The organism is Streptomyces sp. NPDC001880 (assembly GCF_053594575.1).
Genome location: NZ_JBSFET010000007.1, coordinates 53,146 through 164,834 on the forward strand (window position 1 = coordinate 53,146; position 111,689 = coordinate 164,834).

The 111,689-nt window shown below is 69.8% G+C and carries 104 protein-coding genes, 4 tRNA genes, 4 pseudogenes and 1 riboswitch (1 of these 113 running past the window's edge); of the genes and pseudogenes, 44 read left to right on the top strand and 68 right to left on the bottom strand.

What is annotated here, in order from left to right; translation table 11 throughout:
• Positions 1-124 precede the first annotated feature (124 nt).
• Positions 125-2,158 carry a thioredoxin domain-containing protein gene (locus ACWCQ6_RS06410; protein WP_451086019.1) on the bottom strand — a complete coding sequence of 678 codons (2,034 nt, stop codon included), beginning with the start codon at positions 2,156-2,158 and terminating at the stop codon, positions 125-127.
• A gap of 115 nt (positions 2,159-2,273) precedes the next feature.
• Here ACWCQ6_RS06410 and ACWCQ6_RS06415 point away from each other — a divergent pair.
• Positions 2,274-2,354 (top strand): annotated as a pseudogene (locus ACWCQ6_RS06415) (DNA-binding protein); the annotation flags it as partial.
• A 48-nt stretch (positions 2,355-2,402) separates the two neighbouring features.
• Here ACWCQ6_RS06415 and ACWCQ6_RS06420 read toward each other — a convergent pair.
• A pseudogene (locus tag ACWCQ6_RS06420) lies at positions 2,403-2,561 on the bottom strand (DUF255 domain-containing protein); the annotation flags it as partial.
• Between the two features lie 125 nt (positions 2,562-2,686).
• On the opposite strand from ACWCQ6_RS06420, the gene ACWCQ6_RS06425 reads away from it, so the two are divergent.
• Positions 2,687-5,929: a tetratricopeptide repeat protein gene (locus tag ACWCQ6_RS06425; RefSeq protein WP_451086021.1), complete on the top strand. Its 3,243-nt coding sequence runs from the start codon at positions 2,687-2,689 to the stop codon at positions 5,927-5,929.
• A gap of 108 nt (positions 5,930-6,037) precedes the next feature.
• Here the strand turns inward: ACWCQ6_RS06425 and ACWCQ6_RS06430 are convergent, their stop codons facing one another.
• Positions 6,038-6,271, bottom strand: a complete 234-nt coding sequence (locus ACWCQ6_RS06430) for a hypothetical protein (RefSeq protein ID WP_451086023.1) — start codon at positions 6,269-6,271, stop codon at positions 6,038-6,040.
• Between the two features lies 1 nt (position 6,272).
• Positions 6,273-7,154, bottom strand: coding sequence for a mycothiol conjugate amidase Mca (gene mca / locus ACWCQ6_RS06435; RefSeq protein WP_451086025.1), 882 nt, complete (start codon positions 7,152-7,154; stop codon positions 6,273-6,275).
• Between the two features lie 97 nt (positions 7,155-7,251).
• Here mca and ACWCQ6_RS06440 point away from each other — a divergent pair, with 97 nt between their 5' ends.
• On the top strand, positions 7,252-7,668 hold the full coding sequence (locus tag ACWCQ6_RS06440; protein ID WP_451086027.1) for a DUF4307 domain-containing protein: 417 nt from the start codon (positions 7,252-7,254) through the stop codon (positions 7,666-7,668).
• Positions 7,669-7,852: 184 nt separating this feature from the next.
• Positions 7,853-8,350: a transcription elongation factor GreA gene (greA, locus tag ACWCQ6_RS06445; RefSeq protein ID WP_451086029.1), complete on the top strand. Its 498-nt coding sequence runs from the start codon at positions 7,853-7,855 to the stop codon at positions 8,348-8,350.
• Between the two features lie 69 nt (positions 8,351-8,419).
• On the opposite strand, the gene ACWCQ6_RS06450 is transcribed toward greA, so the two are convergent.
• From ACWCQ6_RS06450 to ilvA, 3 genes are all read right to left on the bottom strand, one after another.
• Positions 8,420-9,205 carry an ABC transporter permease gene (locus ACWCQ6_RS06450; RefSeq protein WP_451086226.1) on the bottom strand — a complete coding sequence of 262 codons (786 nt, stop codon included), beginning with the start codon at positions 9,203-9,205 and terminating at the stop codon, positions 8,420-8,422.
• A 65-nt stretch (positions 9,206-9,270) separates the two neighbouring features.
• Positions 9,271-10,293 (bottom strand): ATP-binding cassette domain-containing protein, encoded by a 1,023-nt coding sequence (locus ACWCQ6_RS06455; protein WP_451086031.1) that lies wholly within the window; start codon positions 10,291-10,293, stop codon positions 9,271-9,273.
• 170 nt (positions 10,294-10,463) lie between these two features.
• Complete coding sequence (gene ilvA / locus ACWCQ6_RS06460) at positions 10,464-11,693, bottom strand: threonine ammonia-lyase (protein WP_451086033.1); 1,230 nt, start codon at positions 11,691-11,693, stop codon at positions 10,464-10,466.
• Between the two features lie 178 nt (positions 11,694-11,871).
• Here ilvA and ACWCQ6_RS06465 point away from each other — a divergent pair, with 178 nt between their 5' ends.
• The 4 genes from ACWCQ6_RS06465 to ACWCQ6_RS06480 all read left to right on the top strand — a co-directional run bounded on the left by ACWCQ6_RS06465 (position 11,872) and on the right by ACWCQ6_RS06480 (position 13,478).
• Positions 11,872-12,402 carry a MarR family winged helix-turn-helix transcriptional regulator gene (locus tag ACWCQ6_RS06465; RefSeq protein WP_451086035.1) on the top strand — a complete coding sequence of 177 codons (531 nt, stop codon included), beginning with the start codon at positions 11,872-11,874 and terminating at the stop codon, positions 12,400-12,402.
• Between the two features lie 72 nt (positions 12,403-12,474).
• The gene (locus ACWCQ6_RS06470; protein ID WP_451086037.1) at positions 12,475-12,969 is read left to right on the top strand and encodes a sigma factor-like helix-turn-helix DNA-binding protein; all 495 of its coding nucleotides are present in this window, start codon (positions 12,475-12,477) and stop codon (positions 12,967-12,969) included.
• Positions 12,966-13,214, top strand: coding sequence for a hypothetical protein (locus tag ACWCQ6_RS06475; protein WP_451086039.1), 249 nt, complete (start codon positions 12,966-12,968; stop codon positions 13,212-13,214). Before ACWCQ6_RS06470 ends, ACWCQ6_RS06475 begins: the two co-directional genes overlap by 4 nt.
• Positions 13,215-13,286: 72 nt before the next feature.
• Positions 13,287-13,478, top strand: a complete 192-nt coding sequence (locus ACWCQ6_RS06480) for a DUF1059 domain-containing protein (RefSeq protein WP_189545202.1) — start codon at positions 13,287-13,289, stop codon at positions 13,476-13,478.
• A 66-nt stretch (positions 13,479-13,544) separates the two neighbouring features.
• Here the strand turns inward: ACWCQ6_RS06480 and ACWCQ6_RS06485 are convergent, their stop codons facing one another.
• On the bottom strand, positions 13,545-14,690 hold the full coding sequence (locus ACWCQ6_RS06485; protein ID WP_451086041.1) for a cystathionine gamma-synthase: 1,146 nt from the start codon (positions 14,688-14,690) through the stop codon (positions 13,545-13,547).
• Positions 14,691-14,758: 68 nt separating this feature from the next.
• Here ACWCQ6_RS06485 and ACWCQ6_RS06490 point away from each other — a divergent pair, with 68 nt between their 5' ends.
• The 4 genes from ACWCQ6_RS06490 (at position 14,759) to ACWCQ6_RS06505 (ending at position 18,361) form a co-directional block, all read left to right on the top strand.
• The gene (locus tag ACWCQ6_RS06490) at positions 14,759-15,862 is read left to right on the top strand and encodes a hypothetical protein (protein WP_451086043.1); all 1,104 of its coding nucleotides are present in this window, start codon (positions 14,759-14,761) and stop codon (positions 15,860-15,862) included.
• Positions 15,863-15,944: 82 nt separating this feature from the next.
• Positions 15,945-16,610, top strand: coding sequence for a peptide-methionine (S)-S-oxide reductase MsrA (gene msrA / locus ACWCQ6_RS06495; RefSeq protein WP_451086045.1), 666 nt, complete (start codon positions 15,945-15,947; stop codon positions 16,608-16,610).
• 158 nt (positions 16,611-16,768) lie between these two features.
• Positions 16,769-17,353 carry a DinB family protein gene (locus ACWCQ6_RS06500; protein ID WP_451086047.1) on the top strand — a complete coding sequence of 195 codons (585 nt, stop codon included), beginning with the start codon at positions 16,769-16,771 and terminating at the stop codon, positions 17,351-17,353.
• A 225-nt stretch (positions 17,354-17,578) separates the two neighbouring features.
• Positions 17,579-18,361 (top strand): integrase, encoded by a 783-nt coding sequence (locus tag ACWCQ6_RS06505; protein WP_451086049.1) that lies wholly within the window; start codon positions 17,579-17,581, stop codon positions 18,359-18,361.
• Positions 18,362-18,510: 149 nt separating this feature from the next.
• On the opposite strand, the gene ACWCQ6_RS06510 is transcribed toward ACWCQ6_RS06505, so the two are convergent.
• Positions 18,511-19,500: a CehA/McbA family metallohydrolase gene (locus ACWCQ6_RS06510; RefSeq protein WP_451086051.1), complete on the bottom strand. Its 990-nt coding sequence runs from the start codon at positions 19,498-19,500 to the stop codon at positions 18,511-18,513.
• A 218-nt stretch (positions 19,501-19,718) separates the two neighbouring features.
• Here ACWCQ6_RS06510 and ACWCQ6_RS06515 point away from each other — a divergent pair, with 218 nt between their 5' ends.
• The 3 genes from ACWCQ6_RS06515 to ACWCQ6_RS06525 all read left to right on the top strand — a co-directional run bounded on the left by ACWCQ6_RS06515 (position 19,719) and on the right by ACWCQ6_RS06525 (position 22,349).
• A complete protein-coding gene (locus tag ACWCQ6_RS06515) occupies positions 19,719-20,315 on the top strand; it encodes a TlpA family protein disulfide reductase (protein ID WP_451086053.1) in 597 nt (198 codons plus the stop codon).
• 407 nt (positions 20,316-20,722) lie between these two features.
• The gene (locus tag ACWCQ6_RS06520; RefSeq protein WP_399329624.1) at positions 20,723-21,034 is read left to right on the top strand and encodes an ArsR/SmtB family transcription factor; all 312 of its coding nucleotides are present in this window, start codon (positions 20,723-20,725) and stop codon (positions 21,032-21,034) included.
• Positions 21,035-21,128: 94 nt separating this feature from the next.
• Positions 21,129-22,349, top strand: a complete 1,221-nt coding sequence (locus ACWCQ6_RS06525) for an MFS transporter (RefSeq protein ID WP_451086055.1) — start codon at positions 21,129-21,131, stop codon at positions 22,347-22,349.
• Positions 22,350-22,380: 31 nt separating this feature from the next.
• Here ACWCQ6_RS06525 and ACWCQ6_RS06530 read toward each other — a convergent pair whose 3' ends face one another.
• Complete coding sequence (locus tag ACWCQ6_RS06530) at positions 22,381-23,190, bottom strand: hypothetical protein (RefSeq protein ID WP_451086057.1); 810 nt, start codon at positions 23,188-23,190, stop codon at positions 22,381-22,383.
• 181 nt (positions 23,191-23,371) lie between these two features.
• Here ACWCQ6_RS06530 and ACWCQ6_RS06535 point away from each other — a divergent pair, with 181 nt between their 5' ends.
• Together ACWCQ6_RS06535 and ACWCQ6_RS06540 are read left to right on the top strand one after the other, a co-directional pair.
• A complete protein-coding gene (locus ACWCQ6_RS06535; protein WP_451086059.1) occupies positions 23,372-23,953 on the top strand; it encodes a DinB family protein in 582 nt (193 codons plus the stop codon).
• 259 nt (positions 23,954-24,212) lie between these two features.
• The gene (locus ACWCQ6_RS06540) at positions 24,213-25,082 is read left to right on the top strand and encodes a hypothetical protein (protein WP_451086061.1); all 870 of its coding nucleotides are present in this window, start codon (positions 24,213-24,215) and stop codon (positions 25,080-25,082) included.
• A gap of 313 nt (positions 25,083-25,395) precedes the next feature.
• On the opposite strand, the gene cpt is transcribed toward ACWCQ6_RS06540, so the two are convergent.
• Positions 25,396-25,917: a chloramphenicol phosphotransferase CPT gene (gene cpt / locus ACWCQ6_RS06545; protein ID WP_451086228.1), complete on the bottom strand. Its 522-nt coding sequence runs from the start codon at positions 25,915-25,917 to the stop codon at positions 25,396-25,398.
• Between the two features lie 209 nt (positions 25,918-26,126).
• Between cpt and ACWCQ6_RS06550 the strand changes: the two genes are divergently transcribed.
• On the top strand, positions 26,127-26,474 hold the full coding sequence (locus ACWCQ6_RS06550; RefSeq protein WP_451086063.1) for a hypothetical protein: 348 nt from the start codon (positions 26,127-26,129) through the stop codon (positions 26,472-26,474).
• Positions 26,475-26,585: 111 nt separating this feature from the next.
• On the opposite strand, the gene ACWCQ6_RS06555 is transcribed toward ACWCQ6_RS06550, so the two are convergent.
• Complete coding sequence (locus tag ACWCQ6_RS06555) at positions 26,586-27,173, bottom strand: TetR/AcrR family transcriptional regulator (protein WP_072484088.1); 588 nt, start codon at positions 27,171-27,173, stop codon at positions 26,586-26,588.
• Positions 27,170-28,672 carry an MFS transporter gene (locus ACWCQ6_RS06560; RefSeq protein ID WP_451086066.1) on the bottom strand — a complete coding sequence of 501 codons (1,503 nt, stop codon included), beginning with the start codon at positions 28,670-28,672 and terminating at the stop codon, positions 27,170-27,172. Before ACWCQ6_RS06560 ends, ACWCQ6_RS06555 begins: the two co-directional genes overlap by 4 nt.
• 194 nt (positions 28,673-28,866) lie before the next feature.
• Between ACWCQ6_RS06560 and ACWCQ6_RS06565 the strand changes: the two genes are divergently transcribed.
• On the top strand, positions 28,867-29,169 hold the full coding sequence (locus ACWCQ6_RS06565; protein WP_451086068.1) for a hypothetical protein: 303 nt from the start codon (positions 28,867-28,869) through the stop codon (positions 29,167-29,169).
• A gap of 103 nt (positions 29,170-29,272) precedes the next feature.
• Here the strand turns inward: ACWCQ6_RS06565 and ACWCQ6_RS06570 are convergent, their stop codons facing one another.
• Positions 29,273-30,655, bottom strand: coding sequence for a DUF445 domain-containing protein (locus ACWCQ6_RS06570; protein ID WP_451086070.1), 1,383 nt, complete (start codon positions 30,653-30,655; stop codon positions 29,273-29,275).
• A gap of 146 nt (positions 30,656-30,801) precedes the next feature.
• Here ACWCQ6_RS06570 and ACWCQ6_RS06575 point away from each other — a divergent pair, with 146 nt between their 5' ends.
• A complete protein-coding gene (locus tag ACWCQ6_RS06575; protein WP_451086072.1) occupies positions 30,802-32,052 on the top strand; it encodes an SGNH/GDSL hydrolase family protein in 1,251 nt (416 codons plus the stop codon).
• A gap of 146 nt (positions 32,053-32,198) precedes the next feature.
• On the opposite strand, the gene ACWCQ6_RS06580 is transcribed toward ACWCQ6_RS06575, so the two are convergent.
• The 4 genes from ACWCQ6_RS06580 to ACWCQ6_RS06595 form a co-directional block, all read right to left on the bottom strand.
• On the bottom strand, positions 32,199-32,891 hold the full coding sequence (locus ACWCQ6_RS06580) for a DUF1707 SHOCT-like domain-containing protein (protein ID WP_451086230.1): 693 nt from the start codon (positions 32,889-32,891) through the stop codon (positions 32,199-32,201).
• 61 nt (positions 32,892-32,952) lie between these two features.
• Positions 32,953-33,939 (bottom strand): ABC transporter ATP-binding protein, encoded by a 987-nt coding sequence (locus ACWCQ6_RS06585; protein WP_451086074.1) that lies wholly within the window; start codon positions 33,937-33,939, stop codon positions 32,953-32,955.
• Positions 33,940-33,971: 32 nt separating this feature from the next.
• A complete protein-coding gene (locus tag ACWCQ6_RS06590; RefSeq protein ID WP_451086232.1) occupies positions 33,972-34,832 on the bottom strand; it encodes an ABC transporter permease in 861 nt (286 codons plus the stop codon).
• Between the two features lie 37 nt (positions 34,833-34,869).
• Complete coding sequence (locus tag ACWCQ6_RS06595) at positions 34,870-35,670, bottom strand: ABC transporter permease (RefSeq protein ID WP_451086076.1); 801 nt, start codon at positions 35,668-35,670, stop codon at positions 34,870-34,872.
• Positions 35,671-35,851: 181 nt separating this feature from the next.
• Here ACWCQ6_RS06595 and ACWCQ6_RS06600 point away from each other — a divergent pair, with 181 nt between their 5' ends.
• A complete protein-coding gene (locus ACWCQ6_RS06600; RefSeq protein WP_451086078.1) occupies positions 35,852-38,269 on the top strand; it encodes a transglycosylase domain-containing protein in 2,418 nt (805 codons plus the stop codon).
• Here ACWCQ6_RS06600 and ACWCQ6_RS06605 read toward each other — a convergent pair.
• The 3 genes from ACWCQ6_RS06605 to ACWCQ6_RS06615 all read right to left on the bottom strand — a co-directional run bounded on the left by ACWCQ6_RS06605 (position 38,263) and on the right by ACWCQ6_RS06615 (position 39,487).
• Positions 38,263-38,583, bottom strand: coding sequence for a DMT family transporter (locus ACWCQ6_RS06605; RefSeq protein WP_451086080.1), 321 nt, complete (start codon positions 38,581-38,583; stop codon positions 38,263-38,265). The genes ACWCQ6_RS06600 and ACWCQ6_RS06605 overlap by 7 nt on opposite strands.
• A 39-nt stretch (positions 38,584-38,622) precedes the next feature.
• Positions 38,623-38,686: riboswitch (guanidine-III (ykkC-III) riboswitch) on the bottom strand.
• 79 nt (positions 38,687-38,765) lie between these two features.
• Positions 38,766-39,104: a GroES family chaperonin gene (locus ACWCQ6_RS06610; protein ID WP_451086082.1), complete on the bottom strand. Its 339-nt coding sequence runs from the start codon at positions 39,102-39,104 to the stop codon at positions 38,766-38,768.
• A 62-nt stretch (positions 39,105-39,166) separates the two neighbouring features.
• On the bottom strand, positions 39,167-39,487 hold the full coding sequence (locus tag ACWCQ6_RS06615; protein WP_451086084.1) for a DUF3618 domain-containing protein: 321 nt from the start codon (positions 39,485-39,487) through the stop codon (positions 39,167-39,169).
• Between the two features lie 128 nt (positions 39,488-39,615).
• Between ACWCQ6_RS06615 and bcp the strand changes: the two genes are divergently transcribed.
• Positions 39,616-40,083, top strand: coding sequence for a thioredoxin-dependent thiol peroxidase (bcp, locus tag ACWCQ6_RS06620; protein WP_451086086.1), 468 nt, complete (start codon positions 39,616-39,618; stop codon positions 40,081-40,083).
• 113 nt (positions 40,084-40,196) lie between these two features.
• A tRNA-Leu gene (locus tag ACWCQ6_RS06625) sits at positions 40,197-40,271 on the top strand.
• Between the two features lie 47 nt (positions 40,272-40,318).
• Here the strand turns inward: ACWCQ6_RS06625 and rdgB are convergent.
• The 4 genes from rdgB to ACWCQ6_RS06645 form a co-directional block, all read right to left on the bottom strand.
• Positions 40,319-40,921 (bottom strand): RdgB/HAM1 family non-canonical purine NTP pyrophosphatase, encoded by a 603-nt coding sequence (rdgB, locus tag ACWCQ6_RS06630; protein WP_451086088.1) that lies wholly within the window; start codon positions 40,919-40,921, stop codon positions 40,319-40,321.
• Positions 40,922-40,942: 21 nt separating this feature from the next.
• A complete protein-coding gene (locus ACWCQ6_RS06635) occupies positions 40,943-41,335 on the bottom strand; it encodes a hypothetical protein (protein WP_451086090.1) in 393 nt (130 codons plus the stop codon).
• Positions 41,336-41,437: 102 nt separating this feature from the next.
• Complete coding sequence (gene rph, locus ACWCQ6_RS06640) at positions 41,438-42,175, bottom strand: ribonuclease PH (RefSeq protein WP_451086092.1); 738 nt, start codon at positions 42,173-42,175, stop codon at positions 41,438-41,440.
• Positions 42,176-42,294: 119 nt separating this feature from the next.
• Entirely contained in the window at positions 42,295-42,528 is a 234-nt protein-coding gene (locus ACWCQ6_RS06645; protein WP_451086094.1) for a glucose PTS transporter subunit EIIB, read from the bottom strand.
• A 223-nt stretch (positions 42,529-42,751) separates the two neighbouring features.
• Here ACWCQ6_RS06645 and ACWCQ6_RS06650 point away from each other — a divergent pair, with 223 nt between their 5' ends.
• Positions 42,752-44,062: a PTS transporter subunit EIIC gene (locus ACWCQ6_RS06650; protein ID WP_451086096.1), complete on the top strand. Its 1,311-nt coding sequence runs from the start codon at positions 42,752-42,754 to the stop codon at positions 44,060-44,062.
• 82 nt (positions 44,063-44,144) lie between these two features.
• Here ACWCQ6_RS06650 and ACWCQ6_RS06655 read toward each other — a convergent pair whose 3' ends face one another.
• Entirely contained in the window at positions 44,145-44,897 is a 753-nt protein-coding gene (locus ACWCQ6_RS06655) for an MBL fold metallo-hydrolase (protein ID WP_451086098.1), read from the bottom strand.
• A 177-nt stretch (positions 44,898-45,074) separates the two neighbouring features.
• Between ACWCQ6_RS06655 and ACWCQ6_RS06660 the strand changes: the two genes are divergently transcribed.
• Complete coding sequence (locus ACWCQ6_RS06660; RefSeq protein ID WP_451086100.1) at positions 45,075-45,581, top strand: type II toxin-antitoxin system PemK/MazF family toxin; 507 nt, start codon at positions 45,075-45,077, stop codon at positions 45,579-45,581.
• Between the two features lie 47 nt (positions 45,582-45,628).
• On the opposite strand, the gene ACWCQ6_RS06665 is transcribed toward ACWCQ6_RS06660, so the two are convergent.
• The 7 genes from ACWCQ6_RS06665 to clpS all read right to left on the bottom strand — a co-directional run bounded on the left by ACWCQ6_RS06665 (position 45,629) and on the right by clpS (position 50,628).
• Positions 45,629-46,579 carry a PLP-dependent cysteine synthase family protein gene (locus tag ACWCQ6_RS06665; protein ID WP_451086103.1) on the bottom strand — a complete coding sequence of 317 codons (951 nt, stop codon included), beginning with the start codon at positions 46,577-46,579 and terminating at the stop codon, positions 45,629-45,631.
• The gene (locus tag ACWCQ6_RS06670) at positions 46,579-46,911 is read right to left on the bottom strand and encodes a MoaD/ThiS family protein (protein WP_451086105.1); all 333 of its coding nucleotides are present in this window, start codon (positions 46,909-46,911) and stop codon (positions 46,579-46,581) included. Before ACWCQ6_RS06670 ends, ACWCQ6_RS06665 begins: the two co-directional genes overlap by 1 nt.
• A 130-nt stretch (positions 46,912-47,041) precedes the next feature.
• Positions 47,042-47,167, bottom strand: a complete 126-nt coding sequence (locus ACWCQ6_RS06675; RefSeq protein ID WP_451086107.1) for a putative leader peptide — start codon at positions 47,165-47,167, stop codon at positions 47,042-47,044.
• A 155-nt stretch (positions 47,168-47,322) separates the two neighbouring features.
• Positions 47,323-47,754: a Mov34/MPN/PAD-1 family protein gene (locus ACWCQ6_RS06680; protein ID WP_451086109.1), complete on the bottom strand. Its 432-nt coding sequence runs from the start codon at positions 47,752-47,754 to the stop codon at positions 47,323-47,325.
• Between the two features lie 127 nt (positions 47,755-47,881).
• Positions 47,882-49,321, bottom strand: coding sequence for an amino acid permease (locus tag ACWCQ6_RS06685; RefSeq protein WP_451086111.1), 1,440 nt, complete (start codon positions 49,319-49,321; stop codon positions 47,882-47,884).
• Between the two features lie 327 nt (positions 49,322-49,648).
• Positions 49,649-50,236, bottom strand: coding sequence for a DUF2017 domain-containing protein (locus tag ACWCQ6_RS06690; RefSeq protein WP_451086113.1), 588 nt, complete (start codon positions 50,234-50,236; stop codon positions 49,649-49,651).
• 77 nt (positions 50,237-50,313) lie between these two features.
• Entirely contained in the window at positions 50,314-50,628 is a 315-nt protein-coding gene (clpS, locus tag ACWCQ6_RS06695) for an ATP-dependent Clp protease adapter ClpS (protein WP_266732620.1), read from the bottom strand.
• Positions 50,629-50,706: 78 nt separating this feature from the next.
• Between clpS and ACWCQ6_RS06700 the strand changes: the two genes are divergently transcribed.
• The gene (locus ACWCQ6_RS06700) at positions 50,707-52,035 is read left to right on the top strand and encodes a nicotinate phosphoribosyltransferase (protein ID WP_451086115.1); all 1,329 of its coding nucleotides are present in this window, start codon (positions 50,707-50,709) and stop codon (positions 52,033-52,035) included.
• A gap of 367 nt (positions 52,036-52,402) precedes the next feature.
• Entirely contained in the window at positions 52,403-52,987 is a 585-nt protein-coding gene (locus ACWCQ6_RS06705; protein WP_451086118.1) for an isochorismatase family protein, read from the top strand.
• A gap of 212 nt (positions 52,988-53,199) precedes the next feature.
• Here ACWCQ6_RS06705 and ACWCQ6_RS06710 read toward each other — a convergent pair whose 3' ends face one another.
• Together ACWCQ6_RS06710 and ACWCQ6_RS06715 are read right to left on the bottom strand one after the other, a co-directional pair.
• Entirely contained in the window at positions 53,200-53,535 is a 336-nt protein-coding gene (locus tag ACWCQ6_RS06710) for a hypothetical protein (RefSeq protein WP_451086120.1), read from the bottom strand.
• 124 nt (positions 53,536-53,659) lie between these two features.
• Positions 53,660-56,059 (bottom strand): immune inhibitor A domain-containing protein, encoded by a 2,400-nt coding sequence (locus ACWCQ6_RS06715; protein WP_451086122.1) that lies wholly within the window; start codon positions 56,057-56,059, stop codon positions 53,660-53,662.
• A gap of 368 nt (positions 56,060-56,427) precedes the next feature.
• On the opposite strand from ACWCQ6_RS06715, the gene ACWCQ6_RS06720 reads away from it, so the two are divergent.
• The gene (locus ACWCQ6_RS06720; RefSeq protein WP_451086124.1) at positions 56,428-56,793 is read left to right on the top strand and encodes a hypothetical protein; all 366 of its coding nucleotides are present in this window, start codon (positions 56,428-56,430) and stop codon (positions 56,791-56,793) included.
• Between the two features lie 148 nt (positions 56,794-56,941).
• On the opposite strand, the gene ACWCQ6_RS06725 is transcribed toward ACWCQ6_RS06720, so the two are convergent.
• Positions 56,942-57,604: an RDD family protein gene (locus ACWCQ6_RS06725; protein ID WP_451086126.1), complete on the bottom strand. Its 663-nt coding sequence runs from the start codon at positions 57,602-57,604 to the stop codon at positions 56,942-56,944.
• Between the two features lie 111 nt (positions 57,605-57,715).
• Positions 57,716-59,365 carry an RDD family protein gene (locus ACWCQ6_RS06730; RefSeq protein WP_451086128.1) on the bottom strand — a complete coding sequence of 550 codons (1,650 nt, stop codon included), beginning with the start codon at positions 59,363-59,365 and terminating at the stop codon, positions 57,716-57,718.
• A gap of 212 nt (positions 59,366-59,577) precedes the next feature.
• Here ACWCQ6_RS06730 and ACWCQ6_RS06735 point away from each other — a divergent pair, with 212 nt between their 5' ends.
• Entirely contained in the window at positions 59,578-60,054 is a 477-nt protein-coding gene (locus ACWCQ6_RS06735) for an SsgA family sporulation/cell division regulator (protein WP_451086130.1), read from the top strand.
• Positions 60,055-60,089: 35 nt separating this feature from the next.
• Here ACWCQ6_RS06735 and ACWCQ6_RS06740 read toward each other — a convergent pair whose 3' ends face one another.
• Positions 60,090-61,457 carry an FAD-binding oxidoreductase gene (locus ACWCQ6_RS06740; RefSeq protein ID WP_451086132.1) on the bottom strand — a complete coding sequence of 456 codons (1,368 nt, stop codon included), beginning with the start codon at positions 61,455-61,457 and terminating at the stop codon, positions 60,090-60,092.
• 97 nt (positions 61,458-61,554) lie between these two features.
• On the opposite strand from ACWCQ6_RS06740, the pseudogene ACWCQ6_RS06745 reads away from it, so the two are divergent.
• A pseudogene (locus ACWCQ6_RS06745) lies at positions 61,555-63,296 on the top strand (tetratricopeptide repeat protein); the annotation flags it as partial.
• A gap of 41 nt (positions 63,297-63,337) precedes the next feature.
• On the opposite strand, the gene hppD reads toward ACWCQ6_RS06745, so the two are convergent.
• On the bottom strand, positions 63,338-64,483 hold the full coding sequence (gene hppD, locus ACWCQ6_RS06750; RefSeq protein WP_451086134.1) for a 4-hydroxyphenylpyruvate dioxygenase: 1,146 nt from the start codon (positions 64,481-64,483) through the stop codon (positions 63,338-63,340).
• A 134-nt stretch (positions 64,484-64,617) separates the two neighbouring features.
• On the opposite strand from hppD, the gene ACWCQ6_RS06755 reads away from it, so the two are divergent.
• Genes ACWCQ6_RS06755 through ACWCQ6_RS06775 form a run of 5 tightly spaced genes read left to right on the top strand, consistent with a single transcriptional unit; the run spans position 64,618 to position 68,894 of the window.
• Positions 64,618-65,091 (top strand): Lrp/AsnC family transcriptional regulator, encoded by a 474-nt coding sequence (locus ACWCQ6_RS06755; RefSeq protein ID WP_451086136.1) that lies wholly within the window; start codon positions 64,618-64,620, stop codon positions 65,089-65,091.
• A 15-nt stretch (positions 65,092-65,106) separates the two neighbouring features.
• Positions 65,107-65,754 carry an ABC transporter permease gene (locus ACWCQ6_RS06760; protein WP_451086138.1) on the top strand — a complete coding sequence of 216 codons (648 nt, stop codon included), beginning with the start codon at positions 65,107-65,109 and terminating at the stop codon, positions 65,752-65,754.
• A complete protein-coding gene (locus ACWCQ6_RS06765; protein WP_451086140.1) occupies positions 65,747-67,018 on the top strand; it encodes an ABC transporter ATP-binding protein in 1,272 nt (423 codons plus the stop codon). Before ACWCQ6_RS06760 ends, ACWCQ6_RS06765 begins: the two co-directional genes overlap by 8 nt.
• Positions 67,015-67,914 (top strand): ABC transporter permease, encoded by a 900-nt coding sequence (locus ACWCQ6_RS06770; protein ID WP_451086142.1) that lies wholly within the window; start codon positions 67,015-67,017, stop codon positions 67,912-67,914. Before ACWCQ6_RS06765 ends, ACWCQ6_RS06770 begins: the two co-directional genes overlap by 4 nt.
• On the top strand, positions 67,914-68,894 hold the full coding sequence (locus ACWCQ6_RS06775; protein ID WP_451086144.1) for a glycine betaine ABC transporter substrate-binding protein: 981 nt from the start codon (positions 67,914-67,916) through the stop codon (positions 68,892-68,894). Before ACWCQ6_RS06770 ends, ACWCQ6_RS06775 begins: the two co-directional genes overlap by 1 nt.
• A gap of 119 nt (positions 68,895-69,013) precedes the next feature.
• On the opposite strand, the gene ACWCQ6_RS06780 is transcribed toward ACWCQ6_RS06775, so the two are convergent.
• The 4 genes from ACWCQ6_RS06780 to ACWCQ6_RS06795 all read right to left on the bottom strand — a co-directional run bounded on the left by ACWCQ6_RS06780 (position 69,014) and on the right by ACWCQ6_RS06795 (position 74,776).
• Positions 69,014-69,802: a S16 family serine protease gene (locus ACWCQ6_RS06780; protein ID WP_451086146.1), complete on the bottom strand. Its 789-nt coding sequence runs from the start codon at positions 69,800-69,802 to the stop codon at positions 69,014-69,016.
• Positions 69,803-70,051: 249 nt separating this feature from the next.
• The gene (locus tag ACWCQ6_RS06785) at positions 70,052-70,693 is read right to left on the bottom strand and encodes an IclR family transcriptional regulator (protein ID WP_451086148.1); all 642 of its coding nucleotides are present in this window, start codon (positions 70,691-70,693) and stop codon (positions 70,052-70,054) included.
• 334 nt (positions 70,694-71,027) lie between these two features.
• Entirely contained in the window at positions 71,028-72,983 is a 1,956-nt protein-coding gene (locus tag ACWCQ6_RS06790; RefSeq protein ID WP_451086150.1) for a hypothetical protein, read from the bottom strand.
• 179 nt (positions 72,984-73,162) lie between these two features.
• Positions 73,163-74,776 carry a hypothetical protein gene (locus tag ACWCQ6_RS06795; RefSeq protein WP_451086152.1) on the bottom strand — a complete coding sequence of 538 codons (1,614 nt, stop codon included), beginning with the start codon at positions 74,774-74,776 and terminating at the stop codon, positions 73,163-73,165.
• Between the two features lie 285 nt (positions 74,777-75,061).
• Between ACWCQ6_RS06795 and ACWCQ6_RS06800 the strand changes: the two genes are divergently transcribed.
• Positions 75,062-75,592, top strand: a complete 531-nt coding sequence (locus ACWCQ6_RS06800; protein WP_451086154.1) for a hypothetical protein — start codon at positions 75,062-75,064, stop codon at positions 75,590-75,592.
• A gap of 157 nt (positions 75,593-75,749) precedes the next feature.
• Here ACWCQ6_RS06800 and ACWCQ6_RS06805 read toward each other — a convergent pair whose 3' ends face one another.
• The 4 genes from ACWCQ6_RS06805 to ACWCQ6_RS06820 form a co-directional block, all read right to left on the bottom strand.
• Positions 75,750-77,531: a DEAD/DEAH box helicase gene (locus ACWCQ6_RS06805; protein WP_451086156.1), complete on the bottom strand. Its 1,782-nt coding sequence runs from the start codon at positions 77,529-77,531 to the stop codon at positions 75,750-75,752.
• A 151-nt stretch (positions 77,532-77,682) separates the two neighbouring features.
• Positions 77,683-78,072: a type II toxin-antitoxin system death-on-curing family toxin gene (locus ACWCQ6_RS06810; protein WP_451086158.1), complete on the bottom strand. Its 390-nt coding sequence runs from the start codon at positions 78,070-78,072 to the stop codon at positions 77,683-77,685.
• Positions 78,069-78,269 (bottom strand): ribbon-helix-helix protein, CopG family, encoded by a 201-nt coding sequence (locus ACWCQ6_RS06815; protein WP_026290595.1) that lies wholly within the window; start codon positions 78,267-78,269, stop codon positions 78,069-78,071. The genes ACWCQ6_RS06810 and ACWCQ6_RS06815 overlap by 4 nt, the downstream gene beginning before the upstream one ends.
• Positions 78,270-78,308: 39 nt before the next feature.
• Positions 78,309-79,781: an MFS transporter gene (locus ACWCQ6_RS06820; RefSeq protein ID WP_451086160.1), complete on the bottom strand. Its 1,473-nt coding sequence runs from the start codon at positions 79,779-79,781 to the stop codon at positions 78,309-78,311.
• 249 nt (positions 79,782-80,030) lie between these two features.
• Between ACWCQ6_RS06820 and ACWCQ6_RS06825 the strand changes: the two genes are divergently transcribed.
• A tRNA-Cys gene (locus tag ACWCQ6_RS06825) sits at positions 80,031-80,102 on the top strand.
• A gap of 284 nt (positions 80,103-80,386) precedes the next feature.
• On the opposite strand, the gene ACWCQ6_RS06830 is transcribed toward ACWCQ6_RS06825, so the two are convergent.
• Complete coding sequence (locus ACWCQ6_RS06830) at positions 80,387-80,902, bottom strand: DUF1269 domain-containing protein (protein WP_451086161.1); 516 nt, start codon at positions 80,900-80,902, stop codon at positions 80,387-80,389.
• A gap of 678 nt (positions 80,903-81,580) precedes the next feature.
• Here ACWCQ6_RS06830 and ACWCQ6_RS06835 point away from each other — a divergent pair.
• A tRNA-Cys gene (locus ACWCQ6_RS06835) sits at positions 81,581-81,652 on the top strand.
• A gap of 111 nt (positions 81,653-81,763) precedes the next feature.
• On the opposite strand, the gene ACWCQ6_RS06840 is transcribed toward ACWCQ6_RS06835, so the two are convergent.
• A complete protein-coding gene (locus ACWCQ6_RS06840; RefSeq protein ID WP_451086163.1) occupies positions 81,764-82,375 on the bottom strand; it encodes a hypothetical protein in 612 nt (203 codons plus the stop codon).
• Positions 82,376-82,514: 139 nt separating this feature from the next.
• Between ACWCQ6_RS06840 and ACWCQ6_RS06845 the strand changes: the two genes are divergently transcribed.
• From ACWCQ6_RS06845 to ACWCQ6_RS06860, 4 genes are all read left to right on the top strand, one after another.
• Positions 82,515-82,586 (top strand) — tRNA-Cys (locus ACWCQ6_RS06845).
• Positions 82,587-83,354: 768 nt separating this feature from the next.
• On the top strand, positions 83,355-83,816 hold the full coding sequence (locus ACWCQ6_RS06850; RefSeq protein WP_451086165.1) for a hypothetical protein: 462 nt from the start codon (positions 83,355-83,357) through the stop codon (positions 83,814-83,816).
• 12 nt (positions 83,817-83,828) lie between these two features.
• Positions 83,829-86,075: a DUF6571 family protein gene (locus tag ACWCQ6_RS06855; protein WP_451086167.1), complete on the top strand. Its 2,247-nt coding sequence runs from the start codon at positions 83,829-83,831 to the stop codon at positions 86,073-86,075.
• Between the two features lie 3 nt (positions 86,076-86,078).
• Positions 86,079-86,660 (top strand): hypothetical protein, encoded by a 582-nt coding sequence (locus ACWCQ6_RS06860; protein ID WP_451086169.1) that lies wholly within the window; start codon positions 86,079-86,081, stop codon positions 86,658-86,660.
• 28 nt (positions 86,661-86,688) lie between these two features.
• On the opposite strand, the gene ACWCQ6_RS06865 is transcribed toward ACWCQ6_RS06860, so the two are convergent.
• From ACWCQ6_RS06865 to mycP (ACWCQ6_RS06895), 7 genes are all read right to left on the bottom strand, one after another.
• Positions 86,689-86,847 carry a hypothetical protein gene (locus ACWCQ6_RS06865; RefSeq protein WP_451086171.1) on the bottom strand — a complete coding sequence of 53 codons (159 nt, stop codon included), beginning with the start codon at positions 86,845-86,847 and terminating at the stop codon, positions 86,689-86,691.
• A gap of 144 nt (positions 86,848-86,991) precedes the next feature.
• Positions 86,992-87,510 (bottom strand): AAA family ATPase, encoded by a 519-nt coding sequence (locus ACWCQ6_RS06870; protein WP_451086234.1) that lies wholly within the window; start codon positions 87,508-87,510, stop codon positions 86,992-86,994.
• A gap of 395 nt (positions 87,511-87,905) precedes the next feature.
• Positions 87,906-88,238 carry a hypothetical protein gene (locus ACWCQ6_RS06875; protein ID WP_451086173.1) on the bottom strand — a complete coding sequence of 111 codons (333 nt, stop codon included), beginning with the start codon at positions 88,236-88,238 and terminating at the stop codon, positions 87,906-87,908.
• Positions 88,239-88,282: 44 nt separating this feature from the next.
• Positions 88,283-89,128, bottom strand: coding sequence for a hypothetical protein (locus ACWCQ6_RS06880; protein WP_451086175.1), 846 nt, complete (start codon positions 89,126-89,128; stop codon positions 88,283-88,285).
• 107 nt (positions 89,129-89,235) lie between these two features.
• Positions 89,236-90,348, bottom strand: coding sequence for an alpha/beta hydrolase (locus ACWCQ6_RS06885; RefSeq protein WP_451086177.1), 1,113 nt, complete (start codon positions 90,346-90,348; stop codon positions 89,236-89,238).
• Positions 90,349-90,360: 12 nt separating this feature from the next.
• Entirely contained in the window at positions 90,361-91,731 is a 1,371-nt protein-coding gene (mycP, locus tag ACWCQ6_RS06890) for a type VII secretion-associated serine protease mycosin (protein WP_451086179.1), read from the bottom strand.
• 347 nt (positions 91,732-92,078) lie between these two features.
• Positions 92,079-93,446, bottom strand: a complete 1,368-nt coding sequence (gene mycP, locus ACWCQ6_RS06895; protein WP_451086181.1) for a type VII secretion-associated serine protease mycosin — start codon at positions 93,444-93,446, stop codon at positions 92,079-92,081.
• A gap of 997 nt (positions 93,447-94,443) precedes the next feature.
• Here mycP (ACWCQ6_RS06895) and ACWCQ6_RS06900 point away from each other — a divergent pair.
• Positions 94,444-94,734, top strand: coding sequence for a hypothetical protein (locus ACWCQ6_RS06900; protein ID WP_451086183.1), 291 nt, complete (start codon positions 94,444-94,446; stop codon positions 94,732-94,734).
• 300 nt (positions 94,735-95,034) lie between these two features.
• Here ACWCQ6_RS06900 and ACWCQ6_RS06905 read toward each other — a convergent pair whose 3' ends face one another.
• From ACWCQ6_RS06905 to ACWCQ6_RS06940, 8 genes and pseudogenes are all read right to left on the bottom strand, one after another.
• Complete coding sequence (locus ACWCQ6_RS06905) at positions 95,035-95,577, bottom strand: hypothetical protein (RefSeq protein WP_451086185.1); 543 nt, start codon at positions 95,575-95,577, stop codon at positions 95,035-95,037.
• Between the two features lie 133 nt (positions 95,578-95,710).
• Complete coding sequence (locus tag ACWCQ6_RS06910) at positions 95,711-98,047, bottom strand: xanthine dehydrogenase family protein molybdopterin-binding subunit (RefSeq protein WP_451086187.1); 2,337 nt, start codon at positions 98,045-98,047, stop codon at positions 95,711-95,713.
• Complete coding sequence (locus ACWCQ6_RS06915) at positions 98,044-100,128, bottom strand: 2Fe-2S iron-sulfur cluster-binding protein (protein ID WP_451086189.1); 2,085 nt, start codon at positions 100,126-100,128, stop codon at positions 98,044-98,046. The genes ACWCQ6_RS06910 and ACWCQ6_RS06915 overlap by 4 nt, the downstream gene beginning before the upstream one ends.
• Positions 100,125-101,021, bottom strand: a complete 897-nt coding sequence (locus tag ACWCQ6_RS06920; RefSeq protein ID WP_072484141.1) for an FAD binding domain-containing protein — start codon at positions 101,019-101,021, stop codon at positions 100,125-100,127. The genes ACWCQ6_RS06915 and ACWCQ6_RS06920 overlap by 4 nt, the downstream gene beginning before the upstream one ends.
• A gap of 380 nt (positions 101,022-101,401) precedes the next feature.
• A complete protein-coding gene (locus tag ACWCQ6_RS06925) occupies positions 101,402-103,183 on the bottom strand; it encodes a beta-N-acetylhexosaminidase (RefSeq protein WP_451086191.1) in 1,782 nt (593 codons plus the stop codon).
• Between the two features lie 4 nt (positions 103,184-103,187).
• Positions 103,188-103,423 (bottom strand): annotated as a pseudogene (locus tag ACWCQ6_RS06930) (carbohydrate ABC transporter permease); the annotation flags it as partial.
• 277 nt (positions 103,424-103,700) lie between these two features.
• Complete coding sequence (locus ACWCQ6_RS06935) at positions 103,701-103,994, bottom strand: DUF3039 domain-containing protein (RefSeq protein WP_072484142.1); 294 nt, start codon at positions 103,992-103,994, stop codon at positions 103,701-103,703.
• Between the two features lie 30 nt (positions 103,995-104,024).
• Positions 104,025-104,585, bottom strand: a complete 561-nt coding sequence (locus tag ACWCQ6_RS06940) for a YqgE/AlgH family protein (protein ID WP_451086193.1) — start codon at positions 104,583-104,585, stop codon at positions 104,025-104,027.
• 276 nt (positions 104,586-104,861) lie between these two features.
• On the opposite strand from ACWCQ6_RS06940, the gene murA reads away from it, so the two are divergent.
• On the top strand, positions 104,862-106,202 hold the full coding sequence (murA, locus tag ACWCQ6_RS06945) for a UDP-N-acetylglucosamine 1-carboxyvinyltransferase (RefSeq protein WP_326765864.1): 1,341 nt from the start codon (positions 104,862-104,864) through the stop codon (positions 106,200-106,202).
• Positions 106,203-106,408: 206 nt separating this feature from the next.
• On the opposite strand, the gene ACWCQ6_RS06950 is transcribed toward murA, so the two are convergent.
• The 4 genes from ACWCQ6_RS06950 to ACWCQ6_RS06965 all read right to left on the bottom strand — a co-directional run.
• Positions 106,409-106,690, bottom strand: a complete 282-nt coding sequence (locus tag ACWCQ6_RS06950) for an HU family DNA-binding protein (protein WP_003968811.1) — start codon at positions 106,688-106,690, stop codon at positions 106,409-106,411.
• Between the two features lie 396 nt (positions 106,691-107,086).
• Entirely contained in the window at positions 107,087-108,508 is a 1,422-nt protein-coding gene (locus tag ACWCQ6_RS06955; protein ID WP_451086196.1) for a malic enzyme-like NAD(P)-binding protein, read from the bottom strand.
• A gap of 484 nt (positions 108,509-108,992) precedes the next feature.
• Positions 108,993-111,389: a HelD family protein gene (locus tag ACWCQ6_RS06960; RefSeq protein WP_451086198.1), complete on the bottom strand. Its 2,397-nt coding sequence runs from the start codon at positions 111,387-111,389 to the stop codon at positions 108,993-108,995.
• 104 nt (positions 111,390-111,493) lie between these two features.
• Positions 111,494-111,689, bottom strand: partial view of an anti-sigma factor family protein gene (locus tag ACWCQ6_RS06965; RefSeq protein WP_451086200.1) — the 3' end only. 743 nt of this gene lie beyond the right edge of the window; the window shows 196 of its 939 coding nt (coding positions 744-939); its start codon lies beyond the right edge, outside the window; its stop codon occupies positions 111,494-111,496.

A 111,689-nucleotide genomic window follows, 5' to 3' on the forward strand; every position in this document is an offset into this window, starting at 1 on the left:
CTGTGACCCGCTGGAGAGCGGCCCGGCGCTGTGACCCGCTGGAGAGCGGCCCGGCGCTGTGACCCGCTGGAGAGCGGCCCGGCGCTGTGACCCGCTGGAGAGCGGCCCGGCGCTGTGACCCGCGTCAGGCCCCGCCGCCCCCGAGGGCGCGTGCCAGCTCCGCTGCGTCCGTGGTCGGCGCATCGCACACGAAGTGCCTGCACACATACGCCGTGGGCGACCCGCCCGCCATCGGCCGGTCCGCCAGCAGCGGGAACTCGGCCCCACCCGTCTCCCCCACCGCCACCACCGCGCCCGGCGCCGTGCCCAGCAGCGCCGTACGGTGCAGCTCGCCGCCGACCGGCCCGGCGACCGCGACCTCGCGTGGCCCGTCGAGCAGTGCCTCCGCGACGGCGAGGCCCCAGCCGGTGAAGCGCGGAGCCCGCGGCCCGAGCGCCGTCACCACACCCAGAGCACCCTCCGCGGCGGTGCGGTGGGCCTCGGAGCCGGTGTGCGCGGCGTACGAGAGCAGCGCCCCGGCCGCCGCCGTCCAGCCTGCCGGGGTCGCGTTGTCGGTGGGGTCCTGCGGGCGGCGGATGAGCTGCTCGGCGTCGTCCGCCGTGTCGTAGAGCCGGCCGCCCTCGCCCGTGAAGTGCACGAGCACGATGTCGAGCAGGAAGCCGGCGAACTCCAGCCAGGCGCCCTCGCCGGTGACCGAGGCCAGGGCGAGGAAGCCCTCGGCCACGTCGCCGTAGTCCTCCAGCACCCCGGCGTGCCCGCCGGCCCGCCCGTCCCTGGACGTACGGTCCAGCCGGGCGGTGTGGCCCATGTGCACCCGTACCAGCAGGTCCGCCGCCTCGGTGGCGCGCTCGACGAGGTCGGGCCGGCCGAAGTACGCCCCCGTCTCGGCGAGCGCGGCGATCGCCAGGCCGTTCCAGGAGGCGACCACCTTGTCGTCCCGGCCGGGGCGCTGGCGCAGCTCGCGGGCGGCCAGCAGCGCGGCCCGCACCCGGGCGACCCGGTCCGCGTCCGCCCCGGCGTCCGCCCGCGGCAGTTGGAGGACCGAGGCGCCCTCCTCGAAGGTGCCCTCCGGCGTCACCCCGAAGTACTCCGCGGCGAAGGCGGCGTCCTCCTCGCCGAGCACCTCCCGCAGCTGCTCGGGCGTCCACACGTAGTACGCGCCCTCGGCATGCCGCCCGGTCCCGTCCTCGCTGTCCGCGTCGAGCGCGGAGGCGAAACCGCCCTCGGCGGTGCGCAGTTCGCGCACCATGAAGTCGGCGGTCTCCAGGGCGACCCGGCGGGCCTGCTCCGAGCCGGTGGCCCGCCACAGATGTGCGTACACCCGGCAGAGCAGCGCGTTGTCGTAGAGCATTTTCTCGAAGTGGGGTACCAAAGGGCCACCAGTCCGAGGCGTGAGAACGTACCGATGAAACCCGCTCCCCACCTGGTCGTACAGGCTCGAGCCGGCCATCGCGCCGCACAGTCCTTCTGCCATCTCCAGCGCGGCCACGGAGCCGGCCCGCGCGTGGTGGCGCAACAGGAACTCGATCACCATCGACGGCGGGAATTTGGTGTTTCCCTTGAACCAGCCGCTCGCGGGTTCGATGTCCCGAGTCAACTGGAGGAGCGCAAGGGCCTGGGTCTCCTCGGTGGACGTCCCGGCATCCCCGGTGCTCAGCTCCCGCCCGGCAAGATCCCGGGTGATCTTCCCCGCAATTTCTCGTACCTCGTCACGTCGGCTCGCCCAGGCGTTGTGCACACCTCCGAGCACCTGGCGGAAGGACGGCATGCCATGGCGAACCTCGGGCGGGAAGTAGGTGCCGAAGTAGAAGGGCTCCCCGTCCGGCGTCATGAACACGGACATGGGCCAGCCGCCCTGTCCAGTGGCGGCTTGCACAGCTTCCATGTAGACCGCGTCCACGTCGGGCCGCTCCTCACGGTCCACCTTGACGGATACGAAGTGCTCGTTCATGTACGCAGCGGTGTCGTCGTCCTCGAAGGACTCGTGCGCCATGACGTGACACCAGTGGCAAGCGCTGTAGCCGACGCTCAGGAAGACGGGGACGTTACGCCGCCGGGCTTCCTCGAAGGCAGCGGGCTCCCAGGGCCACCAGTCGACGGGGTTGTCCGCGTGCTGGATGAGGTACGGGGACGTGGCCTGCGCGAGTCGGTTGGGCATACCCCCATCCTTGCGCACCTGCCTGCGCCCCGCCCATGCGCCACAGGAGCAGCGCACGATCGCGACCGAGGGGTGCCGACCCGGTGCTCGCTCGGCCGGTACGGCACCGCTCTCCGCCTCCCCGATCGTCCTGACCTCCGACCGCGACGACTGGTCGAAGCTCTGCGGGAGCCGCGTGATCATCAGAGAGGTGTGAGCGCCGCCGAGTACTGGGTTTGCGAGTACTGGGTTTGCGAGTTCACTGGCACCAGTGGCACGCCGAGTGGCCGACCGACAGCAGAACGGGCACATTACGCCGCCGCGCCTCCTCGAACGCCTCCGGCGACCAGGGCCACCGGCCGACAGAATGGTCGGCATGCCGGAGGAGGTACGGGGAAGTCTCACGGTCCAGGCGATTCGGCATGGCCTCGTCCTCCCTCGGTCCCGGTTGATCGCATCACTCTCTCGCGCTGACACCCCGTACGCAGGAGACTGAGCGGCGATGCCGGCCGACGCCGTAGCAACCGTCGTATCCGGAGGGGGACAGACATGCGGGAGCGCCATCGGGCCGAAGTCGAAGGGCTGTTGGTACGGGCCGTGGAGGAGGAGGTGCGGCGCTCGGGCGGCCGGGCCGACGCGGCCACGCTGACGGCGCGCGGGCGGGCCGCGCTGGATTCGCTGGCGGCCGCCGCGGACGACGAGTACGCCGCGTATGTCCAGGCGCTGGACGCGGCGGAGGCCGGGGCACAGCCGCTGTCGCAGCGGTTCAGCCGGGCGGCGATGGGAACACCCCTGCTGGTGACGGGAGTTGCCGCAGTCGCCGCGTTCGGCGCGGATGTCGCCTTCGGTACGGCGACCGGGCCGGCGCTCGGCGCGGGCGCCGTCGTCGCGGTCGCGGGGGCCACCGCCACCGTCGCCAAGGTCACCGCTTCCCACTGGCCCGCCGCCCACCGGCGGGCCGGCGCGCTGGGGCAGCCCGGCGGTACCGAACAGCTGCGGCTCCAGTGGCTGGCGGCGCTGGAGGTGCGGGGCATCCGCCCCTTCATCGACCAGCAGCGGATGCTCACCGCCTCGTCCCGCACCCCGGCAAAGAAGGTCCCGGCGCAGTCGCGGACCGCTCCGTCGCTGCGCCGCACGGACCGCAGCGCGGCAGCCCGTACGCGCTCGCTGCTGGAGCAGTCGTTCGGCCATCTGCCCGCCTCCGGCGGGCCGTTCGCGGGACGGCGGGCCGAGCTGGAGCAGATCGCCCGCTGGGTGCGGGAGGCCCGTGCGTCGACGGAGACCAAACCGACCGTCGTCGTCCTGCACGGCACGCCCGGCTCCGGGCGCACCTCGCTCGCGGTGCGGGCCGCGCACAGTCTGAAGGACCTGTTCCGCGGCGCCTGCGTGGTGGACCTGCGAGGCGATGTGGCCGGTGAGACGCCGCTGTCGACCCGGGACGCGCTGCTGCACCTGCTGAACCGGCTGGGCGCGCCCCGTGAGCAGCTGCTGTTCCGGGAAGGGGCCTCCGCCGAGCAGCAGGTGCGGCGGCTGAGCGAGCTGTACCACCAGCATCTGACCGGCACCCCGGTGACGATCGTCCTGGACGACGCGGGTGACCCGGAGCAGGTCCGCACCCTGGTCCCCGAGCGTTCCGACAGCCTCGTCCTGGTCACCGCCCGCGAGCCCCTGGAGCTGCCGGCCGACATCCCGGCCCGGGTCCACCGGCTGCCGGTCGGGGCATTGGACGCGGCCGGTGCGGAGGAGCTGCTGCGCGAGGCGGCACAGGCCGAGGAGGAGGGGCCGTACGACGCACGGGCCACGGACACCGTCGCGGAGCTGTGCGGCGGGCTGCCGCTCGCGCTGCGGATAGCGGGCTCCTCGCTCGGGGCACGCACCCGCGGCGCGCTGGCCGCCGACCTCGCCGGGTACGGGCAGGTCGGCCCGGTCGAGCGGGCGCTGTGGCTGCGCTACACCGACCAGTCCGAGCAGGCGCGGCGGCTGCTGCGCCGGCTCGCGCTGGCCGGGCGGGCGAGCCTCGGCGCCGCGGCGGCGGCGGCGCTGCTCTCCGCCGACGAGCAGGAGGCCGAGCGGCTGCTGAAGGACCTGGCGGGGGCCGCGCTGCTGACCCATGTGCGGGGCTCGCGCTACCGGCTGCACGACCTCGTACGGGGCTTCGCCCTGGCCCGGCTGCGGGACGAGGAGGAGGCGGCGGACCGTACCGCCGCGCAGGAGCGGCTGATCCGGAACTACGCGGATCTGGCCGGTGCGGTGATCCGCATGGTGGACGGCAAGATGTCCACCCGGGCCGGGCAGTTCGGCTCGCACGGCTTCGGTTCGCTGGACTCGGCGCTGCGCTGGCTGGACGACGAGTCGAGCTTCATCACCTCCGCGCTGCGGCACGCCGAGGGCGTCGACCAGGGCGCCGTGCTGGACCTGCTGGGCGCGCTGTGCGACTACTGCCTGCTGCGCGGCGACCTCTACCGACTGGGTGAGATCAGCGAGTTGACGCAGGCGGTGGACCAGGGGCTGCTGGAGCGGTCCGTGCAGTGGCGTACCGGCATCGCGGCCCGTCAGCTCGGTGAGCTGGACAAGGCCCGCACCACCCTGTCGTCGGTCGTCGGCCTGTACCGCGAGGCGCAGAACGGGGCGGGTACGGCGCTGGCGCTCTGCTCGCTCGGCATCACCCTGCACCACCAGGGCAATCTGACCGAGGCGTCGGCGCGGCTGCGCGAGGCGATCGAGCTGCAGTCCTCAAAGGAGCAGGCGGCGGACCGGGCCTGGTCGATGCACGCGCTGGCGGCCGTCGAGCGCGACCGGGCCCGGATCGCGGAGGCGCTGACCCTGCTGGACACCGCGCTGGCCCTGCACCGGGAGGGCGAGTCGCTGCACGGCGAGGCGTGGACCCGGTTCCAGCTCGGCCAGACCCTGCTGCGGATGGGCGAGGTGGAGCGGGCCGAGGACGCGCTGCGCCGGGCGCTGGAGCTGTACGGCAGTACCCGTGACGAGCGCGGCGAGGCGTGGGCGCTGACCCAGCTGGCCCGCGCCCGGCTCCTGGACGGCGACCCGGCCACGGCCGTGGAGCAGCTGGACCGGGCGCTGGCCCGCCACCGGGACAACGAGGACGCGCGCGGCGAGGCGTGGACGCTGTTCTACCTGGGCCAGGCCCTGGAGGAGAGCGGTGACACCGACCGGGCGGTCCGGCAGCTGGAGCGGGCCCGCACGATGTTCTCCCGGATGCGGGACGTGTACGGGCTGGCGTGCGCCCGCCACCACTCGGGCCGGGTCACCCGTGACCAGCAGGCGGCCCGGACCGGGAACCTGCGCAACTCGGGCTTCGCCCGTCAGCTCCTGGTGGACGCCCGCGCCGACTTCCGGCGCATCGGGGTCGCCCACGGCGAGGCGTGGACGTGCCTGGAGCTGGCTCTGATCGACGCGGGCAACAACCGGGCCCCGCAGGCGCTGGAGCTGTGCGGCGAGGCGGTGGAGCTGTTCGGCTCGTACGGCGACGCCCGGGGTGCGGACTGGGCCCGCTTCCTGCGCTGCACGCTGCTGCCCTACGCGTCGCCGGGCGGCAGTGAGGTGGGCACGGCGGTGGCGCAGCAGGAGCTGGCCGAGCTGCTGGGGGCCGGGCACCCGGCGCGCGACGGCAAGCTGGAGGACTGCGCGGAGGCGTACACGGTGGTGCTGAACCGCGGCGTGGACCTGGAGGACGGCTGGCAGGCATGGCGCCTGGGCATGACGCCGACCCGCCATGCCCGGGAGGTCATGGGCGTACCGGTCCCGGCCGGGTACGGCCCGGCCGGCGACTGAGGACGGCGCCGGGCCTGGCCGGCCAGGGACCGGCCGGACCGATGCCGGGCGGCGGGGCGGCTCCGGTTCGTTCCGGAGCCGCCCCGCTCTCGTCTGCCTCTGCTGCTACTACCGCTTCGAGGAGCCCGCCCCTGCGGTGGCTTCGGCAGCCACCTCGTCCGGGTCCGGGGCCTCCTCGAAGTCGACCTTGCCCATGTGCCGGTTCATGGACTTCATCAGCAGCCACACGCCTACGGCGAGCGCCGCGAAGACGAGGAAGCCGAGAACGCCGGGGGTCACCTTGTTCTTGTCGAGCTCTTCGGCGAGCGGAACGAGGTCGGTCAGTGCCTGGGTCGCGTACATATCAGGCATTGTCGCGGATGCCCGCGAAGAGGTCGCTCTCGGGGAGGGAGGTATCGACGAGAGACTTCGCCAGCTCGTACTCCTCGGTCGGCCAGACCTCCTTCTGGATGTCCATCGGAACGCGGAACCAGCCGCCTTCCGGGTCGATCTGCGTGGCGTGCGCGATCAGCGCCTTGTCGCGGATCTCGAAGAAGTCCGCACACGGAACGTGCGTGGTCAGCGTGCGCTCGTCGCGCTCGAACTCCTTCCAGCGCTTGAGCCACTCGCCGTACGGCGACTCCAGACCGCGGGCCAGCAGCGCCTCGTGCAGCGCCACCGTGCGCGGCCGGTTGAAGCCCTGGTTGTAGTAGAGCTTCTGCGGCTGCCAGGCCGGACCGAACTCAGACTCGGGGAACGTCTCGGTGTCCGCCGCACCGTCGAAGGCGATCATCGTGATCTTGTGGGTCATGATGTGGTCGGGGTGCGGGTACCCGCCGTTCTCGTCGTACGTGGTGACGACCTGCGGCCGGAAGGCGCGGATGCTGCGGACGAGACGGCCCGCGGCCTTCTCCTCGTCCTCCAGCGCGAAGCAGCCCTCGGGCAGCGGGGGCAGCGGGTCGCCCTCGGGCAGGCCCGAGTCGACGAAGCCGAGCCACTCCTGACCGACGCCCAGGATCTCCCGGGCCTCGGCCATCTCCTTCCTGCGCACCTCGTGGATGTTCTCCTCGATGTACGCGTCGCCCTGGAGCTTCGGATTGAGGATGGAGCCGCGCTCGCCTCCCGTGCAGGTCACCACCAGCACGTCCACCCCCTCGGACACATACTTGGCCATGGTGGCCGCGCCCTTGCTCGACTCGTCGTCGGGGTGGGCGTGCACGGCCATCAGTCGCAGCTGCTCGGTCAACTCTCGATCCTCAGTGATTCGGCACATGGGCGGGCTTCTATAGTGACCGAACCGGGGGGTGGAAAATTCCTCGATCCCCGGCACGGGAGGAACGATCATGACCGCGGTGCGCGAAGCGCCTCCGGAGAACCGCTACGGCCGCTCCGCCGACCAACGCGCGGACCGCCGGCTCAAGATCGTCGGCTCGGTGCTGGGCGTCGTGTTCCTCGGTGTGGTCGGCTGGATCGGTTACGACTACGTCACCGGCCAGGGCATCAGCGCCGAGGTGATCAAGCGCAAGGTCGTCTCGGACGAGCGGGTCGACGTCCACCTCGAAGTGCGCAAGGACAAGGACGCCAAGGGCTACTGCACCCTGCGCGCACAGCACGAGGACGGCAGCGACGTGGCCCGCAAGGACTTCCGCTTCGACGAGCGCACGGACCGGATCGACCAGGTCCTGACGCTGCGTACGACGGCCAGGGCCACCAGCGTCGAGCTGCTGGGCTGCACCGTCGACGGCGGGGCGTCGCATTGACCGGCGCATGCCGGCCCTGACCCACCGGTTCCCCGGCCCGACCTGCGCATACGCGGTCCCGGTGATTTACCTTCTCCCCCTTTTCCTGGGGAATTGTTAGGCTCGTGGTTTCGCCCACCCGTGGTGGCACATGCTTACGGGTAGGGCGATGCTTTGTATTCCCAGTACCGACGAGGAGCACCCTGTGACCCAGACCAGCGAAAACGTCACCTGGCTCACGCAGGAGGCGTACAACCAGCTCAAGGCCGAGCTGGAGCACCTGTCTGGTCCCGCGCGCACGGAGATCGCCGTAAAGATCGCGGCGGCCCGTGAGGAGGGCGACCTGCGAGAGAACGGCGGGTACCACGCGGCCAAGGAGGAGCAGGGCAAGATGGAGCTCCGGGTGCGCCAGCTGACCCAGCTCCTGGAGCACGCGAAGGTCGGCGAGGCACCTGCCGACGACGGCGTGGTCGAGCCCGGCATGGTCGTGACGATCGCCTTCGACGGCGACCCGGACGACACGGTGACCTTCCTGCTCGCCTCCCGCGAGTACGCCAGCTCGGGCATCGAGACGTACTCCCCGCAGTCGCCGCTCGGCATGGGCGTGAACGGCAAGCGGATGGGCGACGACGCCGAGTACGAGCTGCCGAACGGCAAGACGGCCACCGTGAAGATCCTCACGGCGAAGCCGTACACCGGCTGACCGGGCACCAGCGACGTGGGGAGCCTCCGGCCTTCGGGCCGGGGAGGCTCCCCACGTGTGCGGCGGTCCTCAGACCGCCACCTGCCGGTACTTGCGCACCGCCAGGGTGCGGAAGACCACCAGGATCAGCAGTGACCAGAGCAGCGATGCCCACACCGGGTGCACCATCGGCCAGGCGTCCGACGGCGACACGCCCGGGTTGCCGAAGAGCACCCGGCAGGCCTGGACGGTGGCGCTGAACGGGTTCCATTCGGCGATCGGCTGGAGCCAGCTCGCCATGTTCTCGGTGGGCACGAAGGCGTTCGAGATGAACGTGACCGGGAAGAGCCAGATCAGTCCGCCGGAGGTGGCCGCCTCCGGGGTGCGGACCGAGAGGCCGATCAGTGCCCCGATCCAGGAGAAGGCGTATCCCAGCAGGAGCAGCAGCGCGAAGCCGCCGAGCACCTTGCCGATGTTCTCGTGGGTGCGCCAGCCGACCAGCAGGGCGACGACGGCGAGGACCAGCAGGGTCAGCGTCGTCTGGACGAGGTCGGCAAGCGTACGGCCGGTGAGGACCGCGCCGCGCGCCATGGGCAGCGAGCGGAACCGGTCGATGAGGCCCTTGTGCATGTCGTCGGCGATGCCCGCGCCGGCTCCGGCGGTGGCGAAGGTGACGGTCTGCGCGAAGATGCCGGCCATCAGGAAGTTGCGGTACTCGGCGGGGCTGGTGGAGCCGCCGATCATCATCGAGCCGCCGAAGACGTAGCTGAACAGCACGACGAACATGATCGGCTGGATGAGCCCGAAGATGATCATCTCGGGGATCCGGGCCATGCGGATCAGGTTCCGGCGGGCGATGACGAGGGAGTCCCGCATCGACTGCCCGATACCGCCGCCCGCCCTGGGGGCGGCCGGCGTCAGGGCCGTTTCGCTGATGGCGCTCACTTGCCCGCCTCCGTCCCCGCCAGGGCGCCGTCGGCCGGGCCGGTCCCGGTCGCTTCACCGTTCCCGTCGTCAAGCTGAGGTCCGGCGGTGTGCCCGGTGAGCGAGAGGAAGACGTCGTCGAGGGTGGGGCGGCGCAGTCCGATGTCGTCGATCTCCACGCCTCGGGCGTCGAGGTCGCGGATGACCTCGGCCAGCAGCTTGGCGCCGCCGAGGACCGGGACGGTCAGCTTGCGCATGTGCTCGGCGACGGCGACCTCGCCCTTGCCGAGGTGGGCGAGCACGGCGCGGGCCGGGTCGATCTGGTCGCGCTGGTGCACCACGACCTCGACGCGTTCGCCGCCGGTGCGGGCCTTGAGCTCGTCGGAGGTGCCGCGGGCGATGACCAGCCCGTGATCCATCACACAGATCTCGTGGGCGAGATGGTCGGCCTCCTCCAGATACTGCGTGGTGAGCAGCAGCGTCGTGCCGCCCGCGACGAGTTCCTCGATGACCTCCCAGAGCTGCTGCCGGTTGCGCGGGTCGAGGCCGGTGGTCGGCTCGTCCATGAACATGACCGGCGGAGAGACGACGAGCGCCGCCGCCAGGTCGAGGCGGCGCCGCATGCCTCCGGAGTACGTCTTGGCGGTGCGGTCGGCCGCGTCGGCGAGGTTGAAGCGCTCCAGCAGCTCCCCCGCCCTGGCCTTCGCGTCCCGTGCGCCCATCTGGTAGAGCTGGCCGACCATCTGGAGGTTCTCGCGGCCGGTCAGATACTCGTCGACCGCGGCGAACTGGCCGGAGAGGCCGATCGACCGGCGTACCTCATTGGGCTTCTTCAGTACGTCGATGCCCGCGACGACAGCCCTGCCGCTGTCGGGCCTGAGCAGGGTGGTGAGGACGCGCACGGCCGTCGTCTTGCCTGCGCCGTTGGGGCCGAGAAGCCCGAGAACGGTGCCTTCCGGCACATCGAGATCGACACCGCCGAGTGCTCGTACATCGCCGAAGGTCTTCACCAGACCTTCGGCATGGATGGCGCCTGGCATATGGATTCCCCCAGTGCGTTCGGGTGACTTCCTCAACAGATCCTAGGTTTGACGGTCTTTCCGCGCCTGGTGAACATCTGCGGGCGGACATGCCCGTGACGACCTGACGGCGACAGCAACGTAACGCGATACATCGCGATACGCAAGGGACGGTGCGGTGACGGTACGGGTCAGTCCATCACCAGATAGCCCGCGTCGCGCAGCGCCCCCGAGACCTCCGTGCAGTGCTCCGGCCCCTTCGTCTCCAGCTGCAGCTCCACCTCGACCTCGGTGAGCCCGAGCCGGGGATCGGTCCGCACATGGCCGATGTCGAGCACATTGGCGTCGACCACCGAGAGCACGCCCAGCAGCGTGGCCAGCGCACCGGGACGGTCGGTCAGACGCAGCCGCAGGCTCAGATAGCGGCCGGCCGCCACCATGCCGTGGGTCAGGATGCGCTGCATCAGCAGCGGGTCCACATTGCCGCCCGAGAGCAGCGCGACCACCGGCCCGTGGAACGCCTTCGGATCGCTCAGCAGGGCCGCGACCGGGCTCGCACCGGCCGGCTCCACCACCAGCTTCGCCCGCTCCAGACAGAGCAGCAGCGCACTGGACAGCTCGTCCTCGGAGACCGTACGGACCTCGTCGACCAATTCCCTGACCAGCTCGAACGGCACATCGCCGGGGCGCCCCACCTTGATGCCGTCCGCCATCGTGTTCAGCGAACCGATCGACACCGGATGGCCCACGGCCAGCGAAGGCGGATAGCAGGCCGCGCCCGCCGCCTGCACCCCGACGATCCGCACATCGGGCCGGACCGCCTTGACCGCCACCGCGATGCCCGCCGCGAGACCGCCGCCGCCGATCCCCACGACGATGGTGCGCACCTCGGGGCACTGTTCGAGGATCTCCAGGCCCACCGTGCCCTGTCCGGCGATGATGTCCGGGTGGTCGAAGGGGTGGATGAAGACCGCACCGGTCTCCTGGGCGTACTCCTGCGCGGCGGCCAGCGTCTCGTCGACGACATGACCGTGCAGCCGGACCTCCGCCCCGTACTGGCGGGTGGCGGCCACCTTCGGCAGCGGCGCCCCGACCGGCATGAAGACCGTGGACCGTACGCCGAGCAACGCAGACGCGAGTGCGACACCCTGCGCATGGTTTCCGGCGCTCGCGGCGACGACTCCGGCCGCCCGTTCCACCGGGGACAGACCGGCGATCCGTACATACGCACCACGCAGTTTGAACGAGCCGGTCCGCTGCAGGTTCTCGCACTTGAAATGGACCGGCGCGCCCACGAGCTCGCTCAGGTGGCGGCTGCCTTCCATGGCGGTCACCCTGGCCACACCGGAGAGCATCTTCTGCGCCCCGCGGATGTCGTCGAGAATCAGTGGGGGAAAGTGACCGGTCGCGCGGAAGTTCATACGGTAAGTCTTGCAGCTCGGCCCGCGGGTTCCCGTCGTCCGGCGGGGCGCCGGGCGCCGTGTCCGCTGCCCTCCTGGGCCGTTGTCCACAGGTTTGTGCAGCACTGGTACGCGTTGCCCCGTGGCCGCGTACTCTGTCCCCCACCCATCCGACACCGCACGAAGAGAGCCCCCGGCCATGCCCCCTCAGGACATGACGACAGCTGCGTCTCCTTCCGGGGGCGCCGCCCCCGAACCCACGGGTTCCGCATACGACCTCGACGCTCTGCAGCACCAGGTCGCGGTCTTCGCCCGCCGTGCCGAGCAGACCCGCCTCGGCGGGGTCGGCCAGGTGCGCAATTCCATGGACCGGGCCGCCTATCTGCTGCTCAACCGGCTGGACCGGGAAGGTCCGATGGGTGTCAAGGCACTCGCCGCGGGCATGGGGATCGACTCCTCGACCGTGACCCGGCAGGTCGCACCGCTCGTCGACACCGGCCTGGTCAAGCGCACCTCGCACCCGGAGGACGGCCGGGCCGTCGTGCTCCAGCTGTCGCCGCGCGGCCAGGCGCGCCTGGAAGAGGTCCGCGGCTCCCGGCGCGAGCTCATGACCCAGGTCACGGAAGGCTGGACGGCCGAGGAGCGCGAGACCTTCTGCGCGCTGCTCACCCGGTTCAACATCTCGCTGGCCGCCCGCCAGACCTCGCACCAGACGCCCCCCGCGGGCTGACGGAGGCTCCGGGCGGGGCGGACTGCTGCACACCTCTTGACCGGGAGCCCCGCAGCGGCTCGTATGTGGACTGTGCAAGAGCGCCAGAGGGGCCGGGAGCGGCGCCGCGCCCAGGAGTTCGACATCTTCGTCGCGGGCGCGGCCGGCCGACTGCTGCACACCGCCACGCTGCTCACCGCCGAGCCCGTGCGCCCGCCGGGAGCCAATCCCCGGGCCCAGCGGCTGCTCACGGCCGCCCTGGCACACACGTACGCACAGTGGGACGGGCTGCGCGGCGAAGACCCGTACGACCGCACCCGGCGCGGGCTGGCCGCCCGGTTCGCCCGCGAGGTCTGGCGGCACCACCGGCCGCGCGGCGGTCTGCTCGACCGCCTGACACCGCACGAACGTCTGGTCCTCGTGCTGCGGCTGTACGAAGGGGTCGCGGAGGAGCAGACCGCGGCGCTGCTCGGCCTGCCGGTGGAGCAGGTGCGGACGGTCTGCAACCGCTCGGTGGCCACGATGCGCGGCACCCGCCGGCCCACGGCACGGCGCGGCACGCCGGGCCCGCTGGGGGTGGCGCGATGAGCCGCGGTGCCGACCGGGAGGACGAGGTCAGGCGGATGCTGGACGGTCCGCATCCGCAGGTTCCGGCCGATCTGGCGCAGCGGGTGACGGAGCGCGGCGGCAGGATGCTGCGCCGTCGGCTTTTCTTCCGCCGGCTGATGCTGCTGGTGGCGTGCGCCGCGGTGGTGGCCTTCGCGGTCTGGGCGATTCAGACGCATCCCTGGCGGGTGCCTCCCGCCGAGACCACGCCGCTGGAGGGCTGGTGAGCGGCCGTCCCGGGGCTCGCGGGCGCTCTACGCTGGAATGGGCGGCACGCGGAACCGGCCGAGGAGGCTGCCATGACCAGGAAGATCGCTGACTGCCGCAAGCATCCGAGTGTGTCGCACTGCTCGCTCACCATCTCGGGTGAGGAGGAGGAAGTCGTACGGGCCGCGACGGAGCACGCGGTCTCCGTCCACGAGCACACCGACAGCCCGGAGCTGCGCGAACAGATCCGGGCGATGCTGGAGGACGAGAAGGCCGACGCCTGACCCGGCCGCGTACGTCCGGGCGGCCCCGAAGGCTCGGGCCCGCCCGGATTCGTCGAAGGGCACGCCCTAGCCGAGCGCCTGCGTCAGGTCGGCCAGCAGGTCGTCGGCGTTCTCGATGCCGACGGAGACGCGTACGAGGTCGGCCGGCACCTCCAGCGGGGAGCCCGCCGCCGAGGCGTGCGTCATGCGGCCCGGGTGCTCCACGAGCGACTCGACGCCGCCCAGCGACTCACCGAGGGTGAACAGCTTCGCCCGGTTGCAGACCTGGACCGCCGCCTCCTCGCCGCCCTCGACGCGGAAGGACACCATGCCGCCGAACGCCTTCATCTGCTTGGCGGCGATCTCGTGGCCGGGGTGCTCGGGCAGCCCCGGGTAGAGGACCTGGGTGACCTTGGGGTGCCGGGTGAGCAGATCGGTGACCTTGGTGGCGTTCTCGCAGTGCCGGTCCATGCGGACCGCCAGGGTCTTGATGCCGCGCAGCACCAGCCAGGCGTCGAACGGTCCGGCGACCGCACCCATCGCGTTCTGGTGGTACGCCAACTCATCAGCCAGTTCGGGGTCGTTGACGATCAGCGCGCCGCCGACGACGTCCGAGTGCCCGCCCATGTACTTCGTGGTGGAGTGGACCACCACATCGGCGCCCAGGGCGAGGGGCTGCTGGAGGTAGGGACTGGCGAAGGTGTTGTCGACGACCAGGCGCGCGCCCGCGGCGCGGGCCACAGCGGCGATCGCGGCGATGTCCGTGATGCCGAGCAGCGGGTTGGACGGGGTCTCCACCCAGATCGCCTTGGTGCGCGGGGTGATCGCCGCCCGTACCGCCGCCACGTCGGAGGTGTCGGCGACGGAGAACTCGACCCCCCAGCGCGAGACGACCTTCGCGAACAGCCGGAACGTACCGCCGTAGGCGTCGTTCGGGATGACCACATGGTCGCCGGGCGTCAGCAGCGTACGGAGCAGGCAGTCCTCGGCGGCCAGGCCGGAGGCGAAGGCGAGCCCGCGGCGGCCGCCCTCCAGCGCCGCGAGGTTCTCCTCCAGAGCGGTACGGGTCGGGTTGGCGCTGCGGCTGTACTCGTAGCCGCCGCGCAGTCCGCCCACACCGTCCTGCTTGTAGGTGGACACCTGGTAAATGGGCGGAACAACGGCGCCGGTGAGGGGATCGGCGGTGTTTCCCGCGTGGATCGCGCGGGTTTCGAAGCTGTGCTGGTCGCTCATGGGGCCAGAGCGTAGTTCGTCGCGAGGGCGCCCACCGGACTTCCGGGCGGTCCGGTGACAATGGGTGCATGGAGATTCTCTGGTTCCTGATCGCCCTGTGCATGATCGCCGCGATCGTCGGCCCCTTCGTGCTCCGCCGCCGGGGCGGAATCCGCCAGGTCGCGCCGGGTTCCCCGGACGCCGCCGACCCGAACGCCTACGGCTTTGTGCGCCAGGAGGAGCTGGACGTCCGGCTGCCGGGCCCGGACCAGGATCTGCTCGATGTGCTCGACGTCGTGCAGCGCACCCAGGACTGGAGGGCGGCCTCGCAGTTGCTGGCCGGTACGCCCAAGGAAGGCGAGGTGCGGTGGCAGCGGGTGCAGGCCTTCGCCGGTGCCGCCTCGCTGGAGCTGGCGCAGCAGCCCGGGGTCGGTGGCGCGTGGCTGCGCAGGTGGCGGGCCGAGGCGCCGAAGGACGCGGGCGGTGCGGCGGTGCACGCCGAGTTCCTGGTGCAGCAGGCGTGGCGTTCGTCGACCGCGGGGACGGACGACTTCCGGATCATCCTGGAGGAGGCCCGTACGGTCTGCGGCGAGGCGGCCCTGCTGGCACCGGGCGACCCCGTTCCGTACATCGTCGAGCTCGCGGTCTCCCGGGGACTCGGCTACTCCCACGAGGAGTTCGACCAGCTCTGGGCGAGGGTGATGGACCGGGCCCCGGCCCACATGGGCGCGCACATCGCCGCGCTGCACTACTGGTGCGAGAAGTGGCACGGCTCGCGCGAGGAGGCCGACCGCTTCGCCACCTCGGCCGCCGCCCGCGCCCCGCAGGGCTCGCTGCTGGCCGCGCTGCCGCTCTTCGCCGTGTACGAGCACCTGCCCGAGGTCAATCTGGTGCAGGGCTTCTACCGCAGCGTAGTGGTGACCAAGGCCGTCGAGGGCGCCCTGTTCGCGGTGCACGCGGCCCGCCCGGACGACCCGATGCTCGCGCATGTGCGCCATCTGCTGGTCCTCTTCCTCGTCCGGATGGAACGCTGGTCGGAGGCGATGGCCCAGCTCGTCCACATCGACGGCCACGTGGGCGCGCTGCCGTGGACGCAGGACGCCGACCCGGCCGCCGAGTACACCGTCTACCGGGCGCTGGCGGTGGCCGGCTACGAGGCGAACGGCGGCAGCCCCGCGACGCTGCCCCGGTAGGGCGCGGCCGGGGCCGGGCGGAATCCGTGGCGGCCCCGCCGCGTTGTAGACACTGCACACCCACCCATGGAGGAGCCCCCGCATGTTCCTGCAACGCCGCACCCCCCAGCTCCCCACCCCGGAAGAGGCCCTGAAGGGCCGCCCCACCCCCGAATTCACCGTCCCGTCCCACCACACGGTCCTCGGCAACCCGCTGCTGGGCCCGTACCCGGAGGGTCTGGAGGTCGCGGACTTCGCGCTGGGCTGTTTCTGGGGCGCCGAGCGCAAGTTCTGGCAGACGGACGGCGTCTGGACGACCCTCGTCGGCTACCAGGGCGGCTACACCGAGAACCCCGCGTACGAAGAGGTCTGCTCGGGCCTGACCGGCCACACCGAGGCCGTCCGCGTCGTCTTCGACCCGGAGACCGTCCCGTACACCGAGCTGCTGAAGCTCTTCTGGGAGTCCCACGACCCGACCCAGGGCTTCCGCCAGGGCAACGACGTGGGCACCCAGTACCGCTCGGCGATCTACACCCACTCCCCCGAGCAGGAGGCCGCGGCAGCAGCATCCCGCGACGCCTACCAGAAGGTCCTCACGGCCGCCGGTCACGGCACGATCACCACGGAGATCCTCCCGGCTCAGGGCCGCACGTTCTGGCCTGCGGAGGCATATCACCAGCAGTACCTCGACAAGAACCCGGCGGGCTACTGCGGGATCGGCGGCACGGGCGTCTCGTGCCCGATCGGGGTGGCTCCGGCCGAGGGCTGAACGCCGGGCTCGTACGGGAAGAGCTGGTACGACTCCGGCGGACCCGTCCGGCCCCGGCCGCCGCCCCGTCCATTCCTCGGCTCCGCAGAGCAGCGGGGCGGGCCCGCCCGCCGGGTATTCGTTTCTCGCCGGAACCGTCCCCGTGCGAGAGTCGTACGGTGACTGACTCCCACCATGGTTCTGCTCGCGAACTTGACCTGCTGCGCTGGCAGTTCGACCTGACCTGGTCGCTGTTCGAGTACCACCTGGATCGACTCGTCCCCGATGACTTCCTGTGGGAACCCGCTGCGGATTGCTGGACGGTGCACCAGGCAGACGACGGGACATGGACAGCGGACTGGGCGGAGACCGAGCCCGAACCTGTTCCTGTGCCGACCATCGCCTGGCTGAGCTGGCACATCGGCTGGTGGTGGAGCGTGGCCGTGGATCACGCCTATGGGAGAACGCCCCGAGAGCGGGAGGACATCACCTGGCCCGGCGCGGGGAAGCCGACCGTCGAGTGGTTGCGCGGCCTGCGTGAGGACTGGCTGGAGGCGCTGGACCAACTCACCCCTGCCGGTCTGGACACCACCGGCCCGTTCCCGTGGCCGAATGATCCTCGGCACACCGTCGCCCACATGATTGCCTGGGTCAACGCCGAACTGATGAAGAATGTCGCAGAGATCGGTCAACTCCGCCTTCAGCGAGCGGTCAGCCAGGTACCGAACCGGACCGGCGATCCCGCCCCTGCCCGGTCGGCATAGACAGCGCCTGTCACCGCGAACGGCCCCACCGGCAGTAACCTCGGCAAAGAACCCGGCGGGCCACCGCGGGGGCTCGTGCCCGATCCGGGTCGCTCCGGCCGGGGAGCGACAGGCCGCCCGCAACCCGGCGAGTGCCCGCCTGCCTGCTTACGGACCCGGCCCGCGTGCCCGAGTAGAACGCGCGGTGCAATCGGCGGGAGGACGGCGACAGGCATGCGAGTGACGATGACGAGCGTCGCAGCGCGGACCGGCCGCGCGAACGAGGACTTCGTCGGCGCCGTACCGGCGGCAGTGGTGCTCGTCGACGGCGCCGGTATCCCCGGCACCGAATCGATCTGCCGGCACGGTGTGGCCTGGTACGCGGGTCGCCTGGGGAGCAGCCTCCTCGGCCTTCTGTCGCGTGTGCGGGACCGCAGCCTCTCGGCGCTCCTCGCTGAGGCCATCGAGCAGGTGACGGAGGATCACCGGGGTACTTGCGACGTCGCCGACCCGGTCAGTCCGTCGGCGGCCGTGGCCGTCCTCCGCCGGTCCGGCGACCGGATCGACCACCTGGTGCTCGGCGACGCGTTCCTCGTGCTCGACAGAGCCGACGGCGCGCCGCTCGTCGTCTCCGATCCCCGGGAGGTGACCATCAGCCGGCCGTACGCGTCCGCGCTCGGAGCCGTCGCCGAGGGGAGCGACGAGTGCCGCCGAATCCTGCGGGACCTGCGCGCCCACCGGAACCGGCCGGGCGGATTCTGGGTGGCCAAGGACGATCCGCGGGCGGCGGACGAGGCGATCACCGGAAGCTGCCCGGTCTCCGGTCTGACCGGTGCCGCGCTGCTCAGCAACGGGGCCAGCCGCATCGTGGACCGGTTCCGGCTCGTCGACTGGCCACAGGCCATGGCCCTCATGACATCGAGCGGGCCCGCCGAGATCATCCACCGCGTCCGCCAGGCGGAGGCGCGTCACGCGGTGGTGGCCGACGATGCGACGATCGCACACTGCACCGGTCTCGACGCGATCTGACTCGACACCGCATAGCGCGAAACCTGGAGGCGTGACGCGGTGGGACCCCGGAGAGGTGGAACGGTGGAACCGCTGGCCGTGCACAAGGCGCTGCTTTATCCGACCGCTTCAAAATGAGCTGAGCCCACGACCTTGCGCCTGGCGATCAGTCAGGTCAGGACGATCGGGTTGGTGAGTGCGGCGACGTGCCCGTTGGGATGGCGGACCTCGATGCGGACGAACGCCGAGTCGTCCGCCGTCGTGTGCCACTGCACCGCACCTGCTCCGTCGCCGGGAAGCGACACGCGGTGGACCTTCCCTCTATCAGTGTGAAAGCTGACGATCGCCGCCGGCACACCACGTACTGCTGCCTGCACTTCGACCCGCCCACCATGAGTTGCGAGCTGTTCGCCCACCCCGGCAATGCGGCCATCAACGCTGGTGGTGAACGATACGTGCACCTCCGCCGACTCGGCGATCCAGCTGCGGCCTGAGCGGATCCCGGCGAGGATCGCCTGGGTACTCAGCTCCTTGGCGAAGACCACGGTGTGCGGGATGCCGATCTGACCCTCCAGGTGTGTGTCGCTGTTGCCCATCGCCGGCCGCCAGGATCCCGTCCGGACATCAGCTGCGAGGCTCCGTCCCCACTCGGCCAGAGCGGCCTCGTTGTCGGCATTCCAGGGCCGGTCCGAAGTCCACAGCCCGTTCCACACCTCCACCACGTCGAAGCCCTGGAGGGGGAACATGAAGTCGCCCGACGGATAGGGCGCGTGGGGATGCGCGGCCACGCACAGGCCTCCCACTTGATGGACCTGATCCAGACACCGATCGATCAGTCCGTCCCTGACCTGGTGGTTCCAGTCGACGACCTGACCGGGGCCGGTGCCGAGCGCAAGCCAGTGGCCGGTCTTCGTGGTCACTTCCTCACCCAGCACTATCAAGAAGTCATCGGCAGCCAGATGCGCCCATACATCGGGTGCCGCAGCAGAGTTGTGCTCTGTTGTCGCGATGAAGTCGAGCCCGGCAACCCGTGCCCGCAGTGCCAACGCTTCGGGAGTGAGTTCTCCGTCCGAGTGGACGGAGTGGACATGGCAGTCGCCGCGGTACCAGCCCGCCCCGCGTCCCAGCGCCCGTACCGGCGGGAAGCTCGAACTCGACAAGGTTCTCCTCCATCAAAGGCCTGTCGAGCGAACGTCCAGGCAGGGCAACCAGTTCCGTGACGCCATCGGGCGCCGCCCCCGCCGAGGCATCGAGAGCGCACTTGCTCCCCTCGGGCAGGTCGACCATCGCCCAGCCCTTATACGGGAGTTGTGCCCCCGAGTCGTGGCCACACGGCCGTTGCTGAGGTGTGCCGAAGTGGGTATGCCAAGATCGGTGGATGAGCGTCTCTAGCCACATCCGATCCGTTCTGTTCGCCGCAGGAGCCGCAGCCGCAGCGATTGCCCTGTCCGCGTGTGGTACGGGCGGGACTTCGAGTTCAAGTGGGTCTGGTACCAATCTCGCCGATGCTGACGCTGGCGCTGGCCTTGAGAAGGAGGGCGACCGACTCAAGGCCCCAAGACTTACCGGCGAAACCGTCGATGGCAAGAAGCTGGACACTGCTGACTATCGGGGAAAGGTCATAGTCTTCAATGTTTGGGGTTCTTGGTGCGGTCCGTGCCGTGCTGAGGCTGATCACCTCGCCAAGGTTTCCAATGATCTGACCGACGACGGTGTGCAGTTCATCGGCATCAACACACGCGACCGGCAGACCGGTCTGGCTCTGGCTTTTGAGAAGAACTACAAGATCCCGTACCCGAGCCTGCACGACCCTGCAGGCAAGCTCCTTCTGAAGTTCCCTAAGGGAACGTTGAACTCGCAGACCATTCCGACCACGATCTTCGTCGACAGGAAAGGGAAGATTGCCGGGCGGATCATCGGAGGAGCCGGCGAAGAACGGTTGCGGGAGATGCTCAAGCCGATTGTCGCTGAGTGACCTACCCGCCAGGATGAGATGCAGTGATAATCGGCCACGCCAGGATGCCGTTCTGCACGCTGAAATCATCCGTTGATGCGTCAGTGCTGCCGGGTCAGGGCCTCGACCATGTCGTGTACCGGAACGGTGTCCACGGCCGGGTCCGGGCGTGGGCAAAGTCCGCAGCCCTCGCGAAGAGCACCGTGGCATACGGGCACCCTGAACAAAGCTCGCGAGGCCGGTGTACGAATGGTCGTGGAGTTCGACGGTCCGGACTGCGGCGCGGTATCCCACCGCGACCCCGACAAGGCCACCGGGACGCTACGCGACGCCCAGGAAGCTGCGCGCGGTCTCGACGCGATTTGACTCGACGCTACATATCGCGAAAGCTAGATGCGTAACCTGGAGGCCCCCGGAGAGGTGGAGCGATGGACCCGCTGGCCGTGCACAAGGCGCTCGCCAATCCGGCACGCCTGCAGTTCATGCAGTGGCTGAGGGAGCCGGAGAAGCATTTCGACGAGGACTCCTACCGGCAGCAGGGGCTCGGCTTCCACATCGGCGTGTGCGTCGGCGACATCCAGAAGCGGTCCGGGCTGGCACAGTCGGTGGTGTCCGGCTACTTGCAGACCCTGAAGGACGCGGGGCTGCTCACCTCGGAGCGCATCGGCAAGTGGACGTACTACCGACGCAACGAGCCGGTGATCGCGGAGTTCGCCGCGCACGTCCGCGACGAGCTGTAGACCGGGGCCCCACCCCGACCCCTCACACGCACTCCCACTCGGCGCCTCGATGCATCTACTTTTCTAGATTTAACGAAAGGTAACGACCGTTCCGATGAGAAAGACCTCCCTCACCGTTCTGGTGCTCGCCCTCGGCGTGTTCGGGATCATCACCACCGAGATGGGGATGGTCGGCGTGCTGCCCCGCGTCTCGGCCGAACTCGGTGTCACACCGTCCGCCGCCGGCTGGCTCGTGGGGGTGTTTGCCCTGGTCATCGCGGTGACCGGGCCGTTCACAACGCTGCTTGCGTCCGGTGTCGACCGCAAGAAGGTGCTCGCCGCCGCGATCGCGGTGTTCGCGCTGTCCAACGCCGTCTACGCGCTCACCACGCAGTACGAGGTGATGCTCGCCTTCCGCGTCGTTCCCGCCCTCTTCCATCCCGTGTTCTTCGCGGTCGCGCTCGCCACCGCCGTGCGGCTGGTGCCCGCGGAGGACGCGACCCGCGCCACGACGACCGTGTTCGCAGGGGTCACCGTCGGCTTCGCGCTCGGTGTGCCGTTGACCTCGTACCTCGCCGGACATCTGTCGCTCGCTTCGGCCTTCTGGTTCGGCGCACTCGTCAATCTGATCGCGTTCCTTGGCATCCTGCGGTTCGTCCCGTCGATGCCGGTTGCTGAACGATCGTCGTACGGAGCCCAGTTGAGCGTTCTCAGGCGGCCCCGGATGTGGCTGACCATCGCCTCCGTCGTCCTCGTCTTCGCGGCGATGTTCTCGGTCTACGGCTACTCCGCCGAGTACCTGGGGCAGGTCACGCACATGGACGGTACGTGGGTCAGCGCCATGCTGATGGCGTTCGGCATCGTGATGGTCCTCGGGAACTTCGCCTTCGGCAGCCTGTTGCGGCGCAACCTCGTCGGCACGGTGGTCGCGTATCCGGTGCTGTGTCTGCTGGTCTACGTCCTTCTGTACGCCGTCGGCCCGTTGTTCGCACCGATGGTTCCGGTGGTCCTGGTCTGGGGTGCCGTGCACTCGGGCGGGCTGATCGTGAGCCAGAGCTGGCTGGGGCGGGACGCGAGCGATGCGCCCGAGTTCGGGAACAGCCTCTTCATCTCGTTCTCCAACCTCGGTATCACCGTCGGCACCGCCGTCGGCGGCTGGGTCATGGCCACGTACGGAGCCCGTCAGCTCGCCTGGGCCGGAGTCGGGTTCGCCATCGCCGCTCTGATCGCGACGGTGCTGCGGCTGGGTCTGGAGCGGGGGCGGGATCGAGACGGTGAGCGGCAGGCCGTGTCGCCCGGCCCGAGCGAACAGGCGCTCGGGGAGGTGGGGGCCTGACGCGACCCGCTGAGGAGAGGGGGCGGTGCGCCTACAGGGCCCGACCCTCCGTGTCGATCCGCGTCCAGGGGCCGCTGTAGGAGCTGTCCCCGGCATTCTCGATCACCTCGGCGACACCGTCCCGGAACGGTCGCACGCCGAGAAACCGCTCGCCCATCGGGATGCGCCAGCGGCCTCCCGCATCGATCAGACCGTAGGCGTAGGACGTGCCTGACTGGTCCTCGACCCAGCTCAGCTCCAGGTCGGGCGTGCTGTACGGGAGACGGTCGGCCGCACCGGATTCGAGTGAGTAGTCGAACAGCCGGTGCGGGTCGGCCGCCCGGCCGGGCGCCACGCCCTCCCCGCATCCGGGCTCCGCGATGCGCCGCTCCAGTTCGCCGAGCGCGCTCGGCAACCACTCGGTGAAGCTGCCCATGTGTTCGACCACAGCCGATCCCTCGATCAGCCACACCCCGTCCTCCGCCAGCGCGTAGCCGCTCACGTCGGACAGGTCGTAGCCGGCGAAGAAGGCATGGCGGCAGACGGTCGGCCCGCTCCCGGTACCTGTCGGGAAGCCGTGGTCGTCGTCGTACACCGTGGTCGACAGCACGGCCATGGGGTCGGGCGGCAGGAACGACATGCCCTTGCGGTCGTAGTAGTCGAAGCCCAGCACGGGATAGCCGGCCTCCGCAACGAAGGCGAGGTAGTCGACGGGCAGCAGGTGCTCCACCCGGGCTCCGTGAGGGTGGTCGGCGGACCGCGCCCAACGCAGGTCGGCGGGGGCGTACTCAAGCGCCCAGGCCAGCCCCTTCGAATGGAGCGACTTCTCGAACTCCCGCCAGCGGGCCACTGCTTCGCTCATTTCGTCCTCCACATCCAGCTGTCCGTTCTGATGTCCCGTGGATGGTAGGCGGCGCCACCGACAGCGGATTTCCTCGCCGCACCGGTCAATGCGGCGGCGTTTCCCCGCGGCGGTCTCCCACGGATGCCCGACAGCCGAACCTAGGGTTGTGGGCCGGATCCTGACGGAAGGGGAACACCCCATGGCAACGACGAGCACCACCGACGACGCTCGGGCCGGGGAGCGCGAGGACCTTCTCGCGATCGTCGCCGATCAACGCACCAACTTTCTCTACGCCCTCGCGGACATCGACGAGGACCAGGCCCGGCTCACCACCACTGTCAGCGAGCTGACACTCGGCGGCCTGGTCAAGCATCTCGGTGAGGTTCAGCGAACCTGGCTCGCGGTGGTCGAAGGCACGGCGCCCGCCGAGGTCGGCTGGGCCGACCTCGATCCCGACGGCACCCGCATGACCGAGAGCGAGACTCTGGCCGGGCTGCTCGACGCCTTCCGGGCAGCGGCCGCAGAGTTCGACCGCACGGTGCGACAGGAACCCGACCTCGATCGGCTCGTCACCCTCCCCCAGTACCCCTGGTCACCGCCGGAACCCATCGAGTGGACCGTCCGTCATGTGCTGCTGCATGTCTTCCGCGAGATCGCACACCACAGCGGGCACGCGGACATCGTCCGTGAGGCCCTGGACGGCGCCAGCACGACGGCACGCATGGCAGAAGCGGCTGCACGCGGTGGGCAGGGGGAGGGCGCGGCGGACGGAGTGGGCTGAACGGACTCGCACCCGGCGGCGTTGCCGGATGCCGGGTGCTCGATGTCTCGCCGATGCACGGGTGCCCGGTACGGCCAAACGAGTGGCTCCCGGACCAACTCCGCGGCACACCGAGGCATCGTTCAGCAGACTGGCGGCCGGTGCTGACGGTGCTTCGCGGAACGCCGTAGTTGACGGGCGATTTCCGGCCACAACACAACACCCCTTACCCTGCGATACATCGGTCACCAACGGTCGGCCGGGACAGAAGGGCGACAGCATGACCTCCGAGACCAGCACACTGGTCACCATCGATGCCACAACTACCTTGCTGGAGGCGGAACTTCCGCTCCTTGAGCAGCACCAGCAGAGCCTGGAGAAGGAACTCGCGACCGTCACCGAACGTCTGGAGTCGATCCGGACCGCACTGACAGCACTGCGCGCACTGTCGGCCTCCCGCACTCCCGTCCTTGCTCCCTCCGCGAGCGCGGTGGCGGAGCCGAAGGCGGCGGAGCCGGGCGAGACGGAGGACGCCGAGGCCGACACTGCGAGCGTTCCCGCTGCCAGGATTCCGCAGCAGGCGCAGGGCCCCGTCGACTCCGTCGTCTCCCCCGCATCCGACGCCCAGGCAGATGCCCCGCAGGAGCAGGCCGCTCCCGCCCCCGCGCGCCGCACCGCCGCCCGCAAGGCGCCCGCCGCGCCCAAGGGCCGCAAGCAGGCCGCCGCCAAGCCGAGGGCCCAGCGCGGCCAGGCCAAGAAGGCCGAAGCCGCCAAGCCCGCCGAGGAGGCCAAGGAAACCAAGGGCGCCAAGGAGGCGGCCAAGTCCGCCGCGCCGGTGAAGGCGACCAGGACGGCCAAGGCGACGACCAAGGCCGCCAAGCCCGCCAAGACCAAGGCGCCGAAGAAGGCTGCAACCTCCACGACCGCCGTACCGGCCGTCGACGACAGCGGCAGCCTCACCGAGCTGACCATGAAGGTGCTGGCCGCGTCCGGCGACACCCCCGTCCGCGCCCGTGACGTGACGAAGGCCCTGGGGCGTGAGCTCACCCCCAACGGCATCAACACCGTTCGCAGCACGCTCGACCGGCTGGTCGCCACCTCCCGGGCCCACCGCGCCGGCCGGGGCCTCTACCAGGCCCCCGTTAACTAGCCGTTCAATAAAAGGAGTTCATTGGATACCCGGTTCTGCCACCTCGGCGGGACCGGGTATTCGTTCGTTGTGGCGGGGAGTTCGTTCGCAGGTTGCCCGCATGTCTTCAAGACTGCGGCTGGAAGAGGTCACACCGGACAACGTCGAGGCCGCACGATGCCACGCGGTGCTGTGATGGGGTGCGCTGTGAAGTGCTGCGTGCGTAGTGCTGTGGCCGGAAACGATCTGTGGAGCGGCGGGAGCGTACCTTCATGGCGCGGCGGGAACGTACGTCGGCGGGCAGCGGGAACGTACGCCCGTGGGGCGCGTCCGGTCAGCCCAGGTGGGCCGCGATGACCCGCGCGCACTCCATGGACCCGCTCCGCGTCGTGTCCACCTCGATGTCGTACGTCACGCCCTGGTGGACCAGGTCCGCCTGTGCGGCCGCCATGCCCGGGATGCGGTCGCCCCGCGCGATCTCACGGGCGGCGGCGACGGTGCTCTCGCACCGGACACCGACCCACAGCACCCGGACCCCGCCGAGCGCCTCCCGCCACCGCTGCTGGGAGGCCGCGCCGCCGAGGAACACCTCGTCGACGATGACCCCGGCTCCCGCGCGGGCCATCGCGACGATCCCCTCGATCCACGCCGTCTCCAACGTACGGAACTCGGGGCCGACGACCACCTCGCCGTCCGGGGCGAACTCGATGCCCGCGTCCGACTCGCGCATGGACGCGGGCATGGCATCGATCAGTGTGTCGACGCCGAAGGTCAGCCAGGGGTCCGGCAACACCGTCTGAAGGCTCCGGGCGATCCCGGACTTCCCCGAGCTGGAGCCGCCGTTGAGCACGATCATCTGTGTCTTCACCGGGCCACACTAGGGCCTGCCAGCGGACCGTTGCGGTGGTGCGGTCAACACGGTGGAACCGGCCTCTGACCCACTTGGCCGTCGGCAGAACCGTTTCGGCAGTTCCCGTCCGGGTGACGGCACCTCGTATTCGGCAGTAACCGCAGGTCAGCAGCGCAAGCTTGGGGCGTTCCCGATCCCGTACAAGGAGTTCCCCCATGCGTCTTCGTTCCACCGTTGCCGCCGCCCTCGGCGCGCTCGCGCTCATTGTCGCCGTGCCGGCCTCGGCCGGTGCGGCCACCGGAGACTTCAGGTACACCTACACCGGCCTCGACGGATCGCCTCAGTTCGGCTTCCTCGTCGACCCGCCGAGCCGGATGTGCATCACCCTGCCCGAGGTGGCCGACCCCTCCTCGACCAACCCCGCCCACTCCCCGTGGAACTTCACCGACTCCAGCGCGACGGTCTTCACCGGCCCCGACTGCGAGGGCGCCTACTTCACCCTCCGGCCCAACGGGGGCCACGCCTCCGAGCGGCTGAAGCTGCGCTCGGTCGTCTTCAGCTGATCCCGCCGCACCCCGCGACCCCCACCCCGGTACGAGCCGCCCCGCGCTCGTACCGGGGTGGTGTCGTATGCCAGCGGCTCAGGTCAAGGGGTGTCGATCGGGGACTGCCGGTCAAGGGCGGTCGATCAGGGACTGCAGCGCGGGCGCGTACAGGTCCGCGATGTGTTCGGGGGTGGCGTCCGCGCCGGCGCCCTCGCGGTGGAGGCTGAGGGTGGCGCCGAGGCCGAGGAGGTGGCCGGCGATCAATTCGGCGCGCAGGGCGCGTTCGCGGCCGGGGAGGCGGGCGGTCAGGGCGTCGGTGACCTGTTCCTGGAAGCGGTCGCGCAGCAGGGAGCGCTCGTCGCGGTTGCCGAGCGAGAAGACGACCCGCAGCAGCGGGTCGGACTGCAGTTCGCGGCGGCGGTTCACCAGCGTCACCACCATGTGGCGGCCCAGCACGCCGAGCGGGGCGTCGAAGAGTTCCGCGGCGGCGGGCCCGAAGTCGGCGACGGTGTTGAAGAGTTCTTCCTTGCGGCCGAAGTGTTTGACCACCAGGGACGGGCTCACTCCGGCGTCGGCCGCTATCCCCCTGATGGTGACCTCGGCGTACGGGCGCTGGGTGAACGCCCGGCGGGCCGCGCGCAGGATCGCGTCCCGGCCGGTGCCCGGGTCGGCGGCGGGCCGGGCCGGAGCCGGTACGGTGGCCTGGCCACTGGTCATGCGCCCTCCTGGATCGGCATCGTCCCCACATCGTCCTTCCGGTCGGCGGGGACGTCACGGTGCTCTTCGACCGTACCCGTCGCGGGTGTCCGGCCGCCCGGCAGGAGCAGGGTGACCAGCAGCGCCGCGAACGCCACGCCCGCCGCGATCAGGAAGACCAGCTGGTACGCGTGGAGCGTCGGGGCCGTTCTGCCGCCCACCCGGAAGGTGATGTTGGCGAGGACCGCGGCCACCGTCGCGCTGCAGAAGGCCTGTCCGATCGACCGCATCAGTGTGTTGAGGCCGTTGGCCGCGCCCGTCTCGCTCACCGGGACACCGCGCATGACCAGCGCCGGGAGTGCCGAGTACGCGATGGCCGTGCCCGATGCGACGACCGTCGCGCCGGCGATGATCAGCCAGAGGTTGTGGCTGGTGAAGTACCGCACCACGTAACCGGCGCCGATCACCCCGGCCGCCAGCGCCAGGCTGACCTTCGGGCCGTGCTTCGCGGAGATCCGCGCCGAGACCGGTGAGAGCGCCACCATCATCACGCCGCCCGGCAGCAGGCAGAGGCCGCTGACGACGAGCGAGGCACCGAGCCCGTACCCCGTCTCCTTCGGCTCCTGCACCATCTGCGCGGTGACCAGGGAGTTCGCGTAGAAGGCGAAGCCGATCAGCAGGGCGGCCACGTTGGTGAGCAGGACCGCCGGGCGGGCCGAGACCCGCAGGTCGACCATGGGCGACGCCACCCGGAGCTCGTAGACGCCCCAGAACAGCGCCACGACGACGGCCGCCACCAGCAGGCCGACCGTCCGGGCCGAGGTCCAGCCCCAGTCGGCGCCCTGGGTGACCGCGAGCAGCAGACAGACCAGGGCCCCGGAGAGGCCGAGCGCGCCGAGGGCGTCGAAGCGGCCACGGGTGCGCACCGGCGATTCCGGTACGCACCACAGCACCAGCACGATGTCGATGAGGCCGATCGCGCCCGAGACCCAGAACATCGTGTGCCAGTCGAAGTTTTCGACGACGAGGGCCGCGACCGGCAGCCCGACCGCCGCGCCGATGCCGAGCGTCGAGCTCATCAGCGCGACGGCGGACAGCACCCGCTCGGGCGGGAGTTCGTCGCGCAGGATGCTGATGCCCAGCGGCAGGACGGCGAGGGCGGCACCCTGCAGGGCGCGGCCGGTGATCAGCACCCCGATGTGGGAGCTGACCGCGCACAGGACCGAACCCAGCACCAGCACCATGAGCGAGGCGACGAGCACCCGCCGCTTGCCGTACATGTCGCCGACCCGGCCCAGGACGGGCGTGAAGACGGCGCCGGTGAGCAGGGTGACGGTGACCAGCCAGCTCGCGGCGGCCGGGGACGCGCCGGTCAGGGCCGGGACGTGCGGGAGCAGCGGGACGACGATCGTCTGCATCACCGCGACCACGACACCGCAGAACGCCAGCACACCGACGGCGAAGCGGGGGCGCGGCGCCTCGGTGGCGGCGGTGGCCGGGGCGGGTATGTCCGCGGGCATGGCTCTCCGTACGGTGCTCGGCGGCAGGGCGTGGTGCGGGGGTGCAGGGAGAAGCGGCGCAGGGGTGCACGCGCGTTCACCCCAGGGTAAACGCTTGTGCACCCCCTCGGCGACCGGAAACCCGGGCGTCGCGTTAGCCTCGAAGACCCGGGCTCCGCCCGGACGACACGAACGAGAAGGCGAAGGTGGCTGCAATGGCGAAGGTTCCGGCAGCGGCGGTGGCGGCGAGCGGGCTGGTCGGCGGGTACGCCGTGGCGCGGTGGACCAGGAAGCGGCCACTGGGCGGGGTCGCCCTCGCCGCCGCGGGCACCGTCGCCGCGTACGAGTGGAACCGGCAGGCCGGGCCGCGCGCCGCCGCCGGGCTGACCGCGGCGTATCTCGCCGCGTTCGCCGGTTCGCACCCGCTGGCCAAGAAGGTCGGCGCCTGGCCCGCCGTCTTCACCGTGGCGGGCGGCATGGCCGCCGCGTCGTGGGCGGTCACCCGCCGGGCCGCCTGAGCCGCGCGTACGGGAGTCGCGACGGACGTACGGATTCGCGTACGGAAGCACGGGAAAGGGCGGGGGCTCCGAGAGCCCACGCCCTTTCCCGTGCTCTGCCGCGCTACGCCCCCAGCGCCCACGACACCGTGTAGATCAGCAGCCCCGCCAGCGCACCCACCACCGTGCCGTTGATCCGGATGAACTGCAGGTCGCGGCCGATGTGCGCCTCGATCTTCCGCGACGTCTGATCCGCGTCCCAGCCGGCGACCGTGTCGCTGATCAGCGAGGTGATCTCCTCGCGGTACGTCGTGACGACATAGACCGCCGCGTCCTCCAGCCAGCCGTCCAGCTTCGCCTGGAGCCGGCTGTCGGTCGCCAGCCGCGCCCCCAGCGACATCAGTGAGGCCCGCGCCCGCAGCCGCAGCTCGCTCCGCTCGTCCTCCGCCGCCGCGATGATCATCGTGCGTACGGACGACCAGGCCGAGGCGATGACTTCCTGGACCTCGCCGCGCCCCAGGATCTCCGACTTCAGCCGCTCCACCCGGGCCCGGGTGTCCGAGTCCGTCTGGAGATCGGCCGCGAAGTCCGTCAGGAAGGTGTCGATCGACGCGCGCGCCGGGTGTCCCGGCATGTCCCGCATCTCCGTGACGAAGCGCAGCAGCTCCTTGTAGACCCGCTCCCCCACCCGCTTGTCGACGAACCTCGGCGTCCAGCCCGGAGCCCCGCCCTGCACCGCATCCATCACCGAGTCGCCGTGCAGCACCAGCCAGTCGTGGGCACGTACGCAGATCAGGTCCACCATCTTGCGGTGGCCGCCGTCGGCGACGATCTTCTCCAGCATCTTGCCGAGACCGGGCCCGATCTCCGCCGCATTGGCCCGCCGGGTGATCGCCTCGCCCACCACGGCCTGCACATCGGAATCCCGCAGAACCCTCAGGGCACCGCGCAACGCCGTCGACAGCTCGGCGGTGACCCGGTCCGCGTGCTCCGGCTCGGCCAGCCAGGCGCCGAGGCGGCGACCGACACCGAGCCCGTGGATCCGGCCCCGCACGACGTCACCGGCGAGAAAATTCTCACCGACGAAGGAACCCAGGGAGGCCCCGAGCTGGTCCTTCTTGGTGGGGATGATGGCGGTGTGCGGGATCGGCAGGCCGAGCGGACGCTTGAACAGCGCCGTGACGGCGAACCAGTCGGCCAGCGCGCCCACCATCCCCGCCTCGGCGGCCGCGGCGACGAAGCCCGGCCAGCCGCCCACACCCGCGTTCTTCGCCCAGGTGGCGAGTACGTACACCAGCGCGACCAGCAGGAGGAGACCCGTGGCCGTGGTCTTCATCCGGCGCACCCCGCGCCGCTTCTCCTCGTCCGCCGCGGTGTACGCGAACGAGGCGAGCGGAGCAGCCCGGCCACCGGGCACGGGACGGGCCGCACCCGCCGCCTGCTCCCCGGCACGCTCCTGCTGCCGTGCACCCGGCTCCCCGGGTCCGGTCCGATCGATCCGTTCCATCCGCTCCACCCGTCCGCGTACGCATCGCCCCCGGTGTCCCGTACGCATTGTCCCTACCTGACCTACTCCCGGGCCGCGTGTCGAGTTCCCGATGCCCTGCCCCATCATGGGACCAGTCCAATTGATCATGAGGAGAAACACCGCCCATGCCCAGGCGCCAGGGGTACGCCCTGCTCATCGCCCTCGTGGCGGGCACCGCCGCACTCGCCGCCGCCGTGGCGTTCGTCGGCCCCCTGCTGTTCTCCGGCTCCGGCTCCCGGCCGGAGCAGATCACCGCACCCGACCCGCGCTCCGCGGCCCGTGAGCCCGCCGCCCCTGCCCACTCCACGGGCCTGTGGGCCGCCACCTGGACGGCGGCTCCCGTCGCCGGGGTGGCCGACTCCTCCAACGGCAGCGCCCTGCACCAGCGCACCATCCGTAACGTCGTACACACCAGCATCGGCGGTGACGCGGCCCGCATCACCCTCTCCAATGTCTTCGGCACCCGTCCGCTGGTCGTGGACCGCGCCACCGTGAGCGGTCGCCCCGTGACCTTCCGGGGCGCCGGCAGCGTGACCGTCGCGGCCGGCGGGCAGGTCGTCAGCGACCCCGTGGCCGTCCGGGTCGCCGCCGATTCCGATCTGGTGGTCACCCTGCGCACCTCCACCGCCGAGGGGCCCGTCACCGTCCACGGACGCAGCCACCAGACCTCGTACGTGGAATCCGCGTGGGGCACCCGGCGGACCGAGGACTGGCGCTACCTCACCGCCGTCGACGTGCACACCCGGGACGCCGCCGGAACGATCGCCGTGTTCGGTGACTCGCTCACCGCGGGCACCGGCTCCACCCTCGACACGAACAGCCGCTGGCCCGATGTGCTCGCCGACCGGCTGGGCGGAAAGTACGGGGTGGCCAACGCGGGCATCGCCGGCAACCGGATCCTGCGCGACGGAAGCGGCGAACGGGCGAGCGCCCGCTTCGAGCGTGACGTACTGGACATCGCCGGAGTGAAGACCGTGGTCGTCGCGCTCGGCATCAACGACGTGCAGCGGTCCCCCCAGGAGACCGACCCGCAGCGCATCGCGGACGCCCTGCGGTCCCTGACCCAGCGTGCCCACGCACACGGACTGCGGGTCGTCGGGGCGACGCTGATGCCGTACGAGGGGTATCGCACCTGGACACCCGCGGGCGACGGCGTACGGGAACAGGTCAACGCGCTGATCCGGGCGGGCGGGATCTTCGACTCCGTCATCGACTTCGACGCGGCGGCCCGTGACCCCCACCGCCCGACCCGGCTCCGCCCGGCCTGGGACAGCGGCGACCATCTCCATCTGAACGACGCGGGCTACCGGAACCTGGGCTCGCTGGTGGACCTGACGGCGCTGGCCCCCGAACGGCCCGGGTCCGACCAGCTCTGACGGGCCCTTCGGCAGGCAGCGCCCCGGGGTCCTCCCGGGGCGCTGCCCCGCTCAGACCGACGGGCCCTTGGGGGGTTGGGAGAAGGAGCGGGGCTGGGTGCGTGCAGCTGCAAGGCGGAAGAGTGAGACAGATGGGGTCCCCCGGCTCAGTCCGACCGGCCCTTCTCCAGCCGACCGCGCCCGCGCTCCCGGTCCACCTCCCGCAGCCGCTCCAGCTCCGCGTCCCTCAGCCGCTGCTTCTCCGCCTTGCTCCGCTTGCGCTCCACACCGACGCCGCCCATCAGCGCGAGCCCGGTGATCCGCACCCGCGGGGAGTCCGGCGACGGGACCCCGTCGTCCTTCGTGCGCTCCCCGAAACCGCCCATGATGCCGACGCCCCGGACCTCGACATCCAGCTCCGGCGGAACCGTCACCTGCATACCGCCCATGATCGCGAAACAGCGGATGACCACTTCGCGGTCCTCGAAGTTCGCCTCGCGCAGATCGATCTCACCGCCGCCCCACATCGCGAACGCCGTGAACTTCCTGCCCACCGTCCAGTTCCCCCGGCGGCCGAAGCCGCCCCAGATCGCGAACGCGCCGCTGGACGTGGCGGGCTTGCCGATCCGGTCCGCCCACCGCTTCTGCGATCCGGTCCGCGCCACGGCCGCCCCCACCGGGGCAACCGCCGCGCCCGGCGCCGGAAGATCGCGCACCAGCGGTTCCAACTCCCCGTGCGTACGGGCCTTGTAGGCCGCTTCGAGCCGCTGCTCGAACTCCGCCATCTCCAGCCGGCCCTCGGCAACCGCCTCGCGCAGGGTCTCGGCGACACGCTCGCGCTCGGCATCGGAGGCACGCATCTCCGGAAGGTCACTTGTCATACCGCGCAGCCTATTGAACGTCCGCGCGGACATCACAGCCCTACCTGCCGGTGGCGGACTCATACATCTTCGCGATCACGGCCTCGATGTCAGGCTCCCTCACCGACAGGTCGACCAACGGGTAGTCCGCGGCGATCCGGGCGACCAGCGGGGCGGCCGATTCCGAGGCCGGGAAGGCCAGCCACTGCCGCGGCCCCTCCACCTTCACCGTACGGACCGAAGGTGCCGACTCCAGCCGGATCGGAGGAAGTTGACACTCCAGGTCGACCACCAGCGTCCGTTCGCTCTCGCCTACCTCGTGCAGACCGGCAAGGACACCGTCATACATCAGCCGGCCGTGGTCGATCACCATCACCCGCTTGCAGAGCTGCTCGATGTCCGTCAGATCATGGGTCGTGAGCAGCACCGTCGTACCGCGTTCGGCGTTCAGATCGCGCAGGAAACCACGGACCTTGGACTTGGAGACGACATCCAGCCCGATCGTCGGCTCGTCCAGGTACAGCACCTCGGGATCGTGCAGCAGCGCCGCGGCGATGTCACCGCGCATCCGCTGACCCAACGACAGCTGGCGTACGGGGACGTCCAACAGATCGCCCAGATCGAGCAGTTCGACGCAGCGATCCAGATTCGCCCGGTAGCGCGCGTCGGGGATCCGGTACATCCGGTGCATCAGACGGTACGAGTCGCGCAGCGGCAGGTCCCACCAGAGCGTGGTGCGCTGGCCGAACACCACACCGATCCGGTGCGCCAGCCTCGTACGCTCCCGGGAAGGGTCGATGCCCGCCACCCGCAGCCGACCGCCGCTCGGGGTGAGGATGCCGGTCAGCATCTTGATCGTGGTCGACTTCCCCGCGCCGTTCGGGCCGATGTAACCGACCATCTCGCCCCGCGCGACACGGAAGCTGATCGAGTCGACCGCCCGCACCCGGTGGCGCTCACCGCGCATGAAACCGGTCTTGCGACGCACATCGAAGACCTTCTCCACATTGTCCAGCTCGATGAATCCGGTGGGGGATTCCGCGTCCATGTCCGTTGCCCTGCCTCGTTCGTTGTTGTGGATCAACTTCCTGTACTGCGGTACGCGCGCAGGCCCGCGCGCCAGGCCAGACCGGCCGGCAGCCAGAACAGGCCCGCCACCACCGGGGGCAGGAACGCCACCCAGTCCGGCACGCCCAACGGATACTCCCGGCCCAGCACGTACAGCGCGGGCAGCCAGTTCACGAAGGCCAGCGGCACCACGAACGTCACCCCGCGCACCAGGTCCTTCGCGAAGACCGACGGCGGGTACTGGAGCAGTGTGTTGCCGCCGTACGTGAAGGCGTTCTGCACCTGGGCGGCGTCCTGCGCGACGAACTGGAACGCCGCCCCGGCCACGAACAGCGCCCCGAAGATCGCCGCCCCGCTCAGCAGCATCAGCGGCACCATCGCCACCTTCAGCGGCGTCCACTCGATGTCCAGCGCCACCAGCGCGTACCCCAGCACCAGCACCCCCTGGAGCACCCGTCCCAGCCTGCGCAGCGCGAACCGGTCCGCCGCCACCTGGGCGAGCACCGGGACCGGCCGCACCAGCAGCGTGTCCAGCGTGCCGTCGCGCACCCGCCGGCCCAGCCGGTCCATCGAGCCCAGCAAGAGATCGGCGAGACCGAACGCGGTGCCCGACACCCCGTACAGCAGGGCGATCTCGGGCAATGTGTAGCCGCCCAGCCGGTCCACGTGCGAGAACATCAGCAGGATCGCGACGAAGTCGAAGGCGGTCGCCGCGAAGTTCCCGAACATCGTCAGGGCGAACGAGGCGCGGTACGCCATCGTCGAACGCAGCCACATCATGGCGATCAGTCCGTACGCCCTGACCCCCTCGACGAGCCGCGGCTGTCGGGCGAACACCTCCTCGGGCCAGTTGGCGGGCCGGCCGCCGGACACGTCCGCCGCCCCGGCCACCTCCACCGCACCGGTCGGTTCAGCCACCCTGGACCACCACCCTCCGCGTCGCCACCGTCTGCACCATCCGCCCCACCAGCAGCAGCGCCAGCGCCCAGCCGCCCTGGAAGGCGTACGCCCGCACCAGCTCCCACCCCGGGTACTTGCCGAGGAACACATCGACCGGCACCTGGAGCAGCGACGACCACGGCAACATCCGCGCGACGTCCCCCAGCACCCCGGGGAACAGCGTCAGCGGGAGCAGCATCCCGGAGAAGAACATCCCGGCCAGCCAGGCCATCTGCGCCATCCCCGCCCCGTCCAGCAGCCAGAAGGCGGAGAGCGCCACCAGATAGCGGATCGCGAAACTGACCACGACACCGAGCGCCACCGACACCAGGAAGGCCAACCAGACCCCCGGCGAGGAGGGCAGCGCCAGATCGAAGGCGAGCGAGCCCACCAGCATCGGCACGATGCCGCGCCCCAGCAGATGGAAGGCGGCCCGGCCCAGATCACCCGCGAGCCACCACAGTTGGAGATCGGCGGGCCGGTAGAGATCGACCGCGACGTCGCCGGTGCGGATCCGCTCGATCAGCTCGTCCTCGAAGCCACCGCCCATCATGGAACAGGTCATCAGCAACGCCTGCCCCAGCCAGACATAGCTGAGCGCCTGGGACATGTCGTAACCGCCGAGCTGTGGCCGCTCGTCCCACAACGCCACGTAGGTGTACGCGAGGATGAACCCGAAGACGGTGTTGGTGAAGACTCCCGCCGCCGTGGCGGTCCGGTAGGTGGCGAAGCGCCGGAACTGTCCCGCCGCCACCACCGCGTAAAGCCGCACCGCATGCACCCCCATCGCCCGGGTGCCCAACGGCTCAGGACACCAAAGCGCATGACCCTAGTCCAACGGTGACGGCCGCCGCGACCGGTTTTCGGGGACCGATCCGGGGTCGATCCGGTGCATATTCCGAAGAAAAGGGCACTATGGGGGAACTGACCGCGGCCGAGGAGTCTGCACGGAAATGAGCGACGAGCCACAGCAGCCGAACGGGGAACACGAACCCCGGGGCTGGGCCCCCAGGGATCCGGCCGCCCACGGCAGCGCCGGTGCGTCCGGCGGAGCGTCCGGCGATCCCGGCGACGGAAGCGGGAGCGGCAAGGCGAAGAAGTCCGGGCGGTCGGGGCGCACCGGATGGCGCCGCGCCGTCCCCACCTGGCGGATGGTCCTCGGTGCCGTCCTCTTCGTCGCAGTGCTCCTGATCGGCGGCTTCATCGCCGGATACGCACTCGTCGACATCCCGGCCGCCAACACCAGCGCCACCGCGCAGTCCAACGTCTATCTCTACAAGGACGGCAGCGTCCTCGCCCGCTCCGGCGAGATCAACCGGGAGAACGTCAAGCTGGCGCAGGTGCCGCTCACCGTCCAGCACGCCGTCCTCGCCGCGGAGGACCGCGACTTCTACTCCGAACGGGCCGTCGACCTCCAGGCCATGGCCCGCGCGGCCTGGAACACCCTCACCGGCAAGGGCAAGCAGGGCGGCTCGACGATCACCCAGCAGTACGTCAAGAACTACTACCTCGGCCAGGAACAGACCCTCGTCCGCAAGACCAAGGAGTTCTTCATCGCGGTCAAACTCAACCGCGAGCAGTCCAAGGAGCAGATCCTGGAGGGCTACCTCAACACCAGCTACTTCGGCCGCAACGCCTACGGCATCCAGGCCGCCGCCCAGGCCTACTACTCCAAGGACATCGGCGGCATCACCACCGCCGAGGGCGCCTATCTCGCCTCCCTGCTCAACGCCCCCAGCGCGTACGACGTCGTCGTCCATCCAGAGAACAAGGACGCGGCCCTCGGACGCTGGAACTACGTGCTCGACGGCATGGTCAAGGAGAAGTGGCTCGGCGCGGACGAACGCGCGGCGATGAAGTTCCCCGTGCCCGGCAAGGTCAAGCCGCCCACCGGGCTCTCCGGACAGCGCGGTTACATCGTCCAGGCCGTCGAGGACTACCTCACCGGCAACGACGTCATCGACGAGAACACCCTGGCCACCGGCGGCTACCGGATCACCACCACCCTGGAGAGGAAGAAGCAGGACGCGCTCGTCAAGGCCGTCGACGACAATGTCATGTCCTACACCAGCCCCGACCGCGCAGCCGACCGCGACGTCCGTGTCGGCGCGGCGTCCATCGACCCCGGCACCGGCCGGGTCGTCGCCATGTACGGCGGCATCGACTACACCAAGCAGTACGTGAACAACGCGACCCGCCGCGACTACCAGGTCGGCTCCACCTTCAAGCCCTTCGTCTTCACCTCTGCCGTCGCCAACGGCTCCACCACCCAGGACGGCCGGCGCATCACCCCCAACACCATCTACGACGGCACCAACAAGCGCATGGTCCAGGGCCCGGACGGGCCCACCGGATATGCCCCCGCCAACGAGGACGACATCAGCTACGGGCCCATCACCGTCACCACCGCCACCGACAAGTCCGTCAACGCCGTCTACGCCCAGATGGCCGAGGACGTCGGACCGGACAGGGTCAAGCAGACCGCCATCGACCTCGGCCTCCCGGAGAACACCCCCGACCTCACCGCGTACCCGTCCATCGCGCTCGGCGTCTCCACCGCCAGCGTCCTGGACATGACCGAGGCGTACGCCACCCTCGCCAACCACGGCCGGCACGGCGCGTACACCCTCGTCGAGCGGATCAGCAAGGACGGCGAGGACCTCGCGCTCCCCGACACCGGACACACCGAGCAGGCGGTCAGCCGCCAGGCCGCCGACACCACGACCTCGATCCTCCGGAGCGTCGTCGAGGGCGGCACCGGCACCGCCGCCCAGGGCGCCGGGCGCCCCGCCGCGGGCAAGACCGGCACCGCCGAGGAGGACAAGGCGGCCTGGTTCGCCGGCTACACCCCCGACCTCACCACCGTCGTCGCCGTCATGGGCCAGGACCCCGAGACCGGCGTGCAGAAACCGCTGTACGGGGCACTCGGACTGGCCCGCATCAACGGCGGTGGCGCACCGGCCCAGACCTGGGCCCAGTACACCGAGGCCGCCCTGCGTGGCACCACGGCCACGGACTTCGACCTCGAACTCGAACCCGGCGCCGAGGTACCCGCCTCACCCACCGCCGAGGAAACCGGCCCGCAGGACACCACATCGCCCTCGGAGACCATCTCCAGCACCCCGCCGTACAGCCCCGGAAGCACCCCGCCGGGCGAGCCGTCGCCCCCCGGGTTCAGCGAACCGGGCACCGGCAACACGGACACCGGCAGCACGGACACCGGAACCCCGCCCGAAGGCACCACGGACAACGACGGCGGTGACAACGACGGCAGCGGTTACGGTGGCGACCCCCGCGGCGGTGACAACGGCGGCTGGGACGGCTACGGATTCCGCCCCGGCCCCCGGGGCACTCCCGTCCCGCGTCAGTGACCCGAGGTCACCTTCAGCCCGACGACGGCGACCAGCAGCAGACAGATGAAGAAGATCCGGGCCGCGGTCACCGGCTCGTTCAGCACCACCATGCCCAGCACCGCCGCACCGGCCGCACCGATCCCGACCCACACCCCGTACGCCGTACCGATCGGCAGCGTCTTGGCCGCATGGGACAGCAGCACCATGCTGCCCACGATCCCGAAACCCGTGAACACGCTCGGCCACAGCCGGGTGAACCCCTCGGTGTACTTCAACCCGATCGACCAGGCCACTTCCAGCAGACCGGCGACTATGAGCAGTACCCAGGCCAAGACGGCACCTCCGACGAGACAGAACAGACGGACAGAACAGGTGCGTCGTCTTTTCGAAGCCCGGTACGGCGCGTCTCGTCGGGTGCCCCCACCGTAGCAAAGAACATGTAAAAGGCCTGGTGACGCCGGTCACCAGGCCAAGCACCCACAGCTGCGGGCAGGGGTTGCCGATCGGGCGGGGGCTACAGATACAGTCCGGTCGAATCCACCGAGCCCTCGAACCGGTCCGCCGCCACCGCGTGCAGATCCCGCTCGCGCATCAGCACGTACGCCACACCGCGCACCTCGACCTCGGCGCGGTCCTCGGGGTCGTACAGCACCCGGTCGCCCGGCTCCACCGTCCGTACGTTCTGGCCGACCGCGACCACCACGGCCCAGGACAGCCGGCGGCCGACCGCGGCCGTCGCCGGAATCAGAATGCCGCCACCGGTACGCCGCTCGCCCTCGGGCGTATCGGACCGGACCAGCACGCGGTCGTGCAGCATGCGGATGGGCAGCTTGTCGTCGGTGTTCTCGCTCACGCCCCGCAACCTACCTGCCCGCCGCGTCCGCGCGCCCCTCCGGGGGTGCACGGACAGCGACATCAGCCCTTCCGGCGTCGCCTCGACGCCACGACCAGACCCACGGCACCCACCGCGAGCAGCGCCGCCGGAATCACCCGCTCCAGCCGCGGGGTCCCGTCCTCCGACACGAACTGTGCCTTCACGTCCGACACCGTCCGGTTCACCGCGACAAAAGCCCGCCCGGCCGTCCGGTCCACGGCCTCGGCCGCCTTGGCCTTCGCATCACCAATGATCGTATTCGGGTGCACCCGCACCCCGATCTCATCGAGCACCACCGCGAGCTGCTCGCGCCTGCTGATGATGTCCGCCTCGATCTGCGCAGGGGTCCTGGCATCCGACACTGCGCCGCCTCCGTGGTCGTCGTCCGGTAAACCTTCATCGACAGTCTGTCAGCTCGACCGCCCGCGCACCCGGCGGCACCCCTATTACGCTCGGTCCCGTACACCCCACGTGCCACCTGAGGAGAACCATGAGCGAGCGACTCCAGCCCGGCGACACCGCCCCCGCCTTCACCCTGCCCGACGCCGACGGCAACGAGATCTCGCTCGCCGACCACAAGGGCCGCAAGGTCATTGTCTACTTCTACCCGGCCGCCCTCACCCCCGGCTGCACCAAGCAGGCTTGCGACTTCACCGACAAGCTGGAGCTGCTCGCCGGTGCCGGATACGACGTGATCGGCGTCTCCCCCGACAAGCCCGAGAAGCTCGCCAAGTTCCGCGAGCAGGAGAACCTCAAGGTCACCCTGGTCGGCGACCCGTCCAAGGAGACCCTTGAGGCATACGGCGCCTTCGGCGAGAAGAAGCTCTACGGCAAGACGGTGACGGGCGTCATCCGCTCCACGGTCGTCGTGGACGAGGAGGGCAAGGTCGAACGCGCCCTCTACAACGTCAAGGCCACCGGCCATGTCGCCAAGATCATCAAGGACCTCGGCGTCTGAGCCCGGTTCTGCCCGCCCCGGGAATGCCCTGCGCCGAGGGGACAGCGCCCGAAGCGCCTTTTGACGCCCCCTCCCGCCGGCTCCGGGTAGCACGGTAGCCTTGGTCGCGTTCTGCGCCCGTACGCCAACTGGTGAGCGGCGATCTTTAGGTGGTCGTGTTTGTGTCGGTTCGAATCCGACCGGGCGCACCGGAAACGACGGATGCCTGGCCCTCCGGGGCCAGGCATCCGTCGTTTCACCCCACCAACTCCCGCACCACCGGCACCAGTGCCCGGAACGCCTTGCCCCGGTGGCTGATCGCGTTCTTCTCCGCCGGGCTCAGCTCCGCACAGCTGCGGGTTTCACCCTCGGGCTGGAGGATCGGGTCGTAGCCGAAGCCGTTGGTGCCGGACGGGGTGTGGCGCAGGATGCCCGTCAGACGGCCCTCGACCACGCGTTCCGTGCCGTCGGGGAGGGCGAGGGCGGCCGCGCAGGCGAAGTGGGCACCGCGGTGGGGCGCGTCGATGTCGGAGAGCTGGGCCAGGAGCAGGTCCAGGTTGGCCTTGTCGTCGCCGTGGGTGCCGGCCCAGCGGGCGGAGAAGATGCCCGGGGCGCCGCCGAGCACGTCCACGCAGAGGCCGGAGTCGTCGGCGACGGCGGGGAGGCCGGTGGCCTTGGCAAGGGCGTGAGCCTTGAGCAGGGCGTTCTCGGCGAAGGTGACGCCGGATTCCTTGACGTCGGGGATGTGCGGGTACGCGTCCGCGCCGACGAGCTCATGGCTGAGGCCGGCGTCGGCGAGGATCGCGTGGAGTTCGGTGATCTTCCCGGCGTTGCGGGTGGCGAGGATGAGGCGGGTCATGTCACCCAGTATCGGGGGTGGTCAGGGCGTGCAGACCTTGCCGATCTCCGCTGCGGCATCGGTGACCGGGGTGATGTCGGGGGTGGCATCGCCCTTGTCGATGGAGTCGCGGACGTTGCCGACGCCCGCCTGGAGGTCGTCCACGGCCTTGCCGAGGTCGGCGTTGTCGGTCTTGTCGCCGAGTTCGCCGAGTGACTTCTCGATCTCGTCGAGGGCTTCGGATGCCTGGGTGGGGTCGCCGGCGGCGTTGGAGACGGCCTGCTGGAGATTGTCGACGCTGGTGGCGATGGCGTCGGCGGTGCGGACGCAGTCCAGCGCCTTGTCGACGGCGCCGCAGCCGCTTGCGGCGGTGAGGGCGAGGGCGGTCAGGGTCAGCGCGACGGTGATGCGGCGGTGGCGGGTGGCCTTGGCCATGGTGCGGTTCCTCCCCGGATGCGGATGCGCGGACGGGCGCACGGTTCGACCCGTGCGCCCGTGTTCGTAACGACGCGCTGTGGTGCCTGCTCGGTTGCTTCTCTACTCGCCCAGGGTGCGGGCGAGGGCCTCGTGCTGGATGACGGTCAGCTCCGCGCAGCCGGCCGTGGCGAGGTCGAGGAGGGCGCCGAGTTCCTTGCGGTCGAAGGGGGTGGCCTCGGCGGTGCCCTGGACCTCGACGAAGCGGCCGTCGCCGGTGCAGACGACGTTCATGTCGGTCTCGGCGCGGACGTCCTCCTCGTAGCAGAGGTCGAGGAGGGGGGTGCCGTCGACGATGCCGACGCTGATCGCGGAGACGGTGTCGGTCAGCGGCTTGCGGCCGTGCTTGACGATCTTCTTGTGCTGGGCCCAGGTGACGGCGTCGGCAAGGGCGACGTAGGCGCCGGTGATGGCGGCGGTGCGGGTGCCGCCGTCGGCCTGGAGGACGTCGCAGTCGAGGACGATGGTGTTCTCGCCGAGAGCCTTGTAGTCGATGACGGCGCGCAGGGAGCGGCCGATGAGGCGGCTGATCTCGTGGGTGCGGCCGCCGATCTTGCCGCGTACGGATTCGCGGTCGCCGCGGGTGTTGGTGGAGCGGGGGAGCATGGAGTATTCGGCGGTGACCCAGCCTTCGCCGCTGCCCTTGCGCCAGCGCGGGACGCCCTCGGTGACGGAGGCGGTGCAGAAGACCTTGGTGTCGCCGAAGGAGATGAGTACGGAGCCTTCGGCGTGCTTGCTCCATCCGCGTTCGATGGTGACGGGGCGGAGCTGTTCGGGGGTGCGGCCGTCGATACGAGACATGGCGTCGACCCTATCGGGTGCCGGGGCGGCGGCCGTTCGGGTGCGGCACAGACCCCGTCCGGCTGGGCGGGGCCTGCACGGTGCCGGGGGCTCGGCTCAGCGGGGGGTTCGGCGGCCGGTCACATCATGTCCTCGATGTCGGCGGCGATGGGGTCGGCGTCGGTGCCGATGACGACCTGGATCGCGCTGCCCATCTTCACGACGCCGTGGGCTCCGGCGGCCTTGAGCGCGGCTTCGTCGACCTTGCCCGGGTCGTGGACCTCGGTGCGGAGGCGGGTGATGCAGCCTTCGATCTCGTCGATGTTCTCGATACCGCCGAGCCCGGCGACGATCTTCTCAGCCTTGCTGGCCATGGCCTTCTCCCTGGTTCTTCACATGCGTGCGACGGCCCACCCTGGGTCCGTTTCGTCACCGTAACGCACGTTTGGCCCAGCTTCGCGGGCAGGTGACCGGATGATCACCAATGATGACGATCACTGGTGTCCTGTCTTCCAAGCGGGTTACGCACCGCACCTCAACTGGACTGCACCAGTCCGCCACGACGGTCGCACGCGCCTTGTTCCGGGAGGATGCCGAATGAGCTCAAGCAGCGCCGCAGTGCCACACAAGACGTGGTGGAACAGCTTCTTCCAGGGCCTCCAGAAGATGGGGCGCAGCCTCCAGCTCCCGATCGCCGTACTGCCGGCGGCCGGCATTCTCAACCGGTTGGGCCAGCCGGACGTATTCGGCGACGAGGGCCTGGGCTGGAACGACATCGCCAAGGTGTTCGCGGCCGCGGGCGGTGCGCTGCTCGACTCGGGACTCGGCCTTCCCCTGCTGTTCTGCGTCGGTGTCGCGATCGGCATGGCGAAGAAGTCGGACGGCTCGACCGCGCTCGCCGCGGTGGCCGGCTTCCTCGTCTATTACGCGGTGCTGCACGCCTTCCCGGTGGACTGCGCCCCGGGTTCCACGTTCACCTCGGGCGGCACCTGGTTCGGCACCTGCGTGACCGGCGACGCCAAGGTGACGGCCGCCGAGTACCAGAACCCCGGCGTGTTCGGCGGCATCGTGATGGGTCTGCTGTCCGCCTGGTTCTGGCAGCGGTACCACCGGGTCAAGCTGGTGGAGTGGCTGGGCTTCTTCAACGGCCGCCGGCTCGTCCCGATCATCATGGCGTTCGTCGGCCTGCTCTTCGCCGGGCTGTGCGCCTGGCTGTGGCAGCCGATCGGCGACGGCCTGACCAGCTTCTCCAAGTGGCTGGTGGACCTGGACTGGATGGGCTCCGGCATCTTCGGTATCGCCAACCGCGCACTGCTGGTCATCGGTCTCCACCAGTTCCTGAACACGTTCGTCTGGTTCCAGTTCGGCGACTTCACCAAGCCGGACGGCACGGTCGTGCACGGTGACATCAACCGGTTCCTGGCGGGCGACCCGACGGCCGGCCAGTTCACCTCGGGCTTCTTCCCGATCATGATGTTCGCCCTCCCCGCGGCGGCCCTGGCGATCTACCACTGCGCCAAGCCGCACCGCCGCAAGGCGGTCGGCGGCATGATGCTCTCGGTCGCCCTGACGTCGTTCGTGACGGGCATCACCGAGCCGATCGAGTACTCGTTCCTCTTCGTCGCGCCGCTGCTGTACGGGATCCACGCGGTGCTCACCGGCGTCTCGATGGCGGTGACATGGGCGCTCGGGGTCAAGGACGGCTTCAGCTTCTCGGCGGGCCTGATCGACTACGTCATCAACTGGAGCCTGGCGACCAAACCCTGGCTGATCATCCCGATCGGGCTGGCCTTCGCCGCCGCGTACTACGTGATCTTCCGGTTCGCGATCACCGGATTCAATCTCCAGACGCCGGGCCGCGAGCCCGACGAGCTGGAGGAGGAGATCGAGAGGAACCTCACGAAATAGCACGTCGGACGGGCTGCCGGCGCCACCGGTGCCGGTGCCGGTCGGCCTCTGCGTCGTGTCCGAAGAGGCTGCGGGACAGCCCTTAGACCTCGTACACAGCCCCCGGCACCGCCACCTCCGCCGGTCCGTGGAAGACCGTGCGGGCGTCGGCCAGATTGCGGTCGGCGTCGGTCCACGGCGGGATGTGGGTCAGAACGAGGCGCCCCACTCCGGCACGGGCGGCCGTCTCGCCCGCCTCGCGGCCGTTGAGGTGGAGGTCCGGGATGTCCTCCTTGCCGTGGACGAACGATGCTTCACAAAGGAACAGGTCCACACCCTCGGCGAGTTCGTCCAGGGCCTCGCAGATCCCCGTGTCGCTGGAGTACGCCAGTGAACGGCCGCCGTGCTCGATCCGGATCGCGAACGTGTCGACGGGGTGGCACACCTTCTCCGTACGGACCGAGAAGGGGCCGATCTCGAACGATCCCGCCTTCAGCGTGTGGAAGTCGAAGACCTCACTCATCGCGTGCTCGGACGGGGTGTCGGCATGGGCGGTGGTCAGCCGCTGCTCGGTGCCGTCGGGTCCGTAGACCGGGATGGGGGCGGGGCGCCCCCCGTCGTGCCTGTAGTAACGGACGACGAAGTACGCACACATGTCGATGCAGTGATCGGCATGGAGGTGACTGAGGAAAATGGCGTCGAGGTCGTAGAGACCGACATGGCGCTGCAGCTCGCCGAGGGCGCCGTTGCCCATGTCGAGGAGCAGCCTGAAGCCGTCGGCCTCTACGAGGTAGCTCGAACACGCTGATCCCGCGGACGGGAACGAGCCGGAGCAGCCGACGACGGTGAGCTTCATGGAGCGTGAACCTCCGAGACGTGGGAACGGGGAGGGTTCGTGCGGTCTGTTGAGCGGTTTGTCGAGCGTAAGGCGCGAAACAGCCGGTCGCTCCTCCGCGGCCGTCCGTTGTGGGGGAACTCACCTGCTCTGTCACCGGTTCGATGGAAGCGGTGGGGACGCCGGTACGGTCGGAGCATGGACATGTCCTGGTGGTGGATCGCGCTCGTCCTCGTCGTGCTGCTCGCGCTCGTCGCGGCGGTCGCCGACGGGCGGGGACGGGGCGGGCACGGGCCTCGTGGACGTTCCCGCAGTTCGGCGGGGGCGCGCTCCGGTGGACGTCCGGGCGGGCGGACCCGTCCGCCGGCGGGGCCCGGACGCGGGCCGGGGCCGGAGCGCAGGCCGCGGCCGGGTGAGGTCTGGTGGGCCGAGGTGCCGTACGAGGACGGGCCCGGGGCGAAGGACCGGCCCTGTCTGGTGCTGTCGGTACGGGGTGACTCGGCGCTCGTCGCGAAGATCACCAGCAAGTACCACGAGGAACGGCCCGGAGTGATCGCGCTGCCCGCCGGAACGGTGGGGGACGCGCAGGGCCGGGCGAGCTTCCTGGAGACGGACGAGCTGCGGGAGGTCGCCGTGCGGGGGTTCCGGCGACGGGTGGGGGCCGTGGACGCGAAGGTGTGGGAGCGGGTGCGCGGGCTCGGATGAGATGAGGTGCGCCCGCACCGGGCGCACCTCCTCGGAACGGAAAAGCCCTACGCCCAGAGCTGGCCGTGCAGCGTCTCGACGGCCGCTTCCGTGGTCGGGGCCGTGTAGACGCCGGTCGACAGGTACTTCCAGCCGCCGTCCGCGACGACGAAGACGATGTCGGCGCTCTCCCCCGCCTTCACGGCCTTCTTCCCCACTCCGATCGCCGCGTGGAGTGCGGCGCCGGTGGAGACACCCGCGAAGATGCCCTCCTGCTGGAGGAGTTCGCGGGTGCGGGTGACCGCGTCCGCCGAGCCGACGGAGAAGCGGGTGGTGAGGACCGAGGCGTCGTAGAGCTCGGGGACGAAGCCCTCGTCGAGGTTGCGGAGCCCGTAGACCAGGTCGTCGTAGCGCGGCTCGGCGGCGACGATCCGGATGTCCGGCTTGTGTTCGCGCAGGTAGCGGCCGACGCCCATGAGCGTCCCCGTGGTGCCGAGGCCGGCCACGAAGTGGGTGACGGACGGGAGGTCGGCGAGGATCTCCGGGCCGGTGGTGGCGTAGTGGGCGCCCGCGTTGTCCGGGTTTCCGTACTGGTAGAGCATGACCCAGTCGGGGTGCTCGGCGGCCAGTTCCTTGGCGACGCGCACCGCCGTGTTGGAGCCGCCCGCCGCCGGGGAGGAGATGATCTCGGCGCCCCACATGGCGAGCAGGTCGCGCCGTTCCTGCGAGGTGTTCTCCGGCATGACGCACACGATGCGGTAGCCCTTGAGCTTGGCCGCCATGGCGAGCGAGATGCCGGTGTTGCCGCTGGTGGGCTCCAGGATGGTGCAGCCGGGGGTCAACCGGCCGTCCTTCTCCGCCTGTTCGACCATGTGGAGCGCGGGGCGGTCCTTGATCGAGCCGGTGGGGTTGCGGTCCTCCAGCTTGGCCCAGATGCGGACCTCGTCCGAGGGTGACAGCCGCGGCAGGCGGACGAGCGGGGTGTTGCCCACCGCGGCGAGCGGGCTGTCGTACCGCATCAGTTCATGCCCGTGCGTCGCCCGACCGCCACCCCGGCCGGACGGGGCTTCGCCCCGGCGGCTCCTCCGGCGACGGCCGGGAGGATCGTGACGTTGTCGCCGTCGCTGAGCTTGGTGGAGATGCCGTCGAGGAAGCGGACGTCCTCGTCGTTGAGGTAGACGTTCACGAAGCGGCGGAGTTCGTCGCCGTCGACGATGCGCTCGCGGATGCCGTTGTGGCGGCTGTCCAGGTCCGTGAAGAGGTCGGCGAGGGTCGCTCCGTTGCCCTCGACGGCCTTGGCGCCGTCGGTGTAGGTGCGGAGGATGGTCGGGATGCGGACCTCGATGGCCATGGCGTGGGCTCCTGTCGGAAGCGGAGAGGTGGCGTGGGAAGCGCGCGGCTCTGCCCCCGCGCGGGGATGGTGCGTACGTGTAGTGCGCACGTGTGGTGCTGCGTGTTGGTCCTCGGGCCGCGGGCCCGGCTCAGGCCTTGCGGCCGGCGGGCAGGCGGCAGCTACAGATCGCACTGGAGAGCCTGCACAGGTCGACGTGCAGCCGCGCCACGAGCAGCATGCCCGGCGTCTTGTCGCTCACGTCATGGACAACCATGCGCTCATCGTATCGATTCCCGGTCCGTAATCCCGAGTGTGATCTCACCTGGTGGATGTTTAGTGTTCGAAAGATGGACGGGACCGTGGTGAGCCCGGTCCCGTCCGGCCCATGGGCGACCTGCGGGGGTACGGCGATACGGCGGTACGGCGAGGTCAGGCGGATTCGTACGCCTCGACGACCTCGACGTCCTCCTCGGCGATCTCACCGTCCACGATGCGGTACGAGCGGAACTGGAAGGGGCCCGCGTCGTCGGTGTCCGCCGTGGAGACGAGGACGTAGTGGGCGCCGGGCTCGTTGGCGTAGGTGACGTCGGTGCGCGAGGGGTACGCCTCGGTGGCGGTGTGGGAGTGGTAGATGATCACCGGCTCCTCGTCGCGGTCGTCCATCTCGCGGTAGAGCTTGAGGAGGTCGGCCGAGTCGAACTCGTAGAAGGTGGGTGAGCGGGCGGCGTTGAGCATCGGGATGAACCGTTCGGCGCGGCCGGTCCCGGCCGGTCCCGCGACCACGCCGCATGCCTCGTCGGGGTGGTCGGCGCGGGAGTGCGCGACGATCTGGTCGTGGAGCGCCTGGGTGATGGTCAGCATTTCGCCAGGATAGGCGGGCGGGTGACACGGTACCGAAGTATGGTACGACGCCGTCCGCATGGTGGACTGAAGGCTGTCCCGTGATCACCGGGACAGCCTTGGGCCGCTGAAGCGGCGGGGCGACGGCTCAGTTCTTGGCGAAGGCCTTGTTCTCGGGGTTGCGGGCCTTGAGGACCACGTACGAGGTGCCGAGGAGGGCCGCCCAGAGCGGGGCGCAGTACAGCGAGATCCTGGTGTCCTTGTCGATGCCCATCATCACGACGACCACGGCGATGAAGGCCAGCGCGAAGACGCTGGTGCACGGGGCACCGGGGGCCGGGAAGGCGGACCGCGGGAGCACTCCGCGGTCGGCGAGGCGCCGGTAGCGGATCTGGCAGATCAGGATCATGATCCAGGCCCACATGCCGGAGATGGTGGCGAACGAGACGACGTAGGTGAAGGCGTCACCGGGCCACTGGTAGTTGACCCAGACACCGACGAGCATCAGCGCGGCGGAGAAGGTGGTGCCGACGAGCGGGGTGCCGCTCCCGGTGAGCCGGGTGAAGAACTTCGGGCCCTGCCCGTTGAGCGCGAGGTCGCGCAGCATGCGGCCGGTGGAGTACATGCCGGAGTTGCAGGAGGAGAGCGCCGCGGTCAGCACGACGAAGTTGACGATGCCGGCGCCGACGACGAGTCCCATCTCGCTGAAGGCGGCGACGAACGGTGAGATTCCGGGCTTGAACGTGGTCCACGGGACCACGGAGAGGATCATGATGAGGGAGCCGACGTAGAAGACGGCGATGCGCCACGGCACGGTGTTGATGGCCTTGGGCAGGACGGTCTTCGGGTCCTTGGACTCGCCCGCGGTGACGCCGACGAGTTCGACGGCGAGGAAGGCGAACATCACGATCTGCAGGGTCATCAGGGTGCCCTTGATGCCGTGCGGGAAGAATCCGCCGTCCGACCAGAGGTGGGTGACGGACGCGGTGTCCCCGGCGTCGGAGAAGCCGAGGGTGAGAATTCCGGCGCAGATGAGAATCATGCCGACGATGGCGGTCACCTTGACCATGGAGAACCAGAATTCGAGTTCTCCGAAGAGTTTCACGGAGATCAGGTTCACGCCGTACAGAATGATGGTGAAGATCAGCGCCGAAACCCATTGGGGAATGCTGAACCAGAACGTCATGTACTGGGCGGCCGCGGTGACTTCGGTGATTCCGGTGACGACCCAGAACAGCCAGTAGGTCCAGCCGGTGACGAATCCGGCGAAGGGGCCGACGAATTCGCGGGCGTACTCGGAGAAGGAGCCCGAGACCGGGCGGTACATGAGGAGTTCGCCCAGCGCCCGCATGATGAAGAAGATCACCAGGCCCGCGACGGCATAGGCCAGGATCAGGCTGGGTCCGGCCTTGGCGATCGCCTTTCCCGCACCGAGGAAGAGACCGGTGCCGATGGCTCCGCCGATGGCGATCATCTGGATCTGACGGGCACCGAGGGCCCGCCGGTATCCCTCACCCGCCGTGCCGGAATCCGCGGCTTCCAAGGCCCGCCGGCCGCCCTGCCCGTTGTCGACCTGTGCCGATGTCATGTGGCGCCCCTTTCTCCACGCCGATCCGCGCCGCCGAGGCTGCGGATCAGGTCCTGATCCCCCCGGATATGGACCCAGCGCCGGCGGTGGTGGCCGGCTCGTGGCGCCCTCGGGAACAGGGGTGGCGTCGCCCGGGTGTCCATGAGGATTCTTCACGGACACCCGGGCGACCCACCGGACGTTGCGTGGTGCACCCCACAGTAGAAAGCGGGCAGGAGTCCCTGCCGCAGCAGAAGGGCCATTCGGGTGGCGGGATCGTTGTTCGGATCCGAACGTCCGTTGAGGGGAAAATCGACGCTCGTCCGGAGCGCGCCGCCACGGCACCGGCTAAGGCATCAGCGTTTCCACGAGCGTTTCCTGCAGCGCGCCGAGCCAGAGATAGGCCATGACCATCGGCTTGCGCGGGTCGCTGTCGGGGAGCCGGTAGAGCGAGGAGCCGGACTCGCCCTCGTCCTCGTCGGACACCTCCAGACGGGTGCCGATGGTGAGCCGGAGGTCATTGAGGGCGCCGAGCCAGTGGCGGCATTCGTCGCCGGTCAGTTCGAGCACGGCGGAGCCGTCCCCGGCGACCGCGAGGGCGTCCAGGGTGCGTACGACGGCGAGGGCGTCGTCGCGCTTGCGGGCGCGCAGATCGTTCTCGGTGAAGCGGCGGAACTCTGCGGAGGCGGACCGCAGTTCGCTGTCCTCGTCGCCGTACGCCTCGGGGAAGAGGCGGGCCAGGGCGGGGTCGGTGGGCGGTTCGCTGGGCCCTTCCGCGAAGAGGGCGGCGAGCGGGTCCGTGCCCTCGGCGGGTTCGTCGCCGGGACCGATCAGTTCCAGCAGCTGAACGGCGAGGGAGCGCAGGATCGCGATCTCCACCTCGTCGAGCGCGACGGCCGCGCCGCCGCCGGGGGTGGCCTCGAAGTGGCCGGCCATGGGGTTTCTCCGATGGTGGGTCGGGCAGTGCAGGTTTCGGGCGGGGCAGGATTCTGGCGGGGCGGAGGAGGACCGGTCTAGTTGCGGTCCTGGGTGAGGGTGGCCCACAGTCCGTAGCCGTGCATGGCCTGGACGTCGCGTTCCATCTCCTCGCGGCTGCCACTGGAGACGACCGCGCGCCCCTTCTGGTGGACGTCCAGCATCAGCTTGTGCGCCTTGTCCTTGGGGTAGCCGAAGTAGGCCTGGAAGACATAGGTCACATAGCTCATGAGATTGACCGGGTCGTTGTGGACCAGCGTCACCCAGGGGACGTCCGGCTCGGGGACGACGACACTCTCCTCGGCCGATTCGGGACGCTCGATCTCTGTGGGTGCGACGCTCACCCACCCCATGCTGCCACTCGGGAGGGTGCATCGCACAAACGACCCGGGATCTCGTCACTCTGACGACATAGGGGTAGCATCCGGAACATGAACTCTGCGGACCTTGGGCGACGGGTCGGTGTGCCGTCGACCGCGCTCTTCACCGACCAGTACGAGCTCACGATGGTGCAGGCCGCACTGAAGGCCGGCACGGCCGACCGCCGCTCGGTCTTCGAGGCCTTCACGCGCCGGCTGCCCGAGGGGCGGCGTTACGGCGTCGTCGCGGGCATCGGACGGGTACTGGACGCGGTGGAGAACTTCCACTTCGACGACGAGATGCTCACCTTCCTGCGCGAACAGCACGTCGTGGACGGGCCCACGCTCGCCTGGCTGGCCGACTACCGCTTCAGCGGTGACATCTGGGGCTACCCGGAGGGCGAGGTGTACTTCCCGGGCTCGCCGATCCTGCGGGTCGAGGGCTCCTTCGCCGAGTGCGTGCTGCTGGAGACGGTGATCCTGTCGATCCTCAACCACGACTCGGCGATCGCCGCCGCCGCGTCGCGGATGTCCGCCGCGGCGGGCGGGCGTGGCCTGATCGAGATGGGTGCACGGCGCACCCATGAACTGTCGGCGGTGGCGTCGGCGCGTGCCGCGTACATCGGCGGCTTCAACAGCACGTCCGACCTGGCGGCGGGCTTCCGCTACAACATCCCGACCGTCGGGACGAGCGCCCACGCCTTCACGCTGCTCCACGACACCGAGCGCGACGCGTTCCGGGCCCAGGTCGACTCACTGGGCCGGGGCACGACGCTGCTGGTCGACACGTACGACGTCGCCGAGGCGGTCCGTACGGCGGTCGAGGTCGCCGGGACCGAGCTGGGCGCGGTGCGGATCGACTCCGGCGACCTGCTGCTGGTCGCGCACCGGGTGCGGCAGCAGCTGGACGAGCTGGGCGCCACGGAGACGAAGATCGTGGTGACGTCGGACCTGGACGAGTACGCCATCGCCTCGCTGGCCGCGGCGCCGGTCGACGCGTACGGGGTGGGCACGCAGCTGGTGACCGGCAGCGGGCAGCCCACCTGCTCGATGATCTACAAGCTCGTCGCCCGTGCCGGGTCCGCCGATCCGGCGGAGCCGCTGCGTCCGGTGGCCAAGAAGTCGCTCGGCTCGAAGTCGTCGGTGGGCGGTCGCAAGTGGGCCGCGCGCCGGCTGGACGAGAACGGGGTGGCCGAGGCCGAGGTGATCGGCACCGGTGCCGTACCGCCGGAGCTGGCCGACCGGCAGCTGCTGGTCGAGCTGGTCAGGGGCGGCGAGGCGATCGCCCGCGAGCCGCTGGACGCGGCGCGTGAGCGGCACATCGCGGCACGGGCGGGGCTGCCGATGTCTGCGGTGCAGCTGTCGCGCGGAGAGCCGGTGATTCCCACGGAGTACGTATGACCGGCTGCTGCGGCCTGCCCGGCGGATCGGGCCGGACCGGGCGCGGCGTCCGGAGCAGCCTGCCCGGCAGATCGGACCGGACCGGGCGCGGCGTCCGGTCCGGTGTATCGCAAGGCACCGGAGCGCACTCGTAGCGGAGCCGTTCGGACGTTTCGGCAACGCCACAAGGTGCCGTGCCGGACGCCGCGTCCCCGACCTGATCCGGCATCAGCGGTGCTCGGTGGCGGGCGGGCGCGCTCGCGCGCCACCGTGTCCCACAACGCCGCAAGGCCTCCATTCCGTCCCCTCCCTATCCGGGGCCGGAGTCTCTAGGCTCGAAATACACCCCCCACGACCGCCGACCGTCCCCCACCGAAGGACACCCGCCATGCACCGCGCCTTGATCGTCGTCGACGTTCAGAACGACTTCTGCGAGGGCGGCAGCCTCGCCGTGGCGGGGGGCACCGATGTCGCCGCCGCCATCACCGATCTGATCGGGGAGGCCCAGGCCGGGTACCACCATGTGGTGGCCACCCGCGACCACCACATCGACCCGGGCAACCACTTCTCCGCCGAGCCGGACTTCGAGCACTCCTGGCCGGCGCACTGCGTGGCCGGCACGGAGGGCGTGGGATTCCACCCGAATTTCGCCCCCGCGGTCGCCTCGGGGGCGATCGACGCGGTGTTCGACAAGGGCGCCTACGCCGCGGCGTACAGCGGCTTCGAGGGCCTCGACGAGAACGGCGTGGGGCTGGCCGACTGGCTGCGGGACCACCGGATCACCGAGGTCGACATCGTCGGCATCGCGACCGACCACTGCGTGCGGGCCACGGCGCTGGACGCGGTCCGGGCGGGCTTCACGACGCATGTGCTGCTCGACCTGACCGCCGGGGTCGCCGAGACGACCACGGAGCGCGCCCTGGAGGAGCTCCGCAGGGCGGGCGTGAAGCTTTCCGGCAAGCCGGTGGTGTAGAGCCGCGCGCCACGCCCTTCTGCGGTCCGCACAGGCCCCGCGCGGGGCTCAGAGGCTGTCGGGTGATCTCGGACCGGGCGGCCACGCCCTGATGCGCACGCTTTCCGCGTTGTCGTCGGTCGCCAACGCTCCGCGTTGAATCCCTCCTCCGCCTTGGAATCGCACGCACCGGACCGCGTTCGCTTTCCGATCCGAGGTCACCCGACAGCCGCTCAGGCCGGACGCCGTACGGGGACGGCGGGTCGGAGCAGGGCCCGGATCGGGTGCCAGAGCTCCTGCGCCCGCTCCGGTCTCGCCCGCCACAGCAGTCCGTCGGGGTGGTGCAGCACGGCGGTGATCTCGTCGGGCGTGGGCGGCTCGGCGTTGCCGCGGAGGTAGACGGCGCGCAGGCCCGCGTTGCGCAGCCGGGTCAGGGCTCGGGCCCGGTTGGCCGCGTGCACCAGGACCCGGACCGGGGTGCCGGAACCCGCTCCGTCCGTCGGACTGGGCAAGGTGATCGCCACCACCACACTGCCGTTCGGCAACTTGCAGAACCCTCCGCCTGCCATGCTCCACACTCCCCCGTGAGACGTCGTGTCAATAAGCTTCTGAACAAGACGCACCTAAACACGATCGGCCGCCGCCCGCTAGAGGGCGACGGCCGATCATGCTTTGACCTGCGGTTATACGGGACTACTTGTGCGAGGGACCGACCTTCACGGTGATCGTCTGGCCGCTGCGCGGCTCCTTGACGATCGTGATCCGGGTGTTCGTGTCAGGAACCTGAACACTTCCGGTCGGGTTCTCCTTGTACCAGTAGGTGCCCTTGTGGTCGTCGAAGACCGGGATGCCATGCTGCGACTTGATCCGCACCGGTACGTCCGCATTGTGCAGCGTGAAGGCGTCGGTCGAGTACCAGCTGAAGGGCGCGTCGAACGGCTGGATCTTGTTGCGGATGACCGAGCCGTCGGCCCACTTCAGGGGCTTGGCGTGCGCGTCGACCGGCAGGATCAGGCCCTGGCCCGGGTGCTGCGACACGTTGTTGTCCTTCTGGGACTTGTCCCAGAGCCAGACGAGCAGACCGTTCTGGTACGGGTAGTGCTCCACCCAGTCCGGACGGGTCTTGGAGAAGCCGAAGTTGTACGGGCCGACCTCAAGGGTCTTGTCGTAGCTGACGTACTGGCGGTTCTCCGCGATGTAGTACTGCGGGTAGTCCTTGGTGAACGACTCGCCGACGCGGGAGAAGCCCTTGGCGGTCCAGCCGTTGTCGTCGCCCTCGGCGTTGTCCGTGAAGAGCGCGGCACCGTCGGCGGTGACCGAGATGGTGTCGGCCGCGAAGCCGATGCCGCCGGCGCCGCCGTCGGTGGCGTAGCGGAAGCGGATGTCGATCTTCTTGCCCGCGTAGGCGTCCAGCGAGTAGGAGAGCTGCTGGTACTTGCCGGAGACGTCGGTCAGGGCCGGCTTGTCACTGGCGTCGCGCGGGATCGCCTTGCCGTCGGCCGTGCCGTCGATCGCGGTCCAGCTGGTGCCGCCGTTGTCCGACACCTCGGTGTAGAGGTAGTCGTAGTCCTTCTCGATGTCCCACCAGCCCGAAAGGTCCAGGGAGGCCTTGGACTTGCCGGTCAGGTCCACCGAACGGGACAGGGTGTTGCTGAGGTTGTCGCCCATGTCGCTCCACCACTGCTTGGAGCCCTCCGCCGGCTTGGTGACGGCGGTGGTGACGGGCTTCTCGGGCAGCGTGACGACGAGCGCCTGCTTGTTCTTGGTGTTGTACTCGGAGACACCCAGCTTGTGGGTGGACTTCGTCGAGGCCTTGGCCTCGGCGTAGTCGAGCCAGCCCAGCTGGAGCTTGTCCCAGGCGGTCATGTCGCCGGGCAGGTCACCGATCGAGTCCTTGCCGGTGCCGAGCCAGGAGCCGGCCGACATCAGGGACCAGAAACCGACCGAGTTCTCGGCGGTGTTGGTGGTGTCGTAGAGGTCCGGCAGACCCAGGTCGTGGCCGAACTCGTGGGCGAAGACACCCAGGCCGCCGTTCTCGGGCTGCGCGGTGTAGTCGCCGACCCAGATGCCGGTGTCACCGATCTCGGCGCCGCCGGCCTTGTTGCCCTCCGGGCCGGTCGCACCGGCGTTGGTGCCGTAGGCGTACCAACGGTGGGCCCAGATGGCGTTCTTGCCCTCGACGCCGCCGCCCGCGGACTCGTCCTCACCGGCGTGGACGATCTGGAAGTGGTCGATGTAGCCGTCGGGCTCGTTGAAGTTGCCGTCGCCGTCGTGGTCGTAACGGTCCCACTGGTCGTACTGGGCGAGATCTGCCTTGATCTGCTCGGGCGTACGGCCCTTGGCCTTCTGGTCGGCGGCCCAGGCGTTCACGCCGTCCCGGATCATGTCCCAGGCGTTGGCGCAGTTGGTCGCGCCGCAGTAGTTGGAGCCGTAACGGGCCTCGTTGTACGGCACCTTGACCCAGTCGGAGACCTCACCCTCGACCGAGTAGCGCCCTGAGGACGTCTTCTCGTAGTACGTCTTCAGCGAGTCCTTGCCGGCGCCCTCACCGAAGTAGAGGTCCTGGAAGTGCGCCTGGTTGTAATCGGCCTGCCAGGCGGTGCTGTTGTCCTTCTTGGGGTCCGGCTTGGCAATCTTGTTGTGCAGCGGGCCGGGCGTTCCCCCGTACTTCGGAACGGCCGGCTTCGGGCCGTCGCCGTCCGGGTCGAACATGGTGGTGTTGTCGACCTGGTCGCCGAACTCCACGAGGACCGTGAAGATCTTGTCGGTCTTCTCGCGGCCGAGCTCGACGTACTTCTTGTCGTCGAGCTTGACGACCTGGGAGCCGCCACGCTTCGTGATCTTCTTGTCGCCCGATATGACCTGCTCCAGGGCGGCCTGACGCTGCGCGTCCTGCTGCTCGGTGAACGGGCCCTTCAGGTCGTGCTCGTTGCCCTTCGCCGACCCCGGGTCACGGCGGTCGACGGTGGCGCTCCTGGCTCCCGATGTCGTGTCATCAGCCTGAGCGGTGGCGAAAGCTGACGCCGTGGCAGCGGTGGCAGCCATGGCCACGACAACCGCTGCGGAGCGAAGCGCCCGTCTGTTTGTGGTCACTTGATGCAGTCCTCCCCGGCACTCGCCGCTGCGGCCAGGAGTGGTGTGGGGCCGCGCGCGAATACGCGTCACAAGTGACGACATTCGACCGGAGTTACGCGAGAAAAGACAGATCTTGACTTGAGCAGGCCAAGTGCACTATGCAGGAGAACGCTTCCGTTATCCGGACGTTCATCAAGCCGGTATCCGGCGAGTCATGGGCCGCGATCGAGGTACGGAATGACTCCGTGCGCCCCCTGTGCACCGATACCGTGGGTTAGGTCACGCTTACCAGCATCCCCTCCCGGGCATCCACCGTCGTAGAGTCGATTGACAGTGCGACCGTGTTGAGAGACTGCCCATCCGATGCCCCGAGGACGGATACCGCCATGCCGCATCCCACTGCCGCACAGCTCTCCTACGGTTCGGTCACCGTCGTCTTCTCGACCCTCGCGATGCTGCTGCTCTCCCGTACGGACTCGGGCGTCGCCATCGCCGTCATCGGAACCGCGGCGCTCGCGCTCGGTCTGCTGGTGGCAGTCACCGTGCCCCGGCCGGCACACGCGAAATCCGCGAAGCAGGCGCGGTCCCGCTCCGCGGTCCGGGTGAACCGGGACGCGGTCTCGGCGGCCATCGAGGCCGAGGGCCTCGCCCGCGACGGGGACCGGGCCCCCGTCCCCGCCCCCCGCGAGGCCGCGCAGCGCTCCGCGACTCCCGCGGACGAGCGCGTGGACCGGCACTCGCTGCGCCCCTGAGGCCTTTCGTTCGGATCAGACCCGGTCGGCCCGGCTCGGTCGGTCCGGCTCGGCTCGGTCCGGCTCGGTCGGTCCGGCTCAGTTGGTCCGGCTCGGTCGGTCCGGCTCAGTTGGTCCGGCTCGGTCGGTCCGGCTCAGTTGGTCCGGCTCAGTTGGTCTGTACGACCACCGTCTTCGCCGCCTTGTCATGCAGGCCCTGCCGGTACGGCTTGTCCGTGAACATGAGCACGATGTTGATCAGCCACCACAGGCACGGGCAGCACAGCAGCGCCGGCAGCCACAGCACCACGGCCCGCAGGAATGCCGCGCCGGTGTCCGGCACCCGGCCGTCGTTGAGCATCGCGACCCGCATCTTCAGCAGCCGCTTGCCGGGGGTCCGGCCGTCCTTGTGCGTGAAGTACGTGTCGTACGCGACGTAAACGACCAGACCGATCAGTGACCACACCAGCTGGTGCCCGCTGTACGTCTGACTGAAGACATCGCCGAAATCGTTGTTGCTGCCGTTGCCGTTGTTCTCCGTCACCTCGACCACGCCGCCCCACGGCAGCGAGATCAGATAGAGCGGGATCGTGACGATCAGGAAGTCGATCAGCCGGGCCAGGACGCGCTTGCCCGGCTCCCCGAGCGGCGGCATGCCCGCCAGCGGATCCGCACCGCCGTACGGTCCGCCGCCGTAGGGCCCCGGTTCGTACGGCGGCGGGGGCGGAGCACTGTCGTACGGCGAACCCGATGACGGCGGCGGCTCGTGCGGCTTCTTGCGGAACGGGTCGTCCTCGGGCGGCTGACCGGACGTCGGCTGATCGTTGCTCATGGGGGCAGTGCACCCCGGCCCGGGGGCGCCCGCAACGGCTCAGGTGCGTTCGGGGGAACGGGCGGCGCCGACGGCCCCTCACCCGATGGGCCGTCAGCCGGGCGGGTGCGCTCAGCCCGCCACGAAGGTGCGTGCCGCCTTGTCGTGCCAGCACTGGCGCCACGGCCGGTCGATCAGACACCACAGCACGTTGACCACGCCGATCACGAGGAGGCCGAGCACACCGTAGACCAGCCACCGACGCAGCGCGGCGCCGAAGGACGGGGCGTCGTGGGACTCGATGTCCCGCACTTCGAGTCCGCAGAGCTTCTTGCCGAGCGTGCGTCCCCACTTGGCCGTCGGCAGCGCCTCCAGCAGCACGCCGAGCACGAGGAACGCGGCGATCACCCCGCCGAACAGACCGGCCGTGGTGGAGTCCACCAGCCAGACGGTAACCGTCTCACCGGACAGCTTCGCCGCGTTGATCTTCTCGTCGATGTGGTCCAGTGCCTGCGAGACGAGCGGGAAGCCGATCGCACCGACCAGCGACATCAGTACGACGGTGTCGATCAGCCGGGCGGCGAACCGCTTGCCGAGCCCGGCCGGCCTGGCCGCCGCCTGGGCCTGCGCGAGCTGTTGGAAGGGGTCGTTGACCGGCGGCTTCCAGGGCACGACGCGCTGATCCGGCTGAGCACCCTGCGCGCCGAGCTGCGGCTGGGGCTGGGGCTGGGGCTGGGGCTGCTGGGGCTGTTGGGGCTGGGGCTGGGGCTGGGGCTGGGGCTGCTGGGGCTGGGGCTGGAGTTGAGGCTGTTGCTGCTGGGCCGGGAGCTGGGGCTGTTGCTGCTGAGCCGGAAGCTGCGCCCAGGGAGCGGGGTTCTGTGCGGGGGCCGGGGCGGGGTTCCGCGCCTGGGCGGGGGTCCGGTTCTGTGCGGGGGCCGGGGCGGGGTTCTGGGCTCCCGTACCGGGGGCGATCGCGCGGATCGCCATCGTCCCCTCCGAGGCCGCAGGTTCCGCCGTCCGGTGAGCGGGCGGCCCACCGCCCTGACCCACGGCCCGGATCGTGACCGTCCCGTCGGCGGGCGGCCGCCCGGAGTCGCCCGCGCCGTCGCCCGTTTCGCCGCTGCCGCCAGGACGGCCCTGACGGCCGACCCGGATCGCCACGGTGTTCTCGGGGACAGCGGCTGCGGGCTGTCGCGGATCCGCCGGAGCCCGGTCGGCCTGAGCTCGGTCGGCGGGGGCGGGGGCACGGTCCGCAGGCGTACGCGGATCGGGGCCGGGCTCCGTACCCGAAGGCCGGTCCTGATCACCCTGCCCGCTCTGCCCGCTCCGGTCGCTCCGGTCGCTCCGGTCGCTCCGGTCGCTCCGATCATCGGACTGGCCGGTGCCGCCCCAGGAGACCCGTCGGTCGTGTTCCCCGCCGAATCCGGTCTGCCGGGAGGCATCGGCCTGCCAGGCGGTGGCGGGTTCGGGGCGGTTGCCCGCGGACGGCTCCTCGTCCAGGAAGACCGGACCGGTCTCGTCCACCGGTGCCGGGACGGCGGGCTGCGACGGCGACGACTGCGGCCGCGCATCCGGCTGCGGCTCCGGCTCGGCCGCCGGTGCGGAGGGCGCTGCTCCGGAAGGCGCCGCAGACATCGACTCGCCCTGCTGAGGGGCGGGGCGGCTCGTGCCTGGCACCCACGAAGCACCGTTCCAGTACCGGACGTATCCGGGAATGGACGGGTCGGGGTAGTACCCCTCGCGGGGGCTTTCGTCACCGGGTGCCGGGGTTGGGGCGCTCATCACCGTGGTCCCGTATCTCTTCGAGGCCTGAATGCAACGGGTCCACATCTACCAGACACCCGCGTATCCCTGGGCCACTCCAGGGGTTTGGGCCGCTTTCCCGTCGCCCGGAAATTTTTTTCGGAAGTCGCGTAATAGACGACGGGGAGGGCGCTCTCTCCTTGTGCGGGCCGGTCATGGGACCGGTCCACAGGCACCGGAAGGACGCACTCATGCACACCGTCGTGGAACGCGAGCTGGAACTCAAGCTGGTCCTGTCGCCCGAGCGCAGCATCCCCGTACCCGCCCGTCTGACCTACCGCACGGAGGACCCGTACGCCGTGCACGTCGCCTTTCACATCGGCTCCGACTTCCCGGTCCACTGGACGTTCGCCCGCGATCTGCTGGTCGAAGGGGTGTTCCGGCCGTGCGGTCACGGGGACGTCCGGATCTGGCCGACCAAGGTCGAACAGCGCAACGTCATCTTCGTCGCGCTGACCTCGCCCAACGGGGATGCGCTCCTGGAGGTGCCGTCCGCCGCGGTCGCCGCCTGGATGGAGCGGACGCTGCGGGTGGTCCCGCCCGGCACCGAGGCCGAGCTGCTCGGGATCGACGACGGCCTCGCCGAGCTGCTCGCGCCGCTGCCGGCCGACGACCTGTGGATGCGCGACCCGTGGCCGTCGGACGAGTCGCAGGACGGCGGGGCATGAGCGGGAACCGCTCCGCCCGGCCCTCGCGCCCGCGGTCAGAACACCTTGCCGGGGTTGAGAAGCCCCAGCGGGTCGAACGCCTGCTTGATGCCCCGGTGCAGTTCGACGCTCACCTCGCCGAGCTCGCGCGCGAGCCACTCCTTCTTCAGTACGCCCACACCGTGTTCACCGGTGATCGTGCCGCCGAGCTCCAGGCCGAGCGCCATGATCTCGTCGAAGGATTCGCGGGCCCGCCGGGACTCGTCGGCGTCGGTGTGGTCGAAGCAGACGACGGGGTGGGTGTTGCCGTCGCCCGCGTGCGCGCAGACGCCGATGGTGAGGCCGTACTTCTCGGCGACGGCCGCGGTGCCCTCCAGCATGGCGCCGAGCTTCGAGCGGGGTACGCAGACGTCGTCGATCATCGTGGCCGACTTGACGGTCTCCAGCGCGGTGAGCGACATCCGCCGGGCCTGGAGCAGCATTTCGGACTCGGCGGCGTCCTCCGCGGGGACCACGTCGGTTGCACCGGCCGCGGTGCACAGCTCGGCGACGGCGGCCAGGTCGGCCGACGGGTCCGGGGTGTCGAACGCGGCGAGCAGGAGCGCCTCGGTGCTGTCGGGGAGGCCCATGTCGGCCATCTTGTTGACGGCCTGGATCGTTGTACGGTCCATCAGTTCGAGGAGTGACGGAGTGTGACCACGCTCCATGATCCGGCAGATCGCCTCGCAGGCGGTCGCCGCGCTCGGGAACTCCGCGGCCAGGACCAGCTGCTGCGGCGGCCGGGGCCTCAGCGCGAGCACGGCCTTGACGACGATGCCGAGGCTGCCCTCCGAGCCGACGAAGAGCCGGGTGAGGTCGTATCCGGCGACGCCCTTCGCGGTGCGGCGGCCGGTGGAGAGCAGGCGCCCGTCGGCGAGGACGACCTCCAGGCCGAGTACGTATTCGGCGGTGACCCCGTACTTCACGCAGCACAGGCCGCCGGACGCGGTGCCGATGTTGCCGCCGATGGTGCACATCTCCCAGCTGGAGGGGTCCGGCGGGTAATAGAGACCGTGCTCGTCGACCGCCCGGGACAGCACCGCGTTGACGACGCCCGGTTCGACGACGGCGATCCGGTCGACCGGGCTGATCTCCAGGATCCGGTCCATCTTCACCAGGGACAGCACGATGCAGCCGTCGGAGGCGTTGGCCGCGCCCGACAGGCCGGTACGGGCTCCCTGCGGGACGACCGGCACGCGCAGCGCGGTGGCCGTGCGCATGACGTGCTGGACCTGCTCGACCGTGCGCGGGAGCACGACGACCGCGGGCGTGCCCGCGTCGCAGAAGCTCGCCATGTCGTGGGCGTACGAGGCGGTGACGTCGGGATCCGTGACCAGGGCCTCGGCGGGCAGACCCGCACGCAGTTGTTCGAGAAGACCGTTCACGATCCAAGCGTGACACCCGGGCCCATTGGTGTGAACCCGTCTGCCGTGGCCTCCACAAGGCGCGGTGTGCTCTTATTACTGACGCAGAGTGATCGGCATGGATGTCATGCCGCAGCAGCCTCCGCAGTCTCCCGGTCCGCGCCGCCGCCCTCCCCTTGACGCCTCGGACTTCGCCGGCGCCTCCGCGCTGTCCACGTTCTTCGACCCGGCGTCGGAGGACGGGCTCCCGCCCTTCTCGCTGCGTACGACGCTGCGCCGGGCGGCCCTGGGCGTGGTGGCGGGTGCGGTGCTGGTGACGGGTGCGGTGGTGACCGTTCCGGACGACGGAAAGAAGGCCACGCCGCCCGCGCCCGGCCCGGTCTCGCGTGCGCTGACGGCGACGGCGGCCGGCTCCCCGGCCTCGCTCTCCGATCTGACGGCGCTGATCGGGGACCGGCAGCAGTGGGTGGGCACTCATCCGTCCGACGCGCGGTCCTGGGCGGTGCTCGGTACGGCCTACGCGGAGTGGGCACGGCGTGCCGCGGACACGGCGTACTACGGGCGGGCCGAGCAGGCGCTGAAGCGCTCGCTGGACGTACGGCCGGGTGAGAGCGGGAACACGGCGGCCTGGGTGGGGCTCGCGGCGCTGGCCAATGCCCGGCACGACTTCGGCACGGCGAAGAAGTGGGGCGAGAAGGTACGGGCTCGGCAGCCGAAGCAGTGGACCGTCTATCCGGCGCTGATCGAGGCGTACTCCGGTCTCGGCGACCGCAAGTCCGTGAAGACGGCGGTGGAGCGGTTCACGGCGCTGCGCGCGGGGGTCCCGGCGCTCGTGCAGACGGCCAGGATGTACCTGGACCAGGGCCGGCGCGAGGACGCGCTGGCCAACGCGCAGGACGCGGCGGACCGGGCGGCCACCCCCGCGCAGAAGGCGGAGTGCCTGGCCCTGCTGGGCGAACTGGCCTGGGAGCGGGGCAAGCCGGAGGAGGCGGTCGCACAGTACAGCGCGGCACTGCGGACCGACCGGAACCACCACCCGTCGCTCGCGGGCCGGGCCAGGGCGCTGTTGGCGCTCGGCCGCACCGACGAGGCACGGCGCGACTACTGGGCTGCGCTGGCGCATCTCCCCCGGCCCGAATACATGCTGGAGCTGGGCGAGTTGTACGAGTCGCTGGGGCTGGACGAAGAAGCCCGCAGCCAGTACGCCGGGCTCCGCGAGGCCCTCACCCGGGACGACGCCCAGGGCGTGAACAACGCTGTCCTGCGTGGCCGCTTCGAGGCCGACCACGGGGATCCGGACACGGCGGTCGACCTGCTGAACGACGAATGGGCGCGGCAGCACCGCAGCGCGGCGGTGGCGGACGCGCTGGGCTGGGCCCTGTACCGCTCGGGCGAGCCGTCCGCCGCGCTGGAGTACGCGACCCGTGCGGTCGACGCGGGTGGGCAGAACGCCTCGTACGCGTACCATCTGGGCCTGGTCCAGAAGGCCCTGCGGGACTACGGTCCGGCGCGCCGCAATCTGGAGGAGGCGCTGCGCTCCAACCCGCGGTTCTCACCGCTGGACGGTCCGGCCGCCCAGGAGGCCCTGGACGATCTGGCATCTCCCCCACCGGACGGCCCGTAGGACTGTGGCCCGCCCTGGAGCCCGAGCCTCCCGCGCCTCAGGCATCGCCTCCGACGGCTGCGGCGGCTGCGGCGGCACGGCCCGCAGCGCCGACACCGCGACCGGAGCAGCAGAAGCCCGCACCGCGGCAACCGGAACCGAAGAAGCCGGAACCGAAGAGAATCGAACCGCGGAAGCCGGAGCCGGAGCAGCCCGAGCCGAATCGGCCCGTGACAACGCCAACCGGCCCCGGGCGGCCGTTGAGGAGCCCGGAGCCTGTGGTGCGCCGGCCCTCGGGTCAGAGGTTGCCGCGCTTCTCCTGCTCGCGCTCGATCGCCTCGAACAGGGCCTTGAAGTTGCCCTTGCCGAAGCCCATCGAGCCATGGCGCTCGATCATCTCGAAGAAGACGGTCGGGCGGTCCTGGACCGGCTTGGTGAAGATCTGCAGCAGGTAGCCGTCCTCGTCGCGGTCGACGAGGATCTTCAGCTCGCGCAGGGTCTCCACGGGCACGCGGGTCTCGCCCGCCCACTCGCCGAGGGTGTCGTAGTACGAGTCGGGCGTGTCCAGGAACTGGACGCCGGCCGCCCGCATCGCCCGTACCGAGGCGACGATGTCGTTCGTGGCGAGCGCGATGTGCTGGACGCCGGCGCCGCCGTAGAACTCCAGGTACTCGTCGATCTGGGACTTCTTCTTGGCGATCGCCGGTTCGTTGATCGGGAACTTGACCTTGAGGGTGCCGTCGGCCACGACCTTCGACATGAGCGCGGAGTACTCGGTGGCGATGTCGTCGCCCACGAACTCCTTCATGTTGGTGAAGCCCATGACCTTGTTGTAGAAGCCGACCCACTCGTTCATCCGGCCGAGCTCCACGTTGCCGACGCAGTGGTCGATGGCCTGGAAGGTGCGCTTGGCCGGGGGCTCGACGATCGGGTCGGCCGCGGCGTAGCCGGGGAGGTAGGGGCCGTCGTAGCCGGAGCGCTCGACGAGGGTGTGCCGGGTCTCGCCGTACGTGGCGATCGCGGCGAGCACGACGGTGCCGTGCTCGTCCTTGACCTCGTGCGGCTCGTCGAGGCCGAGGGCGCCGTGCTCGACCGCGTACGCATAGGCCGCGCGGGCGTCCGGGACCTCGATGGCCAGGTCGACGACGCCGTCGCCGTGCTCGGCCACATGGGCGGCGAGGAAGCGGCCGTGGTCGGTGGCGGCCTTGATGACGGAGGTGAAGACGAAACGCGCCGATCCGTTGGTCAGTACGTAACTCGCCGTCTCGCGGCTGCCGTTCTCCGGTCCGGAGTAGGCGACCAGCTTCATGCCGAAGGCCGTGGAGTAGTAGTGCGCGGCCTGCTTGGCGTTGCCGACGGCGAAGACGACCGCGTCCATTCCCTTGACCGGGAAGGGGTCGGCCTGCCGGGCTGTTTCGGGGGTGGTGTGCAGAGTCTCAGTCATGTCCGAAGGCTCTCTCTGCTTCGCAAGGTGCGCAATAGTTCGTGATTCCGCTGGGCAATCTGTACAGCGGATAAGGATGATGGGCGGGCTATCTGTACATGATGACCATCACGCCCACCCCTTCGGAGAAGACCATGGCGATCGATCGACTGGACGGGCGGCTCATCGTGCTGCTGGCCCGTGAACCCCGCATCGGCGTCCTCGAAGCATCGCGCAGGCTCGGCGTGGCCCGGGGCACGGTGCAGGCCCGGCTCGACCGGCTTCAGTCGAATGGAGTCATCCGCGGATTCGGCCCGACGGTCGATCCGGCGGCGCTCGGCTATCCCGTCACCGCGTTCGCCACGCTGGAGATCAAGCAGGGTCAAGGAGCCGACGTACGGGCCCACTTGGCCGGCGTACCGGAAGTTCTGGAGCTGCACACCACCACCGGGCACGGCGACATGCTCTGCCGTCTCGTCGCGCGTTCCAACGCCGATCTCCAGCGGGTGATCGACCGGGTTGTCGGTTTTGATGGCATCGTCCGGGCCTCCACGGCCATCGTCATGGAGAACCCGGTCCCCCTGCGGATCATCCCGCTCGTCGAGCAGGCCGCGGAGGACGACGACTGAGCCGAGGAGTGGCGTGTGAGCTTCTGGGAGTACCTGGGCAACCGGCACCAACAGCTGCTCACCGATGCGTACCAGCATGCCAGCGCCGTGTTCCAGTGCATGGTCATCGCCACCTTGCTGGGCATCCTGATCGGGGTCGTCACCTACCGCAGCGGCTGGGCGGGGTCACTGGCCATCACCTCGACGGCGACGATCCTCACCATCCCCTCCCTCGCCGCGATCGGTCTGCTCATCCCGCTCGTCGGCCTCGGCGTCGCGCCCACGGTGATCACCCTGACGCTGTACGGGCTGCTGCCCATCGTCCGCAACTCCATCGTGGGGCTACGCGGCATCGATCCGGCGCTGGTCGACGCCGCGAAGGGCATCGGGATGTCGCGGCCGGCCCGGCTGTGCCGGGTGGAACTCCCGCTCGCCTGGCCGCCGATCCTCACCGGCATCCGGGTCTCCACCCAGATGCTGATGGGCATCGCCGCCATCGCCGCATACGCCTCGGGTCCCGGTCTGGGCAACGAGATCTTCCGCGGCATCGCCTCGCTGGGCAGCGCCAACGCGCTCAATCAGGTGCTCGCGGGCACGCTCGGCATCGTCATCCTCGCTCTGCTCTTCGACGCCGCGTACGTACTGCTCGGGAGGCTCACCATTCCAAGGGGGATTCGTGTCTGATACCGCCAACGAGAGCGCGGCCGCCGAGAACGCCGGGACGGGGAGGACCGCGTCCGGTGCGACCATCCATCTGGAGGACCTGACCAAGCGCTATCCGGGCAATCCCAGCCCGGCGGTGGACAGCGTGTCGATGGAGATCAAGGCCGGCGAGACGGTGATCTTCGTCGGCCCGTCCGGCTGCGGAAAGTCCACCACCCTGAAGATGATCAACCGGCTGATCGAGCCGTCGTCCGGGCGGATCAGGATCAACGACGAGGACGTCACCGGCATCGACCCGGTGAAGCTGCGCCGCAAGATCGGCTACGCGATCCAGTCGTCCGGGCTCTTCCCGCACATGACGGTCGCCGAGAACATCGCCCTCGTACCGAAGATGGTCGGCTGGTCGAAGTCGAAGGTGAAGGACCGGGTCGAGGAGATGCTCGATCTGGTGGGGCTCGATCCGCGGGAGTTCCACGGACGCTATCCCCGCGCCCTCTCCGGCGGCCAGCAGCAGCGGGTGGGCGTGGCGCGGGCGCTGGCGGCGGATCCGCCGGTGCTGCTGATGGACGAACCGTTCGGCGCGGTCGACCCGATCACCCGCGACCATCTCCAGGACGAGCTGATCCGGCTCCAGCACGAACTGCACAAGACGATCGTCTTCGTCACCCACGACTTCGACGAGGCGATCAAGCTGGGTGACCGGATCGCCGTGCTGCGGGAGCGTTCGCACATCGCGCAGTTCGACACCCCGGAGGCGATCCTCACCAATCCGACGGACGACTTCGTCTCGGGCTTCGTCGGGGCCGGGGCGGCGCTGAAACGGCTCAACCTCACCCGCGTACGGGATGTGGAGATGGCGGCGTTCCCGACGGTGACCGTCGACGACCCGCTCCAGTCGATCTTCAACAAGCTGCGCATCGGCCCGCACAACGAGCTGTTGATGCTGGACCGCAGGAACCGCCCGTACAAATGGCTGCGGCGCGGCGACCTGATGCGGGCCCGGGGTTCGCTGGCGCGGGCGGGGCAGCTGGTCCACGACACGGTGACGCGTGACGCGACGCTGCACGACGCGCTGGAGGCGGTGCTGACCGACAGCGGTGGGCGGGCCGCGGTGACCGGGCGGCGCGGCGAGTTCATCGGGGTCGTCGACATGCAGACCCTGATGAACTCCGTCCATGAACTGCTGGAGGCCGACCGGCTCGCCGCCATCGAGCACCAGCACGACCTGGAGGAGATGCGCAGCCACCAGACCGAGGCGGAGCTGGAGGGCGGTCCGGGCTCATGACCCCCCACTCACCGTTGAACCACGAGTCCTCCCGCCGGGCGCGCTCCGGGCGCCCCGTCCCCTCCTCCGACAAGGACCGCCCGGCCGGCGAGCACGACGTCAAGGGCCATGCCTTCCGGGACGAGGAGGAGGAGCCCGCCCCGCCGCCGGCCGGTCCGGCGCGCCGGATCACCTGGCGCAAGCTGGTGGTGATGCCGCTCGCGCTGTTGATCGTGCTGCTCATCACCTATCTGTGGATCACCAACGTCCCTCTCGACTCGATCGCGCGGAACTCACTGACCGGCGGCAATGTGCAGCTGCGCTGGTGGCAGCATGTGCGGCTGACCGCGATCTCGACGTTCTGGGTGCTGATCATCGCCATTCCGCTGGGGATCGCGCTGACCCGGCGCAGGCTGCGCAAGGGCGCCCCGGTGGTCACGGCGGTCGCCAACATCGGGCAGGCGACACCGGCGATCGGTCTGCTGGCGCTGCTGGTGATCTGGCTGGGGATCGGTCCTTCGACGGCGATCATCGGCATGGTGATCTACGCGGTGCTGCCGGTCTTCTCCAACACGGTGGCGGGCCTCAAGGCGATCGAGCCGAACCTCATCGAGGCCTCGCGCGGCATCGGCATGTCGGCGACGGGGACGCTCACCAAGGTCGAACTGCCGCTCGCCGTCCCGCTGATCCTGGCCGGTGTGCGCACGGCGCTGGTGCTCAATGTGGGTACGGCGACCCTGGCCACCTTCGTCGGCGGCGGCGGCCTCGGCGACCTGATCACCTCGGGCATCCAGACCCAGCGGATGCCGGTGCTGGTCCTCGGGTCCGTGCTGACGGTGGTGCTGGCGCTGCTGGTGGACTGGCTGGCCTCGCTGGCCGAGCTGGCGCTGACGCCGCGCGGGCTGGAGGTGGGGTGATGGGTCCGCGGAAGGTACGGGCCGGCCTGGTGGGGGCGGTGGCGCTGGCGCTGGTGCTCTCCGGGTGCGGGCTGAAGAGCGGCTCGCCGATGGTGGACGAGGTGGAGCCGGGCTCGGTCGGCGGGGGGAAGCCGCTGGCCGGTGCCTCGCTGACCGTCACCTCGAAGAACTTCAGCGAGAACATCATCCTGGGCCAGATGATCGGCCTGGTCTTCAAGGCCGCAGGCGCGGAGGTCCTGGACCGGACGAACCTGCCCGGCTCGATCAGTGCGCGCGAGGCGATCGTCAAGGGCGACGCGGACGCGATGTACGAGTACACGGGCACCGGCTGGATCACCTACCTGGGCCATGCGAAGCCGGTCCCCGACCCGGTCCAGCAGTGGGAGGCGGTCCGCGACGAGGACCGCAGAACGGGGGTGACCTGGCTGACGCCGTCCACGCTCAACAACACCTACGCGCTCGCCATCAGCCGGAAGAACAACGCGAAATACCACCTGAAGACGCTCTCCGACGTCGCGGCGCTGGCGAAGAAGGACCCGTCGGCGGTGACGATCTGCGTGGAGAACGAGTTCGCCTCGCGCGACGACGGGCTGCCGGGCATGGAGAAGGCCTACGGGATGTCGCTCCCTGCCGCCAACATCAAGAAGATGGACGCCGGAATCATCTACACCCAGGTCTCGAAGTCCAACTCCTGCCTGCTGGGCGAGGTGTTCACCACGGACGGCCGGATCAAGGCGATGGACCTCGAAGTGCTCGTCGACGACAAGCACTTCTTCCCCAACTACAACGCGGCGCCGGTCGTCCACACCAAGACCTTCGAGAGGTATCCGCAGATCGCCGGGCTGCTCGACCCGGTCAGCAGGAAGCTGACCACCGAGGTCGCCCAGGTGCTCAACGCCAAGGTGGACGTGGACGGTCAGGACCCGCACGAGGTGGCGAAGGACTGGCTGATCCAGGAGGGGTTCATCAAGCAGGGCTGAACCGGGAGCCTGCGTCGCCCCGTCCTCCGGGCACCGCCCGGCACTCCCCTGCTCGAGCGCAGCCGAGAGCTTGAGAAGCAGCCCCCGTCGCGCTCCCGCCGGGGGCTACGGGGCAGCGCTCAGCAGCTCGGGACCTTGTGGCCCTGCTCCAGTGCCTTGAGCGAGGACACCGCGCCCTTCAGGGTCGTGACCGGGATCAGCTGCAGCCCCTTGGGGAGCTCGGCGCGTGCCTCCCTGCACTCCGCCTTCGGCACGAGGAAGACGGTCGCCCCGTCGCGACGTGCGGCCTGGGTCTTCAGCGACACCCCGCCGACCGCGCCGACCGCCCCGTTGGCCTGGATCGTGCCGGTGCCCGCGATGGTGCGGCCGCCGGTGAGGTCGCCGCCGGAGCCGTCGCCGTCGAGCTTGTCGACGATGCCGAGCGCGAAGAACAGACCGGCACTGGGGCCGCCCACATCGGCGAGGTTCAGGGTCACATCGACCGAGCCGGGCTTCTTCCCGAGGTAGTTCAGGGCGGCATCGACCGCGGCGTCCTGCGACTTCCGCATGTCCTCGAGGTTGTGCTTCTCGATCTCCTTCTCGGAGCCATCGCTCGGGTAGACGGAGTCATGGGGCAGGACCGCCCGGTCCGTACGGAACCAGCTGTCGACCACATCGCCGAAGCCGACATCGGCGGTCGGCCCGGTCGCGAGGATCGTCGTCATCCGCAGCTCGCCCTCGGTGGGGCGGGTCGGCGCACCCTTGATGCTGATCACGGGCTTGCCGTTGTCGTTCCCGAGCACATTCGCCGTCGAGCCGGGCTGCGCCAGGGTGAACGGCAGCGGTGCGAACGCGGCGACGCCGAACAGGGCGAGGACGGGCAGGGCACACAGAGCGAGGGCGCGGGGGCGCGAGAGACGAGTGAGCACCCGCCCAATCTAACCGGCTGTGGGCTGCCGAGCGCCCCGCCCCGGGGCCACACCAGGCCCGCCCGGTGGCGCATCCGGCCCACCCCCGGGCCACACCCGGCCCGCCCGGTGCCGCATCCGGCCCGCCCGGCGGTTGCGGGCTTCTCCCGGGCAGCCCGGCGTTCGAGGGCGCACCCCCCTGCGGCGGGGGCCGGGGTGTCCAGGGGCTCCCGGCGCGCCAGGACCCCCGCGGGGCCCTGCAGGCCCGCGCTACCGGAGCGCGTCCGCCACCTCGCGGGCGGCATCCACCACGCGGGGGCCGACGCGCTCGGGCACGGAGTCCGTGAGCATCACCACGCCCACGCTGCCCTCGACCCCGGTCACCCCCACCAGCGCCGCCGCGGCCCCGGTGGCCCCTGCCTCCAGCTCGCCATGGGTGAGGGTGAAGGCGGTCTCGCCGACCGGCTTCTGGCGGGCGGCGAGGATCGCCCGGCCCGCGGCGCCCCGGTCCAGCGGATGGCGGAAACCCGCCCGGTAGGCCACGTGGTAGTCCGTCCAGGTCGGCTCGACGACCGCGACGGCCAGCGCGTCGCTGCCGTCGACCAGCGTGAGGTGGGCAGTGGCCCCGATGTCCTCGGCGAGCGACCGCAGTGCGGGCAGCGCGGCTTCCCGTACGAGCGGATGCACCTGGCGGCCCAGGCGCAGCACACCCAGGCCCACTCTGGCCCGGCCGCCCAAGTCGCGGCGCACCAGGGCGTGTTGCTCCAGGGTGGCGAGCAGGCGGTAGACCACGGTCCGGTTGACCCCGAGTTTGTTGGACAACTCGGTGACGGTCAGGCCGTGGTCGGTGTCGGCAAGCAGTTTGAGGACCCTCAGGCCCCGGTCGAGCGTCTGGGAGGTTTCCGCGGTCACGACGCCCCCTCCTCTTTGATGAGCGGCAGCGGCCGGTTCCCACGGAATGTGCGCCGCCGGTCCCAGCGGCGACGCACGGAGAGGCCGCCGGCCTAACCAGGCACCGGCTGCGCCCCGGAGCGGCTCTGCCACGGGGCGTTCATTTTTTGGACAGTAGCGAGCGAGTCCGCTCAGCGGAAGACCTCGTCCAGAATCCGGGCGTCGCCGGAGGGAGAGTTGGCTTGAAGCAGCATAAGCGCCGGTCAGCGCGGCGTCGGCCGAATCCTGGAGGTCTACGCGCGTCCAGGTCGGCCGACGCCTTCACGGCACTTCACGCACCAGAAGTGAACTTTCGTTAACGCACCGTGAACGACTGCTGCACAGTTTTGCCGTTCACGAGCACCTCACAGGCCCGGATCGACTTCGTCGCCGGGTCACGGACGGTGAAGTCGAGGGCGAAGGTGCCGTCGAGTCCGATGACCCGGGTGACGTACGAGTCGGCGGTCTGTTTCCCGTCCGCGGTGCGGCCCGTCACGGAGACCGTGGCGACGGGGGCGAATCCCCGTCCGGTCACCTGGACCGCCGTGCCGACGGGTCCTTCGGGCGGCGAGAGCGCGAAGGACGGTCCGGCGGGCGTGGTGCCGTCCTGGACGGTGAACGCCGCCGTCTCGGTCCGCGGGTTGACGAGGACCTCCCGGACCCGGATGGCGACGGTGTCGGTGGCGTTGACCGTGAAGGTCTGCGAGAACGCGCCGTCCAGCCCCACCACCTTGGTCTTCGCCGGGTCGGACGTCTGCGAGCCGTCGGCCCGCAGCCCGACGATGGACACGGTCGCGACCTTCGCGAAGCCCTGCCCGACGACGGTGACCGCCGTGCCCTTCGGACCGGCCGACGGGGTGAGCACGACGAAGGACGGGGCGACGGTCAGCGGGGTGAGCGCCTGCGCTCCCCCGGCGGTGACCTGGAGCGCGTACACGGCACGGGGGGTGGATCCGGCGACGGTGACCGTGCCGGCGAGCGTTCCGTCGGCGCCGATCCGGAGGGTGGAGCCGCTGATCCGGGCGCTGTCGCAGGAACCGCCGTCGGCGGTGCAGAGCGCGGCGGTGGGCGTGGTGCCGGTCGGCCAGTCACCGCCTGAGAGGGCGATCGTCCCGCCCGGCTTGACCTTCGCCGCGCCCGCGGAGAGTGTCGCGGAGGCGTCGGTCACGGTGAACGGTGTGGTCAGCACAGTGGCCGGATCGTTTCCCTCGTCGACCTGGATCGCGGCAATGGCCGGAGCGGAGACGGTGAACTCGGCGCTGAACGTGCCGTCGGAGGTGCTCTTCACATAGACGGCGGTGTCGTCGAGCGTCGCCCCGCCCGCGTCCAGGCCGACGATGTTGATCCACCGGTCCTGGAAGTAGTTGCTGCCGGTGACGGAGATGACGCTGCCGACCGGCGCACCGGCGCGGGAGAGCGCGATGGCCCGTGGACCGGCGGGAACGAAGGCCTTGACGGTCAGTGGCGCGGTCGCCTCCTTCGTACCGTCGCCGACCTTCACCAGGTACGAGCCGTCGGGCACGGCGCCCGCGGCGGCGAGCACCGCGCTGCCGGTCAGTTCCCCGGAGCCGCTGATCGCAAGCGTGTTGGAGACGAACTTGGCGGGGTCGCAGCCGCCGCCGTCCGCCGCGCACAGCGACGGAACGGGGGTGGCGCCCGCAGTCCACAGGCTGCCGGACAGGGTGACGGCGGTGGACGGCCGGACGGCGGTGGCGGGCGCGGTCAGGGTGGCCGGATGGCCCGCGGTGCCCTCGGCGGTCACCGTGCCGATGGAGCCGCCGCCGCTCACCACGTCGCACGGGGTCTCGTAGGTGGAACCGAGCACCTTCGTACGCGTCAGATTGCGTACCGGGGTGAAGGAGATCGGGCCGCTCGCGGTGGCGGGGATGATGAAGTCCCCCTCGTACGGCGGGATTTCGATGGGCTTGCCGGACGGGATGTCGAGGTTGACCTGGGGGCCGGTGACGGTGACCGTGCCGGTGGCGCCGCCGGACATGGCGAGGTCGATGCTGGGGGTGGTGGGCACGTCGTTCAGGCTGAGGCCGCTGGTGGCGGGGGACGGGCCGAGGGTGACCTTGGCGTGGACCTTGCCGCCCGGGTCGACGATCGACGGCGACAGGTCGACGCTCATCTGCTGCGGCCCGGTCGCCTCGCCCTGACCGGCGGGCAGGGCGCAGTGGACGGTCGGGGTGACGGTGCCGGCCTCGGCGGCGGGCGCGAGTGCGAAGGTGCCACCGGTCCAGACGAGCACGGCCCCGGCGGTGAGGGCCACGGCACGGCGTAACGCCGTACCCGGTCTTCCGGTGCTTCTCGATTTTCGGGCGGGCATGCTGCTCCTCCATGGGTGTCGTCCGCTGCTGCGGGAATTCTCCGAATTCGGAACGGCGACGCCCGCCCGCTCCGATGCGACAGGGAGCGGGCGGGCGCCTCCGGGATTATTCGTCTCCGTGTTCAGAGAAGGGTGAGGGTGAGAGTGGCGCTGTAATCTCCGGGCCGGGTGAATCCGGGAACGGTGAGTGCGAGGTCGGCGTCGGCGTCGAACCGGCCGCCGGTGAACGGACGGGAACCGTCCGGATCCATCCGGCAGAGGCTCGCCGCCCCGCTCCCGAGCGTGGCGGGCGATCCGGCCACCGGCACCCCCACGCTGCCGTTCTGCGCCGTGCACCGGGGCGTCCAGCGGACGGCGCCGGCCGGGATGGTGTCGCCGTCGGCGCTGGTGAAGCCGGTGAGGGTGGCGGTCAGCGACCAGCCGCTGTCGACGCCGCGGGCGTCCTCCACCTCGACCCGGTTGAGCCGGGAGCGCTGCACCCCGCTGCCGGTGCCCAGGACCGTCGTACCGAAGTCGACGGTGTCACCGTCCTGGACCATGGACAGTGTCCCGGCCCTGACCGAGGTGTTCAGTTTCTGGTCGGCGCTGCCGCCCTCTCCTCCGCCGGTGGAGACGGTGAACGGGGCGGTCCGTACGGTCGCCGGATCGTTGCCCTCGTCCGCCTGGACGGCGACGACGGCCTCGGAGACCACGGTGAACTCGACGGAGAAGGTGCCGTCCGGGCCGCTCTTGACGTAGACCGCGCTGTCGTCGAGCCCGGTGCCCGAGGCGTCGAGGCCGATGACATTGATCCAGCGGTCCGGGTTGTAGTTCTTGCCGCTGACCGTGATCACGCTGCCGACCGGGCCGCTGCTCCGCGACAGCGAGATCTCGCGGTCACCGGCCGCGACGGCCTTGACGGTGAGGGGGGCCGTGGCCTCCTTCGTGCCGTCGTTGACCTTCACCTCGTACGTGCCGTCCGGCACCGCACCGGCCTGGGCGAGGGTGGCCGTGCCGGTCAGCGTCCCGTCACCGCCGACGGTGAGCGTGTTGCCGCTGAACTTCAGCGGATCGCAGCCGCCTCCGCCCACCGCGCAGAGCGAGGGCACCGGCGTACCGCCCGGCGTCCAGCCCGAACCCCCGAGTGTCACGGCGGTGTTGGGGCGTACCGGGTCGGCGGGCGCGATCAGGGTGGCGGGCTCGGAACCGGTGCCCTCCGCCTTGACGGTGCCGATGCTGCCGCCGCCGTCGACGACGTCGCACGGCGTCTCGAAGACCGAGCCGAGCACCTTGGTCTGCGTCAGCGTACGGACCGGGGCGAAGGAGATGTCTCCGGAGGCGTTCGCGGGGACCAGGAAGTCGCCCTCGTACGGCGGGATTTCAATGGGTGTGCCGGACGGGATGTCCATGGTGATCTCGGCGCCCCGGACCGTGACGGTGCCGGTCGCGCCGCCGGACATGGCGAGGTCGATGCTGGGAATGGTCGGCACGTCCTCCAGAGGGAGGCCGCTGGTGGCGGGGGACGGGCCGAGGGTGACCTTGGCGTGCACCTTGCCGCCCGGGGCGACGACCGCGGGCGACAGCTCGACGGTCATCTGCTGCGGCCCGGTCGCCTCGCCCTGACCGGCGGGCAGGGTGCAGTGGACGGTCGGGGTGACCGTCCCGGCGGCCCGCCCGCCGGCCGACGGTGCGGCCTGGGCGCTCGCCCCTGCGCAGCTCAGCGACATCACGAAGCAGGCAGCGAGCAGCCCGGTCACGCCGGGTCTTCGTCGTCGTATCACCAGACACCCCTCCATGGCCCATTGATTGCGCACATTGAGGAGGCCAGGTGCCAAGAAGTCAAGAGAGAACTGATTGATCCTTATTTGAAATGCCCGAAAAGCATTTCCTTGGGAATTTCAAGTGCGTCTGTGGACATCTCTTGACTTCTTTGAAGATCACAGTTTCACTGCTGCCGACATGCCGGGCCCGGCACGCAGATCCACTTCTTCAGCTCTTCGGTGAATCTGCGGAATTCAGAACCGGAAGGAGTTCCCCCCGTCATGTCGTCGAATCGAAGACACATCCCCCTGATGCTGGCCGCGGCCTGTTCCGTGGCCGGCGCGCTCGCCCTGGCTCCGACGGCCCAGGCCGTGACTCCGCTCACCGCGACGGCCACGTACGACTGCGGCGCCTGGGGCAGCGGTCTCGCCACCCTGACCGCCGCCGACTCGGGCACGTCCAAGACCATCAAGATCACGTCCACCGCGATCACCATGCCGGCCGGTACCAGTGCCGACCCGAACAGCATCACGACGACGCTCAAGCTCACCAAGACCTCGGGCGGCGTCACCAGCCAGGTGCAGTTCTCCGGGAAGACCAACCCCGGCATGAGCGGCGGCAGCCCGATCACCCTGGGCCCGCTGAAGCTCACCTCCGGCACCCTGGCGGCGGGGGACAGCACGAACTCCGTGGTGCTGCCCACTCCCCCGAGCGCCACCAACTGGTCACTGCAGATCGTGGCCTCGTCCCCGACCTCGGCCACGGTTCCGTGTGTGGCCACGACGAACCAGTCCGCCCCGCTCGTCTGGTAGCCGCGTTCGTCCGGTGACCCCGCCGTTCCTCCGGCAGTCGCGCCACCCTCATCCGCACGCACGAAGCCGGCCCGGGGCGAGGACCGCAGTCCCGTCCCGGGCCGGCGAAGGGCACAATCGATTCAGAAGGGCGCACTCAACTCGGCGGCGGGCGCGCTCAGTTCATACGGGTGGCCCACTCCTGGACCTTCTTGATCCGCTGCTGGATCTGCCCGGCCGTGGCCTCCGCGCTCGGCGGCCCGCCGCACACCCGCCGCAGCTCGGTGTGGATCACCCCGTGCGGCTTGCCGCTCTGGTGCGTGTAGGCCGAAACCATCGTGTTGAGCTGCTTGCGCAGTCCGAGCAGCTGCTTGTGCGTGACCACCGGCCGTGCCTCGGCCGGCTTCTCCAGCAGATCGGCCTCGCCGGCCGGCTTCTGGCGGCTGTGCGCGATCTGCCGGGACTGCCGCTTCTGGAGCAGCAGTTGCACCTGGTCGGGTTCCAGCAGCCCGGGAATCCCCAGGTAGTCCTGCTCCTCCTCGCTGCCGGGGTGCGCCTGCATGCCGAATTCGGCACCGTCGTACAGCACCCGGTCGAAGACCGCGTCGGATTCGAGGGCCTCGAAGGGCAGCTGATCCTCGGTCTCCTCGTCCTCCAGCTTCTCGGCGTCGGCGAGGAGCTTGTCCTCCTCCGCGAACGGGTTCTCCTCGTCGCTGCCCTTCTTGGGCTTGTCGAGGACGTGGTCCCGCTCGACCTCCATCTCGTTGGCGAAGTCGAGCAGCATCGGAATGGTCGGTACGAAGACCGAGGCGGTCTCGCCCCGCCTGCGCGAGCGCACGAAACGCCCGACGGCCTGCGCGAAGAACAGCGGCGTGGAGATGGTGGTGGCGTACACACCCACGGCGAGACGCGGCACGTCGACGCCCTCCGACACCATGCGGACCGCGACCATCCAGCGGGAGTCGTCCGCGCTGAACTGGTCGATCTTCTTCGAGGCGGCCTTCTCGTCGGAGAGGACCACGGTGGCCTTCTCACCGGTGACCCGCTTGAGGATCTTGGCGTACTCGCGGGCCGATTCCTGGTCGGTGGCGATGACCAGCCCGCCCGCGTCCGGAATGCCCTTGCGCACCTCGGTCAGCCGCTTGTCGGCGGCGCTCAGCACATTGGGGATCCACTCGCCGGTGGGCGACAGGGCGGTGCGCCAGGCCTGCCCGATGGCGTCCTTGGTCATCGGCTCGCCGAGCCGGGCGGCGATCTCGTCGCCGGCCTTGGTGCGCCAGCGCATGTTGCCGCTGTAGCTGAGGAAGATCACGGGCCGGACGACGCCGTCGGCGAGCGCGTTGCCGTAGCCGTAGGTGTAGTCGGCCGAGGAGCGCCGGATGCCGTCGTTGCCCTCCTCGTACAGGACGAAGGGGATCGGGTTGGTGTCGGACCGGAACGGCGTACCGGTGAGCGCGAGCCGCCGGGTGGCCGGGTCGAACGCCTCCTGGCATGCCTCGCCCCAGGACTTCGAGTCACCGGCGTGGTGGATCTCGTCGAGGATGACGAGGGTCTTGCGCTGCTCGCAGCGGTTGCGGTGCAGCATCGGCCGTACGCCGACGCCCGCGTAGGTGACCGCGACGCCGTCGTACTCCTTGCTCAGCGGACCCGCGCTGTAGTCGGGGTCGAGCTTGATGCCTATCCGGGCCGCTGCCTCGGCCCACTGCTTCTTCAGGTGCTCGGTCGGCGCGACGACGGTGACCTGCTGCACGACGTGGTGGTGCAGCAGCCATGACGCGAGGGTCAGCGCGAAGGTGGTCTTCCCCGCGCCGGGGGTGGCGACCGCGAGGAAGTCGCGCGGCTGCTCCTGGATGTACTTCTCCATGGCGCCCTGCTGCCAGGCTCGCAGCTTGCCGGCCGTGCCCCAGGGGGCGCGGCCGGGGAAGGCGGGTGAGAGGTGGTGGGAGGCGGTAGTAGTCACGGTCTCCGGTTCGGGTCTCTCGGGTACGTGGGGCGCTGTCCGTACGTGCCGGGACAGGCGCGCACGCGATACGACAACCGGGCCACCCTACCGGGGGGCCGGGCGTGAACCGTCTTTGACTGCGCTGCCCCACGGGGAACTGCGATCGCTGTCACACGTCGTCGACGACCAGCTCACGCAGCCCCTGAGAGATGGCTTTCACCTCGTCCATTTCCCCTGTGGCCACCGCGATGACCAGGCGTTCCGCGGCATCGATGTCCGGATGCAGATCCACCCCGTTCATCGCGAGAAAGGTCATGCACGAGAGCCAGGCCGTGCGTTTGTTGCCGTCGAAGAACGGGTGGTTGATCGCCAAGGACTGCAGGAGCGCGGCGGCCTTGTCGATCAGGTCCGGATAGGCCTCCTCGCCGAACATGGCTGCGGAGGGGCGGTGTGCCGCCGATTCCAGGAGCCCGGCATCGCGCACGACGACGTGCATGTCCGAGCAGGCATGATCGGCGATGACGAGGATGTCCTCGGACGTCAGATAGACACAGGTCACTTGAGCCGCTCCATGAGCTCGCTCCACTTGGCCGCCTGCTCCTTGGCCGTCTTGCGGACGATGGCCTGTTGAGCCGTCCTGGCCAGGTAGTCGTCCACGGCCTGCAGCAGTATGGCGTGCATGCTGGTCCCCTCCTGCTCAGCGCGCTGCTTGAGGGCTTCGGTCTGGTCGTCACGAAGACGCAGGTTCATAGCCATACCAAAACGGTACCATCAGATGGGGCCAGAGTGGTACCACTACCGCGTCCGCACCCGGGTCGCCACCCACGCCCCCACCAGCGCCACCCCCGCCATCGGCAGGAAGACCGCCGCGAACGCCCCCGGATGGGACCCCGCCGCCCCCGCTTCCGCCGCTTCGTGCACGGCCCCCACCGCACCGCCGCCGAGCGCGGCGAAGGCCGCCCCGCCCGCGGCCAGCAGCAGCACGTTCGACAGCCCGTCGGAGATCTGGAGAGCGGCCGAGTTCGCCCCCGCCTCCTGGGGCGCCGACAGCTTCAGCAGCAGCACACTCGTCGACGCGATCACCATACCCATACCGAAGCACCCGAAGGCCCAGGCCACGGCCACGGTCCAGACCGGCACCGAGTCGATCAGCACGGACGGCGCGGCCGCTATCGCCGCGGCGACCAGCACCATGCCGCCCACCATCAGTCGCTCCCGGTACGGTTCGAGCCGCGGCCGGGACTGTACGTACGAACCGAGCGCCCAGGTCCCGCCCCCGGCCGCGAGCGAGAGCCCGGCCAGCGTCGGGCTCAGTCCGCGCTCGGTCACCAGCATCAGCGGTACGAACGACTCGGCGGCGATGAACGACCCGGCCGCCACCCCGCGCAGCAGCACCACCGAGGGCAGCCCGCGCGCCGCCCGGCCGGTCCCCGGGGGCAGCAGCCCGCGCACGGCGGGGACGAGCAGGGCGACCCCCACGACGGCCGGAAGCAACGCGAACCAGTCCAGCTCCTGCCCCGCGTACTGGAGCAGCCCCGCCCCCACCGAGATCCCGAGCGCGAGCAGGATGCGGCGCCGGTCGTACGGCTCGACGGGCGCCGCCGGATCGGCCGGCCCCGACGCCCGGCGCCGGATCGCGGGCAGCGCGAGCGCCAGCGGGAACACCACCAGGACGGGGATGCCGATGAAGACCCACCGCCACCCCAGGTGCTCGGTCACGCTCCCGGCGACGAGCGGCCCGACGACCGACGGAATCACCCAGCTCGCGGCGAACGCGGCCATGATCGACGGCCGCAGACGCTCCGGATAGGCCCGGCTGATCACCACGTACAACGCCACGATCACCAGCCCGCCGCCGAGCCCCTGCACGGCCCGCCCGGCAATGAACATCCACATGCTGCCCGCCGTACCCGACAGCAGCAGCCCTGCCGCGAACGCACTGATCCCGGTGGCCAGCGGCGCGAGCGGCCCACGCCGGTCCGCCCACTGCCCGGAGAGCACCATGGCGAAGAGGCTGGTCGTGAAGTACGCGGAGAACGCGAACGCGTAGAGCGGAATGCCGTGCAGTTCATGGGCGGCGACCGGCATCGCGGTCCCCACGGCCGTCGCCTCGAAGGCGATCAGGAACACGACGGAGACGATGCCGACACTGAGCGCCCGATAGGTCCCCCCGAGCACCCCTTCTCCGGGTTCGGACTCGGTGGCGACGGCAGCGTCCGCGGCAAGGGGAGGGACGTCGACGCCGTCACACGGTTCCAAGGCACTCATGCGCCCAAGCGTAAGGGGCACAATCTCATTTGGACCCTGTCGTAAGACGGTCCCCCGGTCGTCTCTTGGTCGTAGGACCACGACTGTCGGCCACAGGGCCACTGCTGTTGGTCACAGGGCCACGACGCCCCGCATGACGCCTGCGCCCCCCGATCGTGAACGCGGCATGGCAGTCACGTTGCAGCCCGCCCCACACCCTTGAGCACCCGCGCACCCGCCCCTACGGTCGAACCACGACAAGGAACACACGGCCGTGTGCCCGAGTGGTTCAGGGGCTCGACTGCAACTCGAGTTACACCGGTTCGAATCCGGTCACGGCCTCCGCGGCAAGCCTGCCCGGCACGCGTCATCTGTCGCGCCGGGCGGGCGTAGGCGATTTCAGGAACAGCCCTGAGCCTTGAGCGCGGACGGTACGAAACAGTTGACGAATTCCTTCAGCGCTTCGCGGCGGTCGGCGATCCTCGGGTACCGGCTTGGATTCGCCGAGTTCGACAAGGATGGCGCACTTCCGCGGGGAACCCTGATCTGCGCCGGGTACCCACATACGAAAGGCGACCGCCCTGCGCGCGGCGCGGGCAGTCGCCTTCTCTCGTACGGTCCGGAGATCAGGAGGCGATCGTCGTCTCTTCCTTGAGCGCTTCCTTCACCATTTCCCGCAGGAGTGCCTCGTCCTCCTTGCTGAGCGAGGTCTGGACGAGCTGACCGCCGAACTTAACGATCTCGGGGACGACCTTGTCGCGGGCGGACTTCCTGACGAGCACGAAGACGGCGGCGGCGCCGGGCCGGAGATTGGCGCTCAGCTCCTTCATGAAGTCGTCGTTGACACCGGTGTCGACGGCGGACCCTCCGGCGGCGCCGGCCGCGGCACCCACCGCGGCACCGAGGAACGGCGCGAGGAAGAGCAGCCCGATGACGCTTCCCCACAGCGCGCCGCCCGCGGCACCGGTACCCACGTGGTTGACGGCCTGATGCAGCTTGATCTTGCCGTCCTTTTCACGCCGCTCGACGACGACGACGTCCTCCAGCTCGACAAGGTGCTGGCGGTTCATGGACAGCAGCTTGTCCCGGACCTGGTCGGCGGTGGCGAGGTCCTCGTAGGCGATGACGAACAGATTGCTCATACGGCTGATTCCTCCTAGTTGGGCACTACCGCCCCTAACTATAGGAAAAAATGCAAAATAGATCACATTCGCCCCCTCCTCACCCTGACGTCCTCCGCCCCTCCGCCCCTCCGAGGCCCCACCGCCCACTGCCACTCGCGCACCACCGGCGCCTGGTTGAGCCACGCACACCCCACAGCCCAGCCCTCTCGCCATGACCATGACCACCGAGTGCGTGGCGGCTGCACAGGCATACCTCAACGCCTCGATATCGCCTTCGGGCTTCTTGAACGCCGTCACCCGCTCGACGTTGACGACCATCAGCACCGCCCTGATGCCATTACCTTCTGTGTTCAGTCCATCGCGTCACCCGAACCAGGCAGACAGCGGATCGTGGACCGACAGCTTCGGCCCACGACTTCCACCCGCCATCAGCCGGCCCCCGGGTCGCTGCCCTGCCAGCCCTCCCGGTTGTTGCCGGACGCAGACCTGCTACTTCGGCGTGAGCACGGGGCCTTCGGCTTCGGCGTGAGTACGGGGCCGTCGGCAGACCGCCGTTGTTCTCGCAGCCGAGTTCCTTCACCGGCTTGAGCGAAACGGCATGCGTGAACGCGGCATGGCAGTCACGTTGCAGCCCGCCCCACCCCCTTGAGCACCCGCGGACCCGCCCCTACGGTCGAACCACGACAAGGAACACACGGCCGTGTGCCCGAGTGGTTCAGGGGCTCGACTGCAACTCGAGTTACACCGGTTCGAATCCGGTCACGGCCTCCGCAGGCAAAGCCGCCCGCCCCCGGGGACGTTCCGGGGTGGGCGGCTTTCCGGCGCGTGCCACGGTGTCCCGGTAAGCTTTCGAAGCCCGGCCAACGTGCCTGCCTGTTATCAAGTCCGCGGCGTCAGATCCGGCTTCTCCGGAAGGCCGCCATTGTTCTCGCATTGCAACTTCTTGGCTACGGCAAGGGACGCGGCATGCATAACCTCCATATTGGCGTCGAAATGCTCGGGCGTGCTCTGCGCGGTGGCCTTCGGGTGGTAGAAGCGGCCGCTGACACGCAGCGGACGTTCCTTCGACCCTTCGATCTGGGGACTCACGCACTCGAAATAGAGGGAGGCACCCCGAGGAGCCGCCTGAGACCTCTTTCCCATTGTGTAATAGTGCCCATCCTTCACATCGGGATCATTCAAGTCCTGCGGCGCGTACATGTCGAAGCTGATCCTCGTTTTGTCCGCCAGCGCAGCTCTCTTCGGGGACAGCGTGCACAACTCACCCCCCGCAGCCCAGCGGTGCCCCGATGCGTAACCGGCCTTGAGCCCCTCAACTACCCGGTCGTAGCCCTTCGTGCCCGTCCAGGCGAACGACGTCGCGCCCGTGACGGACTCGACCTTCTTCGCCAAAGGCCCTTCGAACAGGCCATCACACACCTCCTCCGCGCCAACGTAATCCGGCGTCTTCTCCTCGCCCCCGCACCCAACCGCACCGACACCCACAGCCATCACCAAACCTGTGATGCACCATGCCCGCCTGAACTGTCCCGCTCTCGTACGACTTACCACGACAGGCATTGCGGCCCGCCCCACACCCTTGAGCACCCTCGCACCCTCCCCTACGGTCGAACCACGACAAGGAATATACGGCCGTGTGCTCGAGTGGTTCAGGGGCTCGACTGCAACTCGAGTTACACCGGTTCGAATCCGGTCACGGCCTCCGCGGCAAGCCCGCCCGGCACGCGTCACACATTGCGCCGGGCGGGCTTTCGGCAATTTCAGGAACAGCCCCGGTCCTTCAGCATGGACGGTACGAATCCGTCGAGGAATTCCTTCAGCGCTTCGCGGCGGTCGGCGACCCCTCGGGCACGGGCTTGAATTCGCCGAGTTCGACAAGGACGGCATATTTCCGCAGGGCCCTGGTAAGCGCATTCCTCCGCTTCGAACACGAACCGTCCCAGAATGTTCGTGCCCCGGAACTGCGCACCTTCCTGCAGCCCGGCGTCCTTCCCAGCCTGAGATACTGGTCCGCGCCGCCAAGGGGATCGGCGTCCGTTTTCATCACGTCCCCGAGGACGGACAACGCGGGGCGTTCGTCGCCAGTGAGCGCGCACCGGGGGCTGCCGGGTGCCTAGCCGGATTCCCGCTCCGCAAGCTTCTTCCCGTTCGGCAGCGGCGGCGTGTCCGCGCGGATGTCGACATCGCACAGCCAGTCCAGTACGGAGCAGCTCCCCTCGCCACCACCACAGGTCGGAAGCGGCCGCGTGGCGGGGGAGGAGCCGCGGTGCACGTTGCTCCCGATGCGGCTCGCCCGCAGCCCGGTGATGCCTCTCCCACCGCTGACATGGCCTTTCGCGTATCCAAGGCGCAACACGGCTCGCACGTGAAGAACCCGCACATGTGATCGATCGCCTGTGGTGGATAGTCGATCACGTCGGTAGCGTGGTCCGCTGGGCAGCTTCCGATCAGGGACATAGGGGTGTCGACGATGTCGTTCGCAGACGAGTGGGGCGCGGAGAAGGCCGCCGTCGCCATGAGGCTGAACCAGGCCGACAGCACGGGCAGTTCGACGTCGGCGAAGGGAACGGCCGACTACGTGGTCCCGGACGACGAGCTGGGGGACATCGGCCACACCGCATATGGGCTCTTCAACGGCCTCCAATCGGGCGGCAAGCACGCGAACGCGGCGAGCGAGACCGCCGGCACGAGCCTGAAGGGTGACGGCTTCGACAGCGGCGCGGCGCTCGCCGAGGTGAACCGGACCTGGGAGACGCAGGTGAAGACCCTCCTCCAGGCATGCGCGCACATCTCCAACCACCTCGACTACACGAAGTCCTCGAGCAAGGCCGAAGACGACCGGATCGGGGCGCAGTTGCGCATCGTCGGCGCCGTCGCCCCGGGGGCCGACGGGGCTGTTCCCGTCTCCCGGATCGACAAGTACTTCCGGTAAGGAGCCGCCCTCATGCCCACCTTCGAGCAGCTGCTCAACGTCAGACTCGCCCCGCTCGACACCGCGGTCACCCAGTGGGCCGAGATGATCAGCAAACTGACCGCCCTCCAGACCGACGCATCGGCCATGAAGACCAAGGCCGACAAGTCCACCTGGAAGGGCGAGAACGCCACCGTCACCAAGGAGTTCGTCACCAAGACCGCCAAGGAGTTCAGCGACGCCGTCACCGAGGCCGAGTCCGTACGCGACCTCCTCAAGGACGCCCACGCCCTCCTCAAGTCCGCCCATGACGACCTCAAGGATGCCTACGAGAACCCGCCACCGGGCATCACCATCTACCCCGACGGTGTCCTCAGTCACCGCGTCCACCCCGACCGCCGGTCCAAGGACAGCACCGAACCCATCGCGACCGAAGCGCAGTTCGACGCGCTGCGCAGCAAGCTCGAAGGCATCCTGAAGCGCGCCAACGAGGCCGACGAACTCTGTGCCTGGGGTCTGCGGGCGCTGATCCGGAACCACCCCAACGACTTCGGCAGCACCGACCTCGGCGGTGTCGCCGACGCCAAGAAGTTGCGCGCCGAGGAGAAGCAGCAGGCGGCGAACGGCCGCGAGGCTGCCAAGCTCTACGCCCGTTGGGAACACCTCGACGGCAAGGAGCGCGAGCGGCTCCTCACGCTCGTCGAGGGCGGGAAGGACTCGCCGGCGTTCTCCGCCGAGCTCATGCAGAACCTCAGCTACAACGGCCGCGAGGACCAGGAGGCACTGCTGCTGCTCGCCGGCGGCCTGGAGGGCGGCGGCCGCGACGGCCAGGTCTCCGCCACCGACGCCCGCCTCTACAAGGCCCTGTCCGGCAGCCTCGCCACCGCCACCGGCCCCGACTCCCCGATCGGTTCGCCCGGCGGCGTCACCTCCGCCTGGACCGACCGGCTCATCGCCACGGCCCGCGACGGCAACGGCCTGCCCCGCCAGCATCCAGGGCAACTCGGGGGCGGGGCGGCCGGCCTGAGCGCGCTGACGAAGTTGATGGCCGCGGACTTCAACAGCGACGAGGTGTACGACCCGAACAAGGACCCCAAGGAGAAATCATCGCCTTGGAAGAAGGACGAGGGCGACCCGGTCTACAGCGAGGCGTTCCTCACCGAGGTCGGCGACACCATCCGCGAGTGGGAGACGAGCAACGACGACGCCTACGACGGCGTCATGAAGAACTGGCAGGGCACGCAGGAGGACCCGATGAAGGGCCTGCTGAACGCCATGAGTCGCAACCCGTCCGCCTCCACCCACTACTTCGACCCCAACACCACGGACAACCTGAAGTACTTCATGGACGACCGGAAGTGGCCGGGCGGCGATGTCGAGAGCAAGATGCCGACGGAGACCCAGTACACCTCGGCCCGCGCCGAGTTCGGCCTCGCGCTCGAGGCCGCGGCCACCGGCCGCGTACCCGGCTCGCCGATGCACCCGGTACCCGCTCACCACGACGGCGCCGAGACCGCGATCTTCGAGCGGGTGATGAGCGAGTACACGAAGGAACTCAGGACGGACCAGGGCGCCGTCCCCGTGTCCATGCGGCTGCCAATGGCCGACATGATCGCCGACTACGGCTCCGACGTGCACCAGATCCTCGGCAAGAAGATGGACGGGCCGACCGACTTCAACCAGCTCGAGATCGACCGGGGCGACCTCACCCGGCTCATCCGCGGCACAGCGGAGGACCCCAACGCCTACAAGATCATCCACGCCTCGCAGAGCGTAGTCACCGGTGAGGGGCTTGCGCGCTTCCCCGAGGAGTCCTTCCGCAAGGAGGACCCGGAGCTGCGGGCCTGGGTCAAGCAGTCCGCGTCGGTGCTCGGTCACCTCGACGGCGTGCGCGGCGACGTCATCTATGACCTGGGGCAGGCTGAGAAGGACGCCAACAACTGGAAGAAGATGGTCAACTACCACGTCGTGGGTGGACTGCTGACTCCCATCCCGATCGTCGGCGACGGGGTCCAGCGCTCGGTGGACTGGGCTCTGACCGATTCCCAGAACGACGATAACGCCAAGGTCGACGCCAAGACCCGCGAAAACATGATCAAGCATTACGACGAGGGCCAGAAGCAGATGTACGGCACGTTGCGCAGGATGGCGAAGAAGCGCGGGCTCACGGACGAGGAGCTGGATGCGAGCCCCGGCGAGTACGAGGACCACCTCCAGGCGATCACCGAGCAGTGGTACCAGAACGGCATGGAGGACGCCGACAAGTGGATGGGACAGTAACCGATGGACAAGAAGTGGCTGCCGCTGACCATCGTGCTCAGCGTTGCCGGAGCGGCCGTCGTGACGGCGAGCTTCTGGCCCGACGACGAGAAGCCGCCACTGCCGCAGACGCTGTGTCATGGCGCGCTCAGCCGGCAGACGGCGGAACTGATCGACGACGGCAAGGGGGGCGAGGTCAGTGCGGAGGAGTGGGAGAGCAAGGGTAAGGGCGACCTCGCGGTGTTCAAGGCGTGCAGCGTGATGCGTGCCAACCCGGACAACGACTATCCCCGCGGGATCTACAAACTGGTCATCGAGGACAACCGGAATGATCCCGGCTACAAACCCAAGGACTCCGTCCCCCTCGGCCCCGGCTTCACCGGCTGGGTGCTCCCTGACAAGGCCGAGGCCAACCTGCCCGCCGGCTGCGCCGCCCGCATGGGCTCGACCGCCCCGTATATCACAGTGACGCTCATCACGCCCTCGAAAAAGGGGGAAGAGCAAGAGAAGGACCTCGTCGACCGGGACACCGCGATCCGCAACAACGCGGCCGTGGTGCGGGGAGCCGCTGCCAATCTGGCCAAGCAGTACGGCTGCGAGGCGTAGGACCGGCGTCAGCGGGGGCAGTCGTCGTTCACGGGCCCCGCTGTGCGTCGGCGCGATGGGCGGCCTGGCGGAAGAGTGCTTCGTCGGGGTGGAGGCGCACTCGGGTGTGGCGCCAGGCCGTGTCGAAGGAGAGGCCGCCGGGGCGGGCGTATGCCAGGTGCCAGGCGTGCTGGCTGGTGCGGGGCAAGCAGACAGCCACGGCGTGGCAGGCCGTGCCGATGCCCAGACCTGTCCAGCGGCAGCCGCATGGTCCAGGCCTCATGTACGTCCGAAACACTGACCCCCTGGCGAATCACCGGCCGTCAGCGCAGTCGCCGCATCGAGCACGACCTCAGTCCGGCTCCGCCGCTCCCGCCACCTGTGCCCGTTCGAGCCCCGCAAGCACCGCCTCGACCGTCTGTTCCACGCTCTGCCCGGTCGTGTCGAGCCAGAGCCCGATCCGCGGCGTCTCCTCCCGCAGCACCCGGTCCAGCGACTCGACCGTCCAGCCGGCCCCGTATCCGCTCTTGCTCCGCCCGGCCTCTCGCTCGGCAACGACTCGCGGATCGGGGGCGAGCACAACGACGTACAGCGGCCGGGTCCGTACGAGGCTGACATACGCCGCCAGTTCCTCCCCGAGCACCACGTCCTGCACCACGGCGGTCCACCCCTCACCCGCGAACGCATCGGCCGTCATCGCCGACAACCGGTACCGGAGCCGGAGTTGAGCGACCGCCTCCTCATACACCCCCGGCACCATCTCAGCCCGCCCGGACACCACCATCCGCCGGAAGACATCCCCGCGCACATGCACCGCCCGCGGCAACCGCTCGGCGAGGGCCTGGGCGACGGTGGACTTCCCGGAGGCCATCACGCCGGTGAGGAGGACGACGGCGGGGCCGGGCCCGCCGTGGCCCGCGGCCTGTTTCCCTTTTCCTTCTCCGTACGCAGTCACCATCGCGTCATCCCCCTTCTCTCCTGGGATACGGCACACCGCACTCCCTCACTTGCTGCCGAATCGGCTCGTCGGAAGACCAGAAATCAGAACGCTCCCGCGGCCGCAACTCCTTCGCCTTCGGCCGTCGGGATGGCCTGGCATCCCCTTCGGATAAGTCATCGCAGAGTTCACGGCACAACTAATCCCCGCACTGACGGAGATGTCGCCAATGCTGCCGACATCCAGGGTGACGGTGAAACCATCAGCGTCCCTGACCCTGATCCGTGGCATGTCCTTGTCGGAATTGACACTGACGACCCGGAAGCCTGTCATCCCCGGTATCGCTGAACAAGCCCCAGCGGATTGTCGCGCCGCTGCTCGGAGGCCACGGTGAGGATGTTCCTGCTGCGGGTGACGGTCGTGGTCCCGGTCGGCTCGTTGAGACTGGTACTGCACGCCGCTTCCGCAGGTGCACCGTATGCCCACTCCACAGGCGGGCGGATAGCCGCCAGCGTGCCGTCGAGAACCCTCTCCGCACGCCGCCCCGCCTGCCGCATGTCCATCTCGGACGCCTTCCGCTCCTTCTCGCTCCGGTCCTTCCCGTCGTCGACTCCGCAAGCGGCAAGCACCGCCACCACGAGCGCACACCCCAGAAGCCGCACCCACCCGATCACATGGGATCGCGCCAGAGGCAGGGGGCCGGCTGTCATACGTCCGCGGACGCCAGACCGTTGACGGACGTCGTCACCGCGATGCGCACCGCACCGGTGCTCGAGGCTGCGACCTGCGCGATCGCGCCCTCTTCGAGGTGGCGGGCGACGACGGCGGGGGTGCCCTCACGCATCGGCACGTGACGCAGGCTCCATCCCGCTCTCTGGAAGTACACCTGCGCGCGTGCCAGGGCCCGTACCATCTCGTCCTCCGGCAGCGGCTCGGTCGACCAGGTGTGATGGACCGAGGTCCCGGACTCGTCCTGGACCGTGCCGAGGCCTTCCCCGGGCTGCGTGGGCGCCGACCCGACCCGCGGGGCGTCGTAGATTCGGCTGGAGTGGCCGAGGGCTCGATGCCGAGCGGGATCGTCGGCCTGCGGCTCCTCCAGTGCGGCTGGGCCGGCCGCGGTCGACGCCGAGGACTTCCCCGGCGGGAGGAAACAGGGCGACCTCACCTTGAGGGTGGCAAGGCCCTCGCCCTTGGTGCGGTCCAGGACTCCGGTGATGCCTTCCATCCAGAAGTCATCGGGCTCCGTACGCATGCTGACCCAGGGGAAGGGGCCGGACATATCCTCCTTGTCCGACGAGTTGTACTTATAGCCCTGCTTCAGCCAGGCATCCCGCGCCTGCAGCACGAGGTTCTTGGCCTCGGACCCCGGAACCCCAGTCAGCTTGTAAAACAGGGTGACCTGCAGTCGGGCGTCGGAGCCGTGGTCGTCTCTGGCAATGCAGGGGCCAACGGTCTCGGGGCCCGTGCGCTCCAGTGTCGGCTTGGGCGACATGTCGTACGCGGCCTGGTGAATGATCTCTTCTGCCCGGTCGATCGCTTGCTGCTCTTTCATCGTGACCTGCTTCGGTGTTTCTCCGCCGTCTCGCTGTGTCCCGCACGCAGTTACCATGGCCGTCAGGGCCACCAGCAGTGCAGTAGCCGGGAATGCCCTCCGTAGATTCACGGCTGTCCTCCGGTAACGATCTTTGCCATCTTGTAGAGGGGCTTCTCGTCCCAGTACTGGGAGTGCGCGGGCATCATGTCGCCGCCAGAGCCCGGATGCCTCCCGGCGGGAACGTTGAAAACCACGCCGCCGAAGTCGTCGGAGACCGGGTCAGTTCCGTGAACGATCGAGTGATCGTCGAAAAGCTCCATGTACGCCTTCGGATTGAGGGGAGCCAGGGGGCCTGCCGGGGGCGGGGCGAGGTTGATGAGGTCGTTCTTGGCCGTGGCCGCGAAGACATGGTCCACCGGGATGTTCAGGTCCTTCGCGTGCTCCACGCCTACGCCCGGGCTACCCACCATGATCGCGTTGTCGACCGGCAGGTCTATGTGGGTGCTCATCGTCTGGCCTGCCACCAGGGACCCATAGCTACGACCCAGGAGCGTCTGGTTCACGTCGCGGTGGTTGGCCTCCTCAAAACCCTGCAGGAAGTTGCCCAGCGGCTCCTCAGCCTTGTCGGCCCACTTGGTCTCCATCGCATCGGTCGCGATGGCCTGCGGGGCGTCGTAACCGAGCCACACGATCGATGCCGTCTTCCGGGAGCCATCGGTGGCTTCCGCCTGCGCCTGGAGAAGCTGGGCCCTGGTGAGGTCTCCATCGATGGACTCCAGCTTGGCAAACGTCCCGGGCACGTACGTCACGACGTTGTCGGCAGTGTCCGGATTTCCGATGGAGACGATAGCGCGCCCCATATTGTTGCCGTCGAATCCGAGCAGATAAGGACGATTACTCTCGCTCGTGTAGCTGTCGAAACGCTTCTGGATGTCGTCCATGCCCTTGGAGGCGTTCTCGAGCTGCCCCTTCTTCTCGTTCCATTCCTTCCACTCCTCGGTCGGGACCATCGCGCCCTTCACCTCGCGCCCCGTCACGGGGTTGATGTAGGGCTTGTAGTGCTCCGGTTCCTTCTTGAGCCAGGCGTCGTACTCCACCTGCTTGGCGGCGCGTTGTTCCGCGAGCACGGTGCGGTTTGCGTCGTCGCGTACGTCGGAGGGAAGGCCGTCGAGTGCTCCGATACTCGCGGGGTGCATGGAGACGTAGGCTGCGCGCTGCTCTTCGGACGGGCCCCGCAAGTACCTGTGCACCTATGTGTAGGGCGAGTTGGAGCCGGGAGGAGCATTCGGAGGGGGTGCATAGGCCGGGTGCGTGGGCTGCTGGTGAAGCTGGGGTTGCTGGTACGGATTGAGGAGCTGAGGCTGGTGCGGGCATGCAGCCGATGCGGCGGCGGACCTGCAGCGGCGGGTGCGGATAGCCAGAGTAGTGACCACTGCGCCGATGAGCGCGGCTCCGCCAATGCCCAGGCCGATCCAGAGGCCCGCGTTACTGCTGCCGTCGGAGGTGGGGGATACCACAGCCGGCTTGTTGGCGTCCACTGAATCCCCTGTCGCCTGGGAAGGCTTGACGGAAGGGCTCAGGCTCGGCCTCTCGGCCGCCGCGAGGTCGGGGAGCGGGTACACGTCGGCCGGGCCGGGGTCGCCCGGGGTCTTCAGGGCGATGCGCGGGCGGACGATCCCGTAGCCGATGTAGTCCGTACGCTCATCGCCACTGATCGGGCCGCCGGCCGTGTTGAGCATGACATGCAGGACCTGGTTGTTCGTCCAGTCGGGGTGCTTGGACCAGATCAAGGCGGCGGATGCGGAGGCGATGGCGGTGGCATCGCTGGTACCGCTGCTCTTGCACAGCTGAGTACCGCCACCGCAGGTGTGGACCATGTCCACACCCGGGGCGGACAGATCGACCTGTGGACCATACTGAGAGAACTTGGCCCTCCTAAGGTCCTTCCCGACTGCCCCCACGCCGACAACGCCAGGAGTTCCAGCCGGGTACTCGATCGCGTTTCCCTCGTCAGCGCTGTTCCCTGCGGCTGCGAAAACGAGCGATCCCTTGCGCAGAGCGTACTTCACGGCATCCGTGAGACGTTGCGATCCCGCACTTTTACCGAGAGAGATATTAATTACTTTGGCACCGCTGTCAGCCGCAAAACGAATCCCTGCAGACACGTCGTCATTGAAATTCTCATCCCCTGTCGCCCCATTAACTTTTCCGAAGTTATCCCTCACGCGAATGGGGAGAATTTTACTTGACGGCGCTAGCCCAAAGGTACCGTTCCCACCGCCAGAATCGCCCGTCCCGGCGATGAGAGCAGCCATCTCAGTCCCGTGATCGTCGTAATCGGTGTGCTCATCTCCTGGAGAGTCTGCCGCCAAGTCTTTCCCTTTGAGCACACGCCCTCGGAGATCGGGGGTTGACGCATCGACACCTGAATCAATGACGGCAACGGTAACGTCTTCCCCCGTACTCGACGCCCACATCTGGTCGACCTGCATCACGTCCAGATGCCACTGCCTCGCACGAAAAGAATCCGCGTACACGGGACTGGCACCCACCAGCTGCAATGCTGCCGCGGCGGATAAGGCGGTTCCGCGACGGATGACCGCTGCACGGCTGGTACGCATCCCATTCTCCTGTGTGTTTTCCTGCTGCTCAGTCGATCACTGGCGGGACAACCAATCGGCAACCCTGCTGCCGGTTCTCGTCGTCTTCGACCAGGTGGTCGGGAGGCTCGCCGCCCTCGTCGCGCCCTTCGCCTGCGCCCGGGGGCCACCGACCCACCTTGTCGGCAAACCTGAATCCCGAGCACCACCAAAGCCTCAGCTCCGTATTCGTCGACCACCCACGCTATCCACAGCCTGCGCAAGCGGGACCTTCGCTCGGGAAGTCGTAGCCGCACTCGATATCATCACCCCACGCGAACCGGCGGCTGATGACGCCGCGAGAACATCGTGTGCACCACGATGGCACTTCAGCTCGGACCTTCACCGTGCGGCGGCCTGCCGTAGGACGAGCTGGAACCAGGAGAGGCCGTGGGAGGAGGGCCGCAGTTCGGGTTCGTGGGCTGCTGTTGAGGCAGCGTCTGGTGGTGCGGGTTGGGATACGGAAGTTGGTGCGAGTACGCGGGCCGGGCGGCTTGAGCGGCGGATTTGCGGCGGCGCGAGCGGATCGCCAGCGCGGTGACCACTGCGCCGATGAGCGCGGCTCCGCCGATACCGAGGCCGATCCAGAGGCCGGTGCTACTGCTGCTGTCGTCGTATGTGGGGGCTGCGGCGGCGGGCTTGTCGGTGTCTTCTGAGCTTCCGGTCGCCTTGGAAGGCTCGGCGGAGGGGCTGGGGCTCTCGGCCGCCGCGAGGTCAGGGAGCGGGTACACGTCGGCCGGGCCCGGGTCGCCTGGGTTCTTCAGCACAATACGGGGACGGACAGAGCCGTAACCCACGTAGTCATTGCGCTTGGCACCGCTGGTCGGACCGCCGGCCGTATTCAGCATGACGCGGAGGACCTGGTTGTTCGTCCAGTCAGGGTGCTTGGCCCAAATGAGAGCAGCGGAGGCGGAGGCGATGGCGGTGGCGTCACTGGTTCCGCTCGTCTTGCACAACTGCGTTCCGCCTGTGCACGGGTGGACCATGTGGATGCCGGGGGCCGTGAAATCGATCTGCGGCCCATGCTGGGACTCGTCGGTCTTCTTCCCGTTCTGGTCGATGGCACCGATACCGACAACCCCCGGTGTTCCAGCCGGATACTCGATCAAGTTGGCCCCGTCACCGCTGTTGCCCGCCGCAGCAAAGATCAACGAACCGTTGTCGAGCGCGTATTTCACGGCATCCGTTAGCGCCTGCGATCCTGCGTGGGCTCCCAGGGAAATATTGATGACCTTTGCGCCACGGTCGACCGCATAGCGAATCGCCACGGGAGCAACATTATTGAACTCCTCGTCCGCGGCTGCCTGAGTCCTGCCGAGTCCGGACTCAGGCATGCGGACCGGGAGGATCTTACTTCCAGGCGCGAGCCCGAACGCGCCATCTCCTCCGCCGCTCCGGCCCGTCCCGGCGATAAGTCCGGCCATGCTCGTGCCGTGGCCGTCATAGTCGGTGTGCTCGTCACCCGCGACGCCCGGCGCCAAGTCCTTTCCCTGGAGGACCTGTCCAATCAGGTCAGGATTCGACGGGTCCACACCGCTGTCGAGCACGGCAACGATGACGCCCTTGCCCGTACTCGTCTTCCACATTTCCTCGGCCTTCATGGCATCGAGGTGCCACTGCTTGGAGCGGATGGAGTCGGCAGACGCAGGTACAGCAGCGGCAGCCACCAGCAGTAGGCCCAACGCCGCCGAGGTCATGGTACGCCGTCGTGCGAGTCTCCTGCTTCTGATGCGCATCTCTGTCCTTCGTGAGTGCTCTGTTAATCAGTCAATGACCGGCGGGACAACCCGTTGGCCACCCTGCTGCCAGGTCTCAACGTCCTCGAGCAGATAGTGCGGCCGTTCGCCGCCCTCGTCACGCCCCGTCGCCCGAGGACCTTGAGGGGCGATCCCACCGCCCCGTCCTGCCAGCCCGATGCCGCGCTCCACGTCTCCCGAGGCGCTACCTCTCACCAAACCCGACCCTCCAGGCGTGAACGGTCGCGTACCCGCACGGCCCTGCTGCTGGCGCCCCCCGATCACACCCCCCGTCTCTCCGGCCAGACGGCGACCGCCGCCGATTGCATTCGGAGAGACGCCGGGACCGATGCCACCCCCCATGCCTGCGGCACGTCCCATGGGCGCCTGTCCGTGGGCGTTCTCGCTACCGATGACCGTCCCACGCGGAATACCGACCCCAGAACGCCCTGAGCCCGGGGGCACAACACGGCCGCCGGTGATCCCGTTGGGCCCGGCGGAATGACCCGCGTGCCCAGGGCCAAGCGGACTCGCACCTGGGGCAGACACCGGCGGACGTGACACCCCTATCGTTCTGCCCCCTCCACTGGTGCTGCGCGGTGCGGAGGGACTGGTATTGGGGACAGGCGGAATGATGCCCACTGTCGGTGGGAGAACAGTGTCGGGCCTGGGTCCGGTCGGCGGCACCACTGGATTCACAACCGGGGAAGATGGTGTGTCTGGCAGCACGGCCAGCCCATCAATCCCCATGTCTACCGGCCTCGACGCAGAAGGCGACACAGTGTGCGGGGAGATACCCACGCCCGGCGAGAACACGGCTGTTGTATCGATGCCGTGACCCTGCGCAGGGCTATACGCCGCTCCGCCGACAGTGAATCCGTCTCCGGTTCCTCGATAAATGCGTCCATCCTCCCCGCCAGCACGCTGTTGGACGTCCTCCGGCGCGATCACCTCCGGCATGGCCGGGAACACCGGCTTGTCCAGAGACGTCATCTGCTCCATCGAGTGGGTATACGTCTGCGACAGACTACGCATCCGCGCAGCCGCCTCTTCGCGGTTCTTCTCCGTCGACACAATCAATGTCTCTGCAGACTTCTTCGCCACCGCCGACGCATCAGGATCGTTCCTTGCGGCGAGAGCCGCCTCCAAATTCGCCTGTGCGCTCGCCTCCGTCCGAGGAATCGATGCCTGCGCCAACGCAATCGCGTTCGACGCCTCACCGAGCACCTTCGAGGTGGCCTCGCTGTAATCCCCCAGGCGCAGCGTCGCATTGGCCAGATCCGCGCTCCATGTAAGAAATGCGTGGGCCCCCTCACCCTTCCACTCCACCAACTGCGGACGGACTTTCAGCTCCTCGCCGATCTTACGGATCTCCGACGCCGCGCTCTTCAGACGATCAGCAGCCCACTGGATCTCACCGCTGTGGGCCTGGTCCAGCCACTTCAGCATCTCCTCGTGGGTTTTCCTGTCAAAATCCGTACCCATGACGCCGCCCCTCTCCCCCGTCCTCGTCCCTGTCCTTCGCCTGCAGAGAACATCTCCACCGGCATCAATAGGCACGGCTGTCAGATGTGTCCCCCGACTCGTCCGACTTGGCCAGAGGCTTATGTGCGTTCTTCGCCATAGCGTCCGCCGCAGCCTGTTCGGCGCCGTGGTGGGCAATCGTGCTGCCCTGGATCGCACGCATGCGGTCACGGACGTCCAAGTCGACGTTCTCGTAGCCCTTGTGGGAAGCGAGAACCGCAATACTCATGCCCTCAATGGAGTCGGACAGGAGTTGGGACAGCCCTTCCAGCTCCTTGACGACCTTGAAGTACGCGCCGTGAAGGCCATCTGCCTCCGACCACTCACCCTTGCCGCCGCCGAACCGCTCGCGCCCCATAATGTCTTCGCCGACCTTCCCCGGCCCGGCCGGAGACGCCTTGAGGTCGCGCAGGAGCTCGTCGACGCGTTCGCGGAACTTGGTGAACGACGACAGCTCGGTGACCAGTTCGCCAACGGCCTGCGGTGCCACCGCGCCGATGGCGCCCATGCCGCCCCAGACCGCCAATGGATACGCCGAAGACTCCGCCCCCGGATCGCTCTGTCCCACAGCACCCTCCCCCGTTTAGCAACAGCCGATTGACGCTTCGGCTTCAGCTTCGGGGTTCACCTTAGTCAGCAGTGGTGACACTGCGCACCTCTGGGTTGCATCTGCAACCCAGATCACACCATCCGTGCCGGGCTCAGGAGTTGGGTGCCGCCACCGCCGCCTGGGGTCTGATGGGGAGGCGGTTTATCGGGCGGCCGGTGGCCGCGCGGACGGCTGCGGCGACTGCTGCCGGGGAGGTCACCACGGGGACCGCCGAGGCGGGCTTGGCGCCGAAGGGGGCCACCACGTCGCGCTCTTCGATGAGTTTGACGATGCGAATTTCGGGTGCGTCCAGGGCGGTCGGGAGCGCGTAGCCGGTGAGGTCGGGGTGGCGGATCAGGCCGCGGGCGCTGCGGAGGTTCTCGGTGAGGGCGGCGCCGATGCCCTGGGTGACGCCGGCCTCGATGCGGGTCGCCAGCTGGGACGGGTTGAGGACCCGGCCGACGTCCTGGGCGAGGGCCATCTCCACGACCCGGACGGAGCCGAGTTCGATGTCGACGTCCACCACCGCGCGGATCGCGCAGAAGGCGAGGCCGACGAAGGCGTCGCCCTGGCCGGATTCGTCGAGGGGTTCGGTCGGATGGGGGCGGCACTGGGCGGTGGCCCAGAGCTCCTTGCCGTCCATCGCTTCCGTGACCGTCGTGGACAGCACACCGTCGTACGAGGTGATCTTGCCGTCGGCGATCTGCAGCAGCTCCGTGGACATGCCGAACTTGTGGGCCAGGGGCTGGAGGAGCTGGGTGCGCACCATTTTGGCGGCGCGTTCCACCGCTCCCGCCGAGACCCAGGTGTGGCGGCCGTGCGTCGCCGGGCCGGCCGGGGGCTGGTCGGTGTCGACGGACGCCACGTGGACCTCTTCGATGCCCAGGGTCTCCTGGACGACCTGGCGGGCGAGGGTCGAGAAGCCCTGGCCCGTCTCGACCGCCGCGCAGATGACCGTGGCGATGCCGTCGTGGACCCTGACCGTGGCCGTGGAGACCTCGTCGGCACCCTCCGCGCCGAGCATGTGGACCATGCCGAGCGCGTAGCCGACCCCTCGGCGCACCGCCCCCGGTTCGCCCGCGCCCTCGGGGCCTCCGGGGAGCAGCCAGTCGTCCTCCGGCGCGTCCTTGGGGAGCGCGGGGAGAGGGAAGTCCCGTACGGAGGCGAGGAGTTCGGAGACGGGTGCGGGGCAGGTCACCGTCTGGCCGGTGGGCAGGATGTCGCCGGTGGACAGGGCGTTGCGCAGGCGCAGTTCGGCCGGGTCGATGCCGAGCTTGGCGGCCAGCTTGTCCATCTGGCCCTCGTACGCCGCGCAGACCTGCATCGCGCCCTCGCCGCGCACATGGCCCGACGGCGGGTTGTTCGTACGGACGGCCCAGCCCTCGATGAACGCGTGCGGGACGACGTACGGGCCGCAGGCGAACGCGACCGCGGCGGCCAGCGACTCGGACGAGGATTCGGCGTACGCGCCCGCGTCGAGCAGGATCTGCGCCTCGACCTTCACCAGCCGCCCATCGGCGTCCGCGTGGTGGCGGTAGCGCAGCAGCGTCGGATGACGGTGGGAGTGGCCGAGGAAGGACTCCTCGCGGGTGGCGGTCAGCTTGACCGGGCAGCCGGTGCGCAGGGCGAGCAGGCCGAGCGGAAGCTGGAAGCCCGGGTCCTCGCGGTCGCCGGTCGCGCCTGGGACACCCGTGACGACGACCTTCACCCGCTCCGGTTCGAGGCCGAAGCAGGCAGCGGCGAGATCGCGGTCGGTGTGCGGGTCGGTGGAGGCGGTGTAGATCTCCACTCCGCCGTCGGGGCGGGGCACGGCGAGTCCGGCCTCGGCGCCGATCGGGGCCGGGTCCTGACGGCCGATGCGGTACAGGCCCTCGACGACGACCTCGCCGGTGACGTCCGGATCCCCGTAACGCAGCGGAATGTGGCGGATCAGATTGCCGTCGGGGTGCAGCGGTTCGGCGGCGAAGGCCTTCTCCGGGTCGGTGACCGGTTCGAGGGCCTCGTACTCGACGGCGATGGCCGCGGCGGCGAGCCTGGCCGTGTCGGGGTGGTCGGCGGCGACCGCGGCGATCGGCTCGCCGTGGTGGCGGACCAGGTCGGACGCGAAGACCGGGCGGTCGACGATCCTGCGGCCGTACGCCCGCTCCCCGGGGATGTCCTCATGCGTGATGACGGCCCGTACGCCCGCCATTCCGACGGCGGCCGAGGTGTCGATGGACAGGATCCGGGCGTGCGGGTGCGGGGAGCGGAGGACCGCCGCCCAGAGCAGCCCCTCGGCCCAGAGGTCGGCTGCGTACGGGAAAGTGCCCTCGGTCTTGGCGCGCGCGTCGGCGGGCGGCAGCGAGACGCCGAGGCCGAGTGCGGGCGGCTCGGTGTCGGGGCCCTCGGTCACCGGGGTGGTGATCCGTGTGCTGGTCGCGTTGGCAGCGGTGGCTGCGTCGTTGCTCACGCCATGCCTCCGTCCTGCGGGTGCGGCTGGACGCTACCGGCGCCGGGGGCCGCCTGGTGCGGGATGCGGGCCTCGTCGGGCTCCGGGGACGTGGAGTCCGACGAGGCTGGGTCGATGGTGGCCTCGCGGCCTGCGATGACCTCGTTGACGGCGTCGAGGACACCGCGGTAGCCGGAACAGCGGCAGAGGTTTCCGCAGAGCGCCTGACGCGTCTCCAACTCGCTGGGGGCGTGGTTGCCTTCCAGCAGGTCGTGGACGGTCATGGCCATACCGGGGATGCAGAAGCCGCACTGGACGGCGCCGCACTTGGCGAGGGCGCGCTGGACGTCCGACGGTTCGCCGTCCACGGCGAGGCCCTCGACCGTACGTACCTCGCTGCCGGCCGCGGTCGCCGCGGGGACCAGGCAGGAGGCGACCAGCCGGCCGTCCACCTGGACGCTGCACGCACCGCACTCGCCCTGCGAACAGCCGTCCTTGGCACCGGCCAGGCCGAGGCGCTCACGGAGCACGTAGAGGAGTGACTCGCCGATCCAGGCGTCGGTGACGGGGCGGTCGACGCCGTTCACATGCAGGACGTAGGAGGTGGCGGGGTGCTCGTCCGGGACGGCCAGTGGCAGGGAGTCGGCGTCCTGTTGGGGGTCGGCGGGTCGGGGGGCGTCGCCCGGTTGGGCGTCGTCCGGTTGGGCGTCGTCCGGTTGGGCGTCGTCCGCCGACTGGGCGTTGTTCGCCGACTGGGCGTTGTTCGCCGGTTGGGCGTCGTCCGCCGGTTGGGCATCGAGCGGCTCGGGATCGGGGGACTCGGCGTCGGAGGTCCCGGGTTCCGGGGACTCGGCGTCGGGGGTCCGCGCCTCCGGCTGTGCCGGGTCGGCCGACGGGGCCGGTGCGGCGTCGTCGGCGATCACGTCCTGGGGGGCGTCGGGGGCCGGCTCCGGTGACTGGTCCGCGGGATACGGCTCGGGCGCGGCCTCCGCCGGATGCTCGGAGAGCGCCGCGTCCGAGGCCGAGGCGCTGTCGGAGGGCATCTCCGGCGCCTCCTCGGGGGCCGGTACCTCCTTGAGGGGCGGTGCCTCCTCGGGGGCCGGTACCTCCTCGAGGGCCGGTACCTCCTCTGGAGCCACTGCCTCCTTGAGGGCCGGTGCCTCCTCGGGCTCGGGAGCGGGCTCCGGAGCGGGCTCGGGCTCCGGGGTCGACTGCTGCGTCGCCCACGGGGCGGGCGCACCGCCCGGCAGCGTGGCCGGCGGGGTCCTGTCCCCGTACCACTGGGTGGCCAGGGCCGAGGCGGCGAATTCGCCGGACTCCTCCGGGAGATCACCGTCGGCGACCGGAATCGTCCACTGACCGGTGTGGCCACTGTGGCTGGTGTGACTGGCGTGGTCGACGTGCCCGGTTTGACCCGCGTAGTCGCCCTGCCCCGCGTGCCCGGCCTGCCCCGCGTAGTCGCCCTGCCCCACGCGGTCGCCCTGCCCCACGTGGTCGGCGTGGTCGCCCTGGCCCGCGTAGTCGCCCTGACCTACGTGCCCGACCTGACCCGCGTGGTCGCCCTGACCCGCGTGGTTGCCCTGGCCGGTGTGGTTGCCCTGGCCGGTGTGGATGCCGAACTCCGTGGACTCGGTGAAGTTCCACTGGCCCGTGTCCACCCCCTGCGTCTCCCCGTACCGCTCCTGCGGATACGCGTTGTGAGGGACCTGCGGGACCTGGGAGGCGCCAGAGGCCTGCGGGTACTCGTACGCGTAGTCGTACGGGCCCTGCTGCTGGTTCGGGTCCGGCCAGTGCACCGCCTCGGATGCCTGCTGGTCCGCGCCCGTGCCGTGCTCCTGCCCGCTCTGCGTCTGCGTCTGCGCAACCCAGCTGGCCGTGGCCGACGGGTCGAACCCGGCCGCGGGTGTCAGCGGAAGGATCATCGGCGGAACATAGCCCTGGCCGGGCGCGGCCAGCGGGATGTTCGCCAGGTCCTCCGGCGGCAGGTGGACGAATGCGGTCGCGTCGGCGTCGTACTCGCCGCCCTGCGGTGTCGGCTGCCAGCTCCCGTGCTGCAGGTGCTCCTGCTGCCCGTGCTGATCGTTGTGGTCCTCGTTGCTCACGACAGTGCCCTCCCCAGCGCGCGTCGGGCCAGCGCGGCGACGGTCCGCCGCAGATGCAGTACGGCGGGGGGCAGCGGTGGTGCCTCTCCCCCGTCGGCGGGCGGTGCCTGGTCCGGGATGCAGGCCGCGGCGACGTACTCGCCGAAGGCGGCCAGCGCGTCGGGGGCCAGGCCCCGTTCGCCGTCCCAGTCGATCAGTGAGGCGATCCAGCGCTCGGCCTCCAGCGGCCGCAGCGGCATCGGCGCGATGGCGCCGACCGCGCAGCGCACCCCGCGCCGGGCCGGGTCGAGAACGATCGCGACGGACGCGGTGGCGCGGCCGGGGCCGGTGCGGCCGGTGGCCTTCAGGAAGACCTGGGGGGCGTGCAGCAGCGGTACCCGGACGAAGCCGATGAGTTCGGCGGGTTCGAGCATGTCCCGGCCGGCCAGCAGGTGCGAGACCGGGATCTCGCGGCGGGCGCCGCCCGGACCCGCGATGACCAGCTCGGCCTCCAGCGCGGCGAGCACCGGCAGGGCGTCGCCGGTCGGGGCCGCGGTGGCGATGTTGCCGCCGAGCGTTCCGGCGTTGCGGATCTGGGGCGGGCCCGCGGCGCGTGCCGACGCGGCCAGGGCGGGGATGAGGGCGGCGAAGTCGGGCCGTCCCATGCGCGCATGGGTGAGTCCGGCGCCGAGCAGGGCGTGGCCGTCCTGGTAGTGCCAGCCGCGCAGCTCGCTGATCCGGCCCAGGCCGACCAGGCCCGAGGGGCGCAGCAGCCCCTTGTTGACGGCCGACATCAGATCTGTACCGCCTGCCACAGGAACGGCGGCGGGCATGGCGCCGAGCGCCGCCACGGCCTCGTCGAGCGAGGCCGGCAACGTCACGGACTGCGTCGCCTGCGGTGCGTGCGTGGTCAACCCAGCTGCCCCTTCCCGGTGTCCCGGCTGTCCGGCTGTTTCGCCGTACGGTACGTGCTCAAAGCCTGGACGTGGCAACTCTGGCACATCTTCGGATCGGACCGACGCGAGGGTCCACGAAGGACGCATCCATCCCTGATCAGGGGAATGTTCCTGTTCTGGACCGCTTCGGCCTACTTTGGTGCCGAGTGCGAATTGCGACTCTTCGCCATGCCTTGCCGCTGATTGTTCCTCTGCGGTGCTCTGCCGCGCGGCAGACGGCAGCTCGACGACACGAACTGGTGCGGTGGCCGTTGCGGCAGGGCGAGTTCCGGACAAAAAACCGTCGGCCGGCACGTCCGTTTCGGAGCGTGCCGGCCGGAGTCCGGAAACGGTCGGGATCACACGTTCGGGGGCACTCCGTCGATGGGCCGGCCCAGCACACCGGGGCGCTTCTGCCGGGGCAACGGGCCGCCCGGCGGCCGGTAGTCGACGCCCAGGGCGTCAAGTCGGGCGTAGTGCGTCGTCATTCGGCGCTCGAAGTCGACGAAGTCCCGTTCGGCGGAGGCGGGCAGCGGTGACCAGGCGACCTCCGCGAACGCTGCGAGGCGCGGGAAGACCTGGTAGTCGACGCGGGCCCGGTTCTGCATCACCTCGGTCCAGACATTGGCCTGGGTGCCCAGGATGTGACGGGCCGCCTCCTCGGAGAGGCCCGTCGGTACGGGTTCAAAGCGGTAGACGTCCTCCAGGGTGCGGACGAAGCCGATGGGCATCGGTTCGTCGGGGCCGCCGTCCTGACGGTGGTCCAGGTACACGTGCTGCTCGGGGCACATGACGACGTCGTGGCCGGCCTCCGCTGCGGCGATGCCTCCGCCGTAACCCCGCCAGGAGGACACGGCGGCGCCCGCCGGGAGGCCGCCCTCCAGGATCTCGTCCCATCCGATCAGCCGGCGTCCGCGCGCGGTGAGCCAGGTGTCGAAGTGCCGGATGATCCAGGACTGCAGCTCGTCCTCGTCGGCCAGGCCGAATTCTTCGATCCGGGCCTGGGCGACCGGCGACTCCTTCCACTGCTCCTTGCGACATTCGTCGCCGCCGATGTGGATGAACGGCGAGGTGGCGGCGGGGAAGAGCTCCAGCACCTCTTCGAGGACGCCCTCGAAGAAGCGCAGGGTGTTGTCAGTGGGGGCGAGTACGTTTGCGTTGATGCCCCAGGTGTCCCAGACGGAGAGGGCGGTGGTGTCGATGACGTCGGTGTTGCCCAGTTCGGGGTACGCGGCGATGGCGGCCTGCGAGTGGCCCGGGATGTCGATCTCGGGAACGACACGGATATGCCGCTCGGCGGCGTACGCGACGATCTCGCGTATGTCGTCCTGCGTGTAGTAGCCACCGTGCGGGGTCTCGTCCCAGAGCTCGGAGGCCCGGTGGCCGTGCTTCGTACGGGACCGCCAGGAGCCGATCTCGGTGAGCCGCGGGTAGCGCTTGATCTCGATGCGCCAGCCCTGGTCGTCGGTGAGGTGGAAGTGGAAGACGTTCAGCTTGTGCGCGGCGAGGAGGTCGAGATAGCGCAGGACGTCGTCCTTGGCCATGAAGTGCCGCGCCACGTCGAGCATCATGCCGCGCCAGGCGAAGCGGGGGCTGTCCTCGATGTCCGTGCCGGGGATCGCGCGCCGCGCGCCGGGGTCGACGGGCGCCCGGCGGAAGGCTTCGGGGCCCAGGAGCTGACGGAGGGTCTGCGCGCCCCAGAAGACCCCGGCGGGGCTGCCTCCGGTGATCTCGACGCTTCCGCCCCTCCTGGTGCTCAGCCGGTAGCCTTCCGGCTCCAGTGCCGGGTCGATGCCCAGCCGAATGGTGTTCCCGGCCTGCCTGCCGTTCCCGGCGTTCGCGCCGTTCCCGGCGTTCGCGCCGTTCTCGGCGCTCGCGGCGCTCGCGGCGCTCGCGGCGTTCTCGTTGTTCTCGGCGTTCGCAGCGGTCGGCTGCGGGGCGAGCGGCAGGCCGAAGGCGGCGCCGAGCGTGGTGCGCAGCCAGCGTTCGGTGTTCTCCGTGCCGGGGGCCGCCGCGATGGTGGTGGACGGGTCGAGCAGGAAGCCGGGCCGCCCTTCACCACCGGCACGCACGGGCGCCGGGATCAGGCCGGTGACCGGGGCGGCGGTCGGATCGGTGGTCGGGTCCTTGTCCATGTCCATGGCGTCAGTCCTTTACCGCTCCGCCGAGTCCCGGGACCAGGCGGCGCTGTACGAGTACGAAGAAGACCAGCACGGGAATGGTCATCACCGGCGGGGCTGCCATGCTCCCTCCCCAGTCGTTCTCATCGGGTTCGAAGAAGAATCGGGTGTGAGGAAGACCAGCAGCGCCATGGGAAGCATCGACCGGGAGGTGCCGCTGATGATGAACGACTTCGCGAACAGGAAGCCGTTCCAGGGCGACCCGTCAGCACAAGCGCCGCCGCCGGGGCGGCAATTCGGGCAGACGGCTTCATCCGGGATTCCCTACCGGTAGGCGTTGCAACATACGCAACATGCGTTCTGTTCTGCACAACTGGCAGGAGGGTAGGCGTGCACGCAGGCGCCTACAAGTGGTCTCTACCACTCTGTGACCCGGTGAGGCAGTCCGTGCAACACAAGGAGCCCCTGGGGCGCGCGTTCGACGCGCGCCCCAGGGGCCCGAAGCATTGGTCGCCGGACGGCTCCGGCCTGCTTCTCGCTACTTCTTGTCCTTGCCGCCCTTGCCCTTGTCCTTGTCGCCACCGGCGCCCATGGACTCGTAGATCTCCTTGCACATGGGGCAGACCGGGTACTTCTTGGGGTCGCGCCCCGGTACCCAGACCTTTCCGCACAGTGCGACCACGGGGGTGCCCTCCAGGGCACTCGCCATGATCTTGTCCTTCTGGACGTAGTGGGCGTAGCGCTCGTGGTCGCCGTCGCCGTTCGACACCTGCGGCGTCGGCTCCACGAGGGTTCCGGTACCTGCCCCGCGCTCGGGCTCAAGAGTGCTCATAACCGCCAAGGGTACCGACAGCCCGGAGCTTCAGTTGAGCGAAGGGTCGTCCGGATACGTGGCGATCATCGCCAGTTCGCTGCGCTGGCGGCGCAGGACCGCGCGCCAGAGGTGTTCCGGGCGCGGGGAGGAGACGTCCCCGGGTTCGGACTCGACCACGTACCAGGCGCCCTCGATCAGTTCGGCCTCCAGCTGGCCGGGGCCCCAGCCCGCGTACCCGGCGAAGATCCGCAGCGAGCCGAGCGCCGCCGCCAGCAGCTCCGGCGGTGCCTCCAGGTCCACCAGGCCGATCGCCCCGTACACCCGGCGCCACCCGAGCGGCCCCTCGTCGCCGGGGATGACAGCCACGCCGAGCGCCGAGTCGAGCGAGACCGGGCCGCCCTGGAAGACGACGTCCGGTTCGCCGGCCAGGCCCGCCCAGGGCATGAGGATGTCGCGGACGCCGACCGGGGTCGGGCGGTTCAGGACCACGCCGAGTGAGCCCTCCTCGTCGTGGTCGAGGAGCAGCACCACCGCGCGGTCGAAGTTCGGGTCCGCGAGCGCGGGTGTGGCCACGAGCAGTCGCCCTGTGAGCGAGGACACCTCGGTCATGGCAGAAATGATCCCGCATCTTCGCCCCCCGCGGGGACCAAGCGGTCCGCCCGGCCTCCGGACGGACCGCGGCGCAGCTCAGGGCGCACGGGCGCACGGGGAGCGCGCATTGCGGAGGGCCATGCGGACGGTAACCCTCCGCAAGACACAGGAAGCAGAGCGTGTTGTGGCGGATTCATGACGTTCGTGCACCCCCTGTTCTCTTACGGAGTGGGGGCCGTGGGCCATTACTCTTTCGTTTGGCCCCCTGCCCGACCACTCCGGAACGCGAGATTCATGACCGGCACAGACGATGTCCTGCTTGTCCACGGCGGAACCCCGCTGGAGGGCGAGATCCGCGTCAGAGGCGCCAAGAACCTGGTGCCGAAGGCGATGGTCGCCGCGCTGCTCGGCAGCGGGCCCAGCCGCCTGCGCAATGTGCCCGACATCCGCGACGTGCGGGTGGTCCGGGGGCTGCTCCAGCTGCACGGCGTGACGGTCCGGCCCGGTGACGAACCGGGCGAGCTGATTCTGGACCCGACCCACGTGGAGAGCGCGAACGTCGCTGACATCGATGCCCACGCGGGCTCGTCGCGCATCCCGATCCTCTTCTGCGGCCCGCTGCTGCACCGGCTCGGCCACGCGTTCATCCCGGGACTCGGCGGCTGCGACATCGGCGGCCGGCCGATCGACTTCCACTTCGATGTGCTGCGGCAGTTCGGCGCGACCATCGAGAAGCGGGCGGACGGGCAGTATCTGGAGGCCCCGCAGCGGCTGCGCGGCACCAAGATCCGGCTGCCGTACCCGTCGGTGGGCTCCACCGAGCAGGTGCTGCTGACGGCGGTGCTCGCCGAAGGCGTCACCGAGCTGTCCAACGCGGCCGTGGAGCCGGAGATCGAGGACCTCATCTGCGTACTGCAGAAGATGGGCGCGATCATCTCGATGGACACCGACCGGACGATCCGGATCACCGGTGTCGACCGACTGGACGGCTATACGCACCGGGCGATCCCGGACCGCCTGGAGGCGGCCTCCTGGGCGTCCGCGGCGCTGGCCACCGAGGGCAACATCTATGTGCGGGGCGCGCAGCAGCGCTCGATGATGACGTTCCTCAACACCTTCCGCCGGGTCGGTGGCGCCTTCGAGATCGACGACGAGGGCATCCGCTTCTGGCACCCGGGCGGCGCGCTGAACGCCATCGCCCTGGAGACGGACGTGCACCCCGGCTTCCAGACCGACTGGCAGCAGCCGCTGGTGGTGGCCCTGACGCAGGCCACGGGCCTGTCCATCGTCCACGAGACGGTGTACGAGTCCCGGCTCGGCTTCACCTCCGCGCTGAACCAGATGGGCGCGCACATCCAGCTCTACCGCGAGTGCCTGGGCGGCTCCGACTGCCGCTTCGGCCAGCGCAACTTCCTGCACTCGGCGGTCGTGTCCGGGCCGACCCGCCTCCAGGGCGCGGATCTGGTCATCCCGGACCTGCGCGGCGGTTTCTCGTATCTGATCGCCGCGCTGGCGGCTCAGGGCACGTCGCGGGTGCACGGCATCGACCTGATCAACCGCGGCTATGAGAACTTCATGGAGAAGCTGGAGAAGCTGGGCGCGAAGGTCGAGCTGCCGGGCGGGGCGCTGGTCTGAGACCGGGCGCCGGACGGCTGCTGACGGGGGTTCGGGGCGCTGCCCCGGGCCCCCGTTCCCCGTTTCCGGGCCCCACGTTCGCCGCCGGCCCGGTCCCGGTTCCTCGTTACCGGGCCGTAAAGGCCCAGAACGGGGCCTCTCGGGCCGGTACGACGAAGGGCGGTCACCCTGGGTGGGGTGACCGCCCTTCGTCGCGCCTGTGGGGCTTACTTGCCCTTGGCGGCTTCCTTGAGCTTGGAGCCCGCGGAGACCTTCACGCTGTAGCCGGCCGGGATGTTGATCGGGTCGCCGGTCTGCGGGTTACGAGCGGTGCGAGCGGCACGGTGGGTGCGCTCGAAGGTCAGGAAGCCGGGGATGGTGACCTTCTCGTCGCCCTTGGCGACGATCTCACCGACGGTCTCGGCGAGCGCGGCCAGCACGGCGTCGGCGTCCTTGCGAGTCACCTCGGCGCGGTCGGCCAGGGCGGCCACCAGCTCACTGCGGTTCATGTTGTTACTCCCGTGTTCTTCTTGCCTGTGAGGCGTGAGATCGAAGCCGATGCTGCCAGGGCCCTCGGACAGTCCCCGGACCCGGGTCTGTCGTCAGACCCTCGCGCCCGATTACGCATCCTGCCCCCACCTGCGGCGGTAACGCCAATCCGGCACCCTCCGGAGTCACACGAAAAGCGCCACTGCCTCGTCGTGGTGACGTTCCGTCGACTCCCCGAAAACGTTCCGCAGCGGATGCGGGCCTTGGCGGGACGCGCCGCCCGCCCACCCTAAAGGGGCGTTTGGGGCACGACGAACCACGACGCGCCGTAGCCCGGACCGGCCCTGGGGTCTTTACGTCCGGACCGGGCCGGAGCACGCGGGCCGCGGCCCCGGCCATGATCCGCCGGACCGGCCCTATGCCCTCAGGCCACCGGTGGCCGCCTTCGCGGCGTCCCGGACGGCGCCGGCGACCGCGCCCGCGACCCGGTCGTTGAAGACCGAGGGGATGATGTAGTTCGCGTTCAGCTCGTCCTCGGCGACCACATCGGCGAGGGCGCGCGCCGCGGCGAGCATCATGTCCGTGTTGACGGTGCGGGACTGGGCGTCCAGCAGACCGCGGAAGACACCCGGGAAGACCAGCACGTTGTTGATCTGGTTCGGGAAGTCGGAGCGCCCGGTGGCGACAACTGCCGCCGTCTCGCGCGCGATTGCCGGGTCCACCTCGGGGTCCGGGTTCGCGAGCGCGAACACGATCGCACCATCGGCCATGGCGGCGACATCGGAGCCGTCCAGCACGTTCGGGGCGGAGACGCCGATGAAGACGTCGGCGCCCACGACGGCCTGCTTGAGGGTGCCGGTGACGGACTCCGGGTTGGTGTTGTCGGCGATCCAGCGCAACGGCGAGTCGGCGTCGGCGGAGACCAGGTCCTCGCGGCCGGCGTGCACCACACCGTGGATGTCGGCGACGACGGCGTGCTTGACGCCCGCGGCGATGAGGAGCTTCAGGATGGCCGTACCCGCGGCTCCGGCGCCGGACATGACGACCCGTACGTCCCCGATTCCCTTGCCCACCACGCGGAGCGCGTTGGTCAGCGCGGCCAGTACGACGATCGCGGTGCCGTGCTGGTCGTCGTGGAAGACCGGGATGTCCAGGGCCTCGCGCAGCCGTGCCTCGATCTCGAAGCAGCGGGGTGCGGAGATGTCCTCCAGGTTGATGCCGGCGAAGCCGGGGGCGATCGCCTTGACGATCTCGACGATGGCGTCACTGTCCTGGGTGTCCAGGCAGATCGGCCAGGCGTCGATGCCGGCGAACCGCTTGAAGAGGGCCGCCTTGCCCTCCATCACGGGGAGGGCGGCCTTCGGGCCGATGTTGCCGAGACCGAGCACGGCGGAGCCGTCCGTCACAACTGCGACGGAGTTGCGCTTGATGGTGAGGCGGCGGGCGTCCTCGGGGTTCTCGGCGATGGCCATGCAGACCCGGGCCACGCCGGGGGTGTAGATCATCGAGAGGTCGTCACGGTTGCGGATGGGGTGCTTGGACGCCATCTCGATCTTGCCGCCGAGGTGCATCAGGAACGTACGGTCGGAGACCTTGCCCAGGACGACGCCCTCGATGCCGCGCAGGCCCTCGACGATCTCGTCGGCGTGCGTGGTGGAGGTGGCCGCGATGGTGACGTCGATCCGCAGCTTCTCGTGACCGGAGGCGGTGACGTCGAGGCCGGTGACCGATCCGCCGGAGGACTCCACGGCCGTGGTGAGCTGGGAGACCGCTGTGCCGCTCGCGGGCACCTCCAGCCTGACCGTCATCGAGTACGAGACGCTGGGCGCCGTTGCCATGGCCGAGACCTTCGCTTTCCTTAGCTTCATTGCCGCGCGACCGGGGCGCTCACCTCGGACACGCTTCCCGATCGTCGCACCTACTGGCCGGTAGCCGGTAATGACTGCCACTTCTCGGAAATCATTTTCCACTATGCGAGATTTGATGGGTTCAGTGGTACCCCCAACCGGTCCCGGAAGCATCCGGTCCCGGCCATGTCCGTGAGATGGAGCACTCCCACGCGGCACCGGACTGCCCGAACAAGAACAGACCCGCGCCACCTGGAGGTGACGCGGGTCTGTCTTCTTGGTCCAGCGGCACCGACCCGCCATGCTCGCCTCGCGGCAAGTGGTCGCTCGTAGCGACGAAGGTTGGGCCCGGGGGCTTGGATCGAGCCGGTGCCGACACCAGGCTAACAAAGACCCCGAAGAAGTGATTCCCCGCAGCAGAGGTTGACCAGAAAAACAGTCAGCCCCGCGGGCTCACCGCTTCGCCCGGCCCGCCTCAGTCCCTCAGCAGGTCCGGGACACCGTCCTCGTCGGGCAGGTCCCGCTCCCCGGAGACCACCGTCAGCTGCTGCGTCGCACGCGTCAACGCCACGTACAGCACCCGCAGCCCGGCCGGGGACTCGTCGGCGATCTCCGCGGGCGAGACGACCACCGTGGCGTCGTACTCCAGGCCCTTCGCCTCCAGGCTGCCCAGCGCCACCACCCGCTCGCCGAGCTCCGCGAGCCATTCGCGGGCCTGCGCCCGGCGGTTCATCGCGACGACCACGCCCACCGTGCCGTCGACCTCGGCGAGCAGCCGCCGCGCCTCCTCGCGCACCGAGGTGGCCAGATCGCCGTCCCGTACGGTCTCGAAGCGCGGCTTCACGCCCGTGGAGCGGACCGCGGACGGCGACTGCATGCCGGGCATCGCCAGCGCCAGGACCTTCGAGGCCAGCTCGGCGATCTCCGCCGGGTTGCGGTAGTTGACGGTGAGGGTGAAGCGGCGGCGCGGGCGGTTGCCGAGCGCCTCGTCGCGCGCGCGGGCGGCCTCGTCCGGATCGGACCAGGAGGACTGCGCCGGGTCCCCGACGATCGTCCAGGTGGCGTGCCTGCCGCGGCGGCCGACCATCCGCCACTGCATGGGGGTGAGGTCCTGCGCCTCGTCGACGATGACGTGCGCGTACTCCGTACGCTCCGCCGCCAGCCGCTCGGCGCGCTCGCGCTGGGTCTCCTCGCGCTGCGGCATCAGCTCCTCCAGACCGGTGAGCTGGTCCAGCGGGTCGAGCTCGCGCTTCTTCTTCGGCCGGTGCGGTGTGCCGAGCAGCGTCTGGAGCTCGTCGAGAACGGCCACGTCGTGCACGGACAGCGGTCCGTTCCCCTCGCGGTCGAGCCGCTTCAGGGAGCGGGCGAGGCGGCGCACCTCGCCCTGGTTGAGGACCCGGCGGGCCCAACGGCCCAGCCGCTTCTCGTCGGCCATCGCGGCGAGCACCCCGCGCGGGGTGAGCTCGGGCCACCAGGCGTTCAGGAAGTCGAGGAAGGCCGTCTCGGTGGAGACGTCCTCGTCGAAGGAGGAACGCAGTTCGGCGGCGAGTTCGGGGTCGGTGTAGCGGCCCCGGCCGGAGGACTTGTTCCACAGGGCGTCCAGGAGCATTCTGCGGGCGCGCGGGCGCAGCAGGTTGACCGGCGCGGTGCCGCCGAGGACGGACTGCCGGATGCGGTGCAGCTCGTCGGCGTTCAGCTCGACGCGGGCGCCGAAGGCGACGACCCGCAGCCGGGTCGGGGTGACCGGGGCTCCGGCTGCTCCCTCGGCCCCGTCCGCCTCGTCGCCGAAGGACAGCTGGCCGTCCCTCTCTGCCGTCCTACGGGGAGTGCCGGGCTGTTCCAGCGCGCCGCGGGATGCCTTGCGCAGCACCTGGAGCATTCGCGAGGAGCCCTTGATCCGGGCGACGGCGGGCTCGTCGTAGGTGGTGGCGCCCTCGACGCCGGCCGCCTCGTCGGAGAGCGAGCCGACGGCGCGGATCGCGACCTGCCCCTCCTCGCCCAGCGAGGGCAGCACGCCTTCGGTGTACGCGACCAGGAGCGGGGTCGGCGAGACGACGAGGATGCCGCCCGCGTAACGCCGCCGGTCCTGGTAGAGGAGGTAGGCGGCACGGTGCAGGGCGACGGCCGTCTTGCCGGTGCCGGGGCCGCCGGAGACCTCGGTGACGGAGGCGGCGGGGGCCCGGATCACCAGGTCCTGCTCGGCCTGGATGGAGGAGACGATGTCGCGCATGGTGTGGCTGCGGGCCTGGCCGAGCGCCGCCATGAGGGCGCCGTCGCCGATGGCGGGCAGCTTGTCGCCGTCCAGGGACGCGGTCAGCTCGGGGCGCATCAGGTCGTCCTCGACGCCGAGGACCCGGCGGCCCTTGGAGCGGATGACCCGGCGGCGCACCACCCTGCCCGGCTCCTTCGGTGTCGACCGGTAGAACGGTGCGGCGGCCGGGGCGCGCCAGTCGATGACCAGCGGCGCGTAGTCGGAGTCGAGGACCCCGATCCGGCCGATGTGCAGCGTCTCCGCGATATCGGCCGACAGGTCCTCGCGTACGGCGTCGTCGGCGGGCTCCACGGAGGTGTACGCGCCGTCCGGGCCTCGTTCGCCGTCCTTGCCGAGCAACAGATCGATCCGTCCGAAGAGGAAGTCCTCGAACTCGCTGTTCAGCCGGTTGAGGTGGATTCCGGCCCGGAACACCTGGGCGTCGCGCTCGGCGAGCGCTCCCGGGGTACCGACCTGGCCGCGCTTGACGGCGTCATGCATGAGAAATTCCGCCTCGTGGATCTTCTCCTCAAGGCGGTGGTACACACGGTCGAGATGTTCCTGCTCGACACCGATCTCCCGGTCCCGCAACGAATCGACAGCGGCATCCTGCGCGGCCACCGAGGCCCCCTTCTGACGTGCATTGGGCAGCCGTCAACCCTATGCGAAGGGGGACCCGCCGCGCATCCGCCGCGCATATCGAAATGGTCCGCCGCCGGTCTCGGTCAGGCATCGACCTCGACCAGCCGCCTGCCGTCGAACGTACGCACCTCGAAATGATCGATGTCGCTCCGGTCCATGGCCACACCGCCCTGGACATAGAGGGGGTGACTCGCGCCCGGGTGCGAGGAGTCCTCGGCGCCGTATCCCTGCTCCGGTACCGACCAGGAGGTGACGACTTCCTCCTCGCCGGTCTTCGAC

Coding starts and splice junctions, on each gene's coding strand:
- ACWCQ6_RS06675 (WP_451086107.1), bottom strand. CDS start 47,167: ATGGTTGTCCATGACGTGAGCGACAAGACGCCGGGCATGCTGCTCGTG.
- ACWCQ6_RS06870 (WP_451086234.1), bottom strand. CDS start 87,510: ATGGCCTCCGGGAAGTCCACCGTCGCCCAGGCCCTCGCCGAGCGGTTG.
- ACWCQ6_RS06575 (WP_451086072.1), top strand. CDS start 30,802: ATGCCCAGGCGCCAGGGGTACGCCCTGCTCATCGCCCTCGTGGCGGGC.
- cpt (WP_451086228.1), bottom strand. CDS start 25,917: ATGATCGTGCTCAACGGCGGCTCCAGCTCGGGGAAGTCCGGGATCGCC.
- ACWCQ6_RS06535 (WP_451086059.1), top strand. CDS start 23,372: ATGGCAACGACGAGCACCACCGACGACGCTCGGGCCGGGGAGCGCGAG.
- ACWCQ6_RS06515 (WP_451086053.1), top strand. CDS start 19,719: ATGAGCGTCTCTAGCCACATCCGATCCGTTCTGTTCGCCGCAGGAGCC.
- ACWCQ6_RS06830 (WP_451086161.1), bottom strand. CDS start 80,902: ATGAGCAATCTGTTCGTCATCGCCTACGAGGACCTCGCCACCGCCGAC.
- ACWCQ6_RS06840 (WP_451086163.1), bottom strand. CDS start 82,375: ATGGCTGTGGGTGTCGGTGCGGTTGGGTGCGGGGGCGAGGAGAAGACG.
- ACWCQ6_RS06880 (WP_451086175.1), bottom strand. CDS start 89,128: ATGAAAGAGCAGCAAGCGATCGACCGGGCAGAAGAGATCATTCACCAG.
- ACWCQ6_RS06555 (WP_072484088.1), bottom strand. CDS start 27,173: ATGACCAGTGGCCAGGCCACCGTACCGGCTCCGGCCCGGCCCGCCGCC.
- ACWCQ6_RS06705 (WP_451086118.1), top strand. CDS start 52,403: ATGCACCGCGCCTTGATCGTCGTCGACGTTCAGAACGACTTCTGCGAG.
- ACWCQ6_RS06480 (WP_189545202.1), top strand. CDS start 13,287: ATGACCAGGAAGATCGCTGACTGCCGCAAGCATCCGAGTGTGTCGCAC.
- ACWCQ6_RS06465 (WP_451086035.1), top strand. CDS start 11,872: ATGCCCCCTCAGGACATGACGACAGCTGCGTCTCCTTCCGGGGGCGCC.
- ACWCQ6_RS06850 (WP_451086165.1), top strand. CDS start 83,355: ATGTCGTTCGCAGACGAGTGGGGCGCGGAGAAGGCCGCCGTCGCCATG.
- ACWCQ6_RS06410 (WP_451086019.1), bottom strand. CDS start 2,158: ATGCCCAACCGACTCGCGCAGGCCACGTCCCCGTACCTCATCCAGCAC.
- ACWCQ6_RS06560 (WP_451086066.1), bottom strand. CDS start 28,672: ATGCCCGCGGACATACCCGCCCCGGCCACCGCCGCCACCGAGGCGCCG.
- ACWCQ6_RS06665 (WP_451086103.1), bottom strand. CDS start 46,579: ATGCGGTACGACAGCCCGCTCGCCGCGGTGGGCAACACCCCGCTCGTC.
- ACWCQ6_RS06440 (WP_451086027.1), top strand. CDS start 7,252: ATGACCGCGGTGCGCGAAGCGCCTCCGGAGAACCGCTACGGCCGCTCC.
- ACWCQ6_RS06600 (WP_451086078.1), top strand. CDS start 35,852: ATGAGCGACGAGCCACAGCAGCCGAACGGGGAACACGAACCCCGGGGC.
- ACWCQ6_RS06955 (WP_451086196.1), bottom strand. CDS start 108,508: ATGGCAACGGCGCCCAGCGTCTCGTACTCGATGACGGTCAGGCTGGAG.
- ACWCQ6_RS06690 (WP_451086113.1), bottom strand. CDS start 50,236: ATGGCCGGCCACTTCGAGGCCACCCCCGGCGGCGGCGCGGCCGTCGCG.
- ACWCQ6_RS06700 (WP_451086115.1), top strand. CDS start 50,707: ATGAACTCTGCGGACCTTGGGCGACGGGTCGGTGTGCCGTCGACCGCG.
- ACWCQ6_RS06800 (WP_451086154.1), top strand. CDS start 75,062: ATGTCGTCGAATCGAAGACACATCCCCCTGATGCTGGCCGCGGCCTGT.
- ACWCQ6_RS06520 (WP_399329624.1), top strand. CDS start 20,723: ATGGACCCGCTGGCCGTGCACAAGGCGCTCGCCAATCCGGCACGCCTG.
- ACWCQ6_RS06735 (WP_451086130.1), top strand. CDS start 59,578: ATGCACACCGTCGTGGAACGCGAGCTGGAACTCAAGCTGGTCCTGTCG.
- ACWCQ6_RS06505 (WP_451086049.1), top strand. CDS start 17,579: ATGACGAGCGTCGCAGCGCGGACCGGCCGCGCGAACGAGGACTTCGTC.
- ACWCQ6_RS06685 (WP_451086111.1), bottom strand. CDS start 49,321: ATGACATCGGCACAGGTCGACAACGGGCAGGGCGGCCGGCGGGCCTTG.
- ACWCQ6_RS06455 (WP_451086031.1), bottom strand. CDS start 10,293: ATGCCAGGCGCCATCCATGCCGAAGGTCTGGTGAAGACCTTCGGCGAT.
- ACWCQ6_RS06680 (WP_451086109.1), bottom strand. CDS start 47,754: ATGCTGACCATCACCCAGGCGCTCCACGACCAGATCGTCGCGCACTCC.
- ACWCQ6_RS06815 (WP_026290595.1), bottom strand. CDS start 78,269: ATGGCTATGAACCTGCGTCTTCGTGACGACCAGACCGAAGCCCTCAAG.
- ACWCQ6_RS06950 (WP_003968811.1), bottom strand. CDS start 106,690: ATGAACCGCAGTGAGCTGGTGGCCGCCCTGGCCGACCGCGCCGAGGTG.
- ACWCQ6_RS06525 (WP_451086055.1), top strand. CDS start 21,129: ATGAGAAAGACCTCCCTCACCGTTCTGGTGCTCGCCCTCGGCGTGTTC.
- ACWCQ6_RS06485 (WP_451086041.1), bottom strand. CDS start 14,690: ATGAGCGACCAGCACAGCTTCGAAACCCGCGCGATCCACGCGGGAAAC.
- ACWCQ6_RS06650 (WP_451086096.1), top strand. CDS start 42,752: ATGAGCTCAAGCAGCGCCGCAGTGCCACACAAGACGTGGTGGAACAGC.
- ACWCQ6_RS06820 (WP_451086160.1), bottom strand. CDS start 79,781: ATGAGTGCCTTGGAACCGTGTGACGGCGTCGACGTCCCTCCCCTTGCC.
- ACWCQ6_RS06730 (WP_451086128.1), bottom strand. CDS start 59,365: ATGAGCGCCCCAACCCCGGCACCCGGTGACGAAAGCCCCCGCGAGGGG.
- mycP (WP_451086181.1), bottom strand. CDS start 93,446: ATGACCTCGGCGGCGTTGGGCCTACTGCTGGTGGCTGCCGCTGCTGTA.
- ACWCQ6_RS06635 (WP_451086090.1), bottom strand. CDS start 41,335: ATGGCCAAGGCCACCCGCCACCGCCGCATCACCGTCGCGCTGACCCTG.
- ACWCQ6_RS06860 (WP_451086169.1), top strand. CDS start 86,079: ATGGACAAGAAGTGGCTGCCGCTGACCATCGTGCTCAGCGTTGCCGGA.
- ACWCQ6_RS06940 (WP_451086193.1), bottom strand. CDS start 104,585: ATGACCGAGGTGTCCTCGCTCACAGGGCGACTGCTCGTGGCCACACCC.
- hppD (WP_451086134.1), bottom strand. CDS start 64,483: ATGACTGAGACTCTGCACACCACCCCCGAAACAGCCCGGCAGGCCGAC.
- ACWCQ6_RS06430 (WP_451086023.1), bottom strand. CDS start 6,271: ATGTACGCGACCCAGGCACTGACCGACCTCGTTCCGCTCGCCGAAGAG.
- ACWCQ6_RS06755 (WP_451086136.1), top strand. CDS start 64,618: ATGGCGATCGATCGACTGGACGGGCGGCTCATCGTGCTGCTGGCCCGT.
- rph (WP_451086092.1), bottom strand. CDS start 42,175: ATGTCTCGTATCGACGGCCGCACCCCCGAACAGCTCCGCCCCGTCACC.
- ACWCQ6_RS06540 (WP_451086061.1), top strand. CDS start 24,213: ATGACCTCCGAGACCAGCACACTGGTCACCATCGATGCCACAACTACC.
- ACWCQ6_RS06660 (WP_451086100.1), top strand. CDS start 45,075: ATGGACATGTCCTGGTGGTGGATCGCGCTCGTCCTCGTCGTGCTGCTC.
- murA (WP_326765864.1), top strand. CDS start 104,862: ATGACCGGCACAGACGATGTCCTGCTTGTCCACGGCGGAACCCCGCTG.
- ACWCQ6_RS06645 (WP_451086094.1), bottom strand. CDS start 42,528: ATGGCCAGCAAGGCTGAGAAGATCGTCGCCGGGCTCGGCGGTATCGAG.
- ACWCQ6_RS06585 (WP_451086074.1), bottom strand. CDS start 33,939: ATGGACGCGGAATCCCCCACCGGATTCATCGAGCTGGACAATGTGGAG.
- ACWCQ6_RS06530 (WP_451086057.1), bottom strand. CDS start 23,190: ATGAGCGAAGCAGTGGCCCGCTGGCGGGAGTTCGAGAAGTCGCTCCAT.
- clpS (WP_266732620.1), bottom strand. CDS start 50,628: ATGGGGTGGGTGAGCGTCGCACCCACAGAGATCGAGCGTCCCGAATCG.
- ACWCQ6_RS06565 (WP_451086068.1), top strand. CDS start 28,867: ATGGCGAAGGTTCCGGCAGCGGCGGTGGCGGCGAGCGGGCTGGTCGGC.
- mycP (WP_451086179.1), bottom strand. CDS start 91,731: ATGCGTACCAGCCGTGCAGCGGTCATCCGTCGCGGAACCGCCTTATCC.
- ACWCQ6_RS06670 (WP_451086105.1), bottom strand. CDS start 46,911: ATGGCCATCGAGGTCCGCATCCCGACCATCCTCCGCACCTACACCGAC.
- ACWCQ6_RS06425 (WP_451086021.1), top strand. CDS start 2,687: ATGCGGGAGCGCCATCGGGCCGAAGTCGAAGGGCTGTTGGTACGGGCC.
- ACWCQ6_RS06550 (WP_451086063.1), top strand. CDS start 26,127: ATGCGTCTTCGTTCCACCGTTGCCGCCGCCCTCGGCGCGCTCGCGCTC.
- rdgB (WP_451086088.1), bottom strand. CDS start 40,921: ATGACCCGCCTCATCCTCGCCACCCGCAACGCCGGGAAGATCACCGAA.
- ilvA (WP_451086033.1), bottom strand. CDS start 11,693: ATGAACTTCCGCGCGACCGGTCACTTTCCCCCACTGATTCTCGACGAC.
- msrA (WP_451086045.1), top strand. CDS start 15,945: ATGTTCCTGCAACGCCGCACCCCCCAGCTCCCCACCCCGGAAGAGGCC.
- ACWCQ6_RS06475 (WP_451086039.1), top strand. CDS start 12,966: ATGAGCCGCGGTGCCGACCGGGAGGACGAGGTCAGGCGGATGCTGGAC.
- ACWCQ6_RS06580 (WP_451086230.1), bottom strand. CDS start 32,891: ATGCGTGCCTCCGATGCCGAGCGCGAGCGTGTCGCCGAGACCCTGCGC.
- ACWCQ6_RS06775 (WP_451086144.1), top strand. CDS start 67,914: ATGGGTCCGCGGAAGGTACGGGCCGGCCTGGTGGGGGCGGTGGCGCTG.
- ACWCQ6_RS06710 (WP_451086120.1), bottom strand. CDS start 53,535: ATGGCAGGCGGAGGGTTCTGCAAGTTGCCGAACGGCAGTGTGGTGGTG.
- ACWCQ6_RS06655 (WP_451086098.1), bottom strand. CDS start 44,897: ATGAAGCTCACCGTCGTCGGCTGCTCCGGCTCGTTCCCGTCCGCGGGA.
- ACWCQ6_RS06925 (WP_451086191.1), bottom strand. CDS start 103,183: ATGGACATGGACAAGGACCCGACCACCGATCCGACCGCCGCCCCGGTC.
- ACWCQ6_RS06855 (WP_451086167.1), top strand. CDS start 83,829: ATGCCCACCTTCGAGCAGCTGCTCAACGTCAGACTCGCCCCGCTCGAC.
- ACWCQ6_RS06935 (WP_072484142.1), bottom strand. CDS start 103,994: ATGAGCACTCTTGAGCCCGAGCGCGGGGCAGGTACCGGAACCCTCGTG.
- ACWCQ6_RS06900 (WP_451086183.1), top strand. CDS start 94,444: ATGGCCGGGAACACCGGCTTGTCCAGAGACGTCATCTGCTCCATCGAG.
- ACWCQ6_RS06490 (WP_451086043.1), top strand. CDS start 14,759: ATGGAGATTCTCTGGTTCCTGATCGCCCTGTGCATGATCGCCGCGATC.
- ACWCQ6_RS06725 (WP_451086126.1), bottom strand. CDS start 57,604: ATGAGCAACGATCAGCCGACGTCCGGTCAGCCGCCCGAGGACGACCCG.
- bcp (WP_451086086.1), top strand. CDS start 39,616: ATGAGCGAGCGACTCCAGCCCGGCGACACCGCCCCCGCCTTCACCCTG.
- ACWCQ6_RS06720 (WP_451086124.1), top strand. CDS start 56,428: ATGCCGCATCCCACTGCCGCACAGCTCTCCTACGGTTCGGTCACCGTC.
- ACWCQ6_RS06770 (WP_451086142.1), top strand. CDS start 67,015: ATGACCCCCCACTCACCGTTGAACCACGAGTCCTCCCGCCGGGCGCGC.
- ACWCQ6_RS06450 (WP_451086226.1), bottom strand. CDS start 9,205: ATGCGGGACTCCCTCGTCATCGCCCGCCGGAACCTGATCCGCATGGCC.
- ACWCQ6_RS06570 (WP_451086070.1), bottom strand. CDS start 30,655: ATGGAACGGATCGATCGGACCGGACCCGGGGAGCCGGGTGCACGGCAG.